Source organism: Annamia dubia NIES-4383, from assembly GCF_055394725.1.
Genome location: NZ_AP025630.1, coordinates 1,787,819 through 1,903,161, shown reverse-complemented (window position 1 = coordinate 1,903,161; position 115,343 = coordinate 1,787,819). Strand labels below are relative to the sequence as shown.

92 protein-coding genes and 1 pseudogene (1 of these 93 cut by a window edge) are annotated in these 115,343 nt (G+C 32.7%); 53 read left to right on the top strand and 40 right to left on the bottom strand.

The genetic code is table 11. The features are described from left to right. Positions 1-51: 51 nt before the first annotated feature. From Anndu_RS08625 to Anndu_RS08610, 4 genes are all read left to right on the top strand, one after another. On the top strand, positions 52-276 hold the full coding sequence (locus tag Anndu_RS08625; protein ID WP_464103977.1) for a DUF5340 family protein: 225 nt from the start codon (positions 52-54) through the stop codon (positions 274-276). A gap of 1 nt (position 277) precedes the next feature. Next, the gene (locus tag Anndu_RS08620) at positions 278-1,114 is read left to right on the top strand and encodes an inositol monophosphatase family protein (protein ID WP_464103976.1); all 837 of its coding nucleotides are present in this window, start codon (positions 278-280) and stop codon (positions 1,112-1,114) included. A gap of 144 nt (positions 1,115-1,258) precedes the next feature. After that, positions 1,259-2,167: a J domain-containing protein gene (locus Anndu_RS08615; RefSeq protein ID WP_464103975.1), complete on the top strand. Its 909-nt coding sequence runs from the start codon at positions 1,259-1,261 to the stop codon at positions 2,165-2,167. A 133-nt stretch (positions 2,168-2,300) separates the two neighbouring features. Next, positions 2,301-3,518 carry an ATP phosphoribosyltransferase regulatory subunit gene (locus tag Anndu_RS08610; protein ID WP_464103974.1) on the top strand — a complete coding sequence of 406 codons (1,218 nt, stop codon included), beginning with the start codon at positions 2,301-2,303 and terminating at the stop codon, positions 3,516-3,518. A 6-nt stretch (positions 3,519-3,524) separates the two neighbouring features. Here Anndu_RS08610 and Anndu_RS08605 read toward each other — a convergent pair whose 3' ends face one another. From Anndu_RS08605 to nadA, 5 genes are all read right to left on the bottom strand, one after another. Further along, the gene (locus tag Anndu_RS08605) at positions 3,525-4,658 is read right to left on the bottom strand and encodes a hybrid sensor histidine kinase/response regulator (protein WP_464103973.1); all 1,134 of its coding nucleotides are present in this window, start codon (positions 4,656-4,658) and stop codon (positions 3,525-3,527) included. 38 nt (positions 4,659-4,696) lie between these two features. Then, complete coding sequence (locus Anndu_RS08600) at positions 4,697-6,496, bottom strand: EAL domain-containing response regulator (protein ID WP_464103972.1); 1,800 nt, start codon at positions 6,494-6,496, stop codon at positions 4,697-4,699. 359 nt (positions 6,497-6,855) lie between these two features. Continuing rightward, complete coding sequence (locus Anndu_RS08595; RefSeq protein ID WP_464103971.1) at positions 6,856-7,581, bottom strand: response regulator transcription factor; 726 nt, start codon at positions 7,579-7,581, stop codon at positions 6,856-6,858. Between the two features lie 133 nt (positions 7,582-7,714). Next, positions 7,715-13,786, bottom strand: coding sequence for a PAS domain S-box protein (locus Anndu_RS08590; protein ID WP_464103970.1), 6,072 nt, complete (start codon positions 13,784-13,786; stop codon positions 7,715-7,717). 320 nt (positions 13,787-14,106) lie between these two features. Beyond that, complete coding sequence (nadA, locus tag Anndu_RS08585) at positions 14,107-15,078, bottom strand: quinolinate synthase NadA (protein ID WP_464103969.1); 972 nt, start codon at positions 15,076-15,078, stop codon at positions 14,107-14,109. Between the two features lie 167 nt (positions 15,079-15,245). On the opposite strand from nadA, the gene Anndu_RS08580 reads away from it, so the two are divergent. From Anndu_RS08580 to Anndu_RS08540, 9 genes are all read left to right on the top strand, one after another. Further along, on the top strand, positions 15,246-15,848 hold the full coding sequence (locus Anndu_RS08580; protein ID WP_464103968.1) for a gamma-glutamylcyclotransferase: 603 nt from the start codon (positions 15,246-15,248) through the stop codon (positions 15,846-15,848). After that, positions 15,820-16,230 (top strand): VOC family protein, encoded by a 411-nt coding sequence (locus Anndu_RS08575; RefSeq protein ID WP_464103967.1) that lies wholly within the window; start codon positions 15,820-15,822, stop codon positions 16,228-16,230. The genes Anndu_RS08580 and Anndu_RS08575 overlap by 29 nt, the downstream gene beginning before the upstream one ends. A 41-nt stretch (positions 16,231-16,271) precedes the next feature. Beyond that, positions 16,272-16,631, top strand: coding sequence for an iron-sulfur cluster assembly accessory protein (locus tag Anndu_RS08570; RefSeq protein ID WP_464103966.1), 360 nt, complete (start codon positions 16,272-16,274; stop codon positions 16,629-16,631). Between the two features lie 134 nt (positions 16,632-16,765). Beyond that, the gene (locus Anndu_RS08565; protein ID WP_464103965.1) at positions 16,766-17,248 is read left to right on the top strand and encodes a hypothetical protein; all 483 of its coding nucleotides are present in this window, start codon (positions 16,766-16,768) and stop codon (positions 17,246-17,248) included. Between the two features lie 186 nt (positions 17,249-17,434). Continuing rightward, positions 17,435-18,028, top strand: a complete 594-nt coding sequence (gene recR, locus Anndu_RS08560; protein ID WP_464104060.1) for a recombination mediator RecR — start codon at positions 17,435-17,437, stop codon at positions 18,026-18,028. Between the two features lie 585 nt (positions 18,029-18,613). Further along, a complete protein-coding gene (ppsA, locus tag Anndu_RS08555) occupies positions 18,614-21,115 on the top strand; it encodes a phosphoenolpyruvate synthase (protein WP_464103964.1) in 2,502 nt (833 codons plus the stop codon). Between the two features lie 117 nt (positions 21,116-21,232). Beyond that, a complete protein-coding gene (locus tag Anndu_RS08550) occupies positions 21,233-21,457 on the top strand; it encodes a DUF433 domain-containing protein (protein ID WP_464103963.1) in 225 nt (74 codons plus the stop codon). 3 nt (positions 21,458-21,460) lie between these two features. Further along, complete coding sequence (locus Anndu_RS08545) at positions 21,461-21,820, top strand: DUF5615 family PIN-like protein (RefSeq protein WP_464103962.1); 360 nt, start codon at positions 21,461-21,463, stop codon at positions 21,818-21,820. Positions 21,821-22,005: 185 nt separating this feature from the next. Then, positions 22,006-25,209, top strand: a complete 3,204-nt coding sequence (locus Anndu_RS08540) for a sacsin N-terminal ATP-binding-like domain-containing protein (protein ID WP_464103961.1) — start codon at positions 22,006-22,008, stop codon at positions 25,207-25,209. Positions 25,210-25,330: 121 nt separating this feature from the next. Here Anndu_RS08540 and aepX read toward each other — a convergent pair whose 3' ends face one another. Next, positions 25,331-26,950: a phosphoenolpyruvate mutase gene (aepX, locus tag Anndu_RS08535; RefSeq protein WP_464103960.1), complete on the bottom strand. Its 1,620-nt coding sequence runs from the start codon at positions 26,948-26,950 to the stop codon at positions 25,331-25,333. 372 nt (positions 26,951-27,322) lie between these two features. Between aepX and Anndu_RS08530 the strand changes: the two genes are divergently transcribed. The 3 genes from Anndu_RS08530 to Anndu_RS08520 all read left to right on the top strand — a co-directional run bounded on the left by Anndu_RS08530 (position 27,323) and on the right by Anndu_RS08520 (position 29,581). Then, positions 27,323-27,499, top strand: coding sequence for a hypothetical protein (locus Anndu_RS08530; RefSeq protein WP_464103959.1), 177 nt, complete (start codon positions 27,323-27,325; stop codon positions 27,497-27,499). A 217-nt stretch (positions 27,500-27,716) separates the two neighbouring features. After that, entirely contained in the window at positions 27,717-28,175 is a 459-nt protein-coding gene (locus Anndu_RS08525; protein WP_464103958.1) for a cyclic nucleotide-binding domain-containing protein, read from the top strand. Positions 28,176-28,411: 236 nt separating this feature from the next. Next, on the top strand, positions 28,412-29,581 hold the full coding sequence (locus Anndu_RS08520) for a pyridoxal-phosphate-dependent aminotransferase family protein (protein ID WP_464103957.1): 1,170 nt from the start codon (positions 28,412-28,414) through the stop codon (positions 29,579-29,581). Between the two features lie 164 nt (positions 29,582-29,745). On the opposite strand, the gene pruA is transcribed toward Anndu_RS08520, so the two are convergent. Next, positions 29,746-32,751: an L-glutamate gamma-semialdehyde dehydrogenase gene (gene pruA / locus Anndu_RS08515; RefSeq protein WP_464103956.1), complete on the bottom strand. Its 3,006-nt coding sequence runs from the start codon at positions 32,749-32,751 to the stop codon at positions 29,746-29,748. Positions 32,752-33,176: 425 nt separating this feature from the next. Between pruA and Anndu_RS08510 the strand changes: the two genes are divergently transcribed. The 3 genes from Anndu_RS08510 to Anndu_RS08500 all read left to right on the top strand — a co-directional run bounded on the left by Anndu_RS08510 (position 33,177) and on the right by Anndu_RS08500 (position 40,853). After that, complete coding sequence (locus Anndu_RS08510) at positions 33,177-36,617, top strand: CHAT domain-containing protein (protein ID WP_464103955.1); 3,441 nt, start codon at positions 33,177-33,179, stop codon at positions 36,615-36,617. Positions 36,618-36,692: 75 nt separating this feature from the next. Beyond that, positions 36,693-38,522: a ShlB/FhaC/HecB family hemolysin secretion/activation protein gene (locus tag Anndu_RS08505; protein ID WP_464103954.1), complete on the top strand. Its 1,830-nt coding sequence runs from the start codon at positions 36,693-36,695 to the stop codon at positions 38,520-38,522. Between the two features lie 318 nt (positions 38,523-38,840). Continuing rightward, positions 38,841-40,853, top strand: a complete 2,013-nt coding sequence (locus Anndu_RS08500) for a hydantoinase/oxoprolinase family protein (protein ID WP_464103953.1) — start codon at positions 38,841-38,843, stop codon at positions 40,851-40,853. A gap of 211 nt (positions 40,854-41,064) precedes the next feature. Here the strand turns inward: Anndu_RS08500 and eno are convergent, their stop codons facing one another. Next, on the bottom strand, positions 41,065-42,360 hold the full coding sequence (gene eno, locus Anndu_RS08495; RefSeq protein WP_464103952.1) for a phosphopyruvate hydratase: 1,296 nt from the start codon (positions 42,358-42,360) through the stop codon (positions 41,065-41,067). A gap of 540 nt (positions 42,361-42,900) precedes the next feature. Between eno and Anndu_RS08490 the strand changes: the two genes are divergently transcribed. Continuing rightward, entirely contained in the window at positions 42,901-44,037 is a 1,137-nt protein-coding gene (locus Anndu_RS08490; protein WP_464103951.1) for an ABC transporter ATP-binding protein, read from the top strand. A 105-nt stretch (positions 44,038-44,142) separates the two neighbouring features. Beyond that, positions 44,143-45,225, top strand: coding sequence for an ABC transporter substrate-binding protein (locus Anndu_RS08485; protein WP_464103950.1), 1,083 nt, complete (start codon positions 44,143-44,145; stop codon positions 45,223-45,225). Between the two features lie 70 nt (positions 45,226-45,295). On the opposite strand, the gene tyrS is transcribed toward Anndu_RS08485, so the two are convergent. Next, positions 45,296-46,516 carry a tyrosine--tRNA ligase gene (tyrS, locus tag Anndu_RS08480; protein WP_464103949.1) on the bottom strand — a complete coding sequence of 407 codons (1,221 nt, stop codon included), beginning with the start codon at positions 46,514-46,516 and terminating at the stop codon, positions 45,296-45,298. A gap of 246 nt (positions 46,517-46,762) precedes the next feature. On the opposite strand from tyrS, the gene Anndu_RS08475 reads away from it, so the two are divergent. Beyond that, positions 46,763-47,284, top strand: coding sequence for a thermonuclease family protein (locus Anndu_RS08475; RefSeq protein WP_464103948.1), 522 nt, complete (start codon positions 46,763-46,765; stop codon positions 47,282-47,284). Between the two features lie 85 nt (positions 47,285-47,369). Here the strand turns inward: Anndu_RS08475 and Anndu_RS08470 are convergent, their stop codons facing one another. Then, a complete protein-coding gene (locus Anndu_RS08470) occupies positions 47,370-47,582 on the bottom strand; it encodes a hypothetical protein (RefSeq protein WP_464103947.1) in 213 nt (70 codons plus the stop codon). Positions 47,583-47,875: 293 nt separating this feature from the next. Here Anndu_RS08470 and Anndu_RS08465 point away from each other — a divergent pair, with 293 nt between their 5' ends. From Anndu_RS08465 to Anndu_RS08455, 3 genes are all read left to right on the top strand, one after another. Beyond that, positions 47,876-48,826: a hypothetical protein gene (locus Anndu_RS08465; RefSeq protein WP_464103946.1), complete on the top strand. Its 951-nt coding sequence runs from the start codon at positions 47,876-47,878 to the stop codon at positions 48,824-48,826. 118 nt (positions 48,827-48,944) lie between these two features. Beyond that, positions 48,945-50,153: a glycosyltransferase gene (locus Anndu_RS08460; RefSeq protein ID WP_464103945.1), complete on the top strand. Its 1,209-nt coding sequence runs from the start codon at positions 48,945-48,947 to the stop codon at positions 50,151-50,153. Positions 50,154-50,276: 123 nt separating this feature from the next. Beyond that, the gene (locus Anndu_RS08455; protein WP_464103944.1) at positions 50,277-50,744 is read left to right on the top strand and encodes a YbjN domain-containing protein; all 468 of its coding nucleotides are present in this window, start codon (positions 50,277-50,279) and stop codon (positions 50,742-50,744) included. Here Anndu_RS08455 and Anndu_RS08450 read toward each other — a convergent pair. Continuing rightward, positions 50,741-50,998: a DUF3146 family protein gene (locus Anndu_RS08450; protein WP_464103943.1), complete on the bottom strand. Its 258-nt coding sequence runs from the start codon at positions 50,996-50,998 to the stop codon at positions 50,741-50,743. The two genes, Anndu_RS08455 and Anndu_RS08450, sit on opposite strands and share 4 nt — an antisense overlap. A gap of 135 nt (positions 50,999-51,133) precedes the next feature. On the opposite strand from Anndu_RS08450, the gene Anndu_RS08445 reads away from it, so the two are divergent. Both Anndu_RS08445 and Anndu_RS08440 read left to right on the top strand, forming a co-directional pair. Beyond that, entirely contained in the window at positions 51,134-52,525 is a 1,392-nt protein-coding gene (locus Anndu_RS08445) for an NAD-dependent malic enzyme (RefSeq protein WP_464103942.1), read from the top strand. An 84-nt stretch (positions 52,526-52,609) separates the two neighbouring features. After that, a complete protein-coding gene (locus tag Anndu_RS08440; protein ID WP_464103941.1) occupies positions 52,610-53,401 on the top strand; it encodes a DUF1997 domain-containing protein in 792 nt (263 codons plus the stop codon). Positions 53,402-53,501: 100 nt separating this feature from the next. On the opposite strand, the gene Anndu_RS08435 is transcribed toward Anndu_RS08440, so the two are convergent. From Anndu_RS08435 to Anndu_RS08425, 3 genes are all read right to left on the bottom strand, one after another. Beyond that, positions 53,502-54,266 (bottom strand): pentapeptide repeat-containing protein, encoded by a 765-nt coding sequence (locus tag Anndu_RS08435; RefSeq protein WP_464103940.1) that lies wholly within the window; start codon positions 54,264-54,266, stop codon positions 53,502-53,504. 79 nt (positions 54,267-54,345) lie between these two features. Continuing rightward, positions 54,346-54,984, bottom strand: a complete 639-nt coding sequence (locus tag Anndu_RS08430) for a hypothetical protein (protein ID WP_464103939.1) — start codon at positions 54,982-54,984, stop codon at positions 54,346-54,348. Positions 54,985-55,167: 183 nt separating this feature from the next. Next, complete coding sequence (locus tag Anndu_RS08425; RefSeq protein ID WP_464103938.1) at positions 55,168-56,343, bottom strand: TRC40/GET3/ArsA family transport-energizing ATPase; 1,176 nt, start codon at positions 56,341-56,343, stop codon at positions 55,168-55,170. Positions 56,344-56,592: 249 nt separating this feature from the next. Between Anndu_RS08425 and Anndu_RS08420 the strand changes: the two genes are divergently transcribed. Together Anndu_RS08420 and Anndu_RS08415 are read left to right on the top strand one after the other, a co-directional pair. Next, positions 56,593-57,069, top strand: a complete 477-nt coding sequence (locus Anndu_RS08420; RefSeq protein WP_464103937.1) for a phosphate-starvation-inducible PsiE family protein — start codon at positions 56,593-56,595, stop codon at positions 57,067-57,069. Positions 57,070-57,163: 94 nt separating this feature from the next. Further along, a complete protein-coding gene (locus Anndu_RS08415) occupies positions 57,164-58,552 on the top strand; it encodes a slr1306 family protein (protein WP_464103936.1) in 1,389 nt (462 codons plus the stop codon). Positions 58,553-58,607: 55 nt separating this feature from the next. On the opposite strand, the gene Anndu_RS08410 is transcribed toward Anndu_RS08415, so the two are convergent. The 8 genes from Anndu_RS08410 to pilM all read right to left on the bottom strand — a co-directional run bounded on the left by Anndu_RS08410 (position 58,608) and on the right by pilM (position 68,509). Further along, positions 58,608-60,440 (bottom strand): protein kinase domain-containing protein, encoded by a 1,833-nt coding sequence (locus Anndu_RS08410; protein ID WP_464103935.1) that lies wholly within the window; start codon positions 60,438-60,440, stop codon positions 58,608-58,610. Between the two features lie 113 nt (positions 60,441-60,553). After that, on the bottom strand, positions 60,554-61,867 hold the full coding sequence (locus Anndu_RS08405; RefSeq protein ID WP_464103934.1) for an FAD-dependent oxidoreductase: 1,314 nt from the start codon (positions 61,865-61,867) through the stop codon (positions 60,554-60,556). After that, positions 61,864-62,967: a threonine-phosphate decarboxylase CobD gene (cobD, locus tag Anndu_RS08400; RefSeq protein ID WP_464103933.1), complete on the bottom strand. Its 1,104-nt coding sequence runs from the start codon at positions 62,965-62,967 to the stop codon at positions 61,864-61,866. Before cobD ends, Anndu_RS08405 begins: the two co-directional genes overlap by 4 nt. Before the next feature lie 15 nt (positions 62,968-62,982). Beyond that, positions 62,983-63,264, bottom strand: coding sequence for an HU family DNA-binding protein (locus Anndu_RS08395; protein WP_464103932.1), 282 nt, complete (start codon positions 63,262-63,264; stop codon positions 62,983-62,985). A gap of 367 nt (positions 63,265-63,631) precedes the next feature. Further along, on the bottom strand, positions 63,632-65,674 hold the full coding sequence (locus tag Anndu_RS08390; protein ID WP_464103931.1) for a secretin N-terminal domain-containing protein: 2,043 nt from the start codon (positions 65,672-65,674) through the stop codon (positions 63,632-63,634). A gap of 189 nt (positions 65,675-65,863) precedes the next feature. After that, positions 65,864-66,634: a hypothetical protein gene (locus Anndu_RS08385; RefSeq protein WP_464103930.1), complete on the bottom strand. Its 771-nt coding sequence runs from the start codon at positions 66,632-66,634 to the stop codon at positions 65,864-65,866. Further along, positions 66,631-67,398, bottom strand: coding sequence for a PilN domain-containing protein (locus Anndu_RS08380; protein ID WP_464103929.1), 768 nt, complete (start codon positions 67,396-67,398; stop codon positions 66,631-66,633). The genes Anndu_RS08385 and Anndu_RS08380 overlap by 4 nt, the downstream gene beginning before the upstream one ends. 4 nt (positions 67,399-67,402) lie before the next feature. Next, positions 67,403-68,509, bottom strand: a complete 1,107-nt coding sequence (pilM, locus tag Anndu_RS08375; protein ID WP_464103928.1) for a type IV pilus assembly protein PilM — start codon at positions 68,507-68,509, stop codon at positions 67,403-67,405. Between the two features lie 247 nt (positions 68,510-68,756). Here pilM and Anndu_RS08370 point away from each other — a divergent pair, with 247 nt between their 5' ends. The 10 genes and pseudogenes from Anndu_RS08370 to cobA all read left to right on the top strand — a co-directional run bounded on the left by Anndu_RS08370 (position 68,757) and on the right by cobA (position 81,115). Next, on the top strand, positions 68,757-70,055 hold the full coding sequence (locus Anndu_RS08370) for an ABC transporter substrate-binding protein (protein WP_464103927.1): 1,299 nt from the start codon (positions 68,757-68,759) through the stop codon (positions 70,053-70,055). A 128-nt stretch (positions 70,056-70,183) separates the two neighbouring features. Further along, positions 70,184-71,848, top strand: coding sequence for a cytochrome c oxidase subunit I (gene ctaD, locus Anndu_RS08365; protein ID WP_464103926.1), 1,665 nt, complete (start codon positions 70,184-70,186; stop codon positions 71,846-71,848). Between the two features lie 194 nt (positions 71,849-72,042). Beyond that, positions 72,043-72,645, top strand: coding sequence for a cytochrome c oxidase subunit 3 (locus Anndu_RS08360; protein ID WP_464103925.1), 603 nt, complete (start codon positions 72,043-72,045; stop codon positions 72,643-72,645). 164 nt (positions 72,646-72,809) lie between these two features. Next, the gene (gene minD / locus Anndu_RS08355; RefSeq protein ID WP_464103924.1) at positions 72,810-73,616 is read left to right on the top strand and encodes a septum site-determining protein MinD; all 807 of its coding nucleotides are present in this window, start codon (positions 72,810-72,812) and stop codon (positions 73,614-73,616) included. A gap of 40 nt (positions 73,617-73,656) precedes the next feature. After that, entirely contained in the window at positions 73,657-74,067 is a 411-nt protein-coding gene (gene minE / locus Anndu_RS08350; protein WP_464103923.1) for a cell division topological specificity factor MinE, read from the top strand. A 65-nt stretch (positions 74,068-74,132) separates the two neighbouring features. Beyond that, positions 74,133-74,753 (top strand): class I SAM-dependent methyltransferase, encoded by a 621-nt coding sequence (locus Anndu_RS08345; protein WP_464103922.1) that lies wholly within the window; start codon positions 74,133-74,135, stop codon positions 74,751-74,753. Positions 74,754-74,850: 97 nt separating this feature from the next. Beyond that, the gene (locus Anndu_RS08340) at positions 74,851-75,408 is read left to right on the top strand and encodes a YqeG family HAD IIIA-type phosphatase (RefSeq protein ID WP_464103921.1); all 558 of its coding nucleotides are present in this window, start codon (positions 74,851-74,853) and stop codon (positions 75,406-75,408) included. A gap of 281 nt (positions 75,409-75,689) precedes the next feature. Then, positions 75,690-77,384: a potassium channel family protein gene (locus tag Anndu_RS08335; RefSeq protein ID WP_464103920.1), complete on the top strand. Its 1,695-nt coding sequence runs from the start codon at positions 75,690-75,692 to the stop codon at positions 77,382-77,384. Positions 77,385-77,596: 212 nt separating this feature from the next. After that, positions 77,597-78,769 (top strand): annotated as a pseudogene (gene dxr, locus Anndu_RS08330) (1-deoxy-D-xylulose-5-phosphate reductoisomerase); the annotation flags it as partial. Between the two features lie 795 nt (positions 78,770-79,564). Further along, on the top strand, positions 79,565-81,115 hold the full coding sequence (gene cobA, locus Anndu_RS08325; RefSeq protein ID WP_464103919.1) for a uroporphyrinogen-III C-methyltransferase: 1,551 nt from the start codon (positions 79,565-79,567) through the stop codon (positions 81,113-81,115). An 87-nt stretch (positions 81,116-81,202) separates the two neighbouring features. Here cobA and Anndu_RS08320 read toward each other — a convergent pair whose 3' ends face one another. Beyond that, a complete protein-coding gene (locus Anndu_RS08320) occupies positions 81,203-81,997 on the bottom strand; it encodes an ABC transporter ATP-binding protein (protein WP_464103918.1) in 795 nt (264 codons plus the stop codon). 52 nt (positions 81,998-82,049) lie between these two features. Here Anndu_RS08320 and Anndu_RS08315 point away from each other — a divergent pair, with 52 nt between their 5' ends. Then, complete coding sequence (locus tag Anndu_RS08315; RefSeq protein ID WP_464103917.1) at positions 82,050-82,571, top strand: hypothetical protein; 522 nt, start codon at positions 82,050-82,052, stop codon at positions 82,569-82,571. Positions 82,572-82,648: 77 nt separating this feature from the next. Next, complete coding sequence (locus Anndu_RS08310) at positions 82,649-83,626, top strand: DUF5357 family protein (RefSeq protein ID WP_464103916.1); 978 nt, start codon at positions 82,649-82,651, stop codon at positions 83,624-83,626. A 92-nt stretch (positions 83,627-83,718) separates the two neighbouring features. Here Anndu_RS08310 and Anndu_RS08305 read toward each other — a convergent pair whose 3' ends face one another. Next, entirely contained in the window at positions 83,719-84,138 is a 420-nt protein-coding gene (locus tag Anndu_RS08305; protein WP_464103915.1) for a hypothetical protein, read from the bottom strand. A 90-nt stretch (positions 84,139-84,228) separates the two neighbouring features. Here Anndu_RS08305 and Anndu_RS08300 point away from each other — a divergent pair, with 90 nt between their 5' ends. Together Anndu_RS08300 and cobM are read left to right on the top strand one after the other, a co-directional pair. After that, complete coding sequence (locus tag Anndu_RS08300) at positions 84,229-85,074, top strand: glutaminyl-peptide cyclotransferase (RefSeq protein ID WP_464103914.1); 846 nt, start codon at positions 84,229-84,231, stop codon at positions 85,072-85,074. Positions 85,075-85,085: 11 nt separating this feature from the next. Then, positions 85,086-85,862 (top strand): precorrin-4 C(11)-methyltransferase, encoded by a 777-nt coding sequence (gene cobM, locus Anndu_RS08295; protein ID WP_464103913.1) that lies wholly within the window; start codon positions 85,086-85,088, stop codon positions 85,860-85,862. 54 nt (positions 85,863-85,916) lie between these two features. On the opposite strand, the gene pirA is transcribed toward cobM, so the two are convergent. Next, a complete protein-coding gene (pirA, locus tag Anndu_RS08290; protein WP_464103912.1) occupies positions 85,917-86,327 on the bottom strand; it encodes an arginine synthesis PII-interacting regulator PirA in 411 nt (136 codons plus the stop codon). A 167-nt stretch (positions 86,328-86,494) separates the two neighbouring features. After that, positions 86,495-87,124: a Uma2 family endonuclease gene (locus Anndu_RS08285; RefSeq protein WP_464103911.1), complete on the bottom strand. Its 630-nt coding sequence runs from the start codon at positions 87,122-87,124 to the stop codon at positions 86,495-86,497. A gap of 118 nt (positions 87,125-87,242) precedes the next feature. Between Anndu_RS08285 and Anndu_RS08280 the strand changes: the two genes are divergently transcribed. Next, the gene (locus Anndu_RS08280) at positions 87,243-88,289 is read left to right on the top strand and encodes a hypothetical protein (protein ID WP_464103910.1); all 1,047 of its coding nucleotides are present in this window, start codon (positions 87,243-87,245) and stop codon (positions 88,287-88,289) included. Between the two features lie 32 nt (positions 88,290-88,321). Here Anndu_RS08280 and Anndu_RS08275 read toward each other — a convergent pair whose 3' ends face one another. Then, positions 88,322-88,525 (bottom strand): hypothetical protein, encoded by a 204-nt coding sequence (locus Anndu_RS08275; RefSeq protein WP_464103909.1) that lies wholly within the window; start codon positions 88,523-88,525, stop codon positions 88,322-88,324. Positions 88,526-88,716: 191 nt separating this feature from the next. On the opposite strand from Anndu_RS08275, the gene gloB reads away from it, so the two are divergent. The 3 genes from gloB (at position 88,717) to Anndu_RS08260 (ending at position 94,569) form a co-directional block, all read left to right on the top strand. Then, positions 88,717-89,493 (top strand): hydroxyacylglutathione hydrolase, encoded by a 777-nt coding sequence (gene gloB / locus Anndu_RS08270; RefSeq protein WP_464103908.1) that lies wholly within the window; start codon positions 88,717-88,719, stop codon positions 89,491-89,493. 261 nt (positions 89,494-89,754) lie between these two features. Next, complete coding sequence (locus tag Anndu_RS08265; RefSeq protein WP_464103907.1) at positions 89,755-92,307, top strand: glycogen/starch/alpha-glucan phosphorylase; 2,553 nt, start codon at positions 89,755-89,757, stop codon at positions 92,305-92,307. Between the two features lie 117 nt (positions 92,308-92,424). Further along, positions 92,425-94,569: a 3'-5' exonuclease gene (locus tag Anndu_RS08260; RefSeq protein WP_464103906.1), complete on the top strand. Its 2,145-nt coding sequence runs from the start codon at positions 92,425-92,427 to the stop codon at positions 94,567-94,569. A gap of 327 nt (positions 94,570-94,896) precedes the next feature. Here the strand turns inward: Anndu_RS08260 and Anndu_RS08255 are convergent, their stop codons facing one another. After that, positions 94,897-96,183 carry a Glu/Leu/Phe/Val family dehydrogenase gene (locus Anndu_RS08255; RefSeq protein ID WP_464103905.1) on the bottom strand — a complete coding sequence of 429 codons (1,287 nt, stop codon included), beginning with the start codon at positions 96,181-96,183 and terminating at the stop codon, positions 94,897-94,899. A 307-nt stretch (positions 96,184-96,490) separates the two neighbouring features. On the opposite strand from Anndu_RS08255, the gene mnmA reads away from it, so the two are divergent. Both mnmA and Anndu_RS08245 read left to right on the top strand, forming a co-directional pair. Continuing rightward, positions 96,491-97,543 carry a tRNA 2-thiouridine(34) synthase MnmA gene (mnmA, locus tag Anndu_RS08250; protein WP_464103904.1) on the top strand — a complete coding sequence of 351 codons (1,053 nt, stop codon included), beginning with the start codon at positions 96,491-96,493 and terminating at the stop codon, positions 97,541-97,543. A gap of 188 nt (positions 97,544-97,731) precedes the next feature. Beyond that, positions 97,732-99,144: a sensor histidine kinase gene (locus Anndu_RS08245; protein WP_464103903.1), complete on the top strand. Its 1,413-nt coding sequence runs from the start codon at positions 97,732-97,734 to the stop codon at positions 99,142-99,144. Between the two features lie 65 nt (positions 99,145-99,209). Here Anndu_RS08245 and Anndu_RS08240 read toward each other — a convergent pair whose 3' ends face one another. The 4 genes from Anndu_RS08240 to Anndu_RS08225 form a co-directional block, all read right to left on the bottom strand. Continuing rightward, positions 99,210-100,124: a branched-chain amino acid transaminase gene (locus Anndu_RS08240; RefSeq protein WP_464103902.1), complete on the bottom strand. Its 915-nt coding sequence runs from the start codon at positions 100,122-100,124 to the stop codon at positions 99,210-99,212. A 76-nt stretch (positions 100,125-100,200) separates the two neighbouring features. Then, positions 100,201-101,934: a M61 family metallopeptidase gene (locus Anndu_RS08235; RefSeq protein WP_464103901.1), complete on the bottom strand. Its 1,734-nt coding sequence runs from the start codon at positions 101,932-101,934 to the stop codon at positions 100,201-100,203. 91 nt (positions 101,935-102,025) lie between these two features. Continuing rightward, positions 102,026-102,709: a Crp/Fnr family transcriptional regulator gene (locus Anndu_RS08230; RefSeq protein WP_464103900.1), complete on the bottom strand. Its 684-nt coding sequence runs from the start codon at positions 102,707-102,709 to the stop codon at positions 102,026-102,028. Between the two features lie 162 nt (positions 102,710-102,871). Beyond that, positions 102,872-103,369: a hypothetical protein gene (locus tag Anndu_RS08225; RefSeq protein ID WP_464103899.1), complete on the bottom strand. Its 498-nt coding sequence runs from the start codon at positions 103,367-103,369 to the stop codon at positions 102,872-102,874. A 122-nt stretch (positions 103,370-103,491) separates the two neighbouring features. Between Anndu_RS08225 and Anndu_RS08220 the strand changes: the two genes are divergently transcribed. Further along, positions 103,492-104,478, top strand: coding sequence for an aspartate carbamoyltransferase catalytic subunit (locus Anndu_RS08220; protein WP_464103898.1), 987 nt, complete (start codon positions 103,492-103,494; stop codon positions 104,476-104,478). Between the two features lie 38 nt (positions 104,479-104,516). On the opposite strand, the gene Anndu_RS08215 is transcribed toward Anndu_RS08220, so the two are convergent. The 3 genes from Anndu_RS08215 to Anndu_RS08205 form a co-directional block, all read right to left on the bottom strand. Continuing rightward, positions 104,517-105,215 carry a hypothetical protein gene (locus Anndu_RS08215; protein ID WP_464103897.1) on the bottom strand — a complete coding sequence of 233 codons (699 nt, stop codon included), beginning with the start codon at positions 105,213-105,215 and terminating at the stop codon, positions 104,517-104,519. Positions 105,216-105,309: 94 nt separating this feature from the next. Then, positions 105,310-106,590, bottom strand: a complete 1,281-nt coding sequence (gene ftsZ / locus Anndu_RS08210) for a cell division protein FtsZ (protein ID WP_464103896.1) — start codon at positions 106,588-106,590, stop codon at positions 105,310-105,312. A 376-nt stretch (positions 106,591-106,966) separates the two neighbouring features. Continuing rightward, on the bottom strand, positions 106,967-107,824 hold the full coding sequence (locus tag Anndu_RS08205) for a cell division protein FtsQ/DivIB (protein ID WP_464103895.1): 858 nt from the start codon (positions 107,822-107,824) through the stop codon (positions 106,967-106,969). A 223-nt stretch (positions 107,825-108,047) separates the two neighbouring features. On the opposite strand from Anndu_RS08205, the gene ctpC reads away from it, so the two are divergent. Further along, a complete protein-coding gene (gene ctpC / locus Anndu_RS08200) occupies positions 108,048-109,379 on the top strand; it encodes a carboxyl-terminal processing protease CtpC (protein WP_464103894.1) in 1,332 nt (443 codons plus the stop codon). 83 nt (positions 109,380-109,462) lie between these two features. After that, positions 109,463-110,539 (top strand): tetratricopeptide repeat protein, encoded by a 1,077-nt coding sequence (locus tag Anndu_RS08195; RefSeq protein ID WP_464103893.1) that lies wholly within the window; start codon positions 109,463-109,465, stop codon positions 110,537-110,539. A 40-nt stretch (positions 110,540-110,579) separates the two neighbouring features. Here the strand turns inward: Anndu_RS08195 and rimM are convergent, their stop codons facing one another. Continuing rightward, positions 110,580-111,227 (bottom strand): ribosome maturation factor RimM, encoded by a 648-nt coding sequence (gene rimM, locus Anndu_RS08190; RefSeq protein WP_464103892.1) that lies wholly within the window; start codon positions 111,225-111,227, stop codon positions 110,580-110,582. A gap of 147 nt (positions 111,228-111,374) precedes the next feature. Between rimM and Anndu_RS08185 the strand changes: the two genes are divergently transcribed. Further along, positions 111,375-112,247 (top strand): S-methyl-5'-thioadenosine phosphorylase, encoded by an 873-nt coding sequence (locus Anndu_RS08185; protein WP_464103891.1) that lies wholly within the window; start codon positions 111,375-111,377, stop codon positions 112,245-112,247. Positions 112,248-112,435: 188 nt separating this feature from the next. On the opposite strand, the gene Anndu_RS08180 is transcribed toward Anndu_RS08185, so the two are convergent. The 4 genes from Anndu_RS08180 to lipA form a co-directional block, all read right to left on the bottom strand. Then, a complete protein-coding gene (locus Anndu_RS08180) occupies positions 112,436-114,154 on the bottom strand; it encodes an ATP-binding protein (RefSeq protein ID WP_464103890.1) in 1,719 nt (572 codons plus the stop codon). A 28-nt stretch (positions 114,155-114,182) separates the two neighbouring features. Then, on the bottom strand, positions 114,183-114,455 hold the full coding sequence (locus Anndu_RS08175) for a DUF3143 domain-containing protein (protein WP_464104059.1): 273 nt from the start codon (positions 114,453-114,455) through the stop codon (positions 114,183-114,185). Positions 114,456-114,463: 8 nt separating this feature from the next. After that, on the bottom strand, positions 114,464-114,982 hold the full coding sequence (locus Anndu_RS08170) for a J domain-containing protein (protein ID WP_464103889.1): 519 nt from the start codon (positions 114,980-114,982) through the stop codon (positions 114,464-114,466). A 75-nt stretch (positions 114,983-115,057) separates the two neighbouring features. Then, positions 115,058-115,343 carry the 3' end of a lipoyl synthase gene (lipA, locus tag Anndu_RS08165; protein WP_464103888.1) on the bottom strand. 587 nt of this gene lie beyond the right edge of the window, so 286 of the gene's 873 nt are visible here — the last part of the coding sequence; its start codon lies off the right edge, out of view; its stop codon occupies positions 115,058-115,060.

Here is a 115,343-nt window from a genome sequence, read left to right as displayed (position 1 = left end):
TGTCAATTAATTATCTAATTATCAATTATCCATTTTCAATTATTAATTAAAATGAACCCGATCCCTTTACCAACTCGTGATCAATACGAACATATTTTAAGATTATTAGAGAAAGAAAGTTTATCTATTTCTACTCAACATTCAATGGAGTTGAGAAGACAAGTGCAAGAATTAATGTTTACTATTAGAAAGGCTCTTTCTCAACAAAAACAAATCGAAACTACTTGTGAACAATTAAATATTCCCTTTGAATATCATAATTCAATTAATGAATAAAATGTTAAAAAATTCAACAGAAAAATTAAATTTACAACCCTTTTTAGATCTTGCCACTGAGGCCGCTTTAAGTGCTGGTACAATTTTATTACAATATTGGGGTAAACTTGAATCTATTAAAGAAAAGGGGCGATCGGGCGATCTTGTTACCGAGGCTGATCAACATTCTGAAAAAGTAATTTTAGAAATAATACAGAGTCATTTTCCTACTCATCAAATTTTAGCGGAAGAATCTGGATTGAAAGGAAATGAGGATAGTGAGTATTTATGGGCAATTGATCCCCTTGATGGGACTACTAATTATGCTCATGGTTATCCTGTTTCGGCGGTTTCGATCGGGCTGTTAATTAACGGTATTCCCCAAGTGGGGGTGGTGTATAATCCCTTTAGAAATGAGCTTTTTCAAGGGGCAAAGGGGCGAGGCGCAACTCTTAATCAGCGCTCAATTCAAGTTTCACAAACCTCTGAATTAGAAAAAAGTTTATTGGTTTCTGGTTTTGCCTATGATCGCTGTGAAACAGAGGATAATAACTATGCTGAATTTTGTTATTTAACCCACTTAACACAGGGAGTGAGAAGAAGCGGATCGGCGGCTTTAGACTTGACAGATGTGGCTTGTGGGCGTTTAGATGGCTATTGGGAAAGGGGGATCAAAGCTTGGGATATGGTAGCGGGGATCGTTTTAGTTACTGAGGCTGGAGGAGAGGTTTCTGCTTATGATCTGTCTCCTTTAGACTTAAAATCAGGAAGAATTTTAGCCACTAATGGTAAAATTCATGGTAGTTTAAGTAGAGCTTTATCAGAAAATCCTTTAATTGTTCCCACTCCCCAATTTTAACGGTATATATATACTATAGTACAAGGTTACCGAGAAAAATCAAATTTACTTTAAGTAAAAAATCATTAAATTTACTGAAAAGTAAGTCATACTATAGAATGACTAAACAAATAATAAAGTTAAAAAGATCAACGGAAAAATTTTATGATTACGATTGACAATGGACTTTTTAAATATGATTTAACAGATTATCATGCTGTTTTAGGGCTTTCGGTGAAGGCTGAAGCCAAAGATATTCGCAAAAGATACCTCAAAATAGCCCAAACTTTACATCCTGATACCTGTAAGGCCGCATCTGATCAGGAAAAACAGATGGCTAGTCAATTATTATCAAAATTAGTTAATCCTGCCTATGAGAATTTATCAAAAGATCAAAATCGGAAAGAACATCAAATTATTTTAACTCAAATTGGTAAGCGTTTAGCTTCCGATGCTAATAAAATTACCTTGGGTAGTGAGTCGGCTAAAAAATTATTTCAGGCACAGGGAAATATTGATGCTATTTATCAAAATTTGATTAATGAAATTGCCCAACAACAATATAATTCGATCAAGGGTGCTTTAGTTCAAATTGCTCAATTGAGTGAGCTTAATTTAGTTTATTTAATGTTAACTCAAGGACAAAATATTGGGTCAACTGTTAGCCAAAATCAAACACAAGTAACGGTTAATTCTAATGGAAAAACTGCCCCAGAGTCCACTCCTCAAGCTCCTTCGGTAACAGAAAAACCGAAAAATCCTTATCTAAGAAGGGCGCAAGAATACATTGAGAAAAATAATTATGCTAAGGCTGTTTTAGAATTAAGAGAAGGCTTAAAAAGTAATCCCAATGAGCCAGAAATTCACAGTTTATTAGGATTAGCTTATATTAAAGAAAACCAGTTAGCAATGGGGCGAGTTCATGTGAAAAAAGCTTTACAAATAGACCCTAAGAATACAATAGCGCTAAAATGTCAAGATCTGTTAGATCAAATGAATCCTGAAACTAAAACTACCAAAGAAACGCCTAAAAAATCAGGGGGTTTATTTGGCTTATTTGGGGGGAAAAAATAATCAAGTTAATCTAATCAAAAAATATTTTAAAGTGCTAACAATAAATGTTAAATTATCAATAAAATAAGCTGATAGCTAATAGCTAATAGCTATATTAATTAATAACTTGATACTAATTACTTAATTAATCTTTATGATACATCAACCCCCGGCCGGAGCGAGAGACATTTTACCCTTAGAAGTTGCTCAAAAATTTTGGATTAATGATAAATTACAAAAAGTCTTTCAAAGATGGGGTTATCAGCGCATTGTTACCTCGACTTTAGAATGGTTAGATACTTTAATGGCAGGAGGTGCGATCGACTCTCCCACTGTGATCCAGTTGCAAGATAGTTCTTTTAAACGTCTTGGTTTACGCCCTGAGTTAACGGCCTCGATCGCGCGTGCGGTGGTTACTCGCATGGGGGATCAAACCTTTCCCCAACGTCTTTGTTATCGTGCCAATGTGTTTCGCAACCCCCCCCAAGGCCATCACGGTCGCCAATTGGAATTTTACCAAGCAGGAGTAGAATTATTATTTAGTGGAGGTTTATTAGCCGATGCAGAAATACTTTTATTATTAGCAGATAGTTTTAAAGAATTAGGTTTAGAAAATTGGTCTTTAATCTTAGGAGAAGCTGATTTAACTCGCTCTTTATTAACCCCTTTTCCAGAGGATTTAAAAAAAGAAATTCGCCATTGTTTAGCCAATTTAGATCGGGTACAATTAGAAAATTTAAACCTTGAAGATCACTTAAAAGAAAGGGCTTTATGGTTATTTGATTTAAGAGGAAATCCCGAAAAAGTATTAAATCAATTAAGTCAAATTGAATTAGATCCCATTGCCCAAACAAGAGTAGAAAACTTAAAACATTTAATTCAATTATTAGAAGAAGTTAGCGAACAACAATTAGCAATTACCTTAGATTTAAGTTTAGTTAAAAACTTTGATTATTATACTGGAATTGTGTTTCAAATCGTTAGTTTTCAAGATCATCAATCGCGCATTTTAGGACAAGGCGGCCGCTATGATCAATTATTAGGATTATATCATCCCCAGAAAAAAACATCCCCTGGGGTTGGTTTTTCCTTAAATATTGAAGAATTACACGCTTGTTTACAAGCAGATTTAGGTTATTTAGAACAAACTTTAATCAGTGATTATTTAATCGTTCCAAAAACCGATTCGGCCAAAAGTCAAGCCTTTATTTATGCTCAAAAACTGAGAAAAAAAGCCGATAAAAAACGAGTAGAAATTGATCTAGGTGGACGCAATATTGAAGAAATAAAAGAATATGCCCGTAGTCGTTCCATTCCTCAAATTATTTGGGTGATGGCAGATGGAAATACGGAAATAGAAACTTTAGAATAAATAGCCCTAACCCCCTTTCTTGAGGGAGAGGGGGATGATTAAATGAAATTTTGTAATTTGATTAATTATACTTTCAATCTTTAATTGTCCGTCATAAATTGTCAGAATTTTTTGAACAATTCCCAAGCCTAAACCGGCCCCTTGTTGTTCATATTTTTTTCTTTCAAATTGTCTAAATGCTCCAACTGCTTTGATTTGTTCTTCAGTCATTCCCCTGCCTTCATTAATAAATGAAAGCTGATATTCTTGATCATTAATCAAAGATGATATAGTCACAGGGGTATTAACATTAGAAAATTTAAAAGCATTATTAGCCAATTCTTCGATAATCTTGAAAAGATGATTTTGATAAATTTTTAGTTTAATTTGTTCTTGATGAATTTCAAATTTTATATCATTTTCTCTTTTAAATTTGCGAGATTGCTCAACAACAATATAAGTAATATCTATTGGATCTAATTTTGTATATTCTATTTTTAATTTCTCAATTTCTTTAGGTTTGTTGGTGATTAATTCAATCTGAAAATATAATAAAAACTTTTCTGTTAATTTGGCTAATCTTTTAGTTGATTCTATTAAAATATCAGCAACTTCTATAATGTCGGTGGCCGTTTCTTGATAATTATCAGCATTTAAACCATGACTATAATCTTTAATTAAATTAGCAGACATTAACATTCCATTTAAAGGCGTATTTAATTCATGGGGAAAAGATAATTTTAAAGAATCATAAAATTGATCGATCTGGGTTTGAGTTTCCTGTTGAATTAAATCTTGTTTTTTTAAGCGTGTAGTGATCGCCGTTAATAACTCTTGGGGGGTAAAAGGTTTCGTTACATAGTCATCAGCCCCCAACTCCATGCCCTTGCGAAAATCATCCCGATCAACTTTTGCCGTCAGAAAAATAAAAGGAATATTAGTTAAATTTTGCTCTTGTTTAATTTGATATAATACCCCATAACCATCTAAGAGGGGCATCATAATATCACACAGAATCAAATCAGGCTTATATTCCCGTGCTAATTTTAACCCTTCAAGTCCATTTTCGGCTGACAATGTTTCAAAATCTGCTAGTTGTAAAATTTGTTCAATATTACTCCTAACTTGAGGTTGATCTTCAATGATCAGTATTTTTTTCATATTTTTATTTTTAATTGATTAACAATTATATCATAAATTTAGAAATTAGATTCAACCGATTCAATGTCATTAAAACTTTTGAAACCATAGGTGGTACTCATGGAAATACTTGAAGCAAAATTATATAAAGCATTAAATTCATTGGTAGTCAAAGGCTTACTAAACAGAAAACCTTGACCTATTCGACATTTTTCCTGTTGTAAAAATGCCAATTCTTTTTTATTTTCAATACCCTCAGCAATCAGATTAAGATTAAAGGCTTTGGCAATAGAAATAATGGCTTTAATAATTTTAATATTGGAAGAATTATCATTAATATCTCTGACAAAACTTTGATCAATTTTTAAAGTATCAAAAGGAAAATTCTTGAGGTAACTTAAAGAAGAATAACCAACTCCAAAATCATCAATGGCAATTTTAATACCTAATTCTTTAATTTGATCAAGAATTTTTTTAGCTTTTTCTACATCTTCCATTAACATAGTTTCAGTAATTTCTAATTCAATTAATTCTCGATCGATCTGTTTTTCGATTAAAACATTTTTAACATTTTCCACAAAATTAGGTTGATAAAGATGATACGGTGAAACATTAACGGAAACTTTTAACGGATAAAAATTCATTTTTTTCCATCTATTTAATTGATCACAAGCTTCCCTAAAAACCCATTGATCAATCGCCCCAACTAATCCGGCTACTTCAGCAATTACAATAAATTCCCCCGGAGAAATTAAACCCAAAGTCGGGTGATTCCAATAAACTAAAGCCTCCACCCCAACAATTTTATTATTGCCTAAATCAATTTGAGGTTGATAGTAAACTTGAAATTCATTGCGCTCTAAAGCATAATGTAAACTACTTTCTAAAACCAATCTTCGAGGGGAATAAAATTGGATCTGTTCACTATAAATTTCATAATGATTTCCCCCTTGTTGTTGTGCTTTTTCCATCGCTACTTCAGCACAAGCTAACAATTGATCTAAACTATTACTACCTTTATGATAATAACTTATCCCCACACTAGGCTTCATAAAAACTTCATGATTATTAACATTAAAAGAACTTTCTAAAATCTTTAAACATTCTTGAGCAAAGGTAATTCCTATGTCTTTATCCTCAGTAGGTTTAGCTAATAAAACAAAACGATCCTGTCCTAAATTAGCAATTATAGATAATTTTTTCCCACTCTCAACCGTGCTAAAATAATCTACTAACCGTTGAGCAATTTGCACAATTAAAGAATTACCAGCCACATGGCCAAAGGTGCTATTAATTTGATTAAATTTATCAAAACCTAAAACTAATAAAGGAACACTTAAACCTTGATCATCCGCAGTAGTCATTAAGTGATAAAACTGCTCTTTTAATAATAATTGATTAGGCAATTTAGTTAAACTATCATGATAAGTTAAATAGATAATTTTCTCTTTTGCTTTTTCAATTTGAGCTTCATATTTTTCCGCAATATTATTTCTTTTTTCCAATCTAACATTAATAGCATCCAATAATTCTTCAGGAGTAAAAGGCTTAGTTAAATAATCATCAGCCCCTAGTTTCATCGCTTGTCTGAGATCACTTCTTTCCACTTTAGCAGTTAGAAAAATAAAAGGAATATCTCTAGTTTCGGGATCTTCTCTTAACTCATTAAGCACCCCATACCCATCTAACTGAGGCATCATTACATCACAAACAATTAAATCAGGGATATTTTCTTTTGCCAATCTAATCCCCGTAACGCCATTACTCGCACTTAAGGGATGAAAATCTCCTAACATCAAAATCTGTTGTATATTTGCTCTTACTTGAGGTTCATCTTCAATGATTAAGATAGTTTTCATTTTTATCTCCTATAAGTATTTTCAACATAAAAATCTGGATCGACTGAATATGTAATCTTACCACGACTTTACAAAATGCGCTCTTTTTAAGAGGACTTTTTTAATAAAACTACATATTCTGTCAATCCAGACAAATCACGAAACATGAACAAAAATCATGAAACATGAAAAATCCACTTCAAACTTACTTTTGATCATAATAATTTTTTTGATTCCTGCCATCGTTAAATTTTCGGATTTTTTTGATTTTTAGCCCCGTAATTGTAGTCATAAATCAGTAAATTTACTATCAGTAAATTTACGATTAGTATAAATACTTATAACTAAACAAACATCATTTAATTGAGAATTAATGGGATCTATTTTAAAAGATTAAATTTATGTAAAATGCTAACTTTATCAGGAGTAAGTAATTTTTGTAACTCAGTAATTTCATTTAATAAGTGCATTTCCTTATGACATTCTTGCTCTAAAATTTTTAAATATTGTTCTTTTTTTTCTTCAGTTTGTGCATCTTTTAACATTTTTATTGCTAAATTAATTGTAGAAACTGGATCGGAAAGTTCTACTAATAATTTTTTAATAATTTTATCTTGAATGGCATTGATTTGTTCTGTCGTTTGGATTGTTTCTTTATTTTTTATCATTTCTTTTTCAATTTTATCAAGTTTTTCTTGTTGTTGTTTGGTATTTTGAGTATAAACTTGATTAGAAATTGCTTGACGTTGTAAACGAGATTCGATCGCCTTTAATAATTCTTCAGTTTCAAAAGGTTTAGTTAAATAATCATCTGCGCCTAACTCCATTCCTTGACGAATATCAAGCCTTTCTACCTTTGCAGTTAAAAAAATAAAAGGAATATTAGCAGTAGCATTATTTTCTCTTAAAATAGTTAAAACTTCATAGCCATTTAATTGGGGCATCATGACATCACAAACAATTAAACTAGGTAAATATTTTTTGGCTAATTCGATCCCGATCTGGCCATTATTAGCGGTTAATACTTGATAATTAGCTAAAGTTAAAATCGTTTGTAAATTTTGTAAAATGTTGGATTCGTCTTCAATCACTAGAATAGTTTTCATTATCAATTCCTTCAATTCTTAAGCTTTCATTTGATTATAAAAAAGTTAATTAAATTTCATCAGTCAGAAGTGTAAATTTTCTATCTTTAATAATCATAACATATAGTAGTGATTATTGTTAGAGGTTAAGTTTTTAATTATTACTTAAATTTTGATTTTTGCCTTTAGGGAGTGTGATGAAAAAAGTCGTTCCTTTTCCTACTTCACTAGAAAAAGTAATTTCGCCCCCTTGTAATTCTATACATTTTTTGGCAATATTTAAACCCAAACCAGTTCCTTGAATTGTCCCAACATTTTTGGCACGATAAAAAGAGCTAAATAAACTACTGTGATCTTCTAATGGTATGCCCATTCCTTGATCTTTAATTTGGAAAATGATCTGATTTTCTTCATTAATTAAATTAAAATTAATTAAGCCTCCATCGGGTGAATATTTAATAGCATTAGATAATAAATTAATTAAAATTTGTCTTAATAATTTAAGGTCTAAATAAACATTAATTTTTGGCTCTTGATCAAGATCAAATGCGGTCATTTCTTGATCATAAACTTTAAAAATAATCAAATGTTTATCCGTACTTAATTGAATTTCTTTTTTCATAGTTTGACAAAATTCTATCACATCAAAATCACTAGGATTAAAAGATAATCTGCCCGTTTCAGCCCGATTTAATAATAAAATATCATCTAATAAAGAAGTGGTATGTTTAACGTATGTTTGAATAGTGTTTAAATGATCTTGTTTTTGGTCATCAGAAAGTTTATGAGCAAAGGTTTTTAAAATTCCGGCCGAGGATGCAATCACCGCTAAAGGTGTGCGAAATTCATGGGAAGTCATGGAAATAAAACGGGATTTTAATTCGTTTAATTCTTGTTCTTTTCTTAAGGTTTCTTCTAATGCTAATTCCGTTTCTTTTCTAATAGTAACATCCCTAGCAATTGCATAAACTAATTTTTCTTCTGGGAAAGAAACCGCATTCCAAGAAATCCATTTATATTGACTATTTTTACAAAGATAACGATTTTCAAAATTTTGAATAGTATGGGAAGTTGTTGATTCAATAAAATGACCCATTACTTCTTTTGTTTTTTCGAGATCATCAGGATGAACAAAGGTAAAAAATTGAGAATTTTGTAATTGTTGATTGCTATAACCTGTGGTTTTTTCCCATGCGGGATTTAAGGCTTTAAAATAACCATCATAACCACAAATACTAATCATATCTACTGATAAATTAAAATAACGATCCCTTTGTAATTCTGCTGTTTTTTGAGGTGTAATATCTTCTAAAAGTGCAATTAAATAATCATCTTTTCCCGTTAAATTTTTCACTAATGAAGCGGTAATATGTCCCCAAATAAGTGAACCATTTTGATGACGATAACGCTGATCATTAGAATAGCCAGTTATTTCTCCTTTTAAACATTTTTTGAATAAAGTTAGAGTGGTATTAACATCTTCTGCTTCACTAAATTCAAAAATTGTTTTTTCCTTAATTGTTGTTTTAGAATAACCGAGAATATCGCAGAATTTTTGGTTAAATTCGATTAAATGTCCATCTAAATTTACAAGGGCAATACCTACGGCGGCCTGTTCAAAAATAGAACGGAAATTAGCTTCTTTTTCTTTCTTTTCTGTAATATCTCGACAAACGGCAATCATGGTTTCATCGTCCATTAAAGTTAAGGAAATTTCTACGGGAAATAAACTTCCATTTTTTCTAATACCAATGATTTCACCTGTCCAATATCTATTTTTTTGTAGGGTGGGTAAAATCTCTTTTTCTGTTTGTAATGAGCCTATTTCTGGCTGTAATTTTCTCCATGTATAACCTAGTAAATCTTCTAATTGATCATAACCAAACATGGTAAGATGGGATTTATTTAAGTATATAAAATGTTCATTTTTGAGAATACCAATTCCATCATTAGTTGTATCTATAATTGCTAATTTTTCTTCTAAAGATTTTTCGATCGCTTTTCTTTTTTGATCATTGCGATAGGCATTAATAATATTAGCACAGGTATTAATTAAAGGTTGTAAAAATTCAATTAAATCTAAATCATAACCATCGGGACTATTGGCAATTACTACCATTCCAATTAATTGATTATTAATATAAAAAGGCATTCCTAAAAAACTATTAATAGAGAAATTATTTTTGTAATTAGGATTAGGAATAACCCGATCACAATTAGTAATAATTACAGATTTTCCTGTGGTAATAATTGACCGGAATAAAGTTTGTAAACACTGTACTTCTAATTCATAACTTGTGTTTTCAAGCTCAGAATTTAAGCCTGTCAAATTGTTATTAATATTAATTTGGATATTAGTTTTAACAGAAGATTGACCTCTGATTTTAAAATAAGGATATTCTAAAGAAGTCTCCCCTAATTGTGTATAAACAATTTCCCCAATAAATCCATATTTACTATTAGTTATTTTTAATAAATTATCTAATAAATAATCAAATAAATTAAATAAATTAATATCTATAATAAATTGGGATTGGGCATTACTAATAATTGTGAGCAATTGATTATTTTTATTAATAGTTTCTTCGGCCTGTTTACGCCAAGTTATATCTTGACGAATTGCCATATATTGAAAAGGTTGATTTTGTTGATCCAAAAAGGGAACAATAACCGTATCAGACCAATAAAAACCGCCTTCTTTTTTCTTATTTTTCACTTCAGCGCGCCAAATTTTTCCTTGACCAATAATTGTCCATAATTTCTGCCAAAATTCTGGAGGATGATAACCAGAATTAACTATTTTATGAGTTTTTCCGATCAATTCTTCCCGATTATATTGGGATAGTTTACAAAATTCATCATTGGCATAAGTAATAATACCTTTATGATCGGTAATAGATACCATTGAAGCTTGATCTAAAGCTAATTTAAAATAGGATAATTCTTGATTGGTTTTTTTCAATTGATCCGTCAGATTTTGTAAATATAATTCATTGGCTTTATCATTGGTAATATCTCGATACATCCAGAGATGACCTGAATAATTATTATTAATAAATATGGGGACAAAATTCTGTTCAAATATTTTATCTGAACTAAATTTTATTTCTTGATTACTAACGGGTTTGCGATTAGTTTTAATTTGATAATTTTCTCTTAAAACAGTTTCTGGATCGGTAAAAAAGTGTTGATAATCTTGTTCAAAGTGACTAAAATCTGCTCCAATTAAACTAGCTGGAGGCAGATCTAATTGATACATATTACAAAACGCTTGATTGATTAAAACGACTTTTTCTAATTCATCTTTAACTAAAATTCCATATTCTAAATTCTCCATTAAAGTGGTTAAACGTGAAGTTGCGGCCATTAATTCTTCTGTTCTTTCTTTAACTCTTAATTCTAAATTTTGATTTAATTCTTGTAAAGCTTGTTCATATTGTTTACTTTCTGTTACGTCATGTAAAGTAATAATATAAGCGGGAATATCTTGCCAATTTGTTTCCACCACTCGCATTTCTTGAAACTCAAAAATTCCATCTTGATTGACAATTTTAATATCACTTTTTTGGTTTTGATTACTAACAATTGGAATGCCAAAATTAAAGCCAATTAATTCATCTAATGGTTTTTGAAATAAAATTGTGGCTCGATAATTTCCAAAATGAATAATTCCTTGTTCATCAACGATTAAAATTGCATCATAAATATTTGTTAAAATATGATTGAGATTTTTTTCATTTTGAATCAATTGTAATTGTGCTTGTTGTCTTTCTAATTCCACTACCACACGGGTGGCAAAAATTTGGATAATTTCGGAAATTAAAGTTAAATCTTCTTGTAAAGGTTGAGAACTTAAAGCCACAATTAAACCCAAATAAACCCCTTTTTCACTAAATAGAGGTACACCAATATAACTCTGTGCATTGATGTTTTTGATCATCTGATCTAGGGGAAATTCTTGTTGCACATTAGACTTATAAATACATAGTTTTTCATGGGTAATATTACCACAAGGACTATTAGCTAAATCGTAGGTAAAATTATCAATTATTTTCCCTTGATGATAGACAACAACTGTTTCAATTTCTCGATTTTCATTAATTTTACCCAGTAAAGTGTATTCCATATTTAACACTTTAGCTAAATATTCTACTAAAGAAGCAAAGAAATCTTCCCCTATTTTATAGGAAATAGCATTGGCAATATAATGTAAAGTCTTTTGAATTTTCTCTCTTTTTTTAATTTCTTTTTGTAAATTAATAACTGTTAATTCTAAGTCTTGAGTTTTTAATTTTACCCTTTGTTCTAGTTGGGTATTTAATTGTTTTAATTCTAGATCCATTTGTTTGGTTCTCGTAATATCACGGGCTACCCAAGAAACTTCATTTTCTGAAATGGGATTAATCGTTGTACTGAACCAATATTCTTGATTATTTAATAATAAACTATATTCAAAACTAACAATTGTTTTACTCAATAAAGCCCAATTTACTTGGGTCATAAAATCAGGATCTTCATAAAATTTGGCAATTGTTAAACTTAAAATATCTTGGTTTTTATTATATAATAAAGAATAGTTAGTCGGGGCGATAGAAATATTAGTTAATTCCCGATCGACTTTTAAGACAATATCAGTCATTCCTTCAAAAAAACTTTGCATTTCTTTTTCCGAAGAAGCCAATTTTGTTCTTAATAATTCACTTTCTTCAATTTGTGTTCTTAAAGCATAATTACTTTGATTGAGTTCAAGGGTTTTTTCTTGTAAATAATTAAGATTAGTTTGGCGTTCGATCGCATATAAAATAGAACGCTTTAAAATATCTTTCGTAATATTTTTCTGTGCTAAACCTAAAATATCTTTACAAAGATAATCTTGTACTCCCAAATGTAGGGCTTGTTCTTGAAGTTCCCAATCATCATAACCCGTTAAAATAATAATAGTTAATTCTTGAAATCTAGCCTGTAAATATTTAATTGTATCTAAACCTTGGCTATCAGGTAAATTAAGATCTAATAAGATAATATCAAAGGATTCTGTTGATAATTTTTCTTCAGTTTCAGCTAAACTCATGGTATGAATAATCGTACAATTTTTGGGAAAAATTGACTTTAAAAATACCCTTAATAAGAGAAAACTATTTTTATTATCTTCTACTACTAAAATTTCAAGATGATTATTTTTTTTATACTGAGATTTGGCGATTTTTTTCGGTGAAATTTGATAATTTGCTTCTAAATGATTAATTTTTTCTTGTAAAACTTGAATCAATTTAGACATTTCCAAGGGGTCTAAAGCTTTTAAAATATTAGTGCGAGAAATTAGGCCTTTTAATTCTCCTAATTGGCCGCAAATAACTAAATGATTGATCCCTGTTTTTTGCATTAAAATTTGGGCTTCCCAGAGTGAAGATTGAGGGGTTAAAGTAAACAGAGGACAACTCATCACCATCTCAGCTTTAGTTAATTCTAAATTCAATTCTAAGGCTTGAAATTGAATAATATCTCTTTCCGTAATAATACCAATGGGTATGGAATTAACCGCCGTAAATAATTCATTTTTATTAGTTTGATTATAGCTTTTTGTTTCCACAATAATCACACAGCTAATTTGATGATTATTCATTAATTTAGCAATTTCTAAAACGGAAGTTTGAGGGGAAGCGGTGATCACTTTTGTATTTAATACTTCTTCAATTTTTAAGATTCTTAATAAATAAACTGGCCGTAAAAATTGACGTATATTTTCCGTTGTAATTACACCAATTGGTTTATTTTCTTGATTAATAATCGGTAAATGACGAATAGAATATTGACGGAATAAAGATAAAATATTAAATAATTCTTGACAATCTGATTCGGTCACAGTAATTAAATTTGTGGTCATTACTTCCCGAACTTTAACGGTTTTAAAATCTAATTGTTGTACCGCAAATCTAACAAAATCTCTCTCGGTTAAAAGGCCTACTAATTGTTCATTTTCTTCAACTAAAACACAACTTACATTAAATGAATGAATTAGGTTTTCACTAGAATCAATATTGGCTGAATTAAGCTGATAATTATTCGTTAAATCACTGATTAATCTTAAGACTTCAGCCAAACAAAGATCGGGATTAACAATTAAAGGTGAATAGTCAATCATCGAAGCTAGAGGAATTGATGTTTGGGAAAAATCCTCTAAAGTATCCAGTTCAGATTCGTTAGTTAAATTTGCTTGATTGTTCATATTTGTCAAAAGATTAACATATTCTGATCAAAATTATAGTTTATAATTAAACTGATAACCAAATATTTTTATTAAGATTAGTAAAATTTATCTATCTAAGTATAATCATGCAATTAAGAGAATATACTTAAGTATATAATAAAAATATCTAATTATTATAAATTAATTGACTCCTCACCCTTGGGAGATGGTTAGGGGGTGAGGGTAAACATTGTTACTGGGATTTTGAAAATTGCTTAGTTTTTTGGGTAGTTTTTGATAATTTCTGATTTAATTTTAGAAAAAAATTAATCAAAATATTTATTTTTTACTGTTGATTATTAAGACATTGCTAACATTTTTTCAATGGGTTTTAAAGCTTCTTTTTGAATATGATCAGGTAAAATAATTTCAGGTTGTTTATTTTTCATAGCTAAATATAATTTTTCTAAAGTATTTAATCTCATGTGAGGGCATTCATTACAAGCGCAATTTTCATTGATGCCGGGTGCAGGAATAAAGCTTTTTTCGGGACAAGCTTTTTCCATTTGATGAATAATTCCGGGTTCAGTTGCAACTATATATTTTTTAGCTGAATTAGTTTGACAATATTTTAATAACCCTGTGGTTGATCCGATAAAATCAGCATGATTTAAAACATTAGTTTCACATTCAGGATGGGCAATAAATTCTGCATCGGGATGTTCAATTTTTAACTGGACAATTTTCTTTTCTGAGAAGGTTTCATGGACAATACAACTACCATTCCATAATAATAAATCTCGTCCTGTTTGTGCCATGACATAACGCCCTAAATTGCGATCAGGTGCAAAAATGATCGGCTGATCTTTGGGAATTTGATTAACAATTTTAACGGCATTTGAACTGGTACAAATTATATCACTCATGGCCTTAATTTCCGCAGTACAATTAATATAAGAAATCACTAAATGATCGGGATTTTCTGCTTTAAATTTAGCAAATTCTTGAGGGGGACAACTATCAGCTAAAGAACATCCGGCCTTAAGATCAGGTAATAAAACTAATTTATCAGGATTAAGAATTTTAGCAGTTTCGGCCATAAAATGAACCCCCGCAAAGACGATCACATCGGCGTTAGTTTTGGCCGCCTGTTGTGCCAAGCCAAGGGAGTCGCCTAAATAATCGGCAATATCTTGTATATCGGCTTCTTGATAATAATGTGCTAAAATAACCGCATTTAATTCTTGTTTTAAGGTTTCAATTGCTGTAAATAAATCTTCAGGAATCGCTTGAATTGAGCTTTGAGTATTAGGGGAAATAGTTGTAAACACAGACTTTAATCAAAAATGAAATAAACTAAAATATATTGAAATAAATTTTAACAAAAAATGTGTTAAAAATGACAATAAAATTTAACAAAATTATGATAAAAGATCATCTAAAAAGATTAAGATTATTGATCAGCAATTCGAGTTAATTACCCCACAAAGATTGAACAATGAAACAAACACACATAGAGCAAAAAGCACTCATTTCCCATTATGATCATCCCCATAGTCATTGGCAAAAGACAAATACTGAAGAAATGTTTTATTATTTTGCTTATGGCTCTTGTATGTGTCCGGTTGATTTAAAGCGTTCTTTAGGAGAAAATACTCATCAATATGTGATTGGAATTGGAACATTAAATCATTATCGTTTAGGTTTTTATTGTTATTCTCGTCTTCGTAATTGTGGTGTTTTAGATATAATACCAGAGCCTTATTCCTCTGTACAAGGGGTGTTATATTGTCTGCCTTGGCGTTTAAGCGATCGCCTTGATCTGCGCGAAGAAGTGGCACAAAATTGTTATCGTCATCAATTAATAGATGTGTATAGTAATGGTCAAATTTATCAAAATGTGCGCACTTATGTGGTAGTAAATAAATTAGCCCAAGAACTAGCTCCTAATGATTGGTATTCTAATGTAGTTTTAAGAGGAGCGGTAACTTGTGGTTTACCTGAAGAATATTGTTGGCAACTTTTTCATCATATCAGACAACTTCAACTTAAACAAGAATTAAACCACATTTATGCACCATGTTTCTATTCGTACCGCTAATATTCACTCGGCGATCGCTTTTTATGAAAATTTAGGTTTTACCATTGAAGAAAGATTCACCACAAGTTATACTTTAGCCTGTTGGTTAGTGGGTTTAGGTGGTAGAATTGAATTAATCCAAATTCCTGAGCCTAAAGCCCCGCCCGATCCTTTTAATGATGAGCATTATGTAGGTTATTATCATATTTCTTTTGATTTAACCGGAAATATAGATAATTTATCTAATTGGTTAACAAAAATTAAATTAAAATTTAGTGAGGATAATCCCCTCACAATTTTATTAGAACCTACCCAACAAATGATCGGCGATCGCATTTATGAAGTAGTTTTCCTTGGCGATCGAGATGGACTGCCCCTAGAATTTATAAATAGGTTAAAATAGGAATGATTCTTAATAACCATTAATTAATTAAAATTGAGATTATGACAACAGCAACACCAACCAAACCGGAAAAAGGAATTTTAGTATCAGAAACTGCCCTCAAACACCTCTTAACTTTAAAAGAACAACAAGGAAAAGACCTTTGTTTAAGGGTAGGAGTGCGTCAGGGGGGATGTTCGGGAATGTCCTATCTGATGGACTTTGAAGACCCCAATAATATTAATGAACATGACGAAATTTTTGATTATGACGGTTTTAAGATAATTTGTGATAAAAAAAGCTTACTTTATCTCTATGGTTTACAATTAGACTATAGTAACGCCATGATCGGCGGTGGTTTTCAGTTTACGAACCCTAATGCGGCGCAAACTTGCGGTTGTGGTAAGTCTTTTGGGGTGTAAAGTTTGATTTTTAGAGTAGAGATGTTTCGAGGTACGTCTCTACTCAAACTCTAGCCAAGAGGAGGGAAAATGTCTGTATCTTCAATTTTAGAGATTAAATCTTAAAGATAAAATATCAGTAATTTAGATCAAAAATGTCGCTCTTACCTTTTGAAAAATATACGGTTTATACCTCTTTAAATCCCGAACAAATTCAACAACAATTCGAGCAATTTGTCGAGCTATATCAACCTTTTAGAAAAATATTAAAAGTCTCAGATAAACCCTTTAATGGCACGATTCAAGGTCAAAAATTTACCATTAGTCGTAATATTAAATATCGCAATTCATTTTTACCAATAATCAAGGGAAAAATTACGCCCTATCAAGCAGGAAGTATCGTAGATATTACCATGTCTATTCATCCATTTGTAATTATTTTTATGACAATATGGTTATCAATTGTCGGCATGGGAGCGTTATCTTTTGTGTTGGTAATGATTAGTTCAGGTAAATTTATGATCGCAGGTTTAATACCAATGGCAATGCTGATTTTTGGATGTTTATTAACAGTAATTCCTTTTAAAATTGAAGCCAAAATTGCTAAAGATTTTTTAAATGATTTATTGTTATTGTAGGGGGATTTATCTCTTGACAATAGACAATGGACAGTTGAGAATAAAAAAATTAATAGACTTGTTGTGAATTAAAATATGTGCAGATCTAAAAGCCTTGTTAAATCATGAGCGATTTGTGCAAAAAAGTTATTTTGCAACAAGTCTCATTTCAATTTAACTTTTATTATTATCAAAGGAGCGATCGCCATTTTTACTCCACCTTTAGCCCGTTTAATCGAACAATTACAAAGACTTCCCGGAATCGGCCCTAAAACGGCTCAACGTCTAGCTTTACATCTATTAAAACGCCCAGAAGAAGAAATTAGATTTTTGGCACAAGCCCTCATTGATGCAAAACAACAAGTCGGCTTATGTCAAAGATGTTTTCATCTTTCCGCCACCCCGATCTGCGATATATGTAGTAATCAAAATCGAGATCAACACACCATCTGCGTAGTGGCCGACTCCCGTGATGTGATCGCCCTCGAAAAAACAAGGGAATATAACGGGCTGTATCATGTCTTAGGCGGTGTTATTTCCCCAATGGATGGCATTAGCCCTGAACAGTTAAATATTCAACCCCTAATTCAAAGAGTAGCCCAAAAGGGGATTCAAGAAGTAATTTTAGCCATCAACCCCAGTGTGGAAGGGGAAACCACGACTTTATATCTCGGTCAATTAATTAAACCTTTTACTAAAGTAACTCGCATTGCCTTTGGTTTGCCGATGGGGGGTGACTTAGAATATGCGGATGATGTCACTTTAGCAAGGGCTTTAGACGGCAGAAGGGAGTTAGATTGACAGTAAGCCCTTACCACTGTCTGATCACCAGTCACCAGTAATCTTGTTAACTAATATTGCAAAATATTAATGAATATTACAAAAAGTTGGGTTTTCTTGATGGATAAAATCTCTCTCAAATCAAAAATTTTCAAGATTTTGCTTAAAAAGAGGTGAGCAAATCCTAACATTTCCCATTTGTAAAGATTCTTAAATTTGTTTTAAACTGTTTTTTAACAAAAATTAATAATTTACCTTCAGATAAAAATTAATTAATCATAATTCTGAATTGAGGAAAATGAGATTAAAACCAAGGAAAAAAAGGTTAATAAGCCACTAAAAAATAAAATATTTAATATTTTTATTAAACAAAATTATCACAACTAAACCGTTGTTTTTTAATGAAAGGGTATTTTAACATAGTTAGTAAAATTCATGGAAAAAATTAAGAAAAATTTAATATTTTTCACTACAAAAATGTTGTTTTTTAAGTAAAGTAAACACTTCTAAAAAAATGAAAAGAAATTAACATTTTTCAGAAAAACTCGTTAAACTAAAAAGCGTAATCTTAAATAACTTTCAAAAAAAAGTTGAGGTAAACCGAATATGGTATCATCAGCACAACAAATGACCAGTAAAGAAAGTAAAGAAACCGCTTTGATCCTGTGGTTTGAAGAAGTAAGAAGCTCTGACGTAGGCTTGGTAGGCGGTAAAAACTCCTCTTTAGGGGAGATGATCCAACAGTTGACGGCTAAAGGTGTTAATGTTCCGGGAGGTTTCGCTACAACTGCTTATGCTTTCCGTCATTTTATTAAAGGTGCAGGTTTAGAAGATAAACTGCGTAAAATTTTTGCGGATCTCAATGTAGACGATGTTCCTAACTTACAAGAAAGAGGAAGACAAGCTCGCGCTTTAATTTTAAATACTCCTTTCCCTCAAGACTTAAATAATGCTATTACTTTAGCTTACAAAAAAATGTGTGAGCGTTATAGCAGTGGTTCTGACTTTTGCTCTCGTTTTGAAGGTGAAGAAAGGGAAGAATGTGAAAAACACGCCGCTAATGTGGACGTAGCGGTTCGTTCTTCTGCAACGGCGGAAGACTTACCTGAAGCTAGTTTTGCCGGCCAACAGGAAACCTATTTAAACGTACACGGCGTTAAAGGTGTGTTAGAGGCTTGTCATAAATGTTTTGCTTCTTTATTCACCGATCGCGCGATCGCCTATCGTACCCATAACGGTTTTGATCATTTAGAAGTAGCCCTTTCCGTTGGGGTGCAAAAAATGGTACGCTCTGACTTAGCTACCTCTGGTGTCATGTTCTCCATTGACACGGAAACAGGTTTTAAAAATGCCGCCTTTATTACAGGTGCTTATGGTTTAGGGGAAAACGTGGTACAAGGTGCGGTTAACCCTGATGAGTTCGTAGTCTTTAAACCCACCTTACGGGAAGGCAAACGCCCCATTTTAGAGAAAAAATTGGGCAGTAAAGAGATTAAAATGATCTATGCTGACGGTGCAAAACTGACCAAAAACGTAGATGTTCCCGAAGCACAACGCAAAGTATTCTGTATTGATGACGAAGATGTGTTAACCTTGGCACGTTGGGCTGTGATCATTGAAGATCATTATTCCCAAGTGCGTGGCCAATATACCCCGATGGATATTGAATGGGCGAAAGATGGTCAAAGTGGTCAATTATTTATCGTTCAAGCCCGTCCCGAAACCGTAGAGTCTCAAAAAGCAAGTAATATTATCCGTGCCTATACCTTAAAGCAAAAAGGTAATAAATTGGCAGTTGGACGTGCCGTAGGTGCGATGATCGGACAAGGTAAAGCCCGTGTGATCACCGATGTTAGTAAAATTAACCTATTCCAAGCAGGGGAAGTGTTAGTTACCCGCCGTACCGATCCCGACTGGGAGCCGATCATGAAGAAAGCCAGCGCGATCGTTACCGATCAAGGTGGTCGTACTTGTCACGCCGCTATTATTGCTCGTGAAATGGGTATTCCTGCTGTTGTAGGTTGTGGAACTGCTACCAGCGATATTCAAACAGGTCAAGATGTAACCGTTTGTTGTTCAGAGGGTGAAGATGGTAATATTTATGAGGGATTATTACCCTTTGAGATTACAGAAACCTCCCTTGATAACTTACCCGAAACCAAAACCAAAATTTTAATGAACGTGGGCAACCCCGAACAAGCGTTCTCCTTATCTAGTTTACCTTGTGATGGTGTGGGTTTAGCTCGTTTAGAGTTCATCATTGCCAACCATATTAAAGCGCATCCCAAAGCCCTCATTTACTTTAATGAGTTAAAAGATGAATTAGTGAAGAAAGAAATTGAGGAATTAACCCATCTTTATGAAGATAAATCCCAATTTTTCGTAGATAAAGTGGCTAGTGGTATTGGTATGATCGCCGCCGCCTTTTATCCAAATCCCGTAGTAGTACGGATGTCCGACTTCAAATCTAACGAATATGCTAACCTTTTAGGTGGAAAACAGTTTGAGCCGGAAGAAGAAAACCCAATGATCGGATGGCGTGGTGCTTCTCGTTACTACGATCCCAACTACTTAGAAGCCTTTGCTTTAGAATGTGAAGCCTTCAAGATCGTGCGTAATGAAATGGGCTTAACCAACGTGATCCCCATGATCCCCTTCTGCCGTACACCAGAGGAAGGTAAGAAAGTATTAGAGGAGTTAGCCAAACATGACTTAAGACGTGGTGAAAACGGCTTACAAGTATATGTAATGTGCGAGTTACCCTCTAACGTAATTTTAGCGGATCAATTCTCCGAAGTATTTGACGGATTTTCCATTGGTTCAAATGACCTAACCCAGTTAACATTAGGTTTAGATCGTGACTCAGCATTAGTAGCTCACATTTTTGATGAGCGTAATGAGGGAGTAAAACGGATGGTTCGTATGGCGATCGAGGGAGCAAAAGCTAACGGACGTAAAATTGGTATTTGCGGCCAAGCGCCTTCCGACTATCCAGAATTTGCGCAATTCTTAGTAGAATTGGGTATTGATTCTATCAGTTTAAACCCTGATACATTACTCAAAACTAAACTTGCGATCGCTGAGATGGAACAAAAATTAGGACGTTAATTTTAGGGATTAATTAATAGTAATTAATTAATTTTAAAGGTGGGCTTTAAAGGCTCACCTTTTTTTTGTGGTATAATAATAAGCAAAAAATTTAAGCCAAAAAGGAATATAAATCAAATGAATAGAATTACTGTCAATCCTCAAATTCACTTTGGTAAACCTTGTATTGCTGGAACAAGAATTACTGTTCAAAATGTCTTAGAATTATTAAATGAAGGAATTACTTTTAATCAAATTATTGAAGACTATTATCCTGATTTAACTGTTGAAGATATTAAAGCTTGTTTAGCTTATGCGATCGCCTTAATTAATGCTGAAGAAATTAATTTAGTATTAGCTTAAATTATGAAAAAATTACTACTTGATCAAGATGTTTATAAAATCACAGAGAAATTTTTATTAAGTTGTGATTATGATGTTATTTTAGTTTCTCAACTAGGTTTATCCCAAGCAAGTGATGAGGAAATTTTAATAATTGCTCAAAAACAAAATCGAATCTTAATTACTAGAGATAGAGATTTTGGTAATTTAGTTTTTGTGAAAAAATGTCGTACAGGAGTTATTTATCTAAGAGGAGAATTAACTAAGATGAATGATATTCATAGGGAATTAAATCATGTTTTACAAAAATATTCCCAAACAGAATTGAAAGAAGCTTTTATTGTTGTTCAAGAAAATGGACATCGTTTTAGAAAAATAACTTAGCGATCGCTGAGATGGAACAAAAATTAGGACGTTATTTTTAGAGATTAATTAATAGTAATTAATTAATTTTAAAGGTGTGCTTTATGCTCACCTTTTTTTTATTTTAGAAAAATCTCCGACTTTTGTATCTATAAAATGTTAAAATAAATCTTGTCAGAATCTCAAAAAAAGAAGAAATTAAAACCATGTCAGAATTTAACCAAAATGCAATTAAACAATTAAATCGGATTACCGCACAAAAAATCTTTGAAAAAATGCGGATTTTGAGAATGTCTCCTACAGAAAATTCTAAACGTCGTTGGATATGGGAACTTCTCCAAAATGCAAAAGATAAAGCCGCTATTGATTTTCCTGATCAACAGGTTTCTGTTGCGATTAATTTGACTGAAAATAATTTAGAATTTAAACATAATTTTGGTTATTTTACCTCAGCAAATATTGAAGGAATTATTAGACAAATTAGTTCTGAAGATAAGGATAGAGAAGATCAAGATTTTAGTCAAAAACCACAAACAACAGGTAGATTTGGTACGGGGTTTATGACTACTCATTTACTCTCTGAAAAAGTTGAAGTTGAAGGTATTTATCAAATAGATAATCAACAATTATCTAAAATTAGTTTTCTTTTAGATCGAAGCGGAAGAAGTTTACCTGAATTAATCGAAAGTATTAATTATTCTTTTGAATGTGCTGAAAAAAGTTTAGACAATAATCAACAGATTTTCGATATAGATTTTAGTCAATTAAACACAGTTTTTACTTATAAAATAGATAATAAAGGTAAAGAAATTGCAGAAATTGGTTTAAATGATTTAGAAGTATCTTTACCCTATACATTAATTTTTATTGACAGAATTAAATATGTTGAAGTTGTAAACAATGATACTGAAATTATTTATGAAAAGAAATCTCCTCAAGCCATTAATGAACAAATTAATCTCATCGAATTTGACAAAATAACCAATGGTAATTTAGAAAAAATTTATTATATTTATTTATCTAAAAATCTTACTACCATTGCACTCCAAATTGAGCTAGAAAATGAACAAATTAGTCTTAAATCTTTAAATCAACAATTACCTAGACTTTTTTTAGATTTTCCCTTAATTGGAACAGAAAATTTCTTCTTTTCTGTGGTTATTAATAATCCTTTTTTAGAGCCAACTGAACCTAGAGATGGAGTCTTTTTGACTGATGCTAATGAAGAACATATTATTAAAAATAAAGCAGTATTTCAAGATGCGATTGATTTATATTTAATAATTGTTGATTATGCCACTAATAATGATTGGCAAAATTTATATTTTTTAGCTGATACGAAACTTCCCTCAGCAAAAGATTGGCTTTCTCAAAATTGGTATAAGGAAAATGTACAAAAAGTTTTAAGAGATTATTTAATGCAAAGTGAAATTGTTTATACTGATGATCCAAATAATCCAAAAATTAAATTAAAAGATGCTTTATTTCCTTATCATAAATCTTTCGATCAAGTATTAACTATCTGGAATTTTGCTCAAGAATTATGGTTTGATCGTTTACCAAAAGAAGAACATTTGCAATTTTGGCATAAGATAATAGATAAAACTTGGTCAAAAGAATTACATTATGATTTAACTAGACTTATGAGTGATCTAGCTAGTTATACTAATGTTAGTCAACTAGCTGATCGCATTAATAAAACTGAAGCTGAAACCTTAAAATGGTTAACAGAATTTATTAAATTTGTTCATAAAGAAAATGAGCAATTATTAGATAAATTTGCCATCATTCCTAATCAATATGGAGATTTTAAATTTAAACAAGAACTTTGGTTAGATGAAAACATCCCTAATCAATTAAAAGATGTTCTTAAAATCTTAAATATAGACTGGAGAATTAATTTAAAACATAATCAAATTGAAGATTGTGATTTAACTATTACTAAAAATTTGACTGATATTGTTAACACAATCAATAAAATTATTAAAGATGGTCAAAATTCTCAGATTCAAACTGCTGTTTTACACTTAATTAGTTGTTCTCCTCCTAATAATAAAAGTATTAGTTTGATTTATGAAACTAGAAAAAATTTATGGCAATTTGCTAAAGACTTTTATCGTCAAACACCGGAACAAAAATATTTAGCAAATTGGAATCAAAGTATTTGGGAAGAATGTGATCAATGGTTGATCAAAAAAATCTTTGAAGATATTAAAGAAACACAAAATATTTTTGTATTAATAAATCATCTTCAACAAGACGCTTATCAGTGGTTAAGTAATTTAATCAATTTTATTGTTAATAATAATATTATTTCAATTCCTACTAATTCAAAAATATTACCTGATCAACATAATAATTTTGTCGAAATTAAACATCTTTTTCTTGATGATAATATTGACGAAGTTCTTAAAGATATTGTTGAAGATTTAGGTTATGATTGCCGTAGTGAATTAATTAATCAATCTATTAACCTAGAATCAGATATTATTGCAAAACTGGAAATCAAAAAGAAAAATTTAAAAGACATTACAAGAGAAATTACAGAAAGAGTTAATAATATTCTTAAAAATGAAGGTCTTGATCAAGGGCGAGATGAAAAAACTAAAAAAGTTTTTGAAAAATTATTAATCTGGTTTCATAGAGAGGACAAACTTGCTCAAGAATTATTTGGTAATCTGTATGAAAACCGTCATAAATTGAGAACGGATGAAGAAATTATTGCTGATATTAAATTTAAACAAGATGTGTTAAATAATGCTAATGGTTATACAGAAGAAGATATTTTAAATTTAGTTAATACTCCTAAAGATAAATTATTTACTTTACCCGAAAATTTATCATTGGAAGAATTACAAAAAATAATTGAACAATATCAAAATCCAAAACAAGATGATAACAGTGAATTATTCACTAAAACTGAATCTATAGAAGAAACTGAAACAACAGAAATTGATATAGATAACTTATTAATTAGTTTAGGTATTAGTTCATTAGAAGATTTAGAAAAAGCTAAATCTGTTTATAATAATAGCTTGATTGGGCGTTGTCTAAGTTCTATTCCTCGTAATTACGACTATTATTCTGCTTTTCAATATGTTCAAGAAATTATCCAGAGATCAAAGGACAATATTCAATTATATTTAACTAAACATCCTGATTATAATTGTGATAATTGGTATGAAGAATCACTAACAGTTATTAATGGAATTTTAAAAAAAGATAGACCTATAAAACTTGTAGTAAGACCTTCAGATGGAGGGCAAGTTATTATTTATTATTCAGAAGAATATCAAGCTTTAGAAAGTCCAAATACGGAATTATGGATTGATAATTCTGAGATACAAAGAATTTTAACTCTTGGTGAAATTCTTAAATATACAGGTGTAAATCGTATAAAAATTAAGTAAAAATCAAAACTTTTATTAGTTTAGTTTTTAAAGGTAGGCTTAAAGCTTACCTTTTTTGTGTTAGAATAAAATATTATTTTTAGAGCAAAATGCAATTATTCCTCAATCAAAAATTTTCCATCTACTGAAAATGGGTAAAATTTCCCGCTTGATCTAAGTCCTCTAAACTATTAAGATCTAACCAATGACCATTAATATATAAAACTTTAATCTTTTTCCCTTGATTAATTAAATAATTACACAGATCAGGAATGCCTAATTGATTAAAATTAGCTTGTTTTTTCAATTCAATTAAAGCTTGATCTAACCATTTTTTGCCCTCTTGATTAACTTTTAACATCCCTAACCAACGCCCTTGCGCATTTTGATAATTTTGATCTATTTTTAATAAATTAACATCAGGATTAAATAAGGATCGATCGTCAGGTTTTGAACAAAAAGCATAATCGGGATTGCCACTTTTACTAATATTTTGTATTCCCGAATCAACCACTGTAGTTATTTCCCCTTTCGCTTCTAATAAATCCCTTAAAATATAATTTCTAAATAATAAATCACCATATAAAATTACTAAATCATCCCTCCAAAATTTTTGACTACAAGCTAAAGACGCTAATTCTCCTGTTGTTTCATAATCATTATTAATAATTACTTGAATACCCTGAATTTTAATACTTTCAGCTTTATATCCAGCTACTACTTGAATTTCATTAATGTCTAATTTTTTTAATTCATCAACTAATCTTCTTAATAACGGTTTTCCACTAATAGGTAACATCACTTTAGGTTTATCTAATGTTAAACTATTTAATTCTTTCCCTTGGGAAGCACCTAAAATAACAGCTTGAGTTTGAGTTTTTCGGGTAAAATATTTTTTTTCAGCTAATAATAATTCTTCCGCACCTTGCAGTCTAAAAACTTCTTTTACAGGGGCAATTTCATCCTCAATATTAATTAAAGTTTCATTTTTATAAATATCTTGAGCTACTCTTTGCATGGTGGAAATAGCCCCACGAATTAAATGATTTGCCCAAATAATTAAACTAACATTTGCTTTTCTAAATACCTCCGTTGGGGTACTATAATATTTAGTTGGAACGATAATTAAAGGGCTACGATTCGCCCATTCTTTAGCAAAAGCTAAAATTTCATCAGGCCGTGATAATTTGCTATGAATTAAAATTCCATCGGCCCCTGCTTCATGGTAAGATTGCGCCCTTTTCAGAGCCTCTGATAAATCCCATCCTGCAATAAAAGCCTCAACCCTTGCAATAATACAAAAGTTGGGATCGCTTTGAGATTCTTTTCCGGCTTTAATTTTGCCACAAAACTCATCAATATCAGCTAAAGGCTGTTTTTCTGAGGCAATAAAACTATTAGTTTTGGGAAATAATTTATCTTCAATACAAACTCCGGCAATCTGCCTTTGTTCAAGCTTTTTGACCAATCTTCTCATATTATTAAAATTACCGTAACCCGTGTCACCATCTAATAAAATGGGAATATTAGTAGCATCGGACATAAATTCTAACATATCCACAATTTGAGTCCAACTGGCTTCATTATTATCCCTCACGCCAAACTGGGCGGATAAAGCCAAGCCACTAGCCCAAATGCTTTTAAATCCTGCTTCTTCCACAATTTTCGCACTCATACCATTATGAGCCTCCATCATAAATTCTAATTGAGGAGATTGTAATAAATTTCTTAATTGTTGAGTTTTGCTGATTTTAAATGACATAAATAATAAATAATAAATATTAAATAATAATTAATGATTAATAAGTAATGAGTGTTAAGAAAAAAATTATTAACTGTCAACTATCAATTGTTAACCATTCACTGTTAACTGTCAACTTATTAAGAAATGTAAAGAAATATCAAGTCTTTTAAGGAAAATCTTGTAAATAGACAACTAAGTTATAATATTTTTTATAGAAAGGATCAGGAAAAGGTTTAAGACATTTTTGATTTTGAGGGATCAAAAATCTGATATTAACAAAACTCTTGATATTTCTTTCATTTTATGTGTTTTTACTCATCATTATTAAAAAGTTAAATAAAAATCATCAAAAAATTCTAATTACCATTAAATTCACAGGAGGTTGAAAAGATGAGTGTAAAAATGAGAATAATTTTAGATGCAATCTGGTGTTATCTTAATCAACCTTTATTTACTGATTATCCTCAATCAATTTGGCAAATTAGTATTTTTTGGTATTATTATCAAGTGCAGTTTTTAGAAAAATGTTTATTACAATCTAGTCAATCAGAAAATCAACATCATTAAAGTTTAGTTATTGATCAAAAATAAAAAATTGGTTTTTAGGGATTATTAAATGCAAATTTAACCCGACTTTAAAAACGCCTGACTTAGCAGTTGCATAAAACGTCTCTATATTTGTTTTTTTCAGAAAAGTTTTTAATTGTCAGTTGTCAGTTATGATAAATAAAGACAAAAAACCATTGTCCTTACCGCTAAAGTTGATCGTTTCGTCTGATGCTCTATGTTAAGCAGTTTTGAACGTTTATTATTTATTCGGCGTGTCTCTATTTTCCAAGAATTGAGGGATGAATTTTTAGTTAAACTCGCTTCAGCAATGGATGAGTTATCTTTTCCCGCACATCACACTATTTTTGAAAAGGGAGAAGAAGGGCGATCGCTTTATATTGTGGTGTCTGGAGAAGTTCGCATTCATGACGGGGAACAAGATCTGGCCAAACTTGGTCAAGGTGCTATTTTTGGCGAAATGGCCTTATTTGATGCCGAGCCGAGATCAGCCTCTGTTACCACTTTAGATCAATGTGACTGTTTAACTTTAAATCAACTTCAATTAATTGATGCGATCGAAGAAACCCCCGAAATAGCTGTTAATATTACCAGCGCTTTATCTCGCCGGATCCGTGAATTGAATGGAAAAATTCGTGGTTATGAAACCCAAATTAAGCAACTTACCACCCGTTGATCATCATTTAAAAATCTTGATTAGACATGAAAAAACTGCTTTAAATACTAACAGCTTATTGGGCTTTTTCTTAATCTTAACTGTATTTAAAAATCGGGAATTTTTTGAATATTTAATCTTAAATTTAGAGATTTAGGGGCTTTTTACTTGAAAAATTTAACCCCTTGAGTTTAAGATAAGAATAATCAACTTTGATCATTAATCAACTGTTAATTCACCTACCATCTTAGAGCAAAATGTTCAGTAGTTCATCTGTCTCTATTCAAGACAAACACCGCATCATCACTCAACAGTTAAGTATGCCCCGCCGTCTTTTACTTGGGCCTGGCCCAAGTAATGTCAATCCAAGGGTTTTGTCAGTCATTGGTCAACCTCAAGTAGGCCATTTAGACCCCAGTTTTTTAGAGTTAATGGATGAAATTCAAGAATTATTACGCTACGCATGGCAAACCGATAATGCCCTAACTATAGCGGTTAGTGGCACAGGTACGGCGGCCATGGAGGCAACTTTAGCAAATACAGTAGAACCAAATGATGTGGTATTGGTGGGAGTAAAAGGCTATTTTGGCAACCGTTTGGCCGACATGGCCGGGCGTTATGGTGCAGATGTACGCACGATCCAACAAACTTGGGGTCAACCTTTTAGCCTTGAAGAAATCAGAAAAGCCTTAGAGGAACACCGTCCGAAAATTTTAGCATTAGTACACGCTGAAACCTCTACAGGGGTACGTCAGCCAATGGAAGGATTAGGAGATTTATGTCATCAGTATGATTGTTTGTTATTAGTGGATACTGTGACCAGTTTAGGGGGAGTTCCCCTCTTTTTAGATCATTGGAAAATAGATTTAGCTTATAGTTGTAGTCAAAAAGGCTTAGGTTGTCCTCCCGGAATAGCTCCTTTTACCATGAGTAATCGAGCCTTAGAAAAGTTAAAAAATAAAAAAGATAAAGTTAAAAATTGGTATTTAGATATGAATTTATTAACTAAATATTGGGGAAGTGAAAGAGTATATCATCATACAGCCCCCATCAATATGAATTATGCCTTAAGAGAGGCTTTAAGACTCGTAGCAGAGGAAGGCCTAGCCCAAAGATGGGATCGTCATCGTGGAAATGCTGAGTTATTATGGGAAGGTTTAGCAGAAATGGGTTTAAAATGTCATGTACCGATGAATTACCGTTTACCTACCCTCACAACCGTCACAATACCGGAGGGGGTAGATGGAAAAATAGTCAGCCGTAAATTATTAAATGAATATAATATCGAAATTGGGGGAGGTTTAGGGGAATTAGCCGGAAAAGTGTGGCGTATCGGCTTAATGGGTTACAATAGCCGTAAAGAAAATGTAATTTTATTATTAGGAGCGTTAGAAAGGGTATTACATGATATTGGGTTTAAAAAATAAGGTGAGTCTTAAAAATAAGGGATTTAATTAATTAAATCCTCATTAATTAATTGCTACTATCATTATTTAATACCTCTTTTAATCAGATTATTTTTTATTATAACGGATCAAGATCAAAAGTCGGGTATTATTATTAGTTAAATCCCCGACTTTTTTGTTAAAAATTATTCCGCTCCTTCGATGGGTGCAAAGCCTTGACGTTGGATATTTTCTGTTACTACCCTTGGCTCTAAAAATTGTAATAAATAATCCGCTCCCCCTGCCTTGGATCCTACTCCTGAGAGTTTAAAACCGCCAAAAGGTTGACGGGAAACGATCGCTCCGGTAATGCCTCGATTAATATAGAGGTTTCCTACCTCATACTCTTTATAAACTCGCTCAATATGTGAGGGAGTGCGGGAATATAAACCCCCCGTTAAAGCGTAGTCAGTATCATTAGCAACATTAAGAGCCTCAGTAAAGTTAGAAACTTTAATCACCGCTAACACAGGCCCAAAAATCTCCTCTTGGGCGATCGCCGCCGTAGGAGCAACATCGGCGAAAATAGTGGGGGGTACAAAATAACCGCCTTCGGGCTGAATACCCTGAAAAGCTAATTTGGCCTCTTTTTTGCCCATTTCAATATATTCTAAAATCCGTTTTTGCGCACTGTGATCAATGACTGGCCCCACTTGAGTGCTTGGCTCATCAGCTTTCCCCACATTCAGAGATTTAGTAGCCTCTACTAAACGCTCTAAAAAGGACTCATAAACAGATTCTAACACGATCGCGCGTGAACAGGCGGAACATTTTTGACCACTATAACCAAAAGCGGAAAAGACTACTCCGGCAACAGCTTGATCTAAATCAGCACTTTCATCCACAATAATTGCATTTTTACCGCCCATTTCTGCAATAACTCGTTTTAAATGGCGTTGTTTTGGTTGTAAAATTGAGGCTTGAGCGTAAATATGACAGCCTACTTCCCTTGATCCGGTAAAGGCGATCAAATGAACGTCTGGATGTTTAACCATGTAATCACCTACTTCTGAGCCTTTTCCGGGGACAAATTGAAATACACCTTTCGGGATTCCCGCCTCTACTAAAATCTCCGTAATTTTTGCCCCAATTACTGAGGCAGGATTAGCAGGTTTTAAGAGGGTGCAATTACCCGCTACGAGGGCGGCCACTGTCATTCCAGTGGCGATCGCAAAGGGAAAATTCCAAGGAGAGACAACTAAGGCGATGCCCTTGGGTTGATAGAAATAGCGGTTAGTTTCCCCTGCCACATCATAGTTATACCCCGCCTCTAAACGCTCCATTTCATCGGCATAATAGCGACAAAAATCAATCGCTTCTGACACTTCGGGATCGGCCTGTTGGATCACTTTCCCCACTTCTAAACAGATCCATGCGTTTAACTCATGGCGGCGGCTTTCCATAATTTCGGCGGCTTTACGCAAAATATCTGCCCTTTCCTTGGCTGTCGTTTTACCCCATGTTTTAAAGGCTTCCTTGGCAACATTAAGAGCCGTTTCCGCTTGATTTTGAGAAATTAAACCTATTTTTCCAATAATTTCTTGATAATTAGAAGGATTAACAGAGTCAATTTCTAATTCTGTTTCCACATATTCACCGTTAATTAGAGGTAAATAAGTCTTACCTAAACTATTACGAACTTTCGTTAAAGCTTGTCTGCCCTTATTTTTTAAATCTGAGTTAGCGTAATCGGTATCGGGAGCATTTTTAAATATTTCACCTGAATTAAGATATTTAGGTGAGGCAATTTCAGAAATTTGCTCACTTGTCACCAATAATTGATCACTGATAGAAGCTTTTTTAATTAATTCTTCCATAGGTAATTCTTCCATATTCTGTCTTAAAAATGAGCTATTCGCCGTATTTTCTAATAAACGGCGGATTAAATAAGCCATTCCGGGTAATAATTCACCGTAGGGGCAATATACCCTTACCCTCCGCCCTTGTTTGACTAGGGCTTTAGCGATTTGATCCCCCATCCCATATAAAACTTGATGCTCGATCGCCCGTTGAGGGATTTTTAATTCATCACTAATAGCACAGGCTACAGCTTGTGTTCTCACATTATGACTCGCAATAGCGGCATATAAATATTGATGATTTTCTAATAATAACCGAGTCATTTTTTCATAATTAAGATCGGTTTGGGCTTTAATATTAAAAACAGGTTGATCCCAGTGATTTTGTTGGGATTTAATTGTTTCCTGATCCCAATAAGCCCCCTTAACTAATCTTACTGTGATGGGATAACCTCGTTTTTTCGCCCATGAGATCATTCCCTCTAAATCGGCATAAGATTCCCTTAAATAACATTGTAGCACGATCCCCACATCGGTACGGGTGCGAAACTCATCCTCCATTAAAATATTTTTGAGGATTGAGAGGGTTAAATCCTTATATTTATACTGTTCCATATCAAAATGGATCGAAGCCCCTTTCTCTTTGGCATGGCGTAATAAAGCTCTGATGCGATTACTCACTTTAGCCTCACTACCCTCTGGATCAAATGGATCAAATTGAGAATAAAAAGCAGTTAACTTAACGGAAACTTGAACTTTAAATAAATCCTCACCATCGGCTCGATCAATTTCGTTAATATTTATCCATTTTTGAGCTTGAGTACTGAGTTGATCTATTAATTCAATATATTTATTAAAGTAGGATTGAGCCTCAATTTCCGTAATAACCGCTTCTCCTAGTAAATCAATACTAAAAGTCATTTTATCTTTGCGTAGACGCTCGATCGTTTTAATGACTTGTTGAATATTCGCACCAGAAATATATTTATTCGCCAACACTTCCACCCCTTTACTGATGGTAGTTGCGGCCAGTTGAGCGGGGATAGATGATGGCTCAGTAAAATTTAAAATATTTTTTAAAGTTGAAGGCAATTCCACCGATTCCGTGCTTAAATATTCTTGAAAATGTTTAGCAATTTCCTGATTACTTCTCAAAGCAGGTAAAGTATCAATAAAATGGAATAATTGTACCCTTAAATGGGGGTTACTCATCGCCCAGCCCAAGAGTTGATCATCTAAACGCATTTGATCGCGCATGGCTGAAAAAATGTTACCCTTTTGACGAGTAGCAGTAATTAATTCTTTAGCGATTTCTTGAGTTTTTGCTTCATATTGATCAGCAATTGTTGTCATTATCTTATTTACTCCTAACAATTTTTTAAATAAAATCTAGTCTAATTACTAAGATTAAAGTTACATTAAAACTTAATCATTAGGATTTTATCATGAGAGAGATTACTCAAAAGTTATGGTTTGTTGATTTTACTCAGTTCAATTAAAATTATATTAAATTAATTCTCAACATAGAAAAAAGGCATTATTTTTGAAATTAAAAATTAATATTTTTGTGCGGATCATCACGCTTATAAATAGCAATAAAAATTAACAATTTTGGGGATTATTTCAAGCATATTTGTCCTATAATAATAAATATCTTGACCTTTAAATGATAAAGCGTAAACATGATCAATCAATAAATTTTAAATTGTGATTTTTGTGATTTTTGTCATTTTTGTCATTTTTATTGATTCTTTATTTGTGATAGAAGGCATATAGTTATGAAAAAACTTTTATTGAGTAATATTTTAGTTCTAAGTACAGTTGTTGTTCCCATTTCTGTTATTGCCCAAACCATCATCCCCGCTTCCGATGGTACAGGAACAATTGTTAATCAAAATGGCGTAATATTTAATATTGAAGGAGGCAGATTATCTCAAGATGGCACAAATTTATTTCATAGTTTGAGCCAATTTAATTTAACATCAGAACAAATTGCTAACTTCATTAGTAATCCGAATATTAACAATATTTTAACCAGAATTACTGGAGGTAATCCTTCAAGTATTGATGGATTAATTCAAGTATTAGGAGGTAATTCTAACTTATTTATTATGAATCCGGCTGGGTTAATTTTTGGGAATAATTTTAGTTTAAATGTTCCGGGCGATTTTACAGCCACCACAGCAACAGGAATCGGTTTTAATAATAATTGGTTCAATGCTTTTGGGAATAATAATTATGCTAATTTAAACGGAAATCCGTCATCTTTTGCGTTTAATTTAGGCAATAATGGTATAATTATTAATGCAGGAAATATGGAAGTAGAAGAAGGTAATAATGTTAATTTAATAGGGGGTAATGTCATTAATACGGGTACAATTAAAGCCCCCCAAGGCACGATTAAAATTGACTCAGTGGAAGGTACAAAAATTGTCAGATTAACCCCAGAAGGCTCATTATTAAGTTTAGAATTAGATTTAGCAAATAGTAATCTTAATTTATCTGATCTAACCCCTTTAGATTTACCCGCCTTATTAACAGGAAATAACCTTAATACTGGCTTAAATATTAATCAAAATGGTCAGGTAATTTTAACAGATACTCAAACAATTATTCCCAGTAATATAGAGGGATTATCTCTAATTTCAGGTCTGCTTGATACATCGGGAAATAATGGCGGCAATATTTTAATCTTAGGAAATAAAGTTGCGTTATTTAATGCAAATATTGATGCAATTGGTAATCATAATGGTGGTAAAATTTTAATTGGTGGTGATTATCAAGGACAAGGTGTAGTTCCTAATTCTCAATTTACTTTTGTTGATCCTAATACAACCATAAATGCTGATAGTTTAACAACAGGAAATGGAGGAAAAGTGATTATTTGGTCTGATCAAACTACCCGATTTTTTGGAGAAATTACTGCTAGAGGTGGAGCTATTTCTGGTAATGGTGGATTTGTAGAAGTTAGTGGTAAAAATAACCTTAATTTTCAAGGTCAAGTTAACACTTTTGCCCCCAATGGTAATGTAGGCACATTACTTTTAGATCCTACAAATTTAACAATTGTTGATGGTACAACTTATTCAGGAAGCACTAATATATTTGATGGAATATTATTAGCAACAGATGATCCCGGAGATCAAACAATGGGAGTAAATTTTTTGATTGATTATTTACATTATACTAATATAACATTGGAAGCATCTAATAATATTACATGGAATGGCACTTTTACTTATACGTTAGGTGGTGCGGCCACTAATAAAAACCCTACCTTGACTTTAAAAGCAGGGAATTTAATTACAATTAATGGTGCTATTTCCTCATCCTTTGATACAGGCCTAAATCAATCATTAAAATTAACTTTAAATGGTACAGCGAACGACATTATTATTAATAATAATATTAATACTTTTGGTGGTTCTATTAATATGACAGCTACTGGTGGAAATATTACCGTTGGAAATAATGTTACTTTTACAACAGGAGAAGAATTTGGTACTGCTGGAAGTATCAATTTAATCGCTTCAAATGGTTTAATTAATATTGGTAGTGGTACGGTTTTTAATACTACTGTACCTTCAGGAGCAACGGGAGGAACAATTACAATTACTAACCCTGAAAATGTGACTAACAGTGGGACATTAAATGTCGGTTTAGGTAGCATTACTTTAGTGGCAAAACCACCTTATATCGCACCGACTGGTAGCCCCACAACCCCAACCACCTCAACCCCAACCACCCCAACCACCTCAACCCCAGAAGACTATTATAAATATAATTTTAATAATTATATTTATGGTCATTATCATCAAAACCAATATAATCCAGAACCCCAAGAAAAATTTGATTATTGTGCTAATAGTTTAGCGAATTTATTTAGTGGTGATAATTTAGCACATATTCGTAAGTTTGAAAAAAGAATTAATGAGGATATTTATAATTACTATTTAGGTAATAGTAATATTACTTGTAAAGGTAATATTTCTCCTCAGGCCAGACTCAGACAAATTGAAGAATTAACAGGGCGAAAAGGGGCTTTAATTTATATGCGTTTTGTGCCAGAAAATGAAGTAATAAATGATGATAATTTCATTTGGTTATTAACAAAATCTTTTCGTAAATCAGAATTGAATACACCTGAAGAAAAACAACCAACTGATCAATTAGAAATTACTTTAATTACTGGTAATGGTGATGTTATTAAACAAACAGTTCCCGAAGCTACCCGCAAAAATGTTAAAACTTTAGTTAATAAATTTATTGCTTCAGTAACAGATGTGCGCAGGAAAAATGCCTATGTTAATCCATCAAAAGAACTCTATAATTTACTGATTAAACCGATAGAATCAGAATTAAATATTCAACAGATTGATAATTTAGGTTTTATCATGGATAACGAGTTAAGATCCCTTTCGGTGGCCGCTTTATATGATGAAAAAACCGAACAATTTTTGGTTGAAAAATATAGTTTGGCCATGATTCCTAGTTTTTCTTTGACTAATACGGAGTATACTGATATTAAAAATCAGCCAATTTTAGGGATGGGTTCTGAAAAGTTTGAAAATAAAAATCAAGAACAAAATCCTTTACCTGCAGTTCCCACTGAATTATCTCTGATTACCTCTCAAATTTGGCAAGGGCAGGGAGATTTATTTTTGAATGAAAACTTTACTATTCAGAATTTACAAGAACTCCGAAATAGTGAAACGCCTTTCTCTATCTTCCATTTAGCTACTCATGGCGAATTTCGCTCAGGCAGTGTGGATCATTCTTATATTCAGTTTTGGGATAATAAGTTAACCCTCGATAAACTCGAAACCCTCAGATTAAATCGTCCACCGATCGATCTCCTTGTGTTATCCGCTTGTCGTACGGCAGTAGGGGATCAAGAAGCAGAATTAGGTTTTGCCGGACTAGCGATCGCCGCCGGAGTTAAAACATCCCTTGGGAGCTTATGGTATGTTTCAGATCAAGGCACATTGGCACTGATGACCAGTTTTTATAACGCTTTGAACCAAGCACCGATTAAGGCTGAAGCAGTGCGACAAGCTCAATTAGCCCTAATTAATGGCAATACCCACTACGAAAATGGACAATTAATTACTGATTTAGGCTCAATTGCTTTACCCGAAAATTTAGCACAACAAGATACACCAGATTTATCTCACCCTTATTATTGGAGTGCTTTTACAATGGTAGGAAGTCCTTGGTAGATCAATAACCAGTTACCAATTATCAACTGTTTGTAAAATATCTCTAGTCATTAAAAAATCAAAAGTTGAACATTTATGCGTAGGTTTACATTCTCTGAATTATCCGGCCCTTTTAAATTGAAATATTTAAGAACAATCTTACCCATATTTCTTTGCTTAAACTTGACCAATTTTGGAGTTAAAGCAACTTTAGCTCAAACTATTAATTCAGATCACACCACCACTAAGCAATATTTAAAGTCAAATTTCAAAAGACAATTAAGCAATGCGATCATCGCACAGGATGATATTTCCCCTGATAGTAATAGAGATCGCTTTGTTCAACCGGCCCCCCTGCCCTCTCCCACTCCTGAAGACACTCAAACCCCTGTTACACCCGCTACCACGCCCACAACGCCTCCTGATCTTAATCAAACTAACCTTCAAATTCAAACTATTACAGTAGAAGGTAGTAGTATCTTTAACAGTGATGATTTTAAACCCATTATTGAACCTGTAGAGGGTAAAACCATTAGTACGGCAGAATTACAAGGTATTGCCGATCAAATTACTCAACTTTATTTAGACAAAGGTTACATCACTTCACGCGCGATCGTTGATGAAAATACCCTTTCAACGGGTAATATTAAAATTTTAGTGATTGAAGGTAGTTTAGAAAACATTGAAGTAGAAGGTACACAACGCCTTGATCCTGATTATATTCGAGATCGGATCGCCCTTGGAGGTGGCACGCCCTTAAATACGGCTAACTTAGAAGATCAACTGCGCCTATTACGAGCCGATCCCCTTTTAACTAATATCGAAGCTAGTTTAAAATCAGGTACAGGCTTAGGGCAAAGTGTTTTAGTAGTCAGAGTCACCGAAGCACCATCTTTTGGCGCAAATTTTAGTATAGATAACTATTCCCCCCCTAGCGTGGGATCCGAGCGTTTTGGCATGGATCTTAATTATCAAAATGTCTCCGGTTTAGGGGATAGTTTAGGTTTACTATATCAACATACCTTACAGGGAGGTTCAGATAACCTTGATCTTAATTATCGTATTCCCGTTAATGCCATGAATGGCACAGTACAACTGCGTTCCGTTTTAAACTGGAATAGTGTGATCCAACCTAATTTAGCCTTTTTAGACATTTCAGGAGAATCTAATCTTTATGAGATTAGTTACCGCCAACCCCTGATCCGTACACCCAGAGAGGAATTTGCCCTTTCCGTAGGTTTTACCCATCAAAATGGGCAAACCTTTACTTTTGCCGGCCCGACTGCTTTTGGCACAGGCCCAGATAGTGACGGCACAACTCGCACCAGTGTTTTAAAATTAGGGCAGGAATATATTTCCAGAGATGGAAGCGGGGCTTGGGCTTTACGTTCATCTTTTAATCTTGGTACAGGTTTATTTGACGTTACAGACGTAAATCCCAATATTAACGGTTATTTTTTCAGTTGGTTAGGACAAATTCAGCGTGTACAATTACTTAATCCTGATAATTTCCTGATTATTCAAGGGGATCTACAGTTAACCCCCGATGGGTTATTACCTTCCCAACAGTTTGTGATCGGCGGAGGACAATCTATTCGGGGCTATCGTCAAAATATTCGAGCAGGGGATAATGGTTTTCGAGTTTCAGTGGAAGATCGCATCACTTTACACCGCAATGAAGCAGGGGAAGCTATTTTTCAGATCGCCCCCTTTTGGGATTTTGGCAATGTCTGGAATGTGAGTAATAATCCTAATCTTTTGCAAAATCAAACCTTTATTATGGGCTTAGGGATGGGTGTTTTATGGCAACCTTTCCCTAACTTAAATCTGCGTTTAGATTATGGTTTACCGATTATGAATCTCAGCGATCGAGGGAGAAATGCCCAAGACGATGGGTTTTATTTTAATGTTAATTACAATTATTAACAATTTACGTTCAGAAATGCCCCCATTCCCTTGGGAAAGTGGCATTTCTAAGAACTAAAGAAAACTTTACTTTGTCTATTTTTTACTTTAAATTATGCTAAATTAAAAATAGCTTTAACCTCAATTTTTCTTAATTCAAATAATCATTATAACATAAAATTACACATTTTGATTGATACAAAAAACTTGCTAAAATTGACAAACTATGTTTAAATATTAATACAATTTTTAATCTAAAAATATAAACAAATCAAACCTATTAAGTTAAATTTTAAGTTAAATAAAAAAAATTTTAATTCCCTAATAAAATTTTAAAATATGTATAAAATTTTTGCCGATCGAGGTGGTACATTTACCGATCTAGTGGCGATTACCCCAGAAAATCAAATAATTATTCATAAATTATTATCAGAAAATCCCGAACATTATCAAGACTCAGTAACTCAAGGGATTAAAGAAATTTTAGGTCTTAATAAAGACGATTTGATCCCACCTAATACTATTGAAATTGTCAAAGCGGGAACAACAGTAGCCACTAATGCCCTCCTAGAAAGAAAAGGAGATCGCACCGTTTTATTAATTACAAAAGGCTTCAAAGATGCCTTAAAAATTGGCTATCAAAATCGGCCAAATATCTTCGCTTTAGAGATAAAATTACCCGAAATATTATATGAAAAAGTAATTGAAATAGAAGAAAGATATAATGCCCAAGGAGAAGAATTATTGCCAGTTAATTATAATTTTATTCCCCAATTAGAACAGGCTTATCAATCAGGAATTAGAAGTTGTGCTATCGTTTTAATGCACAGTTACTTATACCCAAAACATGAATTACAAGTAGCAGAAATTGCTCAAAAAATTGGCTTTACTCAAATCTCAATTTCCCATCAAGTTAGCCCTTTAATTAAATTAGTTAGTCGGGGTGATACAACGGTAGTAGATGCCTATTTATCACCTATTTTAAAGCGATATATTAATAGTTTGGCTAGGGAATTAAAAGATACAAAATTAATGTTTATGCAGTCAAATGGCGGATTAATTGATGCCCATAATTTTCAAGGAAAAGATAGTATTTTATCAGGCCCAGCCGGAGGAATTGTTGGAGCAGTAAAAACAAGTTTAATAGCAGGAATTAACAAAATAATTAGCTTTGATATGGGGGGAACTTCCACCGATGTGGCGCATTTTAATGGTGAATATGAACGCAGTTTTGAAACAGAAATTGCAGGAATTAGATTGCGCACTCCCATGATGTCAATTCATACCGTAGCCGCTGGAGGAGGCTCTATTATAAAATACGATGGATTTCGTTATCAAGTAGGCCCAGAATCCGCCGGAGCAAATCCTGGCCCTGCTTGTTATCGAAAAGGAGGAAAACTAACAATTACTGACTGTAATGTAAGAGTTAAGAAAATACAATCTCAATTTTTTCCCAAAGTATTTGGTAATCATAGTAATTTACCATTAGATGAGGAAATTGTCAAGGCTAAATTTGAAGAATTAGTAATAGAAATTAAAGAAAAAACTGCGCAACAAATTGCAGAAGGATTTATTACTATTGCCGTAGAAAATATGGCCAATGCCATCAAAAAAATATCTTTACAAAGGGGCTATGATGTCTCAGAATATACCCTATGTTGTTTTGGCGGAGCAGGGGGACAACACGCCTGTTTAATTGCGGATTCTTTAGGTATGAAAAAAATCTTAATTCATCCCTATGCAGGAGTTTTGTCGGCTTATGGAATAGGTTTAGCTGATGTAAGAGTGATGAAACAAAAATCAGTTGAAAAAGAATTAAATTTAGAATTACTAACAAATTTAAAACAATTAATTACGGAATTAGAAAGGGAAGCAAAAAGTCAAATTAAACAAGAAGAAGGTTTAATTAATACGAGCAATTATGTTAACTTAAAATATACGGGAACAGACTCAAGCTTAACAGTTAATTTTCAGGAAGATATTAAATTAATGAGAAAAGAATTTGAAGAAAAACATTTACAGCGTTATGGTTTTATTCAGGAAAATAAAGAATTAATAGTAGAATTAATAAGTGTTGAATTAATCCAAGCCATGGCCACCGTAAAACCATTAATTATTAAGAGAAATCGCCCGTTAAATATTGCACCAAAACCAGTAGAAATAAGTGAAATATTTACCCATAATTCTTGGCAGAAAACACCGATTTATTTAAGGGAAGATTTAGAGCCAGATGATGAGATAATTGGAACAGCAATTATTGTAGAAAAAATTAGTACAATTATTGTCGAACCTAATTGGAAAGCAAAATTAACTAATCAAAATTGTTTAATTTTAGAGAAAATAAATAATTAATTTTTAAATTTTTTAGATTGAATACCCCTCTTTTAGAACTTTAGGTAAAACTTCGTTATTACTAAAGTTTGAAACTGTTATATAGGTGGTGATCATCTCCTAATTTTTCAACAGAAATTCAAAATGATGAAAAGTTATACCATTTACAAAAAGTAGCTACACAGATAAAGCATTAACTCCCCCCTGTTTGAGGGGGGTTAGGGTTAAAAAATTATTTCCCTTTAGGGCCTAAACCAACTTGACCCGCATAAATGGCGCGATCGCCTAATTCATCCTCAATGCGTAATAAACGATTATACTTAGCAATGCGTTCACTGCGACATAAAGAACCAGTTTTAATCTGTCCGGCACGGGTAGCCACTGCTAAGTCTGCAATAGTGGTATCTTCCGTTTCACCGGAGCGATGACTGATCACCGAACTATAACCGTTACGGGTAGCTAGTTCGATCGTTTCTAAAGTTTCGCTAAGTGTACCGATTTGATTTAATTTAATTAAAATGGAATTACCTGCACTACGCTCAATGCCTGTTTTTAAGCGTTGGGCATTGGTGACGAATAGATCATCCCCTACTAACTGCACTTTTGAACCTAATCTTTGGGTTAAAATTTGCCAGTTAGCCCAGTCTTCTTCATGTAAACCGTCTTCAATGGAAACAATGGGATATTGACCAACTAATTTTTCTAAATAATCAATAAATTCCCCCGCACTTTTAGCAGAACCATCATAAACATAATTGCCATTCTCATAAAATTCACTTGCGGCCACATCCATCGCTAAAGCAACTTCGCTTCCGGGCTTATATCCCGCCGTTTCGATCGCCTGTATTAATAATTCTAAGGCCGCTTGGTTAGATTCTAAATTAGGAGCAAAACCCCCTTCATCACCCACACCCGTTAATAATTTTTGTTGTTTAAGCACTTTAGCTAAAGCCTCAAACACTTCAGCACCCCAACGCAGAGCCTCTTTAAAAGAACTTGCCCCCACCGGCATGATCATAAATTCCTGAAAATCTACATTATTATCAGCGTGCGCCCCACCATTGATCACATTCATCATCGGCACGGGTAATAAATTTGATTTAGGAGTGCCTAAATAACGATAGAGGGGAGTTTCCAAATAACTGGCCGCCGCCTTAGCTGTAGCCAAAGATACCGCTAAAATCCCATTAGCACCCAATTCTGACTTATTATGAGAGCCATCAAGCTCAATCATCAAGCGATCAATGGTTTCCTGATCAAGACCATTTTCGTTTAATAATTCAGGGGCGATCTTCGTTTTAACATTGTTAACGGCGGTTAAAACCCCTTTCCCATTGTAACGCTTCGGATCACCATCTCTGAGTTCATGGGCTTCAAAAGTACCTGTGGAAGCACCACTAGGCACTTGAGCAATACCATAAGCCCCACCTTCTAAAAGCACTTCTGCTTCCACAGTAGGTCTACCTCTTGAGTCTAAAATTTCTCTAGCGTCAATTTCTTCAATCCCAACGATTGGAATATCTAACATAAGTCTCCTTTAGTTTTCTTAAATCATTATTCAACTATAGATTATTAATGATCAATGACCATTTCTAAAGTTTTTTTGTTAAGAAACAATAGGATTTTGATTTTAAGTTAACATTTTATGACAGTCTTGGTGCTGATTAACTTGGATACCACTATCAATAGTGGTATTTTTCGATCTGATTAACCAAATATCAATTGTCAATTTTGGCCAAAGATCTTCTTATTTTAATTTTTTGATGGGTTTATAGACTTTTCGGCTTAGGAAAAATGTCATTTCTCTTAATAATTGATAAGCTTCAACTGTGACAATTTTATGTTCTAATTTTTCTGATTTAGCATATCTTCTCTTTTGAAATAATCGGTTTTATTGTATTTTTTTATCTGTGTTTTTTAAGCTCTTTTCTTAATTGTAACTTGCTGAGGGTCACAAAAGAGCCGTATTTTAAATTTAATCTTGATCATAAAGACAAGAGTTAAGTTAAAATAAAACCTAAAATCTGTTTAGCATTGCAAATTTCCAAATTTTCCTCTTGTAATCATTATGGCTCAAACATTTATTCCAGACAACAACCTGACAGATAAGGGGGCTTTTCCCCTTGATGTGGAGTTAAAGCAGGTTTATAAGGTTTATAATGGCGAAACTGCTGTTAGTGGTGTTAATTTTAGTATTCGTAAAGGTGAATTTTTTAGTATTTTAGGGCCTTCTGGTTGTGGTAAAACTACTACTTTAAGATTGATCGCAGGTTTTGAAGTTCCTTCGGCGGGGGAAGTTTTAATTCAAAATGTAACCATGAATGAGATCCCCCCCTATCGCCGCCCTGTTAACACGGTTTTTCAAAGTTATGCTTTATTTAGTCATTTAACGGTGGAAGAAAATGTGGCTTTTGGTTTAAATATTAAAAAGTTACCGAAAACGGAAGTTAAACAGAGGGTACAACAGGCTTTAATGAATGTACAAATGGAAAGTTATGCTAAACGCTTTCCTCATCAACTGTCAGGGGGGCAACAGCAACGGGTAGCTTTGGCAAGGGCTTTGGTTAATCAGCCCACAGTCGTATTATTAGATGAGCCTTTAGGAGCATTAGATTTAAAATTGCGCAAAGAAATGCAAGTAGAATTATCAAAGTTACATCAAGAGTTAGGCTTAACTTTTGTAATGGTAACTCATGATCAAGAGGAGGCTTTATCTTTATCCGATCGCATTGCGGTGATGCGTGGTGGCAAAATTGAACAGATCGGCACTCCCACCGAGATCTATGATTATCCTCGCACCCCCTTTGTGGCTGATTTTATTGGTGATACTAATTTATTTGAAGGTCATATTGAAGCTAGTGATCATTCTAGTTATACAATCAAAACAACGGAAGGATTAGATTTAATTGTTCAAAATCAAGTGCAAAATACTCAAAAAATGGGCTTATCTACTTCGGTGGTGGTAAGTGTGCGCCCTGAAAAAATCAAATTAACTTTAGAACAACCCTCACAAACTGATAATTATTTTCAAGGTAGATTAGGCCATATTATGTTTTTAGGTACTCACACCAGTTATGTTGTAGAGTTAAACAGTGGTAATTTTGTAACAGTAATGCAACCTAACACTATTTCTCAAATTGCGTCTAATAATTCAACTGTTTGGATTTCTTGGGATGCTTCCGATTGTATCGCCATTGAACAGTGAAGTGGGAAGTGGGAAGTGGAAAGTGGGAAGTGGGAAGTAAGAAGTAATGACAAATGATCAATAACTAATAACAAATAACCAATAACAAATAACCAATAACTAACAATGTTTACTCGTCGTCAGTTTCTAAAAACCTCCCTTTGTGCAATGTCTGGCATGGCTTTATCTAGTTGTGGCTGGAGACTTGCCAATGTCAGTTCCCCTAATGTTTCGGCTGATCTGCTTTATATTTATACTTGGGCGGGATATACGGATGATGATCTGCTCAATCGCTTTCAAACACAAACTAAGATCTCGGCGATCGCCGATGTTTTTGATTCCAATGAGGCCATGTTAGCCAGATTTCAAGCTAGTGGTGGCGGTGGTTATAGTATTATCTATCCTAGTGATTATATGGTTCGTCAAATGATAGACTTAAATCTATTATTGGAATTAGATCAAACAAAAATTGTGGGTTTAAAGCAACTTTTTCCCCAATTTTTAAGCCCCTATTATGATCAAGATAATCGTCATAGTATCCCCGTCAGTTGGGGGACAACGGGCTTAATTTATAATAGTAAAACCCTTAACCAAGCCCCCTACGACTGGGATTATTTATGGGAAAATAAAGACAGTCTCAAGAAAAAATTTACCTTACTTAATGATCCCAGAGAGGTGATGGGTGCAACCCTAAAAATGTTGGGTTATTCTTATAATTCTAATAATCCTAAAGAAATTGAACAGGCATTTAATAAATTAAAAGAATTAAAAAATTCGATCGCTTCCTTTACCTCCGATGCTTGGCGAGATCAAATTTTAGCAGGAGATTTATTAATAGCTATGTGTTATTCTTCCGATGCAAGTGAATTAATCGGAGAAAATCCAGATTTAAAATATGTTTTACCTGCTAGTGGCTCATCTTTATGGGCTGATACCCTTGTCATCCCAAAAACAGCCCCCAATATTGAAGGGGCTTATCAATGGATTAATTTTATGTTACAACCGGAAATTTCCGCCGATATTTGTCAAAGAATGAGTTTTGCTACCGCTAACCAAGAGGCTTTTAAACTCTTGCCCAAAGAATTACAGGAAAATGCAACTCTCTTTCCTCCTAATCCGGGTTTATCTCTTAGTGAGGGTTTAAGCCCTCTCAATGATGAAATTACAGATCTTTACGATCGTTATTGGACTTTATTAACCAGTGGTTAACAAATCGGGGATTAATTTAATCCCCGATTTTTGACAACTAATTTAGGAAAATTTAGCAATGTGATCGTGATTAAACTAATCTAATCATTTTCTTTTTACCTACTTGTAAAACCTTATTTTTTAACTGATCAATTGACTCAAATTTATAATTAACATCATCAATTTTTTCCCCTTCTAAACGCACTGCTCCCCCTTGAATTTGTCGGCGGCCTTCCCCACTACTAGCACATAATTTACAAGCAGATAAAACATAATATAAAGGTGCGGGAAACTCAATCTTTGTTAAGGAAAATTCAGGTAAAGATTCCCCTTCAGTTTTCGCTTGTAAAACTACATTTTCCGCCGTTTCTTTTGCTTGTAACGCCTTCTCTTTTCCATGATATTGACTAACAATTTCTAAAGCTAATTGTTTTTGACATTCCCTTGGATTTTCTGATAGTTGATCTAAGGGAATATTTGTTAGTAATTCAAAATATTCTTTAATAATTGAATCTGGAATATTTTGCAATTTTTGATACATAGAAAGGGCATCTTCTTTTAATCCTACATAATTTCCCAATGATTTAGACATTTTTTGCTTACCATTTACCCCTAATAAAATTGGCATTAATAGGCCAAATTGAGGAGTTAATCCAAAATACCTCTGTAAATCCCTACCAACTGCTATATTAAATTTCTGATCAGTTCCCCCTAATTCTACATCCGCTTCCACCGCCACAGAGTCATAACCCTGCATTAAAGGGTATAAAAACTCATGTAAATAAATGGGTGTTTCTTTCTCATATCTTTCAGCAAAGCCTTCTTTAGCTAACATTTGCCCCACTGTCATGGTGGATAATAACTCACCTATTTTACCTAAATCAAGAGTTCTGAGCCATTCTGAGTTATAGCGAATTTCTAAACGGCCGGGGGTATCAAAGTCTAAAATCGGACGTAACTGAGTCAGATAATCCTGCGCATTATTTTTTACTTCTTCGGCCGTTAGTTGGCGGCGCACTTCTGATTTTCCGGTGGGATCGCCGATCTGGGCGGTAAAATCCCCTATAATTAAGACGGCGGTATGGCCTGCGTCTTGAAATGCCCTCAGTTTGCGGAAAGGAATGCTATGGCCTAAATGAATATCTGAGGCGGTGGGATCGATGCCTAACTTTACTCTTAAGGGGCGATCGCATTGTTTTAAGCGTTGGATTAAATTTTCATTGCCATCATCTGAGTGGGGCTGATGGGGAAATAAATCATTAATTCCTCTTTCTAACCATTGAAATTCATTAGGTAAATTAAAATTAGACATAATCAAAAATGCAAACTTAAAATTAAAATTACTACAATTAAAATTATATAATATAATTGTTTAATCAGGTTTAAAAATGCTAAACTGAGCAAAAATATAACAAGTTTTCTTTATTTTTAATCCTCTACTTTTAAGTAAAAATAATTGTCAATTATCCCTTGTCCACTGTCAATTATTTAACATAATTTTCTCAAAAAATCCGATCAATAAATAATCATGTTTAGAAGTTTTAACTTAATCAAATTAATGATAACTTTTAGTTTAATCTTTTTCTTAACTGGTTGTCAATCTCCGCCTAAAATTGAGGGTATTCCCGTTAATTTTCAACGGGTAATTAGTGGGAATTTAATTGAAATTTTATGGACTAAAGGCGGAAATACTACCGTAGAAAAAGTTAGATTAATGGGGATCAAAGCCCCAGAATTAAAACAAAAACCTTGGGGAAATTTTGCTCAAAAAAAACTCGAACAATTGTTAACTTCTAATCCCCAATCTTTAAATTTAAGGTTACAATTAGAGCAGGAAAAACCGGATCAATATGGTAATTTTTGGGGCTTTATTTGGTATGAAAATCAACTAATTAATCAACAAATAGTTAAGGAAGGATGGGCAATTGTTGAGCCTTGTTCTCCCATTTTACCCAAAAATGTTACCTCAATTAATCTCAAAGATCAATACTGCGATCGTTTACTTAATAGTCAGCAATATGCACGATTAATGGAACTAGGAATTTGGCAACAAAAAGCCCCATTTAGAGAAACATTATAATTAATAATTAAAACTTTTAAATTTAAGATTAACAATTTATGATAATAAATAATTAATTAATTTTATTAATTTAATTTAATTTATTTTATGCTCTTTGTTCAGCTAATTCTCTAATTAAAGAAATACGACTACGAATATATTTGCTAAATAGATCAGATTCTTGATGATTGAGAGATTTTTCTTGATTTAATTGATTTAATAACCAATCTACTAAAGTAGAATCATCAAAATCTAATAATAATTTGGCCTGAGTGTTTTCTACTAATGCCCAAAGTTGACGTAACATAGATGGAGTCATAATTATTTTTTCCCTCCGCTAATTAATTTATTTCATAAAAGTTTGATTTTTCTAATCAAAATAGATTTATTATTTTACTCTAACTTATTTTTTTTCTAAAATAGTAAAAAAAGACATAAACTGAAACAAGATTTACCAAAGCTTAAAATATGACTTAAATCTTTACAATTATTAGTTAAATGTATCAAATTGTAAAATAAATTAACGAGTAATGGAAAAGGATCTGTTATAATATAAAAACTCTTAAATTATTAAGTATAAAATATTAAATTTTAGTATGAGGATTAATCAAAATGGGAAGAAAAAAACATTATCATCAGTTTTTGTCACGTCAAGATCAGGGTAAAAAATCAAAAATAGAACTTTCTTTGACATCTACAAGCCTAGAATTATTAAATCAAATTGAAAAAAAATTAAATCTATCTAAATCTGAATTAATTAATCAAATTATTCTAGGTATAATTCAAATAGAATTAAGTGATCATTCTCCTGAGATTAATTTAGAAATAACTAATATTTCTAGTGATCATAATTCTCGCCAAAAACCTCAAATTATAGTGAAAAATATACAGGATCTTTCGAGTGAATATTTAGAAATTAATGCTAATTTTGATCCGGTTTTAACTCAAGATCAAGCTAATTTAATTAAACAATTGCAAGAAAAAAGTTTATTAGTTGCTTATTTTCAAAAACAGTTAAATGAATTACAAAAAAATTATCATGAAATTGATTTAAAATTTGAAAATTTGCATCGAGAATTAAATTTAAAGGATCAAGAAATTGAGAAATTAACAAAACAGTTAAATCATCAAAAATTTACTTTTAATGATCAACATTTAACAATTTTTGAAAGAGAAAGTAGAGAAAAAATAGAAGAAATTAAGCTATTAAATCAAGAAATTACTAGGCTTAAAACTAATTTACAGATCGCAGTTAATCGAGTTAATTTGTTACAACAAGAATTACATACAAGTCAAAATTTATTAACAGAAGCTAATTATTCTTATGCTTTAGCGTTAGAAGATAATAATAATAAAATTCAAAAAATAATGGTATTACAAGCTACGATTAATCAACAAAAAGAGTTTTTAAAAACTCAAACTGAAATTGATTTAACTTTACAGGATCAAATTCAAAAATATGAGGCTAAAATTAATAATTTACAACAGGAAATTAGTAGTTTAAGATCAGTGGCTAATTTTGGAGAAAATCAATTAAATAAATGGAGAAGAAAAAGTTTTTAATTATTAATTGATAATACCCTTACTTCAAAAGTTGGGGATTTTAAAAATCCTCGACTTTTTGTAGTATTATGTTTTAATAATAACCTAAGATCAATTGAAATTTATTAAATTATTATTTATGGAAACTATTTTATTAATTATTGTTAGTATATCCTGTTTTATTTGGTTATATTTATTATTTTTTAGGGGAAATTTTTGGTTATGTAATCAAAGGTTAAATCACCATAAATTTAATAATTTAACTTTAAAAAAATATCCCTCTGTTTGTGGTATTATTCCCGCAAGAAATGAAGAAGAAGTGATTAATATTTCCCTATCTTCTCTCTTAAAACAAGATTATCAAGGTCAATTTTCTTTAATTTTAATAAATGATCAAAGTACGGATCAAACAGAACAAATAGCACAAGAAACGGTTAAAAAGATCAAGTCTAATCATCTTTTAAAAATCATTTCAGGAGTATCTTTAGAAAAGGGCTGGAGTGGTAAACTTTGGGCAGTTAATCAAGGTATTAATTATGCTCAAAATTTACCTGATCTTCCCGATTATTATTTATTAACTGATGCTGATATTCAACATGATCTACATAGTTTAAGTAGTTTAATTAATTTAGCTGAAAGTAAACAATTAGCTTTAGTTTCGGCGATGGTACAATTAAGATGTGAAAGTTTTTGGGAAAAATTATTAATTCCGGCTTTTATTTATTTTTTTCAAAAGTTATATCCCTTTGAATGGGTAAATAATTTTAATAAAAAAATAGGGGCGGCCGCCGGAGGTTGTATTTTAATTCGCAGGGATATTTTAGAGAATATAGGCAGTATTAGTTGCATTAAAAATGCTTTAATTGATGATTGTTCTCTGGCTCAAAATGTCAAAAATTATCTTAAAAAAAATCCAACAAAATCTCAAAATATTTGGTTAGGTTTAAGTAAAAAAAATATTAGTTTGCGCTCCTATTCTTCCTTAAAATCTATTTGGGACATGGTAGCCCGTACCGCCTATACTCAGTTAAATTACTCTGTATTATTATTAATCGGTACGGTGATAGCCATGAGTTTAGTTTATTTAGTTCCACCCCTATTTATTTTGATCGGATTAAGTTTAAATAATTTGTTAATAACGATCATTGCTCTAATGGGTTATTTATTAATAACTATTAGTTATTATCCCACAATTAAACTTTATCATTGTCCTTTAATTTATACATTTTTATTACCAGTGATCGCCCTTTTATATACTTTAATGACTATAGACTCAGCCCTAAAACATTGGCAAGGGCAAGGAGGATCATGGAAAGGGCGAGTTTATCAAACAATTGACAATGAATAAAGTTGACCTAATAATTAAAATAATTAAAAAATTCTCAATTAATCACTTATTGCTACTTATTGCTATAATAGACTAAAATACAATTAGCATTAAATTTATTAGTTAAATTTAGGAGAAAAAACCATGACTGTTAATGATTTAGAAATCAATGCTATTTTAGAGCAAAATGCTGTTGAAAATAACACTTCTCATCGTGAAGTTATTGAAACAGTAATCGCTAGTTTAGCACAGAATAAAAGTGCAATGGTCAATTATACAAATGAAGGTATAATTTGGAAATTTCAATATGGAAGTGTGGATGTTTTTGTCCAATTAACAGGAGAAACTGATGAAGATTTATTAACAGTTTGGTCGCCAGTTTTAAGTTTACCTGCCCAAGACGAACAAGGCTTAATGAAAAGAATTTTAGAAATGAATTGGACTGAAACTTTTGAAACTTGTTTTGGTATTTGTAATAATCAAGTTATTCTTTTATCTCAACGAATTGTATCAGAATTATCCCCCGGAGAAATTTCCCGTGCTATTATTTTAGTTGCGACTATTGCTGATGATAATGATGAAATTTTAAAACAACAATTTGGCGCAAGTTAAAATTGAGCTTTAATCGTAAATTGATAATCTCCACCTAATTCTAATTGATAATCATAACGCTCTAAAAAACGGCTAAAAGGTTCTAAAATTAAAGAGCGTCCTAAAGTGGGATTAATTAATAATTTTTTCTGTCGAAAACGCCATTGAAATTGCCATTGATAACTTCCGGCTTCAATTTCTCCAGCAATTTTTCCCTGTGACCATGAATATTGAGTAATTCTTACATAAACAATTGTTTCGGCAAGACCAGTCATAATAATGGATAATTAATAATGGATAATTGATGATTAAGAAATGACAAATGACAAATAACCAATTGTCAATTAATGATAGATAGCTGATATAGTAATCTTAATTATATTGATAATACTTTTAATTTTTGAATTATTATGGTAAATCTTACCCCTAACCCAAGCTATAGTGTAACCCTAAGAATTAAAGCCCCCAACCGTACCGGAATGTTAGCCATGATCGCACAGGCGATCGCCAGTGTGGGTGGCAGTATGGGACAAGTTTCTCTGATTTCTAGTAATCTTAAATCAATTGAACGGGAATTTGTAGTAGATGCGGCCAGCAGTGAACAAGCCGAAGATATTACCCAAGCCGTCAAAGCTTTACCTGAAGTGGAAATTTTAAAAGTTTACGATCGCACTTTTGATCTCCATCGTGGGGGGAAAATTCATGTTACTAGCCGAATTTCCTTTACTTCTCAGTCGGATCTGGCGATGGCTTATACTCCGGGGGTAGGGCGTATTTGTAAGGCCATCGCTCAGGAGCCTGAACAAGTTTATTCTTTAACCATCAAACGCAATACGGTGGCGATCGTTACCGATGGAAGTGCGGTTTTAGGCTTGGGAAATTTAGGGGCGCAGGCCGCTTTACCCGTGATGGAAGGCAAAGCCATGTTATTTAAAGAATTTGCTAATATTGACGCTTTTCCCATTTGTCTTGATACCCAAGACACGGATCAAATTATTGAAACGGTAAAAAATATTATTCCGGTCTTTGGCGGTGTTAATCTTGAAGATATTAGTGCGCCTCGTTGTTTTGAAATTGAAAAACGCTTACAAGAACAGTTAGATGTTCCCATTTTCCACGATGATCAACATGGGACGGCGGTTGTTTCCCTTGCGGCTCTTTACAATGCCCTCAAATTAGTTAAGAAAAACCTTGAAGACATTAAAATTGTAATCAATGGGGCGGGAGCGGCCGGTATTGCCATCGCTCAACTTTTACAAAAAGCGGGAGTTACTCAAATTATTCTTTGTGATTCTAAAGGAATTTTAGCAAAATCCAGAACGGATTTAAACCCCCAAAAACAAGAATTTGCGGTTGATCTGACGGGTACTTTAGCCGATGCGATGAAAGGGGCGGATGTGTTTTTAGGGGTAAGCAGTGCTAAGTGTGTTAGCCCTGAAATGGTTTATTCGATGGCTCAAGATCCCATTGTTTTTGCCATGGCCAACCCCATCCCAGAAATTCAACCGGAATTAATTAGTGACTATGTGGCCGTGATGGCAACGGGGCGTAGTGACTATCCTAACCAAATTAATAACGTCTTGGCCTTTCCGGGGATTTTTCGAGGTGCTTTAGACTGTCGTGCTTCTCGTTTTTCCCCCTATATGTTTCTCTGTGCGGCCAAGGCGATCGCCTCTTTGGTTTCCCCTGATCAACTCGATCGAGAGCATATTGTTCCTTCCGTTTTTGATCCCAGAGTTGCCACTACCGTAGCCTCGGCCGTCCGTTTGGCCGCTCAAGAGGAAGGTTTAGCCAGAGAATAAACTTTTAATAATGGACAATGGACAATTGACAATTGACAATAATCTCTATTGAAAAATAGATTATTTAAGAATGATTAAACATCAATGACTAATGAACAAATTATGATCAATTCGCCATTTTCAGAATTACCATCACAAACCACTTCAGACTCTCAAGAGTTAAACCCAACTCAAGGGCAACCCCAAGAAGAATCAATTGAAATTAACCGCCCTTGTCTCAATTTTGAAACCCATTTTGAGGGTTGTATGGAAATGTATAGCGAACTTGAGATCGTGGCTGAATATTTAAGACAACATGAGGGCTGGTTTTGTCGTTGCGCCCAACCCATGAGGGCTGAACCTTTAGGGGAAAACGGTTATATTTTGACGATCGGACGTTTCGGAGCTTTAGGTTATGAAGTTGAACCGAAAATGGCGGTAATTTTAGAGCCTCCCCAAAATTGCATTTATGATATGTATAGTGTGCCTGTTCCTAATTATACTCCTCCTGGTTACACCGTAGACTATCAGGCCTCGATGCAATTATCGGAAGTTCCCGCCCATGAAAGTTATCCTGGGTTAAAAGAAAGTTATAAAAAACATAAAATAACAGATTTACCCACCATAATTACTCAGGTAAAATGGCAATTACATCTATTTGTATCTGTACAATTTCCTAAATTTATTTATAAATTACCGATTAATTTCATCCAAAAAACGGGCGATCGAGTTTTAGCGGAAATTATTAAACAAGTTTCTCCACGTTTAACTTATAAAGTACAAAAAGACTTTCATGATCGCTTTAGCCTACCTTTACCCTCTAAAATCGGGCGCAGATTTCATCGGATCAATTTTGATTCATTTGCTCAAGATGAAATAATTTTAGAGGAAGAATAAATTTTAAAATAATTTCAACAATTGACAATTACCTCTACTAAAAAAAAGTAAAATTATAAACTTAATTAAGCAATTGTTAATTGTCAACTGATAAAAATTTTTACCAATTTTTGGGTAATTTGGTATTAGTTAAAATTGCTCCTCTTAACTTTACGCCTGTTAAATTAGCCCCTATTAAATTAGCATTAGTTAAATTAGTATTTCTTAAATCTGCATTAGTTAAATTAGCATAACTTAAGTCTGCGCCCCATAAATAAGCTTTAGATAAATGGGCATTTACTAAATTAGCTTTATGGAAAATTGTTTGATATAAAATTGCACCCATTAAGTCGGTTTCATGTAAAATTGCCCCTGTTAGATCCGCTTCAATTAAGTTAGCTTCACTTAAATTAGCTTCACTTAAATTACTACGCATTAACTTAATTTTTGCCAGATTAACTTGTTTTAAATTAGCTAATCTTAAGGATGTACCAATTAAATTTGTTTGACTAAAATTGGCTTCAAAAAAATTAGCAAAACTTAAATTTGTTCCTATAAAATTAGTTTTTGTTAAATTAGCTCCCTGTAAATTTACCCCTTGTAAATTAGAATTAATTAATTGAGTATTTGTTAAATTAGCATCTATTAATTGGGCATTAATTAACATACTATTACTTATATCACTATTACTTAAATTAGTTTGAATTAATTTAGCAAAATTAAGATTAACTTGTTTTAAATTGCCATAACTTAACTCAAAACCCCTTAAGTTAAAGCCCTCTAAATTACTATTACTCAGATCAAGTTTTTCCGATGAAGTTTTACGCCATGCGATCCAATTGACAGCACCTTTTTTTAAATTTTCTAAATGATTTTGATTTGCCATAAATAAATTAATAAGAGATGATTAATAATGGATAATTGATAATTAATAATTGACAAATGACCAATAACAAATAACCAAACTATTCATATTTTTTAGTCGTATTATCCCGCCCAGAAACATTCTCGATCGCCGCTAAAGCCGCCCTAGATCCTGCTAAAATATCCCTTTCTTCACCACCTAGATAAACACGGCCAAAACTGCCTACAGAAGTAACTTGTAGAATATTAATATTAGCATATTTTTCCGCCTCATTGGCCGCTAAAGAAGCGTAGGCGGCCGGCTCTACTTCTAATATATATAAAGTTTGTCCTGCTAATAATAATTGTCCCCTTCTAGTGCGATTAATTAACTGAGCTTGATGGGCATCTATATTTCTAATAATTTGACTGGAAATAATACGAGGTTTAATACGATCTTTTTCCGTCATTCCTAACGCATCTAAGATCGCTTTTCCCGCACTTCTAGTTTCGCCTTGACGGGATGAATGTATTTCTAAAAGACCATATAAACGATCAATAAATTGCACTCCCGGACGCACAAAATTTGATTTTAAAGCAATATCTGTAATGCGATTTATTTCAATTCCGGGTGAAATTTCAATCCATAAAGATGAGTCTCCAGGTAATGGCAAAAAACCTAAAGCAACTGTGCCAATATAAGAGGCGTGTTGAGGTTGTAAACTATCAATAAAAACATAACTTCTTAATTCTATACCCATTTTTTTGTTACTGGTTATTTGTTATTGGTTATTCGTGATTTGTATTTTTAATACGGCCTGATTAATCCGTATCTTCAATTATTAAATCATATCAGGGTAAAATTAACTCATGTTTTTGGCAAAATTTTTATTAAAAATTAATTTTATCTAATAACCAACAACTAACAACCAATAACTAATAAATTAATTACTAAACTTAATTTTTAAATAATCATCCTCCATTTTCGCCCCCGAAGGTTTAAGCGCCGCTAAAGCTTGAGGTAAAACTAAATTACGGCGATGATTACCAATTCTAACATTTAATTCATCACCCGTTTTATTTAATTGAACTTGCTCTTTTGGAATATTTGGTAAATACAATTCTAAACTATATTGATGATTTTCCTGCACCACTTTAACCGTATTTTCTGCATAATAAACTTTAGAAGGATCCTCATCTTGATATAAAGTTTCTTTTAATCTTTCTAAAGCAGGAATCCCACACATTTCTTCAGAATAAAGAGGCACTTCTTTAATCGGTAAAGGATGAAAATTATCGTAGATTTCTTGCTTATAAATTTGTTGATTTTCTTTCCATTTTTGGAAAAATGGATCGTTAACTTCCTCTGGAATAATTCTATTAGCAATTACTAAATCCGTAGCCACATTATATAAACTTAAATAAGCATGGGCGCGCAAAGATTCCTTAATTACCATTTTTTCAGGATTCATCACCAAACGCACAGAAGTTTGTTGATTATCCGTTAAAACCTTTTCTAAAGCCTCGATTTGCTGATAAAACTCATAAGGTGCATCCATAACCTCATTATCAGGGAGGGAGAATCCGGTTAAAGGCTTGAAAATTGGCTCAAATAAAGGGCGTAAAGCCGCCGACATCCCTTGTAACGGTTTGTAAAATCTTCTCATATACCAGCCCCCCACCTCTGGTAAACTTAATAAACGTAAGGCTGTGCCAGTGGGTGCAGAATCAATGATGAGAATATCAAAGTCTCCGTCATCATAATGGCGTTTCATGCGCACTAAACCGAAAATTTCGTCCATTCCGGGCAAAATTGCCAATTCTTCAGCTTGAACGCCATCTAAGCCCCTTGCCTGTAAGACTTGGGTAATGTAGCGTTTGACAGCCCCCCAGTTACCCTCTAACTCCATTAAAGCGTCTAACTCAGCCCCCCAAAGGTTATTTTTGACTAATTTGGGATCATGGCTTAACTCCAGATCAAAACTATCTGCTAAAGAGTGAGCCGGATCTGTACTTAGTACAAGGGTACGATAGCCCAATTCAGCACAACGTAAGCCAGTTGCCGCCGCCACAGAGGTTTTACCCACCCCTCCTTTTCCAGTCATTAAAATTACGCGCATAGTTTTTCTTGATTTGCTTTTGCGGGAATTAAAGTTAAAATTTAATTAAAAATGAGAAAAAATTTACAATATTTAATATAATAGATAATTCTAATCAATTTGCCAACAAAAATCAACGGTTTTGTTATTGATTATTTCCCATTTGTTATTGGTAACAAGATTAAACTTCTTTTTTCTCAGTTGACAATTGACCATTGACAATTAATAATTAACAATTGCTTTGGTTAAACTTATTTATTATTTTAAATCATGAAAAAATCAGAAGATTGGTTAAGAGAGATTAAATTTTTATTTAAAGATGAAGGTTTTATGAAATTTATTCATCTTTTAGAAAATATCGTTTCTAAAGTCCTATCTGTGGCTTTAATTATTATTATTTTTGTTTCTTTATTGGATTTATTATTACTTTTAATTCAAGATCTATTAAACCATAAAGCTTCAAAATTTTTAGATAAGGAATTAATCGAAATTTTTGGCTTATTTTTGCATTTATTAATTGCTTTAGAATTATTAGAAAATATTACTTCTTATATTAGAAAACAAATTGTTCAAGTGGAATTAGTGTTAGTTACGGCTTTAATTGCCGTTGCTAGAAAAGTAATTATTTTTGATACCAGTAAATATGATTCTAATGATTTAATTGCGCTTGGTATTGCTACTTTATGTTTAGCTGGTAGTTACTGGTTAATTAAAAGAATGAATAATAATAATGATCCTCATTCTTAAATTAAAATTAATTTTTTAAGAAATCAATATATAGTTTAAAATAGAAAATATGATTTAATTTTAACTAATCTTCTGTCAAAAGGATCAATCAATTATGCAAAAATCAAAACCAATTTTAATCGGTGGTATTACTCTTTCAGTGGGGCTATGGGCTTTAAATAATTTACATTTTTTCTCTTTCCCCTTGGAAGATCTTAGTATTTTAAGCACGATCGCCTTGGGAGGTGGCTTATGGTTGTTACGCAAAAAAGCAAAAATTACGACTAATGATCTTCCCATAAAATCTTTAACTCAGGCCGATCTCAATCAGATAATTAAAGAGACTAAAACGGCTTTTCAAATCTTAGAAAAAGAGGCAGAAAATAATCTTTTAATTGATTTGAAATCCCAATTTAATCAATTAGATAATTTGATGAAGCAAGAGGCTTTAAATATAACAATTATTGGGGGTAAATATACAGGTAAAACTTCCTTAAAAGCATTATTAAAAAATCACTTAAAATCACAACATAATATAATTTTTACAGAAAATTTAGAGGATAATTTTAGAGACAATAATCAAGAAAATATTGATTTAATTTTATATATAATTAATGGGGATTTAACCGATAGTCAATGGCAATTAATTCAACAATTAAAAGGGATTAATTATCGAGTAATCTTAATTTTAAATAAAGTTGATCGTTATTTAGCTGAAGAAAAATTTTTAATTTTACAACAAATTAAACAAAGAGTTAAAAATTTAATTGCTGAAACTGATATTTTAGATATTGCTTGTCAACCCCTACCCATTAAAGTTAAACAGTATCAAAAAGATGGTCAAATTAACGAATATTTAGAAGAACAAACCCCACAAATTGATAATTTACTTAATCATTTACAGTCAATTTTAACTCAAGAAACTGAACAATTAAACCTAGAAAAATCTTGGCGTAATGCCTTTTTCTTTAAGCAAAAAATTAAAGAAAAATTAAATCAAATTAGAAAAGAAATTAGTTTACCATTAATCGAAAAATATCAATTCATAGCGGCCGGCACAACTTTTGCTAATCCAATTTCGAGTTTAGATCTATTAGCAACGGCCGCCATTAATGGACAATTATTAATAGATTTAAGCGAAATTTATCAACAGAAATTCACCTTAGAACAGGGTCAAAATTTAGGTAGTATTATGGGTAAATTAATGGTAAAATTAGGATTAGTAGAAATATCCACCCAAACTATCAGTAATCTCCTTAAAACTAATGCAATAACTTATGTGGCAGGAGGTACAATTCAAGCCATTAGTGCGGCCTATTTAACCCGATTAGCAGGATTAAGTTTGATTGAATATTATCAAGAACAAGACTGTTTTAATCCTCAAGAAACTAATCTTAATTTAGAACAATTAGGAGAAAAAATTAAACAAGTTTTCCAACAAAATCAACGCTCAGATTTTTTACTTAATTTTGTTAAGCAAACTTTAAAATTTAAGTCTGTTTAAAAGTTTTTTAAATTAAATTTTTAATGATTTAATTGGTTTAATTTAGTAGGTTTAATTAATTATTAAATTGCCAAATTTTAATAGATTTATCTTGAGAACCACTAGCAAAAAGCATTTTTTGAGGATGGATCGCAATAGCTTTTACTCCTGAAGAATGACCTACTAAATTTGTTAATAATTCCCCCGTACTTGGTTGCCAAATTCTAATAGTTTGATCAGCACTACCACTAATTAATAAATTTCCCTGATTATTAAGGGCAATACAGTTAATTTCTCCGTTATGACCTGTTAAATTATTTAATAATTTACCCGTTTTTATGTTCCAAATTTTAATAGTTTGATCACCACTTGCACTAAATAATAATTGACCACTAGGGCTAAAAACTAAACTATTAATAATACTTTGATGACCTTCTAATTTCATAATTTCTTTAGCAGTATTTAGTTCCCTAATCACAATCACACCTTGATTATTACCCGTTGCAAATAGTTGATCAACCGGAGAAAAAGCTAAACTTTTAATATAGTTATTTTCTAATTTTAAATTAAATTTAATAACCCCTTCTGGTAACTCCCAAATTTTTAAAGTTTGATCCGTACTACCACTAATTAAAAATTTACCATTGTTACTAATTGTTAAACAGTTAATCCAACCATTATGATCTTTAAATTGGGTAATATATTCCCCTGTTTGACTAGCCCAAATTTTAATCGTATAATCCCAACTTGCACTAATTAAAAATTTTTGATCGGGGGTAAAAATCACACTTTCAATAATACTTTGATGACCCCTCAAAGTTTTTAATTCTTGTTGTTGATTAACTTCCCAAATTTTTAAAGTTTGATCCGCACTAGCACTAATTAAAATATTACCATCTGCATTAAAAATTAAACTATGAATTGAGTTTAAATGACCGTTCAAAGTTTTAGTACATTGCCAACTAGGATTTAAAAAATTATCTGGTAATTGGGCTTTTTTGGGTTCAATTTTAAATGATAAACCTAGATTTTTTTCCCCCGTTAAAATAGATAATTCCGTTAAAACTTCTAAAGCTGACTGGTATCTTTGGGAAATTTTATCGGCGATCATTTTATTAATAATATTAATTAATTTTGAATTAATTGCTTCAGTTAAATAATCTTTCCAGACTGAAATTCCGTCTAAACTACTAAATAAATCAAAGGGGTGCATTCCCGTTAACAAATTAATACAAGTGACACCTAAACTATAAATATCACTAGCAAATTCGGTTTTTCCTCGTAATTGTTCGGGGGCGGTATAAGCGGCGGAGCCGATCACTGTTCCGGTTTTGGCTAAAGCCGTTTTACTTGTTATTTTAGCGGTGCTAAAATCAACTAAAATTAATTCTTTTGAATCTTTTTTTCTAATAATATTAGATGGATTAATGTCACGATGTAAAATATTATGTTGATGAATAAATTGTAAAATACTTAAAATATTTTTTAATAATTCAATAATACTTTTTTCATCAAAAATTTCCTGATTAATTGATTCTCCTTCAATATATTCCTGCACTAAAATTGGTAAATTTCCGTAAGTTTGTTGGGGCGTAGGAGTGAAATAAGCCAGTAAATTTGGTATTTGAGGATGTTGGGAAATTTCTTTTAATTTTAAGGCTTCTTTTTCAAATTCTAATTGGGATTGTTGTAAATTATTAAGATTAAAACGATGATCAATTTGTTTAATAATACAAAAAGATTTTTTAAAATCGAGTTCATCCCTTCCTAAAAAAGTTTTTCCTTTAGTTAAAGGCCGAATAATTCTATAGCGATCACCTAGCCAAAGTTTACTCCCACAACTAATACAAAATTGATGTTGATCCGTATTTTCTGGATGTTTACAGTGGGGATTAAGACAGTAACTCATAGATTAAAAATCATTTTGAAGATTTACTAAGATAATTCTATCTAAAAATTAGCAAAAATTTGATTTTTCTTAACAAAAATTTATCATTTAATTAAAATTTAATGAGAATAAAGTTAAAAAATTTTAATCTTATTGGCCATTGCTAAAGCAAAAATATTAATTAATTGATCAGCATTTTCTCCAATTAAATGTACTCCTAAAATTTCTTGATTTTTCGTCAAAATTAATTTGAAATAATCAAGATTTTTCGCAAAAAATATTGGATTAAATAATTGATTAAATAAATTAACATTAGTATCTTCAATAATAATTAAATTATGATCATAATTTCTGGCTTGTTTTTCCGTTAATCCTACCCTAGCACAATTAGGATAATTTAAAATTTGATAGGGTAAATAATAATAATTAATATTATGTGAAAAAAGAAAATTAGATTTAATATTTTTCAGAGCAATTTTTGTTTCATTAGTAGTAATATTAAAATTATTATAACCCCCAATAATACTACCACAAGCATAAATTTTTCGATTAGTGGTTTGTAATTGTTGATTAACAATAATACTTTGATTTTCAAACTTAACCTTAACACTTTCAAAATTAAACTGATTAAGATTAGTTATCTTTTGATCAACATAAATAAAATCATCAATTTCTATAGCTTGATCTCCAGCTTGAAGCCAAATTGTTTGATCAATTTTCTTAATTTGACTAATCTTACTATCGGTTAAAATTTTAACTCCTTTTGCCTCTAACATGGCTTGAATATAAGCGGAAATACTAACATCTTCACAGGGTAAAATTGTATTTTCCGCCATAATTAAAGTAATATCTTTGCCTAAAATTGCTAAACTATAAGCTAATTCAATTCCCAAACTATTTTCAGCAAAAATTGTAATATTTTGCTTAAGATCACTTAATTTTTCTTGTACAAATAAATCTTTTAAAGTTAAATAATTAATTGGGGTAAAATCTGGTAATTTTGGTAAAAAATCATTATTTTCTATTGTGATTAAATAATTTTTACCAAAAAATTGACGATTTTCTGTGGTAAAATTAAGGCGAGGCTTTTGAAAAAATGCCCCTGTTGATTGAATCAAATCAACCCCTAAAGCAGATAAAATAGCTAAAGAATTTTCATTTTCTAAAGTAATAATCTGTTCTTGAATATATGCTAAAATTTCTTGAAAATTAGGGTTTAAGATGAAATTTTGATCAAAATTAAAGCCCATTTCCCCTTCATTTTGAAAATTATTTTTAATCTTAGCAAAATGAATTAAGCCATCAATCAAAATTCTTTCATTACTAGGCCAACCACAAGTAAATGGCCATTCTACCAGTGCAACTCGATAGTTAAGTTTAACAGCCTTTTTGGCCGCCGATCTCCCTTCTAAACTATTACTAATAATTACCAGATCAAAATTAGTCATTGGTGATTTGTCAATTCTTTTAAGGCATTTAATAATTCTTGATTATGCTTTTCTAGTTTAACAGCAATTCTAAAAAAATTATCACCTAATTCGGGAAAACTAAGGCAGTCTCTAATTAAAATTCGATAATTTTTTAACAAATTTTCCTGTAATTTTAAACTAGAAAATTGAGTTTTAACTAATAGAAAATTAACACTACTTTTCATCGGAAATAATCCTTTTATTTTGCTTAATTCTTCTTCTAATTTTATTCTTGTGGGGGGTAGCCAATTTAATGTTTTTTCCCGAAATTCTTGATCTTGAATCACCGTTTGAGCTACCAGATCCGCTAAAATATTGACACTCCAAGGATCACGCCATTTTTTCCATCCTTTGAGGCGATCGGGATGGGCGATCGCATAGCCGATCCTTAAGCCCGGAATACTATAAAATTTTGTCAGCGATCGCAAGATAATGAGATTGGGATGATCAGGCACTAAAGAAATTAAACTTTGCTGGTGATCCTCCGGTAAAAAATCCATAAAAGCCTCATCTATTACTACTAAAGTAAATTGATCTAAATAATTTTTAATCTGATCTTTTTTAAATAATTTACCCGTAGGATTATGAGGATTATTAAGGATAAAACTTGAATTTTTCTTAAATTTTGTTTGAGTAAAACTTAAAGGTAAATCACTCAATAACTCCCCTTCTTTCGAGAAACAATCACTTAAATGGATTAAACAAGGCTTTATTTTCCCATTGAAAGCATTTAAAGCTCTGATATAATCATTAAAAGCCGGAGTTAAAAGATATGTTAAATCAGTTTCTGCCAATTCCCTGCCCACATAACTTAATAACTCCGCCGAGCCATTGCCGGGTAAAATATAATCAGGGTCAATCTGATGATACTGAGCCAAACAAGTTCTGAGGTTTATGTAGTTACAATCAGGATAATTAACTAATTGATGTAAACTATTGTGAATTGTGGAGAGCGCACTGTGAGGAATACCGAGGGGATTAATACTAGCCGAAAAATCCAAAATAGAGGAAATTGGACAACCTGCGATCGAGGAAGCCCAACTCAAATTTCCGCCATGAATAGGATGATTAAAAGTCACCAACTTAAGATAAAATTAGTCAGCAGGGGCGACTTTTTCCTTGAACAACTTACCCGCCGAGAAAGCCGGAACAGTGGTAGCCGGAATTTCCATTTTATCGCCAGTTTTGGGGTTGCGCCCTTCCCGTGCCTTGCGTTCACGGGGTTCAAAAGTACCAAAACCAACTAAGGTCACTTTTTCACCATCAGCAACAGTTTCCATCACAGTATCAACAATTGCCGTCACAATTTGTTCAGCCGCTTTTTTGGTGACACCTGCTTTTTTTGCAACCTGATCAACTAATTCTCCTTTATTCATTTTATGAATCTCCTTTTTAGATTTTCAGTAATGTTTTGATTTATAAACTATCTATTAGTATATGTAAAGTTTTATGGTTGAAATACCTATACAATCATAGTTTACCAAATTTATTCTAATCTTTATTTGTTCAAATTGGATCACTTAAATTATTAAATTTGTCTTACTTTTTTGTATTTTTCAAACCAAAAATTTAATATTCTTTGATCTTAATGGCTTAAATGCTCATTATATAAGCATTTGAGGCAATTTTAAAATTGTAACAAAAATTAAATTAGATCAAAAAATTAACAAAAATTTGAAAATAAGCCCCCTCTCCCAAGGGCGAGGGGGACAAGACCATAACTTTAAGAATAAAAATTCAACATTAAAACTCAGGGGTGGGGACATAAAAACCACGATCTTCTAAGATTTCACGGGCTTCCTGTCCGGGTACATAATTATAACCCCAACCCGCCTGTTCCGAGTCATCAAGAATTTGAGGAGTAACTAAGACAATAACCTCATTTCTTTGACGAGTAGTGCTAGAACTTCTAAATAAAGCCCCTAAAATCGGAATATCGCCCAAAATTGGTACTTTTGTAACTGAAGATCGATCGGATTCCTGAATAATCCCTGCTAAGATTAAAGTTTGACCATCACGCATCCGAACCGAACCAGAGTCAAGAGTTCGAGATTGAATTAAGGTAATAGCACCATCAGGTGTACTCACACTATTACCGGGAGAGGAAACGGTTGGCCTTACTTGTAAAGTAACAAAACCATTATCATCAATCCCTTCAATTTGAATATTTAATTGAAGACCAGCTTGTTTAATAATCGGTTGACTAACAGTGGTACTGACATTTTCCACTACTTCTCGTCTCAATTCAAAACCGCCAAAAACCTCTTGAGTTAAGTTAATATTGGCTGTTTGTCCTGATTGGATCACAAGAGTGGGATCAGTGAGAATTTTGGCACTACCATTAGTGATTTGAGTGTTTAAAGAGGCAAGGAAACGACTGGGATATCTGATTAAAGAAGCAACTGACTGAGTAATGCTTCCTTCCGTCCCCTGTGAAAAAGTGCTTGTATTAGTCGAAGTTGTGGGAGTAACAGTACTGGTTGTGGTAGTAGTGGTGGGTGTTCCTTCTGTGATATCTGTAATTCTTATTTCATAAGGATCACTGGAAATAAACGGAAAGCGATTATAAAAACTTACATCTGGCCCTTGAGTTAAAGTCTGAGTGCTATTACTGGTGGTGTTGCCTAAAATATCTGTTGTGGTTAATTGAGTGGTATTTAAAGTATCTATCCCAGTATCTGGAATGATCCCAGTTCTACTGGCAAGATCAATATAAGTAGATGTCCCAGAAAATGGATTAGGAAAAAAAGGCGGACTAATCCCATTAGTTGAAGCCCCCGGAGCAGGTGTAAAAGGCCCAAAATTTCCTGCTAAAGATCCATTATTCACCGCAAAAAAGTTTTCACCAATGCCAAAAGAAAAGCTAGTATTAACATTTTCCGTATTAAGTAGGTTAACATCCACAATCTTCACATTAACCGCTACTTGTCTTTGACGGGCATCTAACTGTACTAAAAATTTACTGGCCATTTCAATTTGACGAGGTTCACCAATTAAAGTAATAGCATTTAAGCGTGGATCATTAACAATTTGCATTCCCGCTAGGAGACCTTCCTCCTCTACCATGTTTGTCAAAAAAGTGTTAGCTTCATCCACTTTAACTTGATTGAGTCGAAAACTACGAGTAACTAAATCCCTTGCTTGAGGTGGTAGTGTAGCTCCAATAAAAATGGTTCTGCCTCTACGGGTAGCTTGTAAACCGGAAACAATTAAAACGGAATTAAAGACATCCTGTACCGATTCATTTTCTAAATCTAAAGTAATATTAGAGGTCGTTCCTTCACCTCCTGCGGTATAAACCACATTCAAGTCAGCCGCCCTTGCCAATAAATTTAAAACTTCTTGCACCGGAGCTTCCCTTAAAACTAATCTCGGTACTCTGGCCGATGTACCTAGCTCCACATAGGTGGGCGATGAATCAATATTAGATACGGCAATATCACCAACCGGAGGAGCAACCGCTCTAGGGAGGAAAGGGGGTACAGGAGCTACTGGTTGAATCGGGTTGGCTGTGGGGGCAGGTCTACCATCAATGATGATTTCAGGATTAGGAAATAATACCTCTGGTTGTGGTGTATCAGTCTCAGTGGGAATATTGGTTTGAGCTTGAGCGATCACAGAGGGCGATTGATTTTCTTGATGATCCAAGGCTTGTTGAGTCACATTTTGATGAGACTCTAATTCTACTAAGGTTAACTCAAGATTACTGGCTAAAGCCGGATTAACAGCAGATAAAACAGTGGCAACCACCGTTAAAAGATGAATCGGTTTTTGATGATATTTCACGGAAGACTCCTCAACCAAATAAGATGATTATTTAATTTAAAAATAAAAAAATTTGTAATTAGTTAAAGCAAAAAAATTTAATATATCCAAATTGAGAAAAATTAACAGTTGTGAATTAATCTTAACTGTAAATTGTTAATTTGGGATCATTAAATTAGGATTGAAAAGTTTAAAGCACAAAACTTAATATTATTGTGGTGGTGTAGCAGGAGGGGCATTTTTAGCCGCTTGGGCTTCAGCTATTTTCTTTAATTCCTCCTCAGAAATGGGGTAAACCACATCAACCACAAAGGTAACTGATAATTTCGGCTCCGCTTGAGGTTTAATTTGCCCTTGATCAAACACAAAAGTGGCAGGACTGGAAACAGTAGCATTAAAATTTTTAATGACTATTAATGACTGAAAACGCTCTAATCTTTGAATAATTGACTTTGTTTGAGTTAAAGTACCTTCAAAACCAATATTAATAGTACGGCGTTGTAATTTTCCATTGAGTAAATCGCCAAATGAGCCATCATCCACCACCACCAAAGGTTCACCATTCTCCCCTGAAACAGGGTTATAGGTAGTCAATGTTACTTTTTCTTGTTGAAAAATTTTATTAAAATCAATTAATAACGTATCAACCGTTTTACTATTTGATAATAAGGCTAAAATTTGGGGTTGACGATTTTTTTTGTCAGCAATTTGTGCTTGAAGTTCGGCTATTTTTTGTAAAGCATTACTATTTTTAGTTTGATCTAATTTAGCCGATGTTTCTTCTTTTTTCTTTTCTAAAGCTTGATATTCTTTATAAGCTGGTAATACCTGTTGTGAAGTTAGATAACCACCTCCACCAACTCCCACTAACACCAATAAAATAAATATTACTTTAGGGGAAAAAGTAATCCCAAAGGCCACAGGATATTCTGCACCTTCATTCGTTTGCGCACCTGGGGTGAAGTCTTCAGCGATCGTCATTTTGTAATTACTCCTTTTTCTTGAAGAATTTTAATCCGAGAAACTAACCCTAATGCTCCCTTTTTAGTCAGATCATCTAAAATTTCTGAGGCAGGACGGACTTGAATCTCAGCATCTATACTATATTGAACCACTTGAGGAAATTCAACGATTAAATTTTCGGGAATATTCTCGATTGATCCTGCTTCTGGATTTTCCGTCAACGCCACATTGGTTAAAAATACTTTATCTTTAACAAAAAATCCGGATCTTTTGAGTGTCAGCAGAAAATCATTGGCCTGATCGTATGAAGTAGCTATCCCATCTATTTTGACCTTTTGAGTGGCAGATTGATTTTCCGCTTTAGCTTCAGCTTCACTTTGAACGATCGACTTAATCTGCACTCCTCTAGGTACATTATCAATTAACTCTTGTAAAATAGCTGAAATCGGTTGAATTTTATTAAAAATATCCACAAAAGCATCGGTTTGAGACTTGATTTGAGTATATTCTCCTTCTAGTTGGGTAATTTGTGTATTTTGTTCTTCTGCTTTTTTGATTTCAGCCTCTAATCTGGCAATTTCATCGGATGTTTCGGTTTTTTTTGTATTAATCCAAACCGAACCGACAAATGGTAAGCCAATTAACACGGCCGCAATGATACCCCCCCCCACCAGTGGCACCATACTACCCATCGTGGGGGCAGTTTTTTTCGCCTTGGCCGTGATTACTTCTTCGGGTTTACGATTAGGATCTTTAAGGAAATTAATATCTAAACTATACATTGATTTAAACCTCCCTCATTCCTAATCCTAAAATGATACCCATGGCCGGCCGTTGTGTTTGGGGTATTTCTTCCGTATGTTCGATCGCCAAAGATGCTACCGGATCGATCGACATACTGGGAATACTTAAGCGTTGACCAAAAAATTCGTCTATTTGACCTAAACCACCCCCTGGGCCTGCTAAAAGTAATTGTACGACTTCCAACTCCTCACTTTGATTCAGATAAAAATCAATGGATCGGCGTAGTTCGTCTGCTAATTCTCCTAAGACTCTCAAGAGAGCGGCCATGCCCGGATTAATCCCTGTGGCTCCGGTACGGGTGGTATCCACTGGCATATTAATGGGAATGGTCATCCCCTGTAATAATTCTGTATTGCGAGAAGGTGGTAAATTCATGGCTCGTGATAGGGCTTCTTGAAGTTGAAATGTGCCAATGGGAACAGTACGAGAAAATTGAGGTACTCCATCAACGATAATAGCAATTTCAGTCGTATCAAATTCAATATCAACTAAAACGGCCGCTTCTTTTGAGGCAAATTGTCTTAATTGTTCTCGGATGGTACGAATGAGGGCAAAACTATTAATATCTAGTACATCTACATTGAGTTGGGCTAGTTTAAAAGTTTCAAGGTACATATCAGTAACTTCTTTACGAGTAGCCACTAATAAAACTTGAACTTTCTCAATCCCATCTTCGTCTACAAAGTAACCTAATTTTTGATAATCTAGGTCGACTTCTTCTCTAGGATAGGGCAAATATAACCCCGCTTCATGATTTAAAACCATATCCTTGAGTTCCGCATCATCTAGTTCGGCCGGGATAGGGATAATTCTAATAATGGCTTCTCGCATGGGTACAGCGGTGGCTACTTTGGCCGCATTAATATTATGTTTAGCTAATATTTCTTGGAGTAGTTCGGCTAAGGCGGGGGAGTCTACAATTTGTCCTTCACTAAAAAGTCCTTCGGGGACTTCTTCTGAGATAAATTTGACTAATTTATAAACTTGTCCTTGCTTTTTCATTTGAACAATGTTAATGCGTTCGGCCGCTATTTCTAGCCCGATCCCATTAACTCTGGGGGCAAAAAGTTGTTTTAGTCGTTCTAACATAAGTTTTCAATTTTGATTTTTCATCTGTCAAAATTAGGTTAATTTGAGTGGACTGTTACCAGTAAACTGTTACCCGTAGGGGTTAACGGACGTTAGCCCCTAGAATGATTTAATTTGGTAGTGTAAAATTAATTGTCATTGTCTTGATTTTTTGTCTTGATTTTTTGGCCTTGCTCCTATTTGGTTTTAAGTGTTTTTTCTGCCTAAAACTTTTGATGAGCCTATTTAATGAAATCATAAACTAACCATGAAAAATCTAATCAGAAAAATTAAAAATCTTATTATATGGGTATTATTAGGATTAACTTTAAGTTGGCTTTTAAGTTGTAGTCCTAATCAGTCTACTTCTAATTCCAATCCTAAAGAGGTGGAATTTTGGACGATGCAACTTCAACCTAAGTTTACTGACTATTTTAACAAGTTAATTGCTAATTTTGAGTCGTCTCACCCCGATCTTAAGTTACGTTGGATTGATGTGCCTTGGAATGGCATGGAAAGTAAAATTTTAACGGCGGTTTCCGCTAATACTGCTCCTGATCTGGTGAATTTAAACCCTAATTTTGCTTCCCAATTAGCTAGTCGTAATTCTTTAGTTTCTCTTAATTCTCTCATTTCTAAGGAAATTCAGGATCAATATTTACCTAAAATTTGGGCGGCCAGCAGTATTAATGACCAAACTTTTGGTATTCCTTGGTATTTAACTACGAGGGTAACTCTTTTTAATCAAGATTTATTAACTAAAGCTGGAATTAAAGAACCTCCTAAAACCTATGAAGAATTAGGTCAATTTGCTAAAATTATTAAGGAAAAAACTGGTAAATATGCTTTTTTTGTAACTTTTGTTCCCTCAGATTCGGCTGAAGTTTTAGAGTCTTTGGTGCAAATGGGGGTAACTTTAGTTGATGCGCAGGGAAAAGCGGCCTTTAATAGCCCTGAAGGTATTAAGGCGTTTAAGTTTTGGGTTAATTTATATCAAGATAAGTTATTACCCCCTGAAGTTTTAACTCAGGGGCATCAACAGGCGATCGAGTTATATCAAGGGGGGGAAACGGCATTTTTAGCTTCTAGTGCGGAATTTCTCAATAATATTCAAACTAATGCCCCAGCCATCGCCGAGGTAACTTCTGCTTCGGCTCAGATTACGGGAAAAACGGGTAAAAAAAATGTAGCTGTCATGAACTGGGTGATTCCTCAGAATACTCAGGTTAAGGATGATGCTTTGGCTTTTGGTTTATTTGTGACTAATACGGAAAATCAATTGGCTTTTGCTCAACAGGCCAATGTTTTACCTTCCACGAAAGAGGCGATCGCCCAATATGTTAAGATTTTAGAGCAAAATTCCGAACAATCGGCCTTAGCCCAAGCCAGAAAAGTTAGTGCTTTACAGTTAGATACGGCGGAAGTTTTAGTTCCAGCCATGAAAGATCTTAATTTATTACAAAAAGCAATTTATGAAAATCTCCAACAAGCCATGTTAGGGGAAAAAACCGTAGATCAAGCCTTAAAAGATGCACAGATCGCATGGGATCAGCGCGTTAGCTCCTAAGTTATCACAAATTAGTCAGACTAAATTTAATCTTGATAACATTTTTGAAGTGCAGATGTGGCTAAAATGAAAAATTTAGATAAACTGAAATGTAAGATTTATCTGTCATTTTTTTATTTTAGTAATTTATGACTACAACCATTGAAAATATTACCCCAAACCACCATCAACAAAGAAAATGGACAGATTATTTTACCTTTAATACCGATCATAAAGTCATCGGTATTCAATATCTAGTTACGTCCTTTTTCTTTTATTTGATCGGTGGCTCATTAGCGGAGATCGTGCGCACGGAGTTAGCAACGCCCGATCCCGACTTTATTCAGCCTGAAGTTTATAATCAAATGTTCACCATGCACGGCACAATTATGATTTTTCTGTGGATTGTGCCAATGGGAGCGGCTTTTGCTAATTATTTAATTCCTCTGATGGTGGGGGCTGAAGATATGGCCTTTCCCCGCATGAATGCCCTTGCTTTCTGGCTTTTCCCCATCGGAGGCATTTTATTAGTTGCCAGTTTTTTAGTCGGCCCTTCCCAGTCAGGTTGGACTGCCTACCCTCCCCTCAGTTTATTAACTGGTAAATGGGGGCAAGAAATCTGGATTTTAAGTATTTTATTGGTGGGAACATCGTCAATTTTAGGGGCGATTAATTTTGCTACTACCATTTTAAGGATGCGGATTCCTGAAATGGATATACATAATATGCCTTTATTTTGTTGGGCAATGTTAGCAACCTCAGCTTTAGCTCTGTTATCAACACCAGTTTTAGCAGGGGCTTTAGTCTTATTATCCTTTGATTTATTAGCGGGAACATCATTTTTTAATCCAGTGGGGGGCGGTGATCCCATCGTTTACCAACATATGTTTTGGTTTTACTCCCATCCGGCGGTGTATATCATGATTCTGCCCATGTTCGGAGTTATTTCTGAGGTTTTACCCGTTCACGCTCGGAAACCCATTTTCGGTTACAGAGCGATCGCCTATTCTAGCTTAACCATCAGCTTTTTAGGGTTAATCGTTTGGGCGCACCATATGTTTACCAGTGCCACCCCCGGCTGGTTAAGAATGTTCTTCATGGCCGCCACCATGCTGATCGCCGTACCCACAGGCATTAAAATTTTCGGTTGGTGTGCTACCCTTTGGGGCGGAAAATTAAACTTAAATAGTGCTTTACTCTTTGGTTTTGGCTTTTTATCCTCATTTTTAATCGGTGGCTTAAGCGGTGTCATGTTAGCCTCAGCACCCTTTGATATTCACGTCCATGATACCTATTTTGTAGTCGCCCATATGCACTATGTGTTATTTGGGGGGGCTGTGTTCGGCATTTTTGCGGGGATCTATCATTGGTTTCCAAAAATGACAGGGCGCATGGTTAACGAAAATTGGGGAAGATTACACTTTATTTTAACTTTCATCGGCTTTAACCTCACATTCCTACCAATGCACAAATTAGGCTTATTAGGAATGAACCGCCGAGTGGCCTTATATGATCCCCAGTTTCAAGATTTAAACGTCTTAGCTACCGTTGGTTCATATATACTAGCAGTGTCTACGATTCCCTTTATCATTAATGTTTTGTGGAGTTTAGCCAAAGGGGAAAAAGCCGGCCGCAACCCTTGGAGGGCTTTAACTTTAGAGTGGCAAACTTCTTCACCGCCGATCATTGAAAACTTTGAAGAAGATCCCGTTTTATGGGCAGGCCCTTATGAATATGGCATTGATCTGGAGGATCCCTTTGAAGATCAAGAAGTAGATGAATTATTAACAGAAGTTGCTTCTGAATTAAGGTAATTATTAGTTGATAGTTGAAATAACCAGTCTCAATAAATTATCAACAGTGGAACGGGCATCCTGCCCGTTACAGGCTAGAAGCCTGTACCACAATATTTAATATTTACAGACTAAAAGCCTGTACTACAATATTTAATATTTACAGACTGGATGCCTATAACACAGTATTAACAGATCACAAATAACGAATAAAAATGCAAAGTACAACCCTACAAAATCAATCAATTACCATTAGTCAAGAACAAGAAAATAAAGGTCATCATGGCCATCCCGATCATCGTATGTTTGGGATAGCATTATTTTTAATAGCAGAATCAATGATCTTTTTAGGCTTATTTGCGGCCTTTTTAATTTATCGTTCCATGATTCCTGATTTTGATCAAGAATTAGAGTTAGCTTTACCTGCTATTAATACAATTATCCTCGTTTCTAGTAGCTTTGTTATGCACAAAGGGCAAGAAGCCATTAAAAACAATGATAATTCTGGCTTAAAATTATGGTTTGGAATTACTGCTTTAATGGGTGTAATTTTCTTAGGAGGACAACTATATGAATATAGTCATGCTCCTTTTGGTTTAACTACTAATTTATTTGCCAGTTGTTTCTATGTTTTAACAGGATTTCATGGCCTTCATGTTAGCTTTGGCTTATTATTAATTCTGGCGGTTTTATGGCGCGCTCGTAAAGAGGATCATTATTCAAGTCAAAAACATTTTGGAGTAGAAGCGGCCGAATTATATTGGCATTTTGTTGATGTAGTTTGGATTATTTTATTTATTTTAGTTTATTTATTATAGTGCTTAGATCAGGGTTCAACAATTGACAATTGACACCAAACAATTGATAATTGTTGAACTCTTTTAGTTTTTTTGTTAATGACAGCCACCTCAATCCTGATGTTTTTAATGACTACTTTTAGATTATACTGATTTTGAATGTGGAATTTTAAACTTGATTAAGTATGAATAAACCTCGAATTATTGTCATTACTTCTGGTAAAGGAGGAGTCGGAAAGTCAACGGTAACAGCCAATCTGGGCGCGGCATTAGCCAAACAAGGCAAAAAAGTCGTCTTAGTTGATGCTGATTTTGGTTTAAGAAATTTAGATTTATTATTAGGTTTAGAAAATCGAGTAGTTTATACGGCCATTGATGCGATCGCCGGAGAATGTCGTTTAGATCAGGCTTTAATCAAAGATAAACGTCAAAGCAGCTTGGTGTTATTACCCGCCGCCCAAAATCGCAATAAAGAATCAATCACCCCCAACCAAATGCGTCAAGTGATCGCCGCTTTAGCTAAAGTTTATCAATATATTTTAGTGGATTGTCCGGCCGGCATTGAAATGGGGTTTCGGAATGCGATCTCCGCCGCCCAAGAAGCAATCATTGTCACTAATCCAGAAGTTACCGCCGTTAGAGATGCCGATCGAGTAATCGGATTATTAGAGACTTATGGAGTGAAAAAAATCAGATTAATTGTGAATAGAATTAATGCGGATATGGTAGCTAAAAATGAAATGATGAGTGTGGAAGATGTTTTAGAAATCCTAGCGATCCCCTTATTGGGAATAATCCCAGATCAGCAACAGGTAATTATGGCCAGTAATAAAGGAGAACCTCTTGTTTTTAATGAGACTCCAACCCTTGCGGCCACAGCATTTGTCAATATTGCGAGGCGTTTAGAAGGGGAAAATGTACCCATGTTAGATTTAACCGTCAAGAAAAATATTTGGCAAAAGATTTTGAGTTTTTTCCAAAAAGAAACATAACATTTTTAGATAACTAATAACTAATAACCAATAAATTATTATGTTGAATGAACTTTTAGAAAAAATATTGAATTGGCACAAAATAGCACATACAAAAAATGATGCTAAACGGCGTTTACGCTTGGTAATAGCCTCCGATCGCATTGGTTTAAGTCCTGATAAAATTGAAAAAATGCGCGCAGAAATATTAGAAGTGGTGGCTCGTTATGTGGAAATTGATCTTGAAGATATGGAGTTTAATTTAGAAAATGATAGAAGAAATACGGCTTTAATTGCTAATTTACCGATTAAAAGAATTATCGAAGAAGATCAAGCAACGCCTAGTCCTTTAAATAAATCAAATGAACAAACAAAACCCCCTGAAAATCAAGAGGAAGAACAACAAGAAATTATAGAAATTGATTTTCAATCTAGTGTATATTCTTATAAAAAATTCCCTGAAGAATTTTAAACTTTTTGATTATTCATTAGTTATTTTTTAAAAATTCATTAATTATTAATTATCCATTATTATCTATGCCTATTTTAAGAAAATTTGCCTATCAATATCAATGGTTTTATGATACGGTTTCCGGTTTAGCTACCCTAAGTGTAGGGGGTGAAAAAAACTTTAGAAAATTAGCTTTAGAAGGTTTGGAAATTAACCGGAATACGAAAATTTTAGACCTTTGTTGTGGGGGTGGCCAAACTACTAAATATTTAGTAAAAACATCATCTAATGTAACGGGTTTAGATGCTTCTTTTAATGCTTTGGAAAGGGCTAAAATTAATGTGCCTCAAGCCAGTTATATTGAAGGTTTAGCGGAAGAAATGCCCATTGAAAATAATCAATTTGATCTAGTTCATTCTAGTGCGGCTATGCACGAAATGACAACGGATCAATTAACGGCAATTTTCGCTGAAGTTTACCGTATTTTAAAACCAAATGGTATTTTTACTTTTATTGACTTACATCAACCAAATAATATATTATTTGTACCGCCACTTATGGTATTTTTAAGTTTATTTGAAACTGAAACCGCTTGGAATTTTATCAAGTTAGATGTCATTAATTTATTAAAAACTACTGGTTTTAATATGATTAAACATCAATTATATGCAGGAGGAAGTTTACAAGTTATTCAAGTCCAAAAATAATGAGTGAGAAGTGGGAAGTGGGAATTAGTAAAAGTCTTGCCTGTTTCTCATAACCAATAACCAATAACTAATAACCAATAACCAATAACTAATAATTATGTTTAAAGTACCCTTATTACAGCCAGATTTAATATTAGGAAATACCGTTTTACATCTAACACCTGAAATCTTAAAAAAATACAATTTAAAGGGTTTAATTTTAGATGTGGATGAAACTTTAGTACCCTTAAAAGAAAAAGATATTACCCCAGAGTTAAGTCAATGGGTTGAGTCTATTCGTCAAGATGTTTCTTTATGGTTAGTTAGTAATAATTTAAGTAGCAATAGGATCGGGCGTATTGGTGAGGCTTTAAATATTCCCTATCTCACGGGAGCGAAAAAACCTTCCCGCCGTAAGTTACGAGAGGCGATCGTAAAAATGCAGTTACCTGTTGAAAGGGTGGCTATGGTGGGCGATCGCCTGTTTACCGATGTTTTAGCCGGAAACCGTTTAGGTACATTTACCATCTTAGTTGAACCGATGATCGATCCTGATCTGGCAAAATCTTACCCGATCCGTAACTTTGAAGTTTGGGTGTCACAAAAGTTAGGGGTTTCCCTCTCCCATTCACAAAACTTTACAACAGTTAACCCTTCTTCACAAAACGAAATATAAAGAAATTATTAAAAAAATTAAGTTTCTTTAATTTTTGTGTCATAATCGTTACATGAAATTAAATGAGGTCAGCCGATATAAAGACCTTAACTTATAACAAACCTCTATATACAGATAAGATCAGATTAGTTTTTTTCAACTAATCTGATTTTATGCTTTGAAAAAAAAGTATTTAATAATACAGTTAAATAGATCAGATTGGGGAAAAATATTAAAATATTATTTGTTATTGGTTATTTGTTATTTTTCATAGTTCATAATTTATCGTTTTTTAATGATCAATGAAACCTCGTATTATTGTTTGTGGTTTAGGGCAAACTGGTTTTCAAATTTACACCTTATTAAAAAATCAAGGCGCACAAGTAAAAGGTATTAGTGATCAACTTTTACCTTATCATGATTCTAACATTGTTATTGGCAATTTAAGAGCAAGATCAACCTTAATTCAAGCTGGTATTCAACAAGCTAAAACTTTAATTTTAGCTAATAGTGATGATGCTTTAAATGTGGCTATTTTAACGGAGGCTAGGGTTTTAAATCCTCAAATTAGAATCATTAATCGTCTTTATAATCATACTTTAGGGGAACGTCTTGATCAGATTATACCCGATCATGTGACCATGAGTGTGGCTTCAATTACCTCTCCAATTTTCGCTTTTGCGGCCTTAGGAAATAAGGCGATCGGTCAGTTACATTTATATAATCAAACATGGCCAATACATGAAGAAATTATTACGGAAAATCATCCTTGGTATGGATTAAAATTAAGTGAATTATGGTCAAATACCGCTAGAATGTTAATCTATTATTTACCCGCTCAAGGTGAAATGGATCTAGTTTCAGCCGTTAATAATGGAGAAACTTTAAAAGCAGGAGATCACTTAATTATTGGCAGTCAACCTACTATTAAAAATAAACAAAAATCTATTTTTAAAAAGATTATAAAAGCAATACTTAATCTTAAAAAATATCAGGATTACATTCAACCAGTTGTTTTAGTAATTTTAGCATTATTAATTACAATTTTCTTTGCAACTTTAACCTATGTTTGTGTTAATTTAGAAATTTCCATCGTTGATGCTTTATATTTTTCGGTGGGGATGATCACGGGGGCAGGTGGGAAAGAAGAAGTGGCCGAAAGTTCACCGGATTTAATTAAGATTTTTACTGCCATTATGATGATTATTGGAGCGGGAGTAATTGGTATTTGTTATGCTTTAATTAATGATTTTATCTTAGGTAGTAGATTAAAACAACTGTGGGATGCTACCCGTTTACCTACCCATAATCATTATATAATCTGTGGCTTAGGTGGAATTGGGATGGAAATAGCGAAACAATTACACTCACAAGGTTATGAAACAGTTGTGATTGAATGTAACCATAATAACCGTTTTATTCATTATGCCAGAAGTTTAGGGATTCCGGTTATTATTGAAGATGGGCGTTTAGTTTCCACCCTCAAAGCGGCCAATCTTGATCGGGCGCAATCATTGTTAATTGTGACAAGTAGTGATATGGTTAATGTGGAAATTGCCCTCACCGCTAAAGCGATTACTCCGAAATTATCCATCGTAATGCGAAATCAGGATACTCAGTTTGCGCAATCCTCACAAGAGGTTTTTGAGTTTGAAACGGTGTTTTCCCCCACTGAGTTAGCTACGCCCTCTTTTGTGGCGGCCGCTTTAGGTGGTAGAATTTTAGGCAATGGCATGACAAATGATTTATTATGGGTAGCCTTAGCGGTTTTAATCACTCCTAAACATTATTTTTGTGGTCAAAAAGTCAAAGAAGTGGCGATCGAAACTGATTTTGTGCCATTATATTTAGAAAGTGATAATCGTACCATTCACGGATGGCAATTATTAGAAACTTGTTTAAGATCTGGAGATATTTTATATTTAACTATTCCTGCTACTAAAGTTGAACAGATCTGGCGTAAAAATATCAGTCAAGAATTAGTTTTTAATCATTAATTTTAAAATTATTAAGTTATTAAAAGTTAAATTATGGCAATATTGCCACCTCAAAATTTCCGACTTTTCTGATTGATGATATTCATTAATGATACACTGTTTAATATGTTAATCGGTTTTTGATCTTTGGTTTGGGCAAAAGCTTTAAGGCCAGTCTTAAAACCGATATTTTGAGATTAACTTTTAATTTAACTATCTAAATTTAAAATATTATGGTCAAACCTATTTCAATTCTAGGCTCTACAGGCTCGATCGGTACCCAAACTCTTGATATTGTCTCCCAATATCCCGATCGCTTCAGGGTAGTTGGTTTAGTGGCTGGAAATAATCTTAAACTCTTAAGTGAACAAATTAAACAATTTCAACCGCAAATAGTTGCTATTCAAAACCCCGATCTTTTACCTGAGTTAAAAACGGCGATCGCCTCTTTACCCCGTCAACCTCAATTATTAGCGGGGCAAGATGGTATTATGGAGGTAGCCCGTTACGGTGACGCTCAAACCGTTGTAACTGGTATCGTTGGTTATGCGGGGTTATTGCCCACGATCGCAGCGATCGAGGCGGGAAAAGACATCGCCCTCGCCAATAAAGAAACCCTGATCGCAGGTGCGCCCGTAGTTTTACCCCTCGTCAAAAAATACGGAGTCAAAATTTTACCTGCTGACTCAGAACACTCAGCAATTTTTCAATGTTTACAGGGAGTGCCACAAGGAGGCTTAAGAAGAATCATTTTAACCGCTTCGGGTGGGGCTTTCCGTGATCTACCTGTGGAAAAATTACCCTCCGTCACCGTGGCCGATGCCCTCAAACATCCTAACTGGTCAATGGGTAAAAAAATCACAATTGACTCAGCAACTTTGATGAATAAAGGTTTAGAAGTTATTGAAGCTCATTATTTATTTAACTTAGATTATGATCATATTGATATAGTAATTCATCCCCAAAGTATTATTCATTCTTTAATTGAAGTTCAAGATACTTCTGTATTAGCTCAATTGGGTTGGCCTGATATGCGTTTACCTATCCTCTATACCCTCTCCTATCCTGAGCGCATTTATACGGATTGGAAGCCTCTTAATTTAGTGGAGGCCGGAAATTTAACCTTTAAAGAGCCGGATCATAATAAATACCCTTGTATGCAACTGGCTTACAGTGCGGGGAGAGCGGGAGGCTCAATGACAGCCGTCTTAAATGCGGCCAATGAACAGGCTGTAGCCTTATTTTTAGAAGAAAAAATTGCCTTTTTAGATATTCCTAAATTAATCGAATATACCTGCGATCGCCATCAAAATGATAATCAACAAAATCCCTCTTTAGATGATATTATTAACGCCGATAGTTGGGCAAGAAAAGAAGTTTTAGCGGCCAGTCAATTATTAGAAAAAAAACAATTAATTCCAGTAGCATCTGGGGTACAAATAGAAAAAAAAACTTCATTTAAAGAATTATATAATCAAGGAATAGAACAAGCTAAAAATCAAGATTATCAAGGAGCAATTAAGACATTTAATGACTTATTAAATGATTTTCCAACGGCTATTGATTGTTATATTAGTAGAGGTTTAGTCAGGGCAATGATGGGAGATCATCAAGGTGCAATAGACGACTATACTCAAGCTATTAGAATTGATCTGCGTAATGCAAAAGCCTTTTTTAATCGTGGAGTTTCCCGCCGTAAAATAATGGATCATCGGGGGGCAATTAGTGATTTTAATATGGCCATTTCTCTTGATGGAAATTATGGTTTAGCTTATTATCATCGTAGTCGTTCTTATGGGGCTTTAAATAATAATAAACAGGCCATTAATGATATTAATATTGCCATTGATTTATTATTAAAACAAGGTGATTTAGAAACCTATCAACAGGCGGTTAAATATTTAGATGATCTCAAAGAACATCAACAGTTTTTTTCCTATTAATTATTAATTATTAATTATTAATTAATAGTTTGTTGTTGGGTTTTAGGCCTAACTATAGCAATCCTAAATCATTTGTAAGTACCTAAGCAAAATTAATTACATTATGTGGAATGGGCATCCTGCCCGTCACAGGCTAGAAGCCTGTGCCACAACTGGGTAATTAATTACACACATCAAACCTGCGTAGGCAGGTTTTGTTTGTGTAGCAACGGGTTGAAACCCGTTGCATATATTTTTCTCAAAAAATAACAGTAACCAATGACAAAAAATCAACAAGGAAAAGTATATTTAGTAGGTGCTGGAATAGGTAAAATTGATTATTTAACTATTAAAGCACAACAATTAATAACTAAAGCTGAAATCTTAATTTATGACGATTTAATTAATGATCAATTACTCAATTTAACACCAGAAAATTGTTTAAAAATACCCGTAGGAAAAAGGGGAGGCCAAGCTAGTACACCCCAAACAAAAATTAATCAATTATTAATTGCTTATTGTGTACAAGGCTATCAAATTATACGCTTAAAAAGCGGTGATCCTTTCATTTTTGGCCGTGCTAATGAAGAAATACAAGCATTAAAAGAAAATGATTGTGATTATGAATTAATACCCGGAATTTCCTCAGCTTTAGCATCTCCATTATTAGCACAAATTCCCTTAACTGAAAAAAATTTAAGTCAATCTTTTACGGTTTTAACAGGTCATGATCTTCATCTTTTTAATTGGGAAATATTAGCTAATCTTGAAACTTTAGTAATTTTAATGGGGGGTAAAAATTTACCAGAAATTATTAATAAATTAAGCTTATCTCATAAATCTTTAAATACCCCCATTGGGATTATTAAAAATGCAGGTTTTCCCGATCAAAAAATTTGGCTCGGTACTTTAAATAATATTCTTAACAAAACTCAAAATCAAAAATTATCCCCTTCTGTTATAATTATTGGAGAAGTTGTTAAATTAAGTCCCCTTTTTAATCAAGAAATGTCCTTTAATTCTCAAAAATTAATTAATCAAAAAATTATTGTTACCCGTGCGATTGATCAATCAAGTAAATTTACTAAATTATTAGAAAAAGAGGATGCAACGGTAATAGAAATGCCTACTTTAGCTATTACTCCTCCTTCCACATGGCAACCTTTAGACTCAGCAATTAACCGTTTAAATGACATAGATTGGTTAATTTTAACCTCTGCTAATGGGGTTAATTATTTTTTGAATCGTTTATTTCAATTAGGAAAAGATTTAAGGGCTTTAACTAATCTTAAAATTGCCGTTGTAGGCAAAAAAACAGCAGAAGTTTTGCAAGAATATCACCTTATTCCTGATTTTATTCCACCTGATTTTATTGCAGATTCTTTAGTAGAAAATTTCCCCGAAAATTTAACAAATAAAAAGGTTTTATTTCCGAGAGTTGAAACGGGCGGCCGTACCATTTTAGTGGAAGAATTAAGCGCTAAAGGGGCGCAAGTAATAGAAGTTCCAGCTTATGAGTCGGGCTGTCCTTCTGAGATTAATTTATCTGCTTGGAATGCCCTCAAAAATCATCAAGTTGATCTGATTACTTTTGCTAGTTCAAAAACAGTTAAAAACTTTAATCTTTTAATCGAAAAAGCTTTAAATGATCCAATTTTAAATCAAGAAAATATTACTAAAGAAAGTTTATTAAATAATCTTAAAATCGCCTCGATCGGGCCGCAAACTTCCCAATGTTGTCAAGAAATTTTAGGCCGTTTTGATCTTGAAGCAAAGGAATATACTTTAGAAGGTTTAACACAGGCTATCATTGATTTTATTAATAATTAATAATTAATTATTCTCCTCTCCCAAACCCTAAAGAGTTGGGCTTTTTTGATCTAGCTTTAGCCTTAATGAATAAAATTTTTTTTTAAATTAATCAACACCTAAATAAGCCTGTAAAACTTCAGGATTATTTTTAATTTCTTCAGGTGTGCCATCAGCTAAATTAGTACCTTCTGCTAATACCCAAATATGTTCACAAACTGACATAATCATATCCATATTATGTTCAATAATTAAAAAAGAAATTCCCTGTTTATTCCATTCTAAAATATGTTCGCAAATTTGATTAATTAAAGTAGGATTAACACCTGCGGCCGGTTCATCTAATAAAACTAATTTTGGATTAGTCATTAAAGTTCTCGCAATTTCTAAAAGCTTTCTTTGCCCACCAGATAAAGCTCCTGCGAAATCTTTAGCCTTAGCAGAAAGTCCTACAGATTCTAAAATTGTCATTGCTTTTTCCCGATTTTCTCTCTCCTCTTGACGTATTTTTTGCCCTTGAAACCAGAGTTTTAAAAAGTTTTCTCCCGTTTGATTTTGAGTAGCTAATAACATATTTTCTAACACCGATAAACGGGATAAAACCCTAGCTACTTGAAAAGTTCTAATAAACCCTTTTTGGGCAATTTTATGGGGTGATAAATGATCAATTTTTTCCTGATTAAAAATTACTTCACCTCGATCGGGTACAATAAAATTAGCAAGAAGATTAAAAAGGGTAGTTTTACCCGCACCATTAGGCCCAATTAAGCCAGTAATAGTGCCTTGAGGAACATTAATATAAGCATTATTAACGGCACGAACTCCACCAAAATTTTTAAACATTCCTTTGGCTTCTAATAATAAGTTAGAATTGTGATTTATAGAATTTTGATTTGTAGTCATTTACTTTTAATTTTAATTAAATAAATTACAAATTGTTAATATTTTAACCACCATGATTATACCATTACAGTTAATTTTATTGCAAATTTTAACCATGTTATTAACAGTTATAATTGAAGCTTATCTGTTTAACTTAAAATTTAAAATTAATCGTCAAAAAAGTATAGAATTATCTTTTTTAATTAATTTTATTTCCTATTTTTTAAATTGGATTTTTTGGTTATTTATTAATTGGTTATTATCAAGACAATTTCCCTTAAAATTACAATTTATTAGTTATACAATTTTAGGTAAAATTAGCGATTTATCTTTAATAGATGAAGTTTTAGCTTTTGTAATTAGCTTTATTTTATTTAATTTTGTCATGGTAGTTACCCTTGAATTTTTCAGTTTTAATTGGGCTACTAAGTTAATTTTAATTAAACAAAATGGAGAACATGAATTATATGATTTTTTTGTTAATATTATCAGTGAAAATAACGCTAAAAAACTATTAACGATTATTATGGCTAATCTCTATAGTTATTTAAGCACAATTATTATTTTATTTTTAGCCCAGATCAGAAATATTTAAAAGTCATTGATTATTGGTCATTTGTTAGCTATCACCTATGGGTTAATTATCCATTATTAATTATTACTTAAATTAAAGTGTCAGAGCAAAAAAATAAATCTTGGCCAATATTTGTTAAACAAATTATTAAGCCACCCCAAGTTTATTCTTGGCAAACTTTTATTTTATTAAGTCTTATTTCGTTAAGTTTTGCCCTTTTATCTTTTGGTTTTCATTATGTTAATGGCATTAGAAAAATTACTTTTGTACCCAATTTAATTGCTAATTTTAGTTTTTTATTTCTTATTATTGGCTTAAGTTGGCTTTCAGTTCAAAAAAATTTGTTTTTTAGATCATGGCTGATCAGTAGTTTAATTTGTTTATTTATCTTTGGTAATATTTCACAATTACCTCATCAATTAGGATTGATTTTGTTGCCAATTCTTGCTAGTTTTATTGCCATTTTTCCATATTTTATAGACAAAAACTTTAAGTTTCATGGAGTAGAAGAAAAACATCGTTTAAAAGTTATTTTAATTGGAGGAGTTCATTTAATGTTAAGTTGTTGGTTACAAGTTTATTTTGTTTTTAATAATTGGGCAACTCAATATCCCACTTTATTAGCTGATTTTAGTCAAAGTTCTTTAATTATTAATCTTCAAACTCAAAATTATCCGAGAGGTAATTATTGGCTAAAACAAATTCAATTAAATTTAGATAATCAATTAAATAATAAACAATGGTTTATTACCCAAAAATGGATTGATAATGCGGTTTCTACCGATATTATTCAGCAAATAAAAAAACAAATTATTGATACAAATTCTTCTATTATGGAAGATACTTTTTGGAAGTTAAAAATTAAAATTGAACAGTCAGATTTTGGCTATAATATTAATTTATTGGCAATTTGGCAAGGCCCTAAATTTAAAGAAAAAGAGTATTTTTGTGAAAAAAATTGTCTTTTACAACCCCTTATTTTCTCCCCTGATGAACCCGAATTAACTACAACTCAATTTCAATGTGAACCCACTAAAATCCAAGGTTGGAAAGTAAATAATAAATATTTACAATAACATTATTAATCCAATTTTCAGTTTAATAATTAATAATTACCTCTACTTAAAAGTAGAGGATTGAAAATTAATAAAAAACTGTTAAGTAATAATTATATATTTTCTATATTCTTAAAAATTTGATTAATTAAATCAGAAGTTTTTTCTTCAATTTTAAGCCAATTAACTTGATTATCATAAATCAAATTAAGATCTATTTCAACCTCTTGTATTTCTTCAATTTTACTACCATTTCTTTCGGCAATATGTTGTTGTAATTCCATCACTTTACTATTAAAATTAATAAAACAAATTTGATAACATAACTCCCAAATATCTAAAGTAATAGTTTGATCATTTTTTGTTAATAATAATTGATATTGAGGGAAAGGTTCACTTAATTCTTGATAAGTTCCTTTCCATGTGGAGTTATCTAATTGTTTACGAATATTATCTATAATTCTAATAAAAATTGGTTGCATTAACAATTGAGCTTGTTCATAAGCTAAAATATTTTTAAATTTAGGTTTCATAATTAATGTAAACTTTAGTCAAAAATTTTGCAAAATATGTTAAATTTGATTATATCATTAATAGTAAAATTCTCAAAATAATCCGATCTAATGAAAAAAAGTTTTTTTATTTTAACTTGTCTTTGTTTTAGTATCATTTTAGGGGCTTCCCAATGTAGCAATCAAGAGCAAAGCGCTATTTTAAATCCTCAAAATACTAATCAAGAAACAATGAATCAAACTCCACCAAATCCTTCAGAAATTATTAATAAAGAAACTGATTATCAAATTATTAATACCTATCCCCACGATCCTCAAGCTTTTACCCAAGGTTTAATTTATGATAATAATTTTTTATATGAAGGTACGGGTTTAAATGGTCAATCTTCCGTGAGAAAAGTTAACCTAGAAACAGGAGAAATTTTACAAAAATATAGTTTACCTGAAGAATATTTTGGAGAAGGAATTACAATTTTTAATAATAAAATTATTCAACTTACTTGGCGTTCACAAAAAGGATTTATTTATAATTTAGAAACTTTTGAAAAAATAGGTGAATTTTCCTATCCGACTGAGGGCTGGGGTATTACTCATGATAATCAATATTTAATTATGAGTGATGGCAGTGAAAATTTATATTTTCTTGATCCAGAAACTTTTACTGAAGTTAAAACAATTAAAGTTAATTATCAAAATCGTTATATTAGAAGAATCAATGAATTAGAATATATTAATGGCGAAATTTTTGCTAATGTTTGGTTAACAGATAAAATTATTAGAATTAATCCCGAAACTGGAGAAGTAAAAGGATTTTTAGATTTTAAACAATTGGTTGATCGAGAACCCGATTTAAGCGATAATGTATTAAATGGAATTGCCTATAATCCTGAAAATAATCATCTTTATATTACGGGAAAATTATGGTCTAATTTATATGAAATTAAATTAAATAATTAGGGATTATTTTTATGAATTTAAAACCTGCTGTTTATCTAATTGGAGTGGGGCCGGGCGATCCAGATTTATTAACAATAAAAGCCTCTAAAATTATCGCCCAAGCTGATGTTATTTTTTATGCTAATTCTTTAATTCCTGAACAAATTTTACAAGGAATTAAACCCAATGCAAAAATTATTCCAACGGTAGATCAAACCTTAGAAGAAATTATCCCTTTGATGGTTGAATCTGTCAAAAATAATTTAATTGTTGCCCGTTTACATTCGGGAGATTTGAGTTTATATAGTGCTATTAATGAACAAATACAAAAATTAAAACAAGCCTATATTCCCTTTGAATTAATACCCGGAATTAGCGTTTTTCAAGAGGCGGCCGCTAAATTATCTACAGAATTAACCGTTCCAAATTTAGTTCAAACTATCATTTTAACCCGCATTACTGGTAATGCTTCTGCTGTGCCAGAAACTGAAAATTTAGCCAGTTTAGCCGCCCATCAAGCTACTATTTGTTTATATTTATCCGCTCGTCATGTTGACGAAGCACAACAACAATTATTATTACATTATCCCCCTGATACTCCCGTTGCAATTTGTTATCGTTTAGGGTGGAAAGATGAAAAAATTTTACTTGTTTCTTTAACACAAATGGCCAAAATTACCCATGAAAATAATTTATTTCGTACTACTTTATATTTAATTAGTCCCGCTTTAAAATTGATGAATGAAACTGATCAATTCATTAGATCTCAATTATATAATCCCGATTATTCTCATTTATTTCGTTCTTAATCAATTATTAGAAAAAAACTCCCCCCTTAACGGGGAGAGTAGTTAGAGGTGAGTTTAACAAACTTGTGCCAATTGTTGATATTCTCTTTCTAATAAATCAATTAAATCCTCATCACCTTTAGATTTTGCCACTTGTAAACGTCTTTCTAAGTTTTGACGCAAATTTTCTAAATGGATCTGGGCTGTAGTTGTCACTTTTGGCTTTCTTGATGATGCTTGTGCCAACGAACAAACACAGTTTTGTGTTTTTTCGGAGTTTTGTGAGTCTACTTCATTGAGAGGATGGGATTGGGTCTGATAAACCGCTCCACGATATTGTAAAATCTTAGGCTGGAGTTGAACTAAATGACGAGGGTATTGATATGTAATCTTATGACCTCTATATTGTCCGATTTGTTCACCCTCGATTACATCAAAAACTAGAGGAGTTTCATCGTATTTAACCCCACGATAAGATAAATTCATTTTTTTACCTCTGATTGCTATAAATTAAATTTTTATTTTGTTTGTAAAATAGATTTTTTAAAACATCGATCCGCAAATTCGATGCCTATTTTTATTATGACATAAATTCTGTATCAATTGTCACATTATGTAAAAAAAATATATTTTTTCTTAACAATTGGGATTAATCACAAAACAGAATTGATCCATTGTCTCAATTGTCGAGAAGCATAATTAATACCTTTAGTTTCGCAATTTTCTAAAAATTCTTGAACATTTTGAGGCGTTAAAAAGTCAAATAAAGGAGAATTTCCACATTCAACATAAGCTCCATGATTGAGTTGATAAAAACGCAATTTTGACATAGAATAGCGCCAAACTTCAGGTATATCTAAATCCGCATATAAAATCAATTGATTAATATTACTACTATTGCTAAGATCCACATCTAAAACTAAATCTGGAGGGGGATCTTTTGTTAAATCTAAATCATTTTTATCCCGCATTAATTTGACATTTTGAATATAATAAAAAGAGTCTGGTTCTTTTGCCACAGTCATGTGAGAGCGTTGTAACATTGTCGCCCCACCTAGCCATAAATCTAATTCTAATTCTTCAACAATAATTTGAATACAACGATCTAATAAACGATGATAAACTTCATGTTTCCAGCGTGGAGTCATAATTTCCAACTGTCCTTTATAATAGGTGATTCTTGTGGTTCTACTTTCTCCTAATTCTGCCACTAAATTTTCCAATAGTTGCCAACTAACATTTTGTATTAAAATACGTTGTTCAGAAAAAAAAGATAAGGTCATAGTGGCATTAAATCAATAAAAAAGATCACAAGGTTTAACTTTGAATTACATTATATAATAGAGTGAGCCTTTTAATTTTAAAATGCTCTTAATAATTTATTAATGATAAGGGTTAAAGATGTCAGAACAAAATCAAAATTATTCGGCTGATCCGAATTTTCCTTCTCCCCAAGCTGAAGCAATTATCGTCTTAAAAGAAACAATTGTCAAACTTGAAGGTGTGATTAGTCAATTACAGACACAATATTATAACATTAAATTGCCGTTAGAATCCTGTCAAGAATTATTAACTACGGCGCAAAATTTGGCACAGTCTTTAAATGAGATTTCTGAAGCTGAAGTTATAGTGGAAACGCCCTCTTATATAGAGGAAAATTTGCTCAAAGAAGAAAGATTAATTGAGCCTATTTTATTAGTTAATGATCAACAAGATGAGCAAAAACAACTAACAATTGAATTAAAAACAGAAGAAGTAATTAATGGGGAGTTTTCGAGGGAAATTCCCAAAAAAGGATTAGATCAAATTTTACCTAGTTTTAGTAAAGTTTTAAAATGGTGGGATCGATTTTTATTAAAAATTCGGGCTTATTTACCTAGTAAAATTAATGATCAAATTTCTGACTGGGGGTTAACGGGAATTATGAGCGGTTTAATCGTTTTAATTTTGTTAACTTCTGTCTTATTATTACCAGATAATCAGGATAATTCCCCCGTTATCACAGAACTTCCTAACCAAGAAATTCAAGAACCAATCGAAATTTCTCAACCCAATAATGAGCCGATTGAAGTAATTAAAACTCCTTCTGAATTAACCGAGCCAAAAGCACCAATTCCGATTAAAGAAGTTGAACAACCTAAGCCTAAATTAACCCCTGAACAAAAGTTAATTACAGGTATTAAAAATCAAGTGGCAAGTTTAACAAATCAATATGCAGAAGGTTTAATTTTCTCAATTAAAGCTGATTTTACCAAAAGTAGGTTACAAATTATTGTTACAGAAAATTGGCAAGAAATTAATTTTTCTGAACGACAAAAATTAAGTAACAAAATGTTGAATAAGGCCGAGTTTCTTGACTTTAAAAAGTTAGAAATATTAAACAAAAATGGTGATTTATTAGCTCGGAGTCCAGTGGTGGGAAATGAGATGATTCTAATTGCTAATTAATCGTTAATCATTGATAGTTGATAGTTAATACTTTAGACAAAATCAAGATGACCTAATTGTAATTCATCTAATAATTGATTAATATAAAATCTTTCCTTTTCCGTCACAGATAGATCGGATAAAAAAAAGGTGACTAACTCAAAATATTCTCGACGAGTTAAACAACCATCATCCAAAATTCTTTTAACAATTGTTTCGATGGAAAGAATAGAACTTTTTTGTTCATTATTATTCATAATATTTAACCTAAATTAATTAGTTAGTGTTGGCAAATTAAGGTATGATTATTATATAGGGATATGGTATGGCTATCTCAGTAAAATAGTTCTCTTTTTGAAGAAAATTTATTTTCATTTCTCAAGTCAATAACCCTATTTTTTATTCATTATAGCAATAATAATAATTAAATAAAAAGGAGATAAATTACATGGAAATTATTAGAATAAACGCCCTTTCTGACAATTATATCTTTTTACTTTATGATTCACAAAAAAATATTGCGGCCGTGGTGGATCCGGCAGAAGCTCAACCAGTTTTAAACTATTTAAACACCTTAAAAGCTGATTTAATAGCGATTTTTAATACCCATCATCATGGTGATCATGTGGGGGGTAATAATACTTTAATTAAACATTATCCTAATCTTAAAATTTATGCTTCAGAACAGGATCAAGGCAGAATACCAGGACAAACTTACTTTTTAAAAGAAGGTGATATTGTTGAATTTGGTGATTATAAAGCGCAAGTTTATTTTGTTCCCGGACATACAAAAGGACATATAGCCTATTATTTTCCTCCTACAAACTCAGAAAATATGGGTGAATTATTTTGTGGTGATACCCTATTCGCAGGGGGCTGTGGCCGTTTATTTGAGGGAACGCCGGAACAGATGGTTAATTCTTTAAGTAAATTGAGGGCTTTACCTGATCAAACAAGGGTTTGGTGCTCCCATGAATATACTTTAGGAAATTTAAAATTCGCTCTAACGGTAGATCCTCAGAATCAAGATTTACAAAAAAGAGCTAAAGAAATAGAAGAATTAAGAGCTAATAATGAGGCTACTATTCCTTCTATTTTGGGGGTTGAAAAAGAAACTAATCCTTTTTTGAGATGGGATCATCCTGCTTTACAGGAGGCAATGGGGATCAGTGATCCCGTGAGAACTTTTGCTCGTATTCGGGGTAAAAAAGATATTTTTGTATAATACTTTGAGCAATATATCGAAATTATTAATTTACCGATTGATTAATAACTAGACGATGGACAATTAACAATAAAAAAAGTCATTGAAAATGTCCATCGTCAAAATTATTGAATGAAAAAACCTCGTCTGTAACTAAAATAACCAAAAATCATCAATTCTTAACATAATTAATAAAAATTACAATTTTGTAATCATCATTCCTTAAAATGATAGGCAATACTAATGGTATATAATTCAATAGCAACAATAAAGGTTAAATAAATGAGTACAACTATTTCTCCTGATGAGTACATCAAAATTAAAATCGAAAACGATCGCACTGGTACAAGCATCGAAACCTTAAAACGTGCCTTTGCGGATCATCTGTTCTTTTTACAGGGCAAATATGAATCGATCGCAACTTTAGAAGATTATTATATTGCCCTTGCCTATATGATCCGAGATCGGCTGTTATACCGTTGGATCGAAACCCAAAAAACCTACAAGGAAAAGAATGTTAAAAAAGTCTGTTATCTAAGTGCTGAGTTTTTAATGGGACGACATTTAGGTAATAGTTTAATTAACTTAGATCTCTATGAAGAAGTGCGTCAAGCCGTTCAAGAGTCTGGCTTAGACTTAGATGAGTTATTAGAACAAGAACATGATCCGGGCTTAGGAAATGGAGGTTTAGGACGTTTAGCGGCCTGTTTTCTCGACTCTTTGGCCAGTTTAGAAATACCGGCCATCGGTTATGGTATTCGTTACGAGTTCGGTATTTTCCATCAAATTATTCAAGGCGGTTGGCAGGTAGAATTACCTGATAAATGGTTACGTTTGGGTAATGTCTGGGAGATCCCCCGCTATGAAGATACGGTGGAAATTAAACTCGGTGGTCGTACCGAAACTTATCATGATGAAAAAGGACGTTTGCGCACCTCTTGGGTCAGCGATCGCATTGTTAAAGCCGTTCCCTATGATACACCTGTACCCGGTTATCAAACCAATACGGTTAACACCTTAAGACTATGGAAAGCCGAGGCTTCCGATGATTTTAATTTTGAAGCATTTAACGCCGGAAGATATGATCATGCCGTCTCGGAAAAAATGTCCTCTGAGACCATTTCTAAGGTACTTTATCCTAACGATAACACCCCAGAGGGTAAAGAACTACGTTTAGCTCAACAATACTTCTTTGTGGGCGCTTCCCTACAGGATATTATTCGTCAACATCAGCAACATTATGGAACTTTAGATAATCTTCATGAAAAGGTTGCGATCCAGTTAAATGATACCCACCCAGCCATCGCCGTGGCGGAATTAATGCGCCTCTTATTAGATAAAAATGGTTATGAATGGGATCACGCTTGGAATATTACCACTAACACCTTCGCCTATACCAATCATACCCTATTACCGGAAGCCCTAGAGCGTTGGTCAGTAGCCTTATTTGAGTCCTTATTACCACGTCACCTAGAAATTATTTATGAAATTAACTTCCGTTTCTTAGAAGATGTGAAAAGATGGTATCCCCATGATGAGGAAATCGTAGGACGTTTATCAATTATTGAAGAATACCCAGAAAAAGCCATCAGAATGGCCAATTTAGCTTGTGTGGGTAGTCATGCAATTAATGGAGTTGCGGCCTTACATACTCAGTTATTAAAAGAAGAAACTTTAAGAGATTTTGCGATTATTTCTCCTAATAAATTCTTTAATAAAACCAATGGAGTAACTCCGCGCCGTTGGATCTTACTTGCTAACCCCAAATTATCAGAATTAATTACCGAAAAAATCGGAGAAGGTTGGTATAAAGATTTAGATCAACTGCGTCAACTAGAAAAATTCATTGATGACCCTCATTTTCGTCAAAAATGGTGGGACATTAAACTAGCCAATAAACAACAATTAGCTGATATAATTCGCAAACGCCAAGGAATTGAAGTTGATCCCCATTCCCTGTTTGATATTCAAGTGAAACGCCTTCACGAATATAAACGACAATTATTAGCGGTATTGCATATTATTACCCTCTATAACCGCTTAAAACATAATCCTAGCCTTGATATTGTACCCCGTACCTTTATCTTTGGCGGAAAAGCCGCCCCTGGATACTTTATGGCCAAATTAGTCATTAAATTAATTAATGCTGTGGCTGATGTTGTCAATAAAGATCCCAATGTCAGAGGACGCTTAAAAGTGGTCTTTTTAGCTAATTTTAACGTCTCTTTAGGCCAACAAGTTTATCCGGCCGCCGATCTTTCTGAGCAAATATCCACCGCTGGAAAAGAGGCTTCAGGTACAGGAAATATGAAGTTTTCCATGAATGGAGCTTTAACGATCGGTACCTTAGACGGAGCGAATATTGAGATCCGAGAGGAAGCAGGGGCAGAAAACTTCTTCTTATTTGGCTTAACGGCTCAAGAGGTGAAAGCTCTGAAACATAACGGTTATAATCCCTATGATTATTACCTCAGAAATAGCTCATTAAAAGAAGTCATGGATCAAATTGCCAGTGGTTATTTTTCTTATGGAGATACAGAGTTATTCCGACCTTTAGTAGACTCTTTATTATACGATGATCAATATATGCTTTTAGCGGATTATCAGGCTTATATTGACTGTCAAGATCAAGTTTCCCATGTTTTCCAAGATCGGGAAAAATGGATTAAAATGTCAATTCTTAATTCCGCACGGATGGCCAAATTTTCCAGCGATCGTACCATTAAAGAATATTGTGACGAAATTTGGAAAGTCCATCCCGTTAAAATTGACTTAGAAGAATACGATCCCGAAGAAGCAGTAATTAAGGTTAATAAATTACCCTTAAAAGGTTAATTTGTAGGGTGGGCAATGCCCACCTTATTAAATTATTTCTTGTTAATTCTTAAACAAGGTTTTAATTATGATATATTGTTGATATAAAAAATTCATAACTTCTTAATCAATTAATTTATGATCATTAAAATTGAATCTTCTGTATTTATTAATAATATTCCTAGATTAACCAGCACTGAAGCAAAAAGAGTCTGGGAGTCTATTGATTTATTTTATACAAATCGTCATCACAATAGTCTTAATTTAGAAAAATTAGTTAATACTCAAAATTCTAATTTATGGTCAATCAGAGCGTCACAAAAAAGATTACGTTTAATTATTCATGAAAATCAGGACATTTGGACAATCATTTATATTGGTCGTCAGCATGATGATGCTTACGATTTTGCTAATAAGTTAAATTCAGATTTTACACCTAGCGAAAATTGTTTAATTCTAACAACAGAAAATCAAGAACTTGATAATTCATCTCGATCAAAAATTGAAAAAATAGCTTATCCTATCTATGATTATGACTGGTATCAACAAGCTGAAAAACTAGCAATTCTTTTTGATGAAGATAGATATGCAGATGAATATTTACTTAGTCTAGGAATTACTCAAGAATGGCTACCAACTATTAGACAAATAAAATCAGAAGATGATATTTGGAATGCAATTGAAAATGAAAGTTTCTCAGATGATATTGCCGATTTATTATTAAATTTAATAGATGGGAAAATTCCCACACCTTCTTCACCTCCATTAAAAGAATCAACTCATAATAATCAAAAAAATAAAGTACAAGAAAATAATCAACAAAAAGAAGTTGGTTTAGTTTGTATTGATCCAAATATTAATCTACAAAAAATGCTTAATGCACCGTTAGCAACTTGGCTAACTTTTTTACATCCTGATCAATATAAATATGCGACTGGAACATTTAAAAATGCTTTAAAAATTACAGGGTCAGCAGGTACAGGAAAAACAATTCTAGCTTTACATCGTGCTAAATATTTAGCCCAACAAGGAAAAAAAGTTTTACTAACTACTTTTGTTAATACTCTTTGTCTTCAAATTGAGAAAAATCTAAAATATCTTTGTACTTCTCAAGAGTTAGAAAATATTACAGTTTCTACAGTTCATAAACAAGCGAAAAAAATTGTTAGAGAATCTGGAGATAAGATTATTGTTCCTGAAAATATTGATTTCAAAATGAAAACTTTAATTAAAAATTTTTATTTTGATGATTGTCCCCTAGATCAAATAGCTTTATTCTCAGAATGGAGAGATATAATTCAAGCACAAAATATTACCAATTTAGAAGAATATAAAAAAGCTGATCGAAAAGGAACTGGAAAACCTTTAAATGAAAAACAAAGAACATTAGTCTGGCAAGTTTTTAAAAAGATATTTAATGATTTTAATAAACATAATCTTACTGATTGGCAAGGTCTTTGTTGTCGTGCTAGAAAAATGATTGAATCTGCTGAATATCAGAGTCCTTTTAATGCAGTTATTGTTGATGAATTACAAGATTTAAAACCTCAAGAAATCTTGTTATTAAAAGCTTTAGCAGGTGAAGGTGAAAATTCGTTAACATTACTCGGTGACGGTGGACAAAGAATATATGCTGGAAACTTAAATTTATTAAAATTAGGAATTGAAACTAGAGGTTCTTCTCCACCACCATTAAGTATTAATTATCGTAATACGAGAGAAATCATTAATTTTGCAGAATTAATCATTGGTGATCAAAATAATGATCTTGAAGGAGGTATAGAAAAACGTCAAAAAATATTCAATTCATTTAATGGAAAAAAACCTATTATTAAAGGATTTGAAACAGCAGAACAACAATTAGATTTTATCATTGAGCAAATTAATAATATTTTAGATGAAGAATCTATTAATTTAGATGAAATTGCTATTTTTGCAAGGACTAAAGAATTATTACATCAAGTTGAAATTACTCTTAAAAAGGCTGATATTCCTTATTATTATTTAGATGATCCAAATGAAAATGTCAGTTTAGGAATAAATTTAGGCACAATGCACAGAGCAAAAGGATTAGAATTTAAAGCAGTATTTGTAATCAGTGTATCTGATGATTTTATTCCTTTACCTTTTTTAATTGAACAAGCAACAGATGAAAACGAAAAAGAAAATATAATTAATCTTGAAAGACAACTTCTTTATGTTAGTGTAACAAGAGCAAGAGATGAATTATTTGTTTCTTGGGTAGGACAGCCTAGTCTCTTTTTAAAAGACATTATGCTATAACACATAAGTTATATTTATTTTTATTTAATTTATTTATATAAATAAATTATGTTTTTCTGTACTTGGATCAATAAAAATTTTTATGTTACTATTGGTATGGTCTAAACTCTTAATATAAAAGCATTATAGCGTTTTGTTGCTAATTGTTAAGAAAAATAGTTCGTAGGAATAATACTTTAGTTATTTTTAAAGGAGAAATTCCTAAGTACCTATGCAAAATTAATTACATAATGTGGAATGGGCATCCTGCCCGTCACAGGCTAGAAGCCTGTGCCACCATTGAGTAATTAATTACACACATCTACTTATGATCATTAAACCAAAAAATTAATTATTTAAAAAATAATCCCTTGTTCCTTTTGCGTCTAAAGCATCTCCTAAACGGTTTAAACCATGAATATAAGCGGCCGTACGCATAGAAACTTTATTTTCTTGGGCGATCGCCCAAACTTGTTGCGTTTCTTCAATCATTTTTTGTTTTAATTTTTGATTAATTTCTGTTAATTCCCAATATAAACCATTGCGGTTTTGTACCCATTCAAAATAACTTACCGTCACCCCTCCAGCATTAACTAAAATATCAGGAATAACATAAATTTCTTTACTTTCTAAAATTTGATCTGCTTGAGAATTAGTAGGCCCATTTGCCACTTCAAAAATGTATTTTGCTTTAATTTGATCCGCATTCTTTTCCGTAATTTGATTTTCTAAGGCCGCCGGAATTAATACGTCTACATCAAGCTTTAATAATTCTTCATTACTAATTGTTTGATGCTCTACAATATTACATAAACTATTTTCACAATATACTGCTTTAATGCCTCGATATTCTTGTTTATAATGGCGAATACTCGGAATATCTAAACCTTGTTTAGCGTAAATTCCTCCTTTTGAATCACTAACTGCTACCACTTTATAACCATAATTAGCTAATAATTCGGCTAAATATGCCCCCGCATTACCAAAACCTTGAATGGCGATCGTTGTTTTTTCCGGTGTTTGTTCAAATTTTGGTAAAATTGTATTAATCACATAAAAAGCACCCATGGCCGTGGCGGTTTCCCTACCTTGAGAACCCCCCATCGTCAACGGTTTTCCCGTCACAACGGCGGGGCTAATTTTGCGCTCAATAATGCTATATTGATCCATCATCCAACCCATGATCATGGCGTTAGTATAGACATCTGGGGCGAGAATATCCACATCAGGCCCAATAAAATCGGCGATCGCCTCGATATAACCCCGACTGAGACGCTCTAACTCCTGTTTTGATAACTCTTTCGGGTTGACGGTAATACCGCCCTTTGCCCCCCCAAAAGGCAAGTTTAACAAGGCACATTTAAAAGTCATCCAAAAAGCCAAAGATTGAACTTCATCAAGGGTAACATTGGGATGGTATCTAACCCCTCCTTTTCCTGGCCCCCTCGTATCATCATAACGCACTCGATAACCTTGGAAAATTCGCAATGATCCATCATCCATTCGCACGGGAATGGACACTGTTAAACTCGCTTTAGGATATTTTAAACGCTCACTGGCATCTTCAGAAATGGACACATATTGTAGGGCTTTTTCTAACCTTTTACTCGCATCATCAAATAAAGTTTTTGACATAAACAATCACTCCTGAAATGTTTAATTAAACTGTGATTTTTTGTCATTAATCATTGCTCATTAATTATTTTATTTATTAATTATTTTATTATAAAATTAAAAGTAATTTTTGTCAAGATTAAATAATATTTTTCATTTTTAAGAAAGATTTAATCCGTAAAAATTAATTATTAATAAAAAATAATCAAAAAAATTAATCTAGTGAGTGATCTTGATCGTTGCAAATAAATAGAAAAAGTTTTAAAGTTTAAAAATAATGTTAACCTAGTCAAAAATAATCTTTTTAATTGATTGGAGCATTTTATTCATGAAGAAAGTAGTAGTAGGTTTATCGGGAGGCGTTGATAGTTCCGTAACGGCGGCAAGTCTTCATTATCAAGGTTATGAGGTTGTGGGCTTAACCCTGTGGCTAATGAAGGGCAAAGGGCAATGTTGTTCTGAAGGCATGGTAGATGCGGCCTCTTTATGTCAACAGTTGGGTATTCCCCATCATATTGTTGATAGTCGGGATGTTTTTACGGAAAATATTATTGATTATTTAGTAGCAGGGTATCAAGCGGGAGTTACTCCTTTACCTTGTTCCCAATGTAATAGAATGGTCAAGTTTTCTCCTATGTTAAAATATGCTAAAGAAACATTGGGAATTGATTATATTGCTACTGGACATTATGCCAGAATTAAATATGATCAAGAAACTAAAATGTATCATCTTTTAAGAGCGGTTGATCGCCACAAAGATCAATCTTATTTTTTATATGATTTAACCCAAGAAATTTTAGCTGGAACTTTATTTCCTTTAGGGGAACAAACGAAAGAAGAAACTCGTAAAATTGCCGCTCAACTTAACTTAAATACCGCCCATAAACCCGAAAGTCAAGATTTATGTTTAATTGAATCTCATGGTTCAATGAAAGAATTTTTAAATAAATATATTGAAGAAAAAGAGGGAGAAATTATTACTGAAGATGGTAAAGTTTTAGGCACTCATCAAGGCATTCATCATTATACGATTGGGCAAAGAAAGGGCTTAGGAATTGCCTATTCTGAACCCCTTTATGTCACTCGTTTAGATCCTATTAAAAATCAAGTAATTGTTGGTACTCGTGAACAGGGAGGGCGTTTAAATTGTACTTTAGAAAGAATGAATTGGTTATCAATAGTTGAACCCACCACACCAATTAAAGCACAAGTACAAATTCGCTATCGTTCTCAACCTGTTTTAGTAACAGTTATTCCCTTGGAAAATTCAAGGGTAAAATTAACTTTTGATCAGCCACAATTGGGAATTACACCCGGTCAGGCCGGAGTTATTTATAGTGGGGAATTATTATTAGGAGGGGGTATTATTGAAAAGGAATAAGTAATAATTAATAATTAATCACTAACTAATTAATATTTTACCAATGACCATTAGACCTCTTGGGAAAGTTAAATTAATAATTAATTATGATATTATTTTCATCAATTTTGATGGCTATTTCTTCTTAGTTATGACTTAACTTGTGCCGGAAGTCTAATGATCAATGACTAACCATTAAATCTAAATTTATGAAAGAGAAAGAGCTAATTAATCTTTTAGAAAAAATAACAGTAATCTTAAGAAAAGAATCTGATCATGATGACAATTTTAATTTTGTGTTTAGTGAAACTGCTCAGTTATTAAAAGCTGATCGCGCGTTACTTTTCTTATTCAAATATTATCAATCTATTTATCAAAATCAAATTAAAATTAATTATCTTAACGCAACAATTAATCTAGTTAATGAATGGGTTATAGATCAAGGACTTACAAAATCAAGTTTAATTTCTGTGGAGGTTACTGATTGTTTGTTTTGCCAAAAATTCTTCAAAAATCCAACCGATTGTTTAATTATTAACAATCTTGAAGAAGAATTTAATCAAGAAGAAATTAAAAAAATAGAGGTAGTTTTTCAACCAAAAACTTACCCCGGAATGATCATTATTCCTTTAATTCATTATTCTAACAGTCCTGAAAATTCTTTTGTAATTTTAGGAGTTTTAATGTTACAATATCAACAAATTTGTTTTTTAACACCACAAGAAAAGGTAATTGGTAATTGGTTAGGTTTACAAATTAGTAATAAAATAATTCAATCACAAGCATTAAGACAAGTTCAAAATATAGTTGATGAAAGAACATCTCAACTAAAATGGAGTTTAGAAGTACAACATAAACTATCAGAAAAAATGCGTCACCAGATTGAACAATTAAAATATCTTAATCAATTAAAAGATGATTTTATGAGTAGTATGAGCCATGAATTAAATACTCCTTTAACTACCATGAAAATGGCGATTAAAATGTTACGTCAAACTGGAGAACTTTCTGATCGACAAATTCGTTATTTAGATATTTTAGAACAGGAATGGCAAAGAGAATTTAATTTAATTAAAGATTTATTAACTTTACAAAAAATAGAATCTCACGAATTTATTTTTAATTTTAAAGAATTAGAAATTGAACCAATTTTAAAACAAGCTTTTCAAATTTTTCAAGAAAAATGGTTAGCCAAAGGCTTAGAATTAGAATGGAATATTAATGCAATTCGTTCTCCTTTGAAAGTTTATACTGATGAAGAAAGTTTTACTCATATTCTCAATGAATTATTATTAAATGCGGGTAAATATTCCGATCCAGAAACTTTAGTTATTTTTAATATTGATCAGGAAATTAAATCAGGGAAAGAAAATATTATTTTAGAAATTAGTAATTGTGGTGTGGAAATTTCCCCTGAAGAAATGCCTCATATTTTTGATAAATTTAGACGTGGCCAAGGCTTAACGGATCAGGCTGTCCCCGGCACTGGCCTAGGTTTAACTTTAGTAAAAATGTTAGTTGAACAATTAAATGGAAAAATAGAAGTTAATAGTGAAAAAGACGAAAATTTCAACTATTTTATCAATACTTTCACCGTAATTTTACCGCATTTTAAAGTATAAAAGATGGGGGTGTTTACATTAGGAATAATAATAAATTGATAACTAATAACTGATAACTAATAATTCTAATCTAAAGGAATAATTGTCACCCAATCTTGATATTCAGGGTCACGATTTTCCGTAATTGCGGTTAATTTTTCTTTGATTTTTTCCGTAATTGGTCGGGCTTCAGGTAAATCATAACATTCAATTCTTTTAACTGGAGTAATTTTGGCGGCCGTACCGCTTAAAAATACTTCATCAGCTATTAATAATTCGCTCTTATCTATGGGTCTTTCAATAACATCAAATCCCAAGTTTTTAGCAACAGTAATTATGCTATCTCTAGTAATACCTTCTAACACATCTTGATCAAAGCCCGGAGTAAAAAGTTTACCGTTACGAATGACAAATATATTCATACCTGAAGCTTCGGAAACTTTACCTTGAGAATTCATCAAAATTGCTTCATCAAAGCCCGATTCTACCGCCTCCGTTTTAGCTAATGAAGATGTAATATAAGCGCCACTAATTTTACCTCTTAAGGGGAAACTGCGGTCTTCTTGACGAGACCATGAACTGATGCGACAACTAATACCATCGGCGGCTAAATAATCACCTAAATTTAAACCATAAACAAAGAAATCTTTTTCAATTTTGTGTAATCTTGGGGCAATTCCTAAATCAGAAGTATACACAAAAGGACGGATATAAAATGATTCAGAAGGTTGATTTTTTTTGACAAAATCTATAATAGTTTCTTTAATTTTTTCGGCTGATAATTCATAGCGTAAAAATTTTGCACTATTACTTAATCTTTGACAATGACGATCTAAACGAAATAATAATATTTGTTTAGAATTTTGAGGATCAGGAATACCTCTTAAACCGCCAAAAGCCCCTGTACCATAGTGTAAGGCATGGGTAGCAATGGAAATTGTTGCTTGTTCAAAGGGAACAAATTGATTTCTAAAATAGGCGATCGGTAGAAAATTATCCATAATTAATTTGGTTTATTTTTTATTAGTTATTGTTTATTTTTTAGCTGTTAGCTGTCAGTTAATTATCAATTATCAATTATTGATTGATCCAGCCAGAAAGTAATTTTTTCTGAGCGAGGGAACGATTTTTCATTACTACAACTTGATAGCGATTAGGCTGAGGATCAGCTAATGTTACCGAGTAGGTTTTTAATTGATCTTGATTGAATAATGTAATGGTAATTGTATCACCTGATTGGTAATTTTTAAGCCGATCATTTAATTGATCTGCTGTTACTTTAATGTTATCTATTGCTAATAATTCACATTCAGGATCAATTCCTACTTTTCCGGCGGGGGAATTATGCGCGACAAATTTAATTATTTCCTTGCCATTTTCTGAATTTACCTTAATACCTAAATAGGGTAAATTTTTCTCATCAAAAATTGGTTTTAATTCTAAACCAAAGGGTTCAAAATAATAATTAAAGGGTAATTCTTCCGTGCCATTAATATATAAATAGAAAAATTCGGTTAAGTCTTGATCAGCTACTTTTTCAATGGTTTCTTTTAATTCTTCAGGAGTAAAACCGATCTCATTTTTACCAAAATTTAACCATAATTCCTGAAAAACTTGATCTAAACAACGCTTATTATGATGTTTTTTCCTAATAATTAAATCTAATAACAAAGAGACTAATTCCCCTTTTAAATAATAGGAAATTTGACAATTATCACTATTACTATCACGGCGATAAAGTTTGATCCAAGTATCAAAACTTGCCTCACTTAGAGGCTGAACTTTACGCCCTGGGGTATTTAAAAATCTGGTTATTTCCTGACTTAAATTATTAAGAAAAACATTACCATCATAAATGCCCGATCGCAGGGGAATTAAATTATCATAATAGCTAGTTGTACCTTCCGAAAACCATAAAGAAGTAGTATAATTTTCCTGATCATAATCAAAAGTTTCTAGGGCTTTTGGCCTAATTCTTTTCACATTCCAAAGATGGAAAAATTCATGCGCCACTAACTGCATAAAACGATTATATTTTTCTGGCTCTTTAAAATGAAAACGAGGGTAAATTAAAGAACAACTATTTTTATGTTCTAAGCCTCCATAACTATTAGCACAATGTAAGAAAAAAGTATAATTTTCATAGGGTAAACCATCAAAAATTTGAGCTTGAGTTTCAATAATTTTTTTTGTATCTTCAATCATTTTTTCTGCTGGAAAATTACCTTGCCCCCAGATCGCCCATTGATGATCTTTTCCTAATACTTCAAAATCAAAAATTTGATGAGTTCCTATTTCAAAAGGACTATCTACTAAAGTATCAAAATCTTGAGCTAAAAACATATTTTTCCCCGTTAAAATTGGGGTCAAACTGGTGCTAACTTGCCAATTTTCAGGGGCTTTTATTGTTACTTGAATCGGCAATTTTTCCCAATCAGGAATATAGAAAAACATCGCCGCCCCATTAAAATAACCGTGAGTGCTATCTAAATGATTAGTTCTAACGGTTAATTCATTCGCAAAAATGCGATATTTAATATATAAAATTTCACTATTTAGGGTTTTAATTTGCCAGTGATTTTTACTAATTTTCTGGTAATTTAAGAAAACATTAGCTTCATTTTGTACCCGAAAATCCTGTAAATTTTTCCCATATTCCCTGACTAAATATGATCCGGGAGTCCACACCGGAAATTTTAAATCAAGGATAGATTCTTGCCAATTTTTAACTTCTAAAGTTACTTCAAAAAGATGTGTTTGAGGTTTGGTTAAGTTAACGGTATAGTGAATAATAGGTTGATTTTTAGTCATTAATAAATTAAAATAAATATGCTAATTATTACCTGATTAATTGATAAATTAAATTATTATTAATTTTAGATACTCATAACAAATACCAAAATTAATGTTTCTCTGCTAAATAGGCTAATTGTTTAATATTAATTAATAATAAACTTTGATGATCGTCATGGGTTTCTAACCATCTTTTACTCTCCAATTTTTCGAGAATTTTTTGACTTTCTTCCGTTTTAATATCAGAAATATAAGCCAGATCTTCATCAGGTATTCTCAAGATTTCAATGCCCTGTCCCGTGCGTTTACCATAGTTTTCAGCCAATGTTACTAAAGTTCTAACTAACTTAATGGCCGGAGGTTGATTGCGCAATTGAAAACGAACATTTGTTAATCTTACTCTTTTCACCATTAACTGTAACATTCGATGGTGAAGTTGGGGATCTTTAAATAAAGTTTGAATGAATCTTTGGGCGGAAACACTTAATAATTTAACTGGAGAAAGTGCTACCACATCGGTGGAACGGGGCGACTCGTCTAAAATAGCCATTTCGCCAAAAAAATCACCACGCCCTAAGACGGCTAGAGTCATGGCACTATCACCACTTAAACGGCGCACTTTTACCCAGCCTGAGACAATGAAATAAACGGCATTTCCCCAAGAGTCTTCCATTAAAACCGCCCGATCTTTTGGATATTCGTGTTCAACGGCAATAGATAACAGCCAGTCTATAGTTTCAGGGCTGGAGGTGCTAAAGAGGGGAAAAAGGTCACTAAAAGCCTTGGTATCCATGAAATCTCTTAAACTTAAGGAATTAATTAATTATAGCAATTAGCTATTAGCTATCAGCTATCAAATTTATCTTAACATATTAACTTTAATTTATTTGATCAATTATTTTTGATAATAGCGTAAATTATTATTACTAATAAAGACTAATAAATAATAAAACCTTTAAGAATTAAAAATATCTTTGCCCTGTTGTAAAAATTTTAAATCTTTAATTTGCCATTGGGGATTATTAAGTAAGGTTTGTTTTAAACTACCAAGTAAAATAAATTGTTCACAGGATGAAAGGGAAATTAATTGCCGTTTTGAGTTAGGATCAATTCTAAAATCAATGGTAGCAATTCTAGTTTTTTCATCTACTTGAAAACGATAACCCACAATATTAAAATCACTACTATTATTTTGATCTAAAATTAAAGTGATCGTTTTTTCCAAACTTTCTTTTTCAGGAAATTCTACGATTTTTGTGATATATTTTTCGCATAAGTTATCAGATTGATAAAGAGTAATCTTAATCTTTTTTTCAGATTCTGGAGTTTGATTATTGCTAGAATTAGACTGATTAGTATTATTTGTCGGTGAAGAATTTGGCTGACAACTATTAAGATAAATCGTAGATAAAATTAAAATAGATAAAATTAACTTAGGAAAATTAAGGAGCATCTTTAATATAAAAATTTTCTAATTAATTAATGTTACAAATAACCAATAACCAATAACAATTTTATGTTAAAATTAGATTAAGTTTTACAAAGTTTTTTTACAAAGTTTATAGATAACTGAAAATGACAGCCACTTGGACTCATCGCCATATTTTATCTTTAGATCAGTTCACCCCTGAAGATTATAATACCGTATTACAGACCGCCTCTAGTTTTCGGGAAGTTCTCTCCCGCCGGATGAAAAAAGTACCCGCTTTACAGGCTCAAGTGGTAGCTAATCTCTTTTTTGAGCCTTCTACGCGCACCCGTAGCAGTTTTGAGTTGGCCGCCAAAAGATTATCCGCCGATACCCTCAATTTTTCCCCCAGTACATCATCCCTCACCAAAGGCGAAACCATTTTAGATACTGCTAAAACCTATTTGGCCATGGGGGCTGATCTGATGGTGATCCGTCATAAACAGGCGGGAGTTCCCCATGCGATCGCCGCCGAAATGGATCGCTTAAACTCAGGAGTGAAAATCTTAAACGCCGGAGATGGTCAACACGCCCACCCCTCACAAGCCCTTTTAGACCTGTTTACCATTACGAGCCTACTCCAACCCGAAAATCCCTCGATCGAGGCGTTAAAGGGCAAAAAAGTCGCCATTGTAGGGGATATTTTACACTCAAGGGTAGCCCGTTCTAATATTTGGAGTTTAACTACGGCCGGTGCTAATGTCTATTTATGTAGTACACCCACCCTTGTACCGAGACTATTTGAGAATTTTTTACCGAGCTACCCCTACGGCCAATTATTTGTAACATGGAAATTAGAGGAAGCCTTACAGGATGCTGATTTTGTCATGACCTTAAGATTACAACATGAAAGGATGAGCGATCATCTTTTACCCAGTTTACGAGAATATCATCAAAAATACGGTATTACAAGGGAAAAAATCAAAATTTGTCAAGATCAGGTCAAAATATTACATCCTGGCCCTGTCAATAGGGGAGTAGAAATCAGTTCCGAGTTGATGGACGATCCCCACTTCAGTTTAATACCCGATCAAGTTACCAGTGGCGTAGCCGTGCGCATGGCCTTACTTTATCTTTGTGGTTTATCATCTTAAGTTATGGGTTATTAGTTATTAATTATTATTAATTATTATTAATTATTACTAGGAATAGAAGGAATAGAAGGGGTAGGATTTAATAAGGGACGCATGACCACAAATCCCGCCCCAAAAGCCGTAATCACAATTAACAAAATCGCTAAAAATAATAACCAACCATTTAAAGTATTAGCATTTTCGTCTAAATCTAAGCCATTTTGATATTCTTTAATTGGCAATTTTTCCTTTTTAACAGGGGGCTTAGGGCGTTTTTTCTTAACTTTTCCCATGGTAGAATTGACAGGTTTAACTTTAGAATCAGATGGCACTACTACTGGTAAATTGATTGATTCTTGAATCGGCTGATCCATCATTTCCATTTCTTCCTCATTAATCAATTCTTGTAAACCCTGTAAAACGATTTCATTCTGAGGTAATTGATTAGAAACAAAATTATTTTGAACCTTAGAAAATTGAGGAATATTTAAAGATTGAATATTATGTTGAACCTGCTCAACCGTTTGTAAAATGGTGATAATCTCTTGACGTAATTGTTGATTTTGGCTGACTAATTCTTGATTAATTTGTTTAGTTGTAGTTAATTCTGCTTGAGTGCGATGGAAATTTTCTACTAATTGTTGATAAACAAAAATTGGCACAGCTGAACGAGAATTTGGGTTAATCGTATTACTTGAAATTGATTCTCCTTTGGCAAATGGTTGATTTTGAGGATTAGTCTGGAAATTAGTAGTCATCGTTGAATAATGAATAATTGACAGTAAATATTGGACAGGTAGCTAATAGCTGATAGCTAATAGCCCATAGCTAATAGCTATTAACTGTGAAAAATTAGCGTCGAGGAAAACGACGACGTTGTAAAAAATCAGGAATATCCAAGCCAGTTTTCTTGGGAGGATCAACGGGGGGGGGAGGAGCAACCGGAGGATTTTGATTAATGGGTTGAGAGGGGCTAGGAACTTGACGTACAGGGGTATTGATTGCTATTTTAACCTGATTCAAGGCCACCGCTTCAGGAGAAAAACCAGTGGCAATCACCGTAATTTTAATTTCACCCTGTAAATGTTCATCAATAACCGCCCCAAAGATAATATTAGCATTGGGATCCACCACCTCATAAATAGTTTCAGCGGCGGTATTAACCTCATGTAAAGTTAAATCATGGCCTCCGGTAATATTTAGAACCACCCCTTTTGCCCCATCAATGGAAGCTTCTAATAAAGGAGAAGAAATAGCCGCCACGGCCGCTTCTCTGGCTCTTGATTTTCCAGAGCCAATGCCAATCCCCATTAAGGCCGATCCCGCATCCGCCATCACAGCCCTCACATCGGCAAAATCCACATTAACTAAGCCCGGAATAGTAATAATATCAGAGATACCCTGTACCCCTTGACGTAAGACATCATCAGCCACTCTAAAAGCTTCTTGGACAGGGGTTTCCGGCGGAATTACTTGTAATAATTGATTATTGGGGATCACGATTAAAGTATCCACTTGACTTTGAAAGGCATTAATCCCATCTTCGGCTTGGGTAGTACGCCTACGGCCTTCAAAGGTAAAAGGGCGAGTAACCACCCCCACCGTTAAACAGCCCATTTCCTTAGCAATTTCCGCCACAATGGGAGCCGCACCTGTACCAGTACCTCCACCCATTCCCGCCGTAATAAAGACTAAATCTGTGTGTTCTAAGGCATGGGCGATTTCATCCCTTGATTCTTCCGCCGCTTTTTGCCCGATCGCCGGATTCCCCCCTGCACCCAGACCTCTAGTTAATTTTTGTCCAATTTGGAGACGATAGGGGGCTTGAGACTGATCTAAAGCTTGTGCATCGGTATTAATCGCCCAAAATTCAATATTGGTGACACCACTAGAGATCATACGGTTAACACCATTACAACCTCCACCACCAACACCGATGACTTTAATCCGAGCCAAAGTTGATGGAATGATATTATCTTTACGCTGTTCCTCACCGGAAAGTTCTGAGGAATGATGAGAATCGGGATTATAAGGTAATCCAGAAGGCTTAAAGGGGTGATGATTTTCCACTGTAGTTGATGATGATAAGGTAGAAGATTCGTTGTGATTATTTTGATGATAATTTATTGACATACCCCGCCCAATTTGTGCGAGGATTCTTTGAAAGGGGATAATACCCGAACTACAACTGCTAAAACCTGATTGACTCGAATCTTAGTGTTGTACGATAGGCGATGTCAATTGCCTTTACTTGTGTTTGCTTTGATCCATACTAACCATTTGGGTTAATCGAGATTTTCTGATGATAATAAATTTCGTGTCATCTGGACAAGTTAAATTTTGATCTTGATTTAAAGTTTATCTTTATAATCATAAAAATTGATAAGTTTAAGGGATTATGTAAACTATTATGTCTGTTAAAAGAATTTTTGGCATCAAAATATATTTTAGTCCTTGGTGATTGGTTAACTTTTTACTATCAACTTGTTAACTGTTTACTGATGACTGATTAAGGATTAATTTTGACTTTTAAAGCAATTTGGGCTTCAGAAAAATTAGTGTTTTGGTCGGGCTGAGTCGAATCTTTAATTAATTGAATGGTTGGATATTGGGGGTTAGTTAAGTCTACATATTCAATGGAATTAATCGCAATCTTGGTGGGTAATTCTCGCATTTTCGCCAAAACCCGAAGTTGTTGATCTAAAAAAGCCCAACTCCCCCCACAATAAACTTTTCCTAATTCTGTTACCAACACCAAATTATTAGGATTTTGCCAATCTACTGCGGAAATTTTAATCACGGAACTTTGAATTAAGGGATAAAGAATTTGCCAATGTGATCGCAAATCCTCATTAAAACCTAAAACTTTTAATTTCGGTAAATCTAATTTTTCTTGAATTTGATTATAACTACTTTGGGGCATCCAAATACCTTGGGCATCTAAAAAGCCCGGTTCTTGATCAAATGGAGAAGTGGCGATCGCTACGGGTTTTCTTTCTTGAACCATAATTTTAAGACTAGGAGGAAATACCTGACGGGATACCAAAGCTTGGGAGATCGGGCCCGTAGACTCCAATTGATCAGCTAATATTTCAGGTTCAATTTGTAACAAAGATTGGGGATAATCAAGAGGCAATAAAGATCGAATTGCTTCAGGTGATAAAAATTTATTGCCTTCAATTTCAATCTGTTGACTCCCATAAATAATCCAATTAGATCGAGTGATAATTCCAGTTAATCCCCCCATGATGGTTATAATTAAAGTAAAACGCCATAAACCTTGCCAAAAAAAGATTTTTTTTTGTCGTCTCAGTTGTTTTCTGCGTTCCCTGAGTTGTTCAGAAGAAACTGATACAATACTTGTCATTGCTTGATTACTCCATTGTTCCCCTGATAGATCAAAATTAGAGAGAAGATAGTTTAAAATAAATTAAGTTAGGAATTTTTTTGTTAGAATAACATTATACTCAAAATTTTTTTCAAGATGATCAGCAAAAATCTTGTTAAATATTAACATTAAATGCTTCAACTTTTTTCCTAATTGTCAACTGATAAATATTAAATCACCCATCTTAAAAATTAATCCGCTTATGATTATTTCAAAACGAGGACTAATTCTCGGTACAACTGCGATCGCAATCTCTACTGTAGCCGTCATTGGAGCGGGGATCCACCTTAGCCACAGTCAATCTTTATATTCAGATAGTTCTAAAGAATTGGTAGATGAAGTTTGGCAAATTGTCTATCGAGAATATGTGGATGGTACGTTTAATGGTCAAGATTGGAGAGCAATTCGTCAACAATATTTAAGCCGTGATTACAATAGTGATGAAGAAGCCTATGAGGCCATTCGAGAAATGTTAAAAAATCTCAATGATCCCTATACCAGATTTATGGATCCCGAACAATTCCAAAATATGAAAATTGATACCTCTGGAGAATTAACGGGGGTAGGGATCCAAATTCGCCAAGATGAGCAAACGGGTAAAATCTTTGTTGAGTCTCCCATTGAAGGAACTCCCGCTTTTAAGGCGGGTATTTACGATGGTGATATTATCATTAAAATTGATGGTGTTACAACCGAGGGCATGACTTTGGAAGAAGCGGTTAGTAAAATCAGGGGCAGACGTGGCACTGAAGTTGTTTTAACCATTCTCAGACAAACTAAACAGGGGGATAATGTCACTGAAGAAATTAAAGAGTTTCCCCTGATTCGAGATATAATCCAAATTCATCCTGTTAGTTTTAAGGTGATTGACCATGATCCCCAAGTTGGGACGGTGGGTTATATCCGTTTAAATCAATTTAGCGCCCAAGCACCAGGGGAAATGGCTAATGCTATTAATGAGTTAGAAACTCAAGGTGTTAAAGGTTATGTCTTAGATCTGCGTTCTAATCCGGGCGGACTGTTAAATGCTAGTGTTGATATAGCCAGAATGTGGATTGAAAATGGTACAATTGTATCTACTGTTAATCGTCAGGGAACTGTTCAGGTAGAATCGGCTAATCATGGTGCTTTAACCGATAAGCCTTTAGTGGTTTTAGTGGATGGGGGATCCGCTAGTGCGAGTGAAATTCTCAGCGGCGCACTCCAAGATCATCACCGTGCCATGTTGGTGGGAACAAAAACTTTTGGTAAGGGTCTAGTTCAATCGGTTAAAGAATTAACCCATAGTAAGGCCGGAGTGGCGGTAACGATCGCTAAATATTTGACTCCTAACGGGCGTGACATTAATAAGGAGGGGATCCCGCCGGATGTGGTTTTAGAATTAAATGAGGAACAAAGACAAGCTTTATCCCGTGATCGCCGTTTAATTGGGACTTTTGATGATCCTCAATTTGCTAAAGCGTGGGATATTGTGTCTCAAGAAATTGCATCAACCACAAACGGAAATCAGTCTCCGGTGATTAGTCATCAGTGATTAATGATTAATGACAAATTAATGTTAAGATATTTCAAATAAAACAAATTTTATTAAATTTAGTTCCTAATTGATTCAATTTTATGTTTGGTTTTAAGTCCTTATTTTTCACCCAGAAAAAGCTATTTTCTTGTTTATTAATCTTAACATTAAGTCCAATTTTTCTGCCTTTTTTTAAAGTTAATGCTCAAACTTCAACTACTCAAGAAAATGTAAATAATAATGAAAATCAAGATTTAACAATTGTTCGGCCTTTGGAAAAAGATGAGCTTTTTAGTATGGTGGGGGCGCAAAGATTACAAACTGAAGGAATGGCGGCTATTTCTGCTCAAAATTATCAATTAGGAATTGAAAAATTACAGGAATCACGTCAAGTTTTTAATCAACTTTCTAATTTTCATTTACAATTGGCTAATCAATTTCAAGGTTTTAATAATAATATTTATAATGCTAGACGTAGAAGTGCTTTAGAAGCTGGTCAAAAACGAGATGAAGTTACTTTGTTATTGGCTAATGCCCATCAACAAGCCGGAGAAGCTCCTCTTGCTATTCCTTTATTAATACAAGTAATTGAATCACAATTGCCTAGTAGTGATTTGGGAATACAAGCTTATCAAAGTTTAATGGGTTTAGGTTTTTCTACTATTGCTTTATCAAATCCTGAAAATATTAATACTGAGAATAATGGCACTGAAAATAATAGTAATGAAACTCCAGAAACTCCAGAAACTGCAGAAATTCCTATTAATGAAATTAGCCCAGAAAATGATTTATTTAGTTTGAAGGCCGCAGAAAATTTAATGGCACAAGCTCAACAAAAAATTGATCAACAAGACTATGAAGGGGCGATCGAAAAATTAAAACAAGCCCGTCAAATGCTTCAACAATTATCAAATCTTCATTTGAGATTAGCTAATGCTTTTCAAGGGATTAATCCTGATATTTATGCTGATCAACGTCAAAAGGCTTTTGAAACTGGGCAAAAAGGAGATGAAAGCACCTATCAAATGGCTTTGATCCACCGTCAACAACATCAAGCGGCTTTAGCTATTCCTTTATTAATTCAAGTGATTTCTTCTCAGTCTCCCAGTAGTGATTTAGGAAAATTAGCTTATCAACAACTTTATGATTTAGGTTTTGTGGATAGTGCTTATAGATAAACTATTAATTAATTATTAATAATAGTTTAATCTTGAGAAATTAATTAATTTCATTAATATTTAATAGCCCTTCAGGGGGATTAATATAAATTTTTTTCTCTTTTAAATCAACGATCGGAACAATCTCTTTGACAAAAGGAATTAAAATAGAAACGGGCTTAATTTTTTTATTAGTCTGTTTCTTAATTTTACTTTTTCTAGTAATCTTTGAAACATCGGGAATAACAATTTCTTTAACTTCGGGTTGTTTGTGTAATTGTACTTCTAATAAATCATGGCCGGCGGTATATAAATCAACTACAAAACCAATATTTTCCCCTGTTTGCTGATGATAAACTTCTAAATTAATTAAGTCACAAACGTGAAATTCATCTTCATCTAATTCGGGAATATCTTGTTTATTAACTAATAATTTACAACCTCTTAATTTTTCGGCTTCATCACGATAATTAAAACCTTCTATTTTGATAACATAAACATTTTTTCCGGGGACTTGATAACCTTTAATTAAATTGATTTCCTGTGGTATAGTTTGATCTGGATAAAGAAGCCATCTTTTTCCCCCTTCTTCAAAACGCTCTGGAAAATCAGAATCACTATTAACTTTAACTTCTCCTTTTAAACCATGAGAAGCTACAATTGTACCAATTTGAATCCATTGATTAAGGTCAGAAAAATTATCTTGCATTTGAATTAAGTAATAATTAATAAGTGATAAGTAATCGGTTAAAAGTTAACAATAATGACCAGTAACTAATAACAAAATAATTACTGTTTACTGTGTTAGTATACACTAAATTCTTGATTATTTATAAAACAATTATTAATAACTAAAATGAGACAAGCTAAAATTGGCGTGATTGGTGGGAGCGGTTTATATAAAATGGATGCTCTCAAAAATGTGGAAGAAATTAATCTTTCTACCCCCTTTGGTATGCCTTCAGATTCCTTCATCATTGGGGAGTTAGATGGGGCAAATGTGGCTTTTTTGCCCCGTCATGGTCAAAATCATCATTTACTCCCTTCTGAAGTGCCTTATCGTGCTAATATTCACGGCATGAAACAGTTAGGGGTTGAATATTTAATTTCGGCTTCGGCGGTAGGCTCACTACAAGAGGAAATGAAGCCTTTAGACATGGTAATACCTGATCAATTTATCGATCGCACTAAAAACCGCATTTCTACTTTTTTCGGTGATGGCATTGTGGCTCATATCGGTTTCGGTGAGCCTATTTGCGGTAATTTAGCCCAAGTGTTAGGGGATGCGATCGCCACTTTAAATTTGCCTGATGTGACTTTACACCGTAGTGGTACTTATGTTTGCATGGAAGGGCCGGCTTTTTCCACGAAAGCCGAGTCTAATTTATATCGCAGTTGGGGGGGATCGATCATCGGCATGACTAACTTACCTGAAGCAAAATTGGCTAAAGAGGCTGAAATGGCTTATGCTACCTTGGCTTTAGTGACAGACTATGACTGTTGGCATCCCGATCATAATCATGTAACAGTAGAAATGATTATTGATAATTTACATAAAAACGCTGAAAATGCTCAAAAAGTTATTAGAGAAACAGTTAAAAGATTAACTGAAAATCCTCCGCTTTCTAAATCCCATCGAGCTTTAAAAAATGCAATTTTAACTCCTTTAAATAAGGTCTCTGAAAACCAATTAAAAAAATTAGAATTATTGTTAAAAAAATATTGTTAATCAAGTTTTTTTTCGATTAGTTAATATTTAATCTGTTAACATTAAAACTGAGCTTAATAAATCAAAAATTTTGAAAAACTAGATTAATAAAAATTGAGATAACTTTAATTTATTGATTAATTTTGATGAGCCTTGAACTGTTATACTGAGGTTGTCAAAGTGTAAATTCAAGGCTTGTTTAATCATTATTAATTATCTTCAATTCTTTGACATTTTTCTAAGGCAAATTTTAAGCTTTGTAAATGAATTGGTTTACTAATATAATCATCCATTCCTGCTTCTAAACATCGTCTGCGATCGCTGGGAGTATGATTAGCAGTCATGGCAATAATACGAGGCCGTTTTGGATAAGACCACAGATGAAAAAGTTGTCTAGTCGCTTCAATTCCATCCATTTCTGGCATCATCAAATCCATTAAAATAACATCATAAAATTGACGGGAAAAAGCCTCTAAAACTTCTAAACCATTACTAACTACATCGGCAGTATAACCTAAACGCTTTAAGATTAATAAAGCAATTTTTTGATTAGTATTATTATCTTCGGCCAGTAAAATTCTTAAAGATTTTTGTTCAAGTTGTTCAGGAATAATACAAATATTATTGTTAAATTTTTCGCTTATTTCCTGATTAATTTTAACAGCAATGGCTAGGATTGTAAAATAGAAAGTTGATCCAACATTTTCTTGACTTTCTAACCAAATTTCCCCCCCCATTAAATCACAAAGACGCTGACAAATCACCAATCCTAGTCCTGTTCCTGCATATTTTCTCGTAGTAGAGCTATCCCCTTGACTAAAAGGTTTAAATAATTTTTCTTTGTAATCTTCAGAAATACCAATTCCGGTATCTTTAACCGCAAAATTAAGCCTATAAATATTATCATCTTCTAATTCACTATCAACTAATAAATTAATTTCTCCTTTTTCAGTAAATTTAATGGCATTGTTTAAAAGATGAATTAAAATTTGATTTAAACGGGTATTATCAGCTTGTATAAAATTGGGAGTTTGGGGGGTAATGAGATAATTTAATTTTAAATTTTTAGCTTGAGCTTTATTATTTATTATTTGAAAAATAGTTTTAATTGATTCTTGTAAATTAAAAGTATTTTCTTCTAATTGAATTTTGCCTGATTCGATTTTAGAAAAATCAAGAATTTCGTTAATTATATTTAATAATTGATCATTACATTGACGAATTGTATCAGTAAAAAATAATTGTTGCTCATTTAATCTTGTATCTAATAATAAAGTAGTCATGCCGATAATTCCATTCATGGGGGTACGAATTTCATGACTGATAGTTGCTAAAAATTCACTTTTAATTTGATTAGCTTTTTCTAAGTTTAATTTCGCTTTTTCTAAAGCTTTTTGTGTATTTTTTAATTGGGTAATATCAAAGCGAATTGCCATATATTGAAACGGTTTTCCCATCTCATTTAAAAAAGGAACAATGGTTGTTGCTACCCAATAACAAGAGCCATCTTTGGCTTTATTTTTAACTTCTCCTTGCCAAATTTTTCCCTGACTAATAGTTATCCATAATTCCTTAAAAAATTCAGCAGAATGATAATCTGATTTAATAATTTTATGGGTTTTTCCGATTAGTTCATCTCTGGAATATTGGGAAATTTGACAAAATTTATCATTGACATAAGTAATAATTCCTTTTTCGTCTGTAATAGCCACGATCGCCGATTGATCTAATACAAACTTTTGAAATTCTAACTGTCTAATAATTTCCGGCGAATTAGCAAATTGATATAACCTATTTAATTTTTGATTTTGTTTTTTTGATTCTATCTTTTTAATTTGATCTTGTTTCAATTGGAGATAATGTAAAATAAAAAAAAGCCAAGATATTAATAAACTTAGCCATAATAAAAAATTAGATAGATTATTCATAACATTAAACATTAACTAATAGTTAAAATTATGGACCACTAAAAACAGCATCTTCAATATCTTGACGACTTAAAGAATATTTAAAAGCCCGATTAATGTCGCTACCATCAGCCCCGGCCTTAAAATAACAAACAGTTAATTTATCAATATCTAAATTAATTTCTGCTTTCCAATCGGCTTTTTCTATATACCAACAATGTAATTCTTTTGAGTCTTGTTGACACCCTAATTTTCTTAACCATTGTTCAATACAAGAAAGGGTATGATTATATAAAGGCGTGTTAGCAGGAGGTAAATAAATCATAATAATTAATAATTAATAATGGATAATTGATTGATAATGGATAATACCATTTGATCTTGATGAAAAAACTTAACTAAAAAAACTAATAATAAACAACCAATAACAGTAATACTTAATAAAAATAAAGCGAAAATTTCCCCTGCTGATAAGGGGCGATCACTAGGATCAAGATAGGCCGATCTTGAAGTTTCAAAAGTAGTTTCATCTCGTAAATTTTGATGAGTTTGAATTACATTAACACGGGAATAACCTATTTGATAATCATACATTAATCTTAAATGGGGATGACTCAAAGTTGCATAAGCTTCATTTAATCTTTGAAATTTAGCCGTAGCAATTTGGGGCGGTAATTCTGTGGTATCAGGATGATATAATTTACTCAATTTTCGATAACTACGCCTAACTTCAATCACAGAAGAAGTAGGATGTATTCCTAATATTTGATAATGATTTTCTTCTGTGTCTAAAAAAGTAGTTTCAGGAAAATTTTTTTGATTATAAAAATTATCTTGATTTGTAGTCATTGTTATTGATTATTTGGTTATTTGTTATTGGTTATTTGTTATTCAGTAACAGCTAAAATATACCTTTTTAACTGATCACTGTCTCGGGTTTTTGTTCATTAAATTTTGAACTTCGGCCGCATGATAAGAACTTCTGGTTAAAGGCGAAGAAACCACCTGTAAAAAACCTAAACTTTCTCCATATTTACGCCATAAATCAAACTGTTCAGGATTGATAAATTCCTTTAATTGTAAATGTTTAGCCGTAGGTTGTAAATATTGACCAATCGTTAAAATATCACAATCTACTGTTCTTAAATCTCTCATTACTTGCCTAACTTCCTCATCAGTTTCTCCTAAACCTACCATAATGCCGGATTTT

Excerpts from the sequence above, each read along its gene's own strand:
- mnmA (WP_464103904.1), top strand. The coding sequence starts at position 96,491 with ATGAAGAAAGTAGTAGTAGGTTTATCGGGAGGCGTTGATAGTTCCGTA.
- Anndu_RS08380 (WP_464103929.1), bottom strand. The coding sequence starts at position 67,398 with ATGTATAGTTTAGATATTAATTTCCTTAAAGATCCTAATCGTAAACCC.
- Anndu_RS08440 (WP_464103941.1), top strand. The coding sequence starts at position 52,610 with ATGACTAATGAACAAATTATGATCAATTCGCCATTTTCAGAATTACCA.
- Anndu_RS08170 (WP_464103889.1), bottom strand. The coding sequence starts at position 114,982 with ATGACTACAAATCAAGATAATTTTTATAATCAAAAAAATTTTCCTGAA.
- Anndu_RS08550 (WP_464103963.1), top strand. The coding sequence starts at position 21,233 with ATGAATAGAATTACTGTCAATCCTCAAATTCACTTTGGTAAACCTTGT.
- Anndu_RS08185 (WP_464103891.1), top strand. The coding sequence starts at position 111,375 with ATGAGACAAGCTAAAATTGGCGTGATTGGTGGGAGCGGTTTATATAAA.
- cobM (WP_464103913.1), top strand. The coding sequence starts at position 85,086 with ATGAATTTAAAACCTGCTGTTTATCTAATTGGAGTGGGGCCGGGCGAT.
- Anndu_RS08525 (WP_464103958.1), top strand. The coding sequence starts at position 27,717 with ATGTTAAGCAGTTTTGAACGTTTATTATTTATTCGGCGTGTCTCTATT.
- Anndu_RS08610 (WP_464103974.1), top strand. The coding sequence starts at position 2,301 with ATGATACATCAACCCCCGGCCGGAGCGAGAGACATTTTACCCTTAGAA.
- Anndu_RS08275 (WP_464103909.1), bottom strand. The coding sequence starts at position 88,525 with ATGAATAATAATGAACAAAAAAGTTCTATTCTTTCCATCGAAACAATT.
- cobA (WP_464103919.1), top strand. The coding sequence starts at position 79,565 with ATGACAAAAAATCAACAAGGAAAAGTATATTTAGTAGGTGCTGGAATA.
- Anndu_RS08405 (WP_464103934.1), bottom strand. The coding sequence starts at position 61,867 with ATGACTAATTTTGATCTGGTAATTATTAGTAATAGTTTAGAAGGGAGA.
- Anndu_RS08465 (WP_464103946.1), top strand. The coding sequence starts at position 47,876 with ATGGGAAGAAAAAAACATTATCATCAGTTTTTGTCACGTCAAGATCAG.
- Anndu_RS08195 (WP_464103893.1), top strand. The coding sequence starts at position 109,463 with ATGTTTGGTTTTAAGTCCTTATTTTTCACCCAGAAAAAGCTATTTTCT.
- Anndu_RS08445 (WP_464103942.1), top strand. The coding sequence starts at position 51,134 with ATGGTAAATCTTACCCCTAACCCAAGCTATAGTGTAACCCTAAGAATT.
- pirA (WP_464103912.1), bottom strand. The coding sequence starts at position 86,327 with ATGAATTTATCTTATCGTGGGGTTAAATACGATGAAACTCCTCTAGTT.
- Anndu_RS08370 (WP_464103927.1), top strand. The coding sequence starts at position 68,757 with ATGAAAAATCTAATCAGAAAAATTAAAAATCTTATTATATGGGTATTA.
- minD (WP_464103924.1), top strand. The coding sequence starts at position 72,810 with ATGAATAAACCTCGAATTATTGTCATTACTTCTGGTAAAGGAGGAGTC.
- Anndu_RS08600 (WP_464103972.1), bottom strand. The coding sequence starts at position 6,496 with ATGAAAACTATCTTAATCATTGAAGATGAACCTCAAGTAAGAGCAAAT.
- Anndu_RS08420 (WP_464103937.1), top strand. The coding sequence starts at position 56,593 with ATGAAAAAATCAGAAGATTGGTTAAGAGAGATTAAATTTTTATTTAAA.
- Anndu_RS08435 (WP_464103940.1), bottom strand. The coding sequence starts at position 54,266 with ATGGCAAATCAAAATCATTTAGAAAATTTAAAAAAAGGTGCTGTCAAT.
- ctaD (WP_464103926.1), top strand. The coding sequence starts at position 70,184 with ATGACTACAACCATTGAAAATATTACCCCAAACCACCATCAACAAAGA.
- Anndu_RS08320 (WP_464103918.1), bottom strand. The coding sequence starts at position 81,997 with ATGACTACAAATCAAAATTCTATAAATCACAATTCTAACTTATTATTA.
- Anndu_RS08385 (WP_464103930.1), bottom strand. The coding sequence starts at position 66,634 with ATGACGATCGCTGAAGACTTCACCCCAGGTGCGCAAACGAATGAAGGT.
- Anndu_RS08470 (WP_464103947.1), bottom strand. The coding sequence starts at position 47,582 with ATGACTCCATCTATGTTACGTCAACTTTGGGCATTAGTAGAAAACACT.
- minE (WP_464103923.1), top strand. The coding sequence starts at position 73,657 with ATGTTGAATGAACTTTTAGAAAAAATATTGAATTGGCACAAAATAGCA.
- Anndu_RS08425 (WP_464103938.1), bottom strand. The coding sequence starts at position 56,343 with ATGCGCGTAATTTTAATGACTGGAAAAGGAGGGGTGGGTAAAACCTCT.
- Anndu_RS08455 (WP_464103944.1), top strand. The coding sequence starts at position 50,277 with ATGACTGTTAATGATTTAGAAATCAATGCTATTTTAGAGCAAAATGCT.
- Anndu_RS08460 (WP_464103945.1), top strand. The coding sequence starts at position 48,945 with ATGGAAACTATTTTATTAATTATTGTTAGTATATCCTGTTTTATTTGG.
- Anndu_RS08450 (WP_464103943.1), bottom strand. The coding sequence starts at position 50,998 with ATGACTGGTCTTGCCGAAACAATTGTTTATGTAAGAATTACTCAATAT.
- rimM (WP_464103892.1), bottom strand. The coding sequence starts at position 111,227 with ATGCAAGATAATTTTTCTGACCTTAATCAATGGATTCAAATTGGTACA.
- eno (WP_464103952.1), bottom strand. The coding sequence starts at position 42,360 with ATGTTAGATATTCCAATCGTTGGGATTGAAGAAATTGACGCTAGAGAA.
- Anndu_RS08500 (WP_464103953.1), top strand. The coding sequence starts at position 38,841 with ATGTATAAAATTTTTGCCGATCGAGGTGGTACATTTACCGATCTAGTG.
- gloB (WP_464103908.1), top strand. The coding sequence starts at position 88,717 with ATGGAAATTATTAGAATAAACGCCCTTTCTGACAATTATATCTTTTTA.
- Anndu_RS08570 (WP_464103966.1), top strand. The coding sequence starts at position 16,272 with ATGACAACAGCAACACCAACCAAACCGGAAAAAGGAATTTTAGTATCA.
- Anndu_RS08575 (WP_464103967.1), top strand. The coding sequence starts at position 15,820 with ATGCACCATGTTTCTATTCGTACCGCTAATATTCACTCGGCGATCGCT.
- Anndu_RS08485 (WP_464103950.1), top strand. The coding sequence starts at position 44,143 with ATGTTTACTCGTCGTCAGTTTCTAAAAACCTCCCTTTGTGCAATGTCT.
- Anndu_RS08240 (WP_464103902.1), bottom strand. The coding sequence starts at position 100,124 with ATGGATAATTTTCTACCGATCGCCTATTTTAGAAATCAATTTGTTCCC.
- Anndu_RS08300 (WP_464103914.1), top strand. The coding sequence starts at position 84,229 with ATGAAAAAAAGTTTTTTTATTTTAACTTGTCTTTGTTTTAGTATCATT.
- Anndu_RS08280 (WP_464103910.1), top strand. The coding sequence starts at position 87,243 with ATGTCAGAACAAAATCAAAATTATTCGGCTGATCCGAATTTTCCTTCT.
- Anndu_RS08265 (WP_464103907.1), top strand. The coding sequence starts at position 89,755 with ATGAGTACAACTATTTCTCCTGATGAGTACATCAAAATTAAAATCGAA.
- Anndu_RS08305 (WP_464103915.1), bottom strand. The coding sequence starts at position 84,138 with ATGAAACCTAAATTTAAAAATATTTTAGCTTATGAACAAGCTCAATTG.
- Anndu_RS08475 (WP_464103948.1), top strand. The coding sequence starts at position 46,763 with ATGATAACTTTTAGTTTAATCTTTTTCTTAACTGGTTGTCAATCTCCG.
- Anndu_RS08345 (WP_464103922.1), top strand. The coding sequence starts at position 74,133 with ATGCCTATTTTAAGAAAATTTGCCTATCAATATCAATGGTTTTATGAT.
- Anndu_RS08315 (WP_464103917.1), top strand. The coding sequence starts at position 82,050 with ATGATTATACCATTACAGTTAATTTTATTGCAAATTTTAACCATGTTA.
- ctpC (WP_464103894.1), top strand. The coding sequence starts at position 108,048 with ATGATTATTTCAAAACGAGGACTAATTCTCGGTACAACTGCGATCGCA.
- Anndu_RS08510 (WP_464103955.1), top strand. The coding sequence starts at position 33,177 with ATGAAAAAACTTTTATTGAGTAATATTTTAGTTCTAAGTACAGTTGTT.
- Anndu_RS08590 (WP_464103970.1), bottom strand. The coding sequence starts at position 13,786 with ATGAACAATCAAGCAAATTTAACTAACGAATCTGAACTGGATACTTTA.
- aepX (WP_464103960.1), bottom strand. The coding sequence starts at position 26,950 with ATGTCATTTAAAATCAGCAAAACTCAACAATTAAGAAATTTATTACAA.
- Anndu_RS08230 (WP_464103900.1), bottom strand. The coding sequence starts at position 102,709 with ATGGATACCAAGGCTTTTAGTGACCTTTTTCCCCTCTTTAGCACCTCC.
- Anndu_RS08215 (WP_464103897.1), bottom strand. The coding sequence starts at position 105,215 with ATGACTACTAATTTCCAGACTAATCCTCAAAATCAACCATTTGCCAAA.
- Anndu_RS08625 (WP_464103977.1), top strand. The coding sequence starts at position 52 with ATGAACCCGATCCCTTTACCAACTCGTGATCAATACGAACATATTTTA.
- Anndu_RS08415 (WP_464103936.1), top strand. The coding sequence starts at position 57,164 with ATGCAAAAATCAAAACCAATTTTAATCGGTGGTATTACTCTTTCAGTG.
- ppsA (WP_464103964.1), top strand. The coding sequence starts at position 18,614 with ATGGTATCATCAGCACAACAAATGACCAGTAAAGAAAGTAAAGAAACC.
- Anndu_RS08395 (WP_464103932.1), bottom strand. The coding sequence starts at position 63,264 with ATGAATAAAGGAGAATTAGTTGATCAGGTTGCAAAAAAAGCAGGTGTC.
- Anndu_RS08225 (WP_464103899.1), bottom strand. The coding sequence starts at position 103,369 with ATGCTCCTTAATTTTCCTAAGTTAATTTTATCTATTTTAATTTTATCT.
- Anndu_RS08220 (WP_464103898.1), top strand. The coding sequence starts at position 103,492 with ATGACAGCCACTTGGACTCATCGCCATATTTTATCTTTAGATCAGTTC.
- Anndu_RS08615 (WP_464103975.1), top strand. The coding sequence starts at position 1,259 with ATGATTACGATTGACAATGGACTTTTTAAATATGATTTAACAGATTAT.
- Anndu_RS08260 (WP_464103906.1), top strand. The coding sequence starts at position 92,425 with ATGATCATTAAAATTGAATCTTCTGTATTTATTAATAATATTCCTAGA.
- Anndu_RS08245 (WP_464103903.1), top strand. The coding sequence starts at position 97,732 with ATGAAAGAGAAAGAGCTAATTAATCTTTTAGAAAAAATAACAGTAATC.
- Anndu_RS08360 (WP_464103925.1), top strand. The coding sequence starts at position 72,043 with ATGCAAAGTACAACCCTACAAAATCAATCAATTACCATTAGTCAAGAA.
- Anndu_RS08235 (WP_464103901.1), bottom strand. The coding sequence starts at position 101,934 with ATGACTAAAAATCAACCTATTATTCACTATACCGTTAACTTAACCAAA.
- pilM (WP_464103928.1), bottom strand. The coding sequence starts at position 68,509 with ATGTTAGAACGACTAAAACAACTTTTTGCCCCCAGAGTTAATGGGATC.
- Anndu_RS08530 (WP_464103959.1), top strand. The coding sequence starts at position 27,323 with ATGAGTGTAAAAATGAGAATAATTTTAGATGCAATCTGGTGTTATCTT.
- Anndu_RS08205 (WP_464103895.1), bottom strand. The coding sequence starts at position 107,824 with ATGACAAGTATTGTATCAGTTTCTTCTGAACAACTCAGGGAACGCAGA.
- Anndu_RS08595 (WP_464103971.1), bottom strand. The coding sequence starts at position 7,581 with ATGAAAACTATTCTAGTGATTGAAGACGAATCCAACATTTTACAAAAT.
- Anndu_RS08430 (WP_464103939.1), bottom strand. The coding sequence starts at position 54,984 with ATGGGTATAGAATTAAGAAGTTATGTTTTTATTGATAGTTTACAACCT.
- Anndu_RS08335 (WP_464103920.1), top strand. The coding sequence starts at position 75,690 with ATGAAACCTCGTATTATTGTTTGTGGTTTAGGGCAAACTGGTTTTCAA.
- Anndu_RS08255 (WP_464103905.1), bottom strand. The coding sequence starts at position 96,183 with ATGTCAAAAACTTTATTTGATGATGCGAGTAAAAGGTTAGAAAAAGCC.
- tyrS (WP_464103949.1), bottom strand. The coding sequence starts at position 46,516 with ATGTCTAATTTTAATTTACCTAATGAATTTCAATGGTTAGAAAGAGGA.
- Anndu_RS08285 (WP_464103911.1), bottom strand. The coding sequence starts at position 87,124 with ATGACCTTATCTTTTTTTTCTGAACAACGTATTTTAATACAAAATGTT.
- Anndu_RS08520 (WP_464103957.1), top strand. The coding sequence starts at position 28,412 with ATGTTCAGTAGTTCATCTGTCTCTATTCAAGACAAACACCGCATCATC.
- Anndu_RS08620 (WP_464103976.1), top strand. The coding sequence starts at position 278 with ATGTTAAAAAATTCAACAGAAAAATTAAATTTACAACCCTTTTTAGAT.
- Anndu_RS08490 (WP_464103951.1), top strand. The coding sequence starts at position 42,901 with ATGGCTCAAACATTTATTCCAGACAACAACCTGACAGATAAGGGGGCT.
- Anndu_RS08505 (WP_464103954.1), top strand. The coding sequence starts at position 36,693 with ATGCGTAGGTTTACATTCTCTGAATTATCCGGCCCTTTTAAATTGAAA.
- Anndu_RS08180 (WP_464103890.1), bottom strand. The coding sequence starts at position 114,154 with ATGAATAATCTATCTAATTTTTTATTATGGCTAAGTTTATTAATATCT.
- Anndu_RS08580 (WP_464103968.1), top strand. The coding sequence starts at position 15,246 with ATGAAACAAACACACATAGAGCAAAAAGCACTCATTTCCCATTATGAT.
- Anndu_RS08545 (WP_464103962.1), top strand. The coding sequence starts at position 21,461 with ATGAAAAAATTACTACTTGATCAAGATGTTTATAAAATCACAGAGAAA.
- Anndu_RS08340 (WP_464103921.1), top strand. The coding sequence starts at position 74,851 with ATGTTTAAAGTACCCTTATTACAGCCAGATTTAATATTAGGAAATACC.
- pruA (WP_464103956.1), bottom strand. The coding sequence starts at position 32,751 with ATGACAACAATTGCTGATCAATATGAAGCAAAAACTCAAGAAATCGCT.
- ftsZ (WP_464103896.1), bottom strand. The coding sequence starts at position 106,590 with ATGTCAATAAATTATCATCAAAATAATCACAACGAATCTTCTACCTTA.
- Anndu_RS08540 (WP_464103961.1), top strand. The coding sequence starts at position 22,006 with ATGTCAGAATTTAACCAAAATGCAATTAAACAATTAAATCGGATTACC.
- Anndu_RS08605 (WP_464103973.1), bottom strand. The coding sequence starts at position 4,658 with ATGAAAAAAATACTGATCATTGAAGATCAACCTCAAGTTAGGAGTAAT.
- Anndu_RS08410 (WP_464103935.1), bottom strand. The coding sequence starts at position 60,440 with ATGAGTTACTGTCTTAATCCCCACTGTAAACATCCAGAAAATACGGAT.
- Anndu_RS08565 (WP_464103965.1), top strand. The coding sequence starts at position 16,766 with ATGTCGCTCTTACCTTTTGAAAAATATACGGTTTATACCTCTTTAAAT.